The organism is Thermocrinis ruber (genome assembly GCF_000512735.1).
GTDB classification, from domain to species: domain Bacteria; phylum Aquificota; class Aquificia; order Aquificales; family Aquificaceae; genus Thermocrinis; species Thermocrinis ruber.
In genome coordinates this window covers 1,167,954-1,277,734 of record NZ_CP007028.1, presented here as the reverse complement: position 1 = coordinate 1,277,734, position 109,781 = coordinate 1,167,954, and the positions used below count along the sequence as shown (strand labels likewise).

Below are 109,781 nucleotides of genomic sequence, written 5' to 3'. Positions count from 1 at the left end.
GTGAACGTGATAGGTGCCATCATCATAGGCTTGGTGGCTGGCGTTGTGCCCTACTTTGCGGTGGCAGTGCTAAAGCACAAGCTTGGCTATGACGACGCCCTTGATGTGTTCGGCATTCACGGAGTGGCGGGAATAATCGGTGCAGTCCTTACCGGTGTTTTTGCGGACCCTTCCATCAACGAAGCGGGCAAAGGTCTTCTTTATGGAAACCCAGGGCAAGTTTTGATCCAAATCTTGTCAGTTGTAGTAACTATAGTCTACGATGCCATAGCCACCATTGTGATCCTCATCGTGGCAAAAGCCCTCACAGGTCTGAGGGTAAGCCCTGAAGAGGAAATAGCTGGGCTAGACAACTCCCAGCACCGTGAAAAGGCTTACAACCTTTAACAGAGGAGGTTTTGCCATGAAAAAGTTAGCCCTTCTCAGCCTTTTTGGCTCCGTAGCCCTTGCACAAGCCCTCGAGCTAAAGCTTGAGCCCATGGGTACAATCAACGTTAGCGGTGCCCTAACCGTCTATACCATCCACTCCAACAACAAAGCTTTAAATGACAACAAAAATACCCGCTACGATGTGGGCTCAACCATTATTAGTCTTTCCAAGTCCGCAGAGCCCTTTGGCTTTACCTTGATCGGTGGTGCATACGCAACTCCAGTGGTGGGTGTGGCACTCTCAAAGACTTCCGAATCCACAGACCTGTTCAGCCCAATTCCCGTGGCATACTTGGAATACTCTCCCATGAAAGGACTCTCCATTCAAGCAGGAAAGCTTCCCACCATAATAGGCTATGAGTCCGCCTTTACTTACCAAAACAACTACATCCAAAGGGGTTTGGTTTGGAACATGCAACCCGTAATAAACAACGGCGTTAGGATAACCTACAGCACAGACCTCTTCTTTGTAAAGTTTGGAGTAAACGACGGCTTTTATACTCTCAGCACAACCGACCCAAAACCCGCCCTTGAGGCAAGCCTTGGACTAACTCCCATAAAAGATGGCTCAATAGCCCTTAATGTTATCCTTCCCGATAAAAACTCAAGACCAAATGATACCGCAGATCCTTCCAACAAGAGGGAGATAAACCTGGTAGCTTCCTACACACTGGATAAACTTTCCCTTGGTGCAGACTTGCTCTATGTGGAGGCTCCAAAAAGCGACAAAGCAAATGTTCCAGAAAAGGCAAAGGCAAGCGGTGTAGCACTGCATGTATCTTATGATCTAAAACCCTTTAAGCTCTCTGGTAGGATAGAGTATGTAAAGGACAACTCCGACGCTGGGGGTTTAGATTTAGTGGGTCTTGGCGACGGAAACAAGGGTTTGACCTTTACCGTAACTCCCGCCTACACCCATGGTCCCTTATTCTTGAGGGGTGAGCTCTCTTACGTAAAGGCAGACAAAGAATTTACTGTGAACGGAAAGAAGGATCAAACGCGTATAGGTGTGGAAGTTGGGTTTATGTTTTAAGGTATGGGCATAAAGGCTATCCTTTTGGACATAGATGGGGTGCTAACCATAAGGGATAGGGTAATAGAGGGGGCCCCGCGGGCCCTCAAAGAACTCAGAAAAAACTTCAAAATAGCCCTCGTCACCAACACGACGAGGGTTCCCTCTCGCATAATTTTTGAAAGGCTGAGAAATCTCGGCTTTGATCTGGAAAGGGAAGAACTCTTTACCGCACTCAAGGTTTCAAGGGAGTTCTTAGTAAAGAACAAAGCCAATGCCTACCTTTTGGTTTCTGACATGGCACGGAAGGAGTTTGAAGGCTTGGAGGAATATCCAATAAAGTATGTGGTTGTTGCAGATGCATACACAAACTTTAACTACCAAAACCTAAACACTGCCTTTAGGCTACTTTTAGAGGGTGCGGAGCTCATAGCGGTTGCTCCAAACAGATATTTTCTGGACGAAGATGGAAAGCTTTCCCTTGATGCGGGACCCTTTGTAAAAGCTCTTGAGTATGCAAGCGGAAAGACTGCCACCGTGATAGGTAAGCCCTCTGCAGAATTCTTCGGATTGGTTTTAGAACACTTAGGAGTTAAACCTGAAGAGGCTTTGATGGTGGGTGATAACATTGAGTTTGATATTTTGGGAGCCCAAAAAGTTGGAATGAAGGCTTGCCTTGTAAAGACTGGGAAATTCAGGGAAAGCGACCTTGAGAAGGGTATAAAGCCAGACCTTCTGCTGGAAAGTGTAAATGAACTACCAAAAGCTTTAATGGAGGTGCTATAGAATGAAGGCTTTGGCTATAAGGCATGTGCTTGCGGAACACTTGGGAATGATGGAAAGGTCCCTGAGAAATTTAGGCTTTAAAGTGGAATATCTGGACACCGCAAAGGGGGAAACTCTAAAAGAGCCATTGGAGGAATACTCCCTTCTTGTTGTTCTCGGTGGGTATATGGGTGCTTACGAAGAGAACCTTTATCCCTTTCTCTCTTACGAGTTTAGGCTCATGGAACAAGCCCTGAAATTGAACATTCCTATTTTGGGCATATGCTTGGGAGCCCAGATGCTTGCAAAGGTTTTGGGGGCAAGGGTCTTTAAGGGCGATAGGGGGAAGGAAATAGGGTGGATGGATGTTTTTAAGGTGGGAGAGCATAAGCTTTTCCAAGAGTTCCCAAACACATTGAAGGTCTTTCAGTGGCACGGAGACACCTTTGAGCTTCCAAAGGGTGCAGTAAGGGTTTATGCCTCTGAAAGGTATGAAAACCAAGCCTTTGTGTATGGAAAGGCTGTGGGCTTGCAGTTTCACATAGAGGTGGATCAGGATATGGTTAAAGAGTGGGCGGAGCTTTACCACGATGAGCTTCAGGAGGAGAAGATAGGAGAAGACATGCTACGGGTGGAGGACTGGGCGTATGAACAAAATTACCGGCTTATTGAAAGCCTTATAAGAAGGCTAATTTAGAACTTTTTCACTTCTATGTTGTATTTCTTTATTCTATAGTCAAGTTGCCTTAGGGTAAGACCCAAGAGCTTTGCGGCGCGGGATTTTACGTATCCGGTTTTTTCCAAAGCCTTTATGATCTCTTCTCTCTCCGTGGCTTCTACAAAGCTCGGCAGGTGTTTAAAGCTCACCTTTCCATGCTCCGGATGGAAGTATTCGGGAATGTCCTTTTCTGTTAGCAACCCATCCCTCAAAATAACGAGCCTTTCTATGAAATTCTCCAGCTCCCTCACATTTCCATACCAAGGATACTCCATCAGCTTTTCCATAGCCCTCCAGCTTATCCGCACATTCTTTTTGTATCTTTGGTTGAAGATCCTTAAAAAGTGTTCCACGAGCAAGGGAATGTCCTCCTTTCTTTCTCGCAGGGGTGGAATGTGTATAGGAAACACGCTTATCCTATAGAAGAGGTCCTCTCTGAACTCTCCCTTTTCCACCATCTCTGCCAAGTTTTTGTTGGTGGCACATATAATACGCACATCCACCTTTATGGTCTTTTCTCCTCCCAGCCTTTCAATCTCCTTGTCCTGTATAGCCCTCAGGATCTTGGGCTGTATAGACAGAGGCATGTCTCCTATTTCGTCCAGAAAGAGGGTGCCACCGTTGGCAAGCTCAAACTTTCCTTTCTTTGGTGCATAGGCACCCGTGAAGGCTCCCTTCTCATATCCGAAGAGCTCTGCCTCCAAAAGACTTTCTGGTATGGCTGAACAGTTTATGGTTATTATGGGTTTTGATTTTCTGGGGCTTGCAAAGTGTATAGCCTTGGCAATAAGACTTTTACCAGTTCCGCTCTCTCCAGTGATCAAGACAGTTATGTCCGTTTGTGCCACCTTTCGGACGAGCTCAGCCAAGTGCCTTATGGCTGGACTGTTGCCTACGATCCCTTCTATGCGGAAGTTCTCTGAGAGGGCTTCCGTTAGCATTCTCTTTTCCTCTTCCCACTCCTGCTTTTCCTGTTCCACCCTCTGGCTTATCTTGTAAAGCATCCCTAACATGGCTGAAAGGATCATGGCGAGTTTTATTCCTTCCTCTACGCTTTCCCTTTTGAACTCCTTAAAAAACGCCAGCACACCCACCGTTTCCTCACCTACCTTTATGGGCACCGCCACAAAGGTTTCCCTTCCGCTCAGTCTATCCCTCAAACCTGTCTTGTTTAAGTATTGACTTACGTGAAGGTCAGAAAGCACGACCGGCACGCCCATTTTATAAACCTTTCCTATGATCCCTTCTCCTCTTTTGAACACTCCTCTTTCTACCTCCTCCCTACTCAAGCCAAAGGATTTGACTATCCTGAGAACCTTATTAGGTCTATCGTAGAGGGCTATGTAGCTGTAGGGCACGTCCCAAAAGGAGTACAGTATTTTGAGAAACTCCTCCGCACCCTCCTCAAAGCTCAGACTTTTGCTAAGAATCCGCGCGGTTTGATTAACTACAGAAAGTATGCCAACCTCCAAGGTTTTTTCCGCCATTCCTTATTTTAATTTTAAAACCTAAGCCAGAAAAGTTGGAAGCCTATAAGGAATAAGTTAAAATATCCCTTAGGAGGTGTGTAAATGAAAAATCCTCTTGATGTTCAACTCCTAGAAGAGCTTTCCAACTTGGAGTATTTTATAGTGAAAGCCCCATTGAACTCAAGGGATTTTTGGAAGGAGTGGCAAGATAAGTTCTCCCGAGCATACATGACCCGGATCGCCATCAAAAAGCTTTTGAGAACAAAGAAAGCATCCTACGAAGAGGTGTCCAAATACAAGTCTATGATAGAACTCTATGAAGATGTGCTTTACTATCTGGAGCTCCTGAAGAACCTTGCCCTTCAGATGAGGGGCGTTTATTCTCCGGAGCCAGATACTGAGTTTGACGACGAGGACATAGACTTAGACTTTTGAGGGAGGCATGCCCATGCCCTTTAAGAAAAAAACTCTAAGGGGTCAAAACGTCTCTGGTAAGAGGGTTTTGGTTAGGGTGGATTTTAATGTGCCCATGGATGAGTTTGGAAACATTGAGGATGACACAAGGATAAAAGCTTCTTTGCCTACCATTGAGTATCTTTTGGACGCAAAGGCAAAGGTTATTCTGATGTCTCATCTTGGAAGACCTAATGGCAAAAGGGACCCTAAGCTCAGCTTACAGCCGGTAGCCAAGAGGCTCTCAAGGTATTTGAACCGGGAGGTTAAAATGGCACCGGACTGCGTGGGAGAAGAGGTCAAGAGGATGGTGGAGAACCTGAAGGAGGGAGAGGTTTTGCTTTTGGAGAACTTGAGGTTTCACCCCGGAGAAGAGGGTAAAGACCCAGAGTTTGCCAAGGAGCTGGCAAGCTACGGAGATATATACGTTAGCGATGCCTTTGGCACCTGCCACAGAAAGCATGCGTCTGTTTATTTGGTGCCACAGTTTCTCAAGCCTGCGGTTATGGGCTTTTTGCTGGAAAAGGAGATAAGCTACTTTGAAAGGGCAATGATCAACCCCCAAAGGCCGGTGGTTGCCATCATAGGGGGTGCCAAGGTCTCTTCTAAGTTAGGTATTCTGAAAAACCTTCTGAGAAGGGTGGATAAGCTCTTTGTGGGTGGAGCCATGGCTTTTACCTTTATAAGGGCTATGGGTTATCCTACGGGCAAATCTTTGGTGGAAGAGGATCTTTTGGAAACTGCCAAGGACATAATGGATGTGGCAAAGAAGCTTGAGGTCAAGTTTTACTTGCCTGTGGATTTTGTGATAGGAATGGAGGTGTCCGACAAAACTCCCACCAAGGTGGTTCCCTGGCAAGAGATTCCCGATGGCTGGATGGGGCTTGACATAGGTCCCGTTTCCGTCAGTCTACTAAGGGAGATCCTCTCAGACGCCCAGACGGTAATTTGGAACGGTCCTATGGGTGTTTTTGAGCTGGACCGGTTCAAGGACGGTACCTATCAAACCGCAAAAATGCTTGCAGAATCTCCCGCCTTAACCATTGCCGGTGGTGGAGATACAGACCACGCCATCCACAGGGCTGGAGTTTATAACGCCATAGACTTTGTTTCCACCGGTGGTGGTGCCTTTTTGGAGCTTTTGGAGGGTAAAACCCTGCCCTGCATTGAAGTTTTGGACGATGAGGAATAACTTTTAGGTCTATGAGAAGAAAAACAAGGCAGATAAGCGTAGGATGGGTTAAGGTTGGAGGAGATGCCCCCATAGTGGTGCAGTCTATGACCTCCACCAAGACCCACCAAGTGGAAGAGACCCTTTCTCAGATAAACAGGCTAGCCAAGGCAGGCTGTGAGATAATAAGGGTTGCGGTTCCCCATCGGGAGGACCTGGAAGCCCTTCCGGATATAGTAAAGAACTCTCCCATACCAGTGATAGCGGACATACACTTTGCGCCCTCTTACGCCTTTGGCTCTATGGAGGCTGGTGTTCATGGAATTCGCATAAACCCGGGGAACATAGGAAAAGAAGAGATCGTCAGGGATATTGTCCAAGAGGCAAAGCGGAAGGGTGTTGCCATAAGGATAGGCGTCAATTCGGGCTCTTTGGAAAAGGACCTTTTGGAAAAGTATGGCTATCCGAAGGCGGAGGCACTCTTTGAAAGTGCCATGCGTTGGTCAGAAAAGTTTGAAAAGTGGGGCTTTTATAACTTTAAAGTCTCCATAAAGGGCTCCGATGTGTTGGAAAACATCAGGGCAAACGAGCTCTTTGCACAGCACACAGACATTCCCCTGCACATAGGCATTACCGAGGCGGGCATGGGACTAAAGGGTATAGTAAAGTCCGCAGTGGGCATAGGCATACTTCTTTACAAGGGCATAGGAGACACGATTAGGGTCTCTTTGACGGACGACCCGGAGGTGGAGGTGGAAACTGCTTACGCCATTCTACAGTCCTTGGGACTAAGGCGGAGAGGTATAGAGATCATAGCCTGTCCCACCTGCGGAAGGATTGAAGTGGACCTACCAAAGGTGGTAAAGGAAGTGGAGGAAAAGCTAAAGGGTCTTGAAAAGCCCTTAAAGGTTGCCATAATGGGCTGTGTGGTCAATGCCATAGGAGAGGCAAGGGAAGCAGATTTGGGTCTAGCCTGCGGAAGAGGCTTTGCTTGGCTCTTTAAGGAAGGAAAGCCCATAAAGAGAGTTAGCGAAGAGGAGATGGTTCAAGCCCTGCTGGAGGAGGTACTAAACTATGACGGAAAAGGGAAAGTATGAAAAGCTATTGCAAAGGGCACAGTTGGTGGATCCAAATGTTCAGATAAACTTTGTAATGCTTGACTTACAGCCAAGGTGGATGAAATGCAGGCGTACAAGAAGGCTCGTATTCCAGTTTCACAAGCTCGGACAGGAGGAGGCTTTGACTGCCTGCGGGAAAAGGTTAGAAAAGTATCAGATCCTCCCAGAAAGGCAGGAAAACCTGGTGATCACGCAGGTGAATATGATGTTAGGAGGGCTTGGAGTCTTGGTTTTCTTTGACCTTTGTCCCCAATGCTTTGGAAATGTGAATAGATGCACTCCAGAGGAGGGAGGCTGAAGAAACACGCACAGTGAGGGTTTAATCATAATGTCAACTCTTTTGGCACTTCCCCCAACCTGCTTAGCTTCCTCTTGATGATGTCTTGGGAGTACTTTTCAAGGTAATAGACTATAGTCTCCACTCTTATTTTTACACTGCCTGCGGGCTTTGTTTCGTCTAACTCCCCAAACTTGAAAAATAGAGTGCCGGAGGATTCTACGATCCTCTGGGCGGGCGTAAAGGTTGGCTGGTCCATACCACATTCGTAAGAAGAGAGCCTTATGACCCCTGTGATCCAGGGAAATCTGCTGGCAAACTTGGCCCCCCAGATGATCTCGTTGGTGTTAGAGCTGTAAGAGGAGGTCCATACATCCGATATATCAAGGGAAATGCCAAGCCAGTCCAAGAGCCACTTGTCTATCGGTAGGTAGTTGTACCAAAGAACCGGATAGCCATAAAGCTGAAACTCTGCGTCTATTTCGTGTCCTATGCCCGGGTCCATGTGATAGGGTCTTGCCAGTACCAATAGGGCAGGTCTGTTGTTTTTGACGCACCAGCGCAGAATTTCCAAAGACTTTTCCCGCATGCTTTTGTCAAACTCCTCAAGGGATGCAAAGCCTTCCTTTACCGCCTCTACCACCTCTTCGTAGGTGAGGTCCTCCACCGCAGGCTTTAAGCCTTCAAAGAGATACTTGGGTAAAAGCTCCGGCTCCCCAAAGGGCACGAAGGGAGAAACATACTTTATACCCCTCTCTTTGAACTCATCCTTCTCTTTAAGAAATCCCGCCTTTATGTTCTCCGGTGCCATCATCACCCGAGTGCAACACAGTGTATCCATCACATGCCCCCTCAAAAAGGAGGGCAGGGAATAGATCATGGGCACAAAGAGGATGTCTATGTCCTTATGTAAGAGTTCTCCGATGTGTCCCGCAAGGGCTTTCACTGGAAAACAACTGTCCATGGTGATCCTACCCTTGCCGTAAGTTCTGTACTGCTCCTCGGAGGTGTCTGAGCTAAAAACCACTTTCATACCCAGGCTGTCAAAAAAGCCCACCCAAAAGGGCGCTGTGCCCCAGATGTTTAAAAACTTGGGAATGCCTACCTTAATGGACCTTCTGGCTTGCCCTTTTTGGCTTGAACGCAGTTTTCCTAGCAATTTGGGCAATGTTAGGAAACTCATCCTGCACCCTCCTTAGCTCCTGTTGAAGGATCTTAAGCTCGCTTTCGTCTTCTACAAGCCCCTTTGGACATGCGTTGCCAACTATGAGCCTGAGCCAACCCCTCTCCAAGGGCACTTTACTCCAAGGTCTTCCTTCCCCTTCTCCTACAAACACATCTATGAAGGTCCTTTGACAGTTCATAGGACACCATCTGCAGACCGTCTCTTGGGAGGTGGTTGCCCTGTAGGTTAGGTTTTCTACAGCGTCAAAGCCCCTAAACTGGCTTTTACCCTTTGTCTCAAGGGCAAGTAAGGCTACACCCAAAGCTCCCGCCTCTCCCGGGTAGGGATGTACAAACACCTGTGCCTCTGGCACCTTGGACTTTATAAAGTCCCTTTGGGCTTTTACCACCGCCAAGTTCTTGTGGGTTCCACCCTGAAGCACAAACTTTTTGCCCACCTGCGCCAAGTTGTTTATGTTGCCCGCATAGATCCACACGTTCAAGGGCAGAACAGCGCATAGCCCCGCAAGGATCTCCTCCGCCTTCCAACCCTTCCTCTGCTGATTGACTATATCGCTCTGTAAGAAAACACCACAGCCCATGGTAAAATTGGGAATGGCCTTTGCACTAAAGGCAAGCTTGGCAATGTCCTCCAGTGGTATGTTGAACCTTTCTGCCACTCCTTGCAAAAAGGCACCGTTTCCGGAAGAACACTGAGAATTTAGCCTAAAATCTACCACAGAACCGTTGCGAAGGATAAGGATCTTTACATCCACCCCACCCACATCGCATATACAGTCCGCATCCTTAAAAAAGTGCATGGCACCCGTAGCGTGGGCAACCGTCTCCACCACCGCACAGTCCGCCCCCAAAACATCCTTCAGAAGGTCCTTTCCGTAGCCCGTAAGCCCCAAGCCTATAACCTCCACATCATCCCCAAAGAATTCCCTTATCTGTCTGAAGATGCTTTTGGCATCCTCTATGGGATTGCCCTTGCTGATCTGATAGCAGGAAAAAACTGGCTCTCCTTCCTCAGAGACGCACACCGCCTTGGCGGTGGTAGAGCCAAAATCACACCCTATGGCTATCCTTTTAACCTTCTTTGGAACGATCTTCTTATACTGCCCTTCGTACTCTTTCAAAAACTCCCTTAGCTCCTCTTCAGAGGACACGAGCCCTCTCTTTCCCTCCTTTAGCTTTTCTTGGTATTGTCCCTCCTCTATCCACCACCTGAGCCTATCCAAGCCCTCATAAACTCCGCCCTCTTCCTCCATGGCATAAAAGACACAACCAAGGCTCGCATAGTAAAGGGAGTTTTCGGGAACTACCACCAGTTCCTCCATCTCTTGGTCTGTGCAATCCCTCAAGCCCTTTTCCTTCCAAATTCTCTGAAGGTGCACACGCCAAGCCTCCCTAAGCCCCTTAAAGAATAGATTGGGACCTCCCAACAGTAGCACCTTCCACATGGGAGTGTTTCCCTTGGTAAGTTGGGAGAGGTTCTGATAGACCACCGCCTCAAAGAGGGAAGCCATGATCTCCTCCGGTGGCACTCCAGCCTTTTGCAAGGTATTCACATCTGCTTCTGCAAAGATGCCACATTTGGCACTTACCTTGTGGAGATTGTAGCCCTTGTATCCCATAGAACCCAGCTTTTCCTGAGGAATTCCAAGCTTTCTTGCGGTCTTTTCTATAAAGGTGCCCGTTCCTCCCGCGCAGGCGTTTTGCATAAAGACCTGCTTTACCCTTTTCCCATCAACCTCCTTGAAAAAGATCGCCTTCATATCCTCCCCACCGATTTCGCTAACAAACCTCACATCCGGATGGAGTTTTTCCACTGCGGTGGAGACCGCAACCACCTCCTGAACAAACTTTCCCCCTACCAGCGGAGCGATCAGCGTAGCACCAGAGCCAGTGAAATAGACCCTGTCCCTTCCGGGCTTAAAACCAAAGTTCTCTTCAAGCTTTTTTAAGAACTCATACACCTTCTCTGCGGTCTTTGTGTTGTGCCTTTCGTAGGCTTTATCTAAGATGTTCCCACGATCATCCACCAAAACATACTTACAGGTGGTGCTTCCTACATCTATGCCCAAAATCATCTCAGCCTCCCCATGAGTTTTGCTACGTGCATCACATAGTTAGCAGATGTTCCCACATAGCCATAGTTTGGCACCTTGTAGGTTGCCCTTTTGAGCTGTGGATGTTTTTCTTCAAAGTCTCTGATCTCTTCCAAGCTCAAGCCCGTTCTCTCCAAGGCTTGTTCAAACCCCTCCTTTGCCCTCCTCTTGGCTTCTGTAAGAACCATCTGACAGCGGGAGTATGCATGTACTTCCGAGTCTCCTTTAATTTCTATTGGTGCGTACAGGAGCTCCGGATAGTCTGCCAGTACCTTTGCCATGGCACCAACAGACATAGTGTTGGGAAGGCATCCGTAGGGAGACAGCTCGCAGACCATATGGGCTTGCTTGTGTTTTAGTGCGTAGAGGGCTTTGCCGATAAGCATATGCCCCTCGCCCCCAGCTAGCCTGTAGTAAAAGTAAGGTCTTGCCAGTTCCTTCAGTTCCCTCTGGGAGGGCAATGGGTTGGGAATGTTATTCAAAGCCTTTCTGAGCTTGTCGTAGGTTCTCCTATATAGCCACGCAAAAAATGAAATGGCAAGTTTTTTAAGGTAGTAGTTCTTTACAAAGGGTTTGGCGTCTTCAAGCTTGAAAAGTTCCATGTTTATAAGATAGTCCATCCAGACCGCTACCGGTGGTGGGATAACCTCCGCACCTTGTTCCTCCAACCATCTTTTTATGTTGTAGTTTCCGTCTCCTTCGTGGGTCTGAAGCCAAAACTCCCCGGTGATCTTTACCCTTGCCTTAGGCTGAAGCCTATCCACCTCTATCTCATCCCAGAGCTTTTTAACTTCCTTTAGGGCATCCACGAAGTAATCGGTGAGTATGTGCCAAAGGAAGTTCCCGAGCTTTTTGCCCACTATGGGTCTCTTTTTGAGTCTTTCATAAAGCACTTCCACACTGTCCTTTACCACTTGGTCTGTTTGACCCTTTTTTACTTCGTAAGGTCTTGTGGCGTATTCCATGTCCGTTATCAGGTCTCCCATGAACATGGCATAGACGAGCCCAAGGGTAAGAGGCATGCTTACTTCCAAACCTCCACCCTCTGCAGACTGTTCAAGCTGCAAAAGGTCCAAAAGAAAGAGCCTAAAGTCCCGTAGGTTTAGCCCTTCAAGGACCCTCTCGTAGGATTCGTGATACTGTCCGAACCTACAAGGTCCGCAGGCACCGACCGTAACAAAAATGTACCTATCCCTTACCGCATCCCTTCCTTCCCTCTTTTCAATGTCCATAAGGGCCCTTGCTAAGTTTCCTGCGGTAAAGGTGGTAGGACAGCAAGCACCCACATCTATGTACTCCTTCCCTATGTCCAAATCTATCCTCTCTATGTTGGGCAAGGGCTTTGCCTTATAGCCCATGTTTTCCAGGGCACCCGTTATGAGCCTTTCGTGTTTAAAGGTAAGCCCACCAAAGAGTATGGTAGTGTATGGTCTCTCCTCCTTGGTAAAAGGTCTTGGCTTGTAGGCTTTATACTCAAAGCTTACCGCTTCCATGATACCCCTCCTGCAAAGTTTTTTTATAAGATAAGCTGGATTTTAGGTCAATAAACTGAGGAAAATCACCCTCAACTTATCTGTTCTATGGGCATGCCCTTGGTCTCTTTTCCCTTGATGGCGTATATCACAAAGGCAAGAAAGCCCACCAACCAAAAGAGGGATATACACAAAAGTCCGAGCAGGTAGTCTCTGCTAGCCAAGGTTGTCACAAGCAGTGGTGCAAGGGCACCCGAGAGCCTTCCTACAACGGAGAGCACTCCTATGGCGTATGCCCTAATGTAGGATGGGTATATCTCCGTTGCGATCACATAAGCCACAGAGGCAAAGGAAAAGGCGATCAACGAATACAAAAAGTAAAGAACTTTAGGGTTTGCGTCCGTTAGCAAAAACAGAAAAACCGCCAAAGCGGAGAGCCCACTTATGCTAACCCCAAGCACCTTTCTCCCTACCCTGTCGTTTAGAAAGGCTACCACAAGACCTCCAATCAGTCCTCCCACACTTCCAAAGAAGAGCACCTCGGAGACCTGCTTGGAGCTAAGATTATAGACCTTTGAAAGACCCAGAGGTAAAAAGGTGATCATGCCGTAGTAGGTGGTAAGTATGGTAAAACTCATTGACGCACTAAAAAGAAACCTCCACCGGTATTTGGTTAGGATCAGCTTGGTGGCATCCCATATGCTACCCTCAAAAACGGGAATCTGACAACTTTCCACCTTTGGAGAGATGCCCGCCTCCCTTTCCACCTTTTTGACAATTTCCTCCGCCTCCTTCAGCCTTCCCTTGGAAATGAGCCACCTGGGAGACTCGGGCACATATATCCTTATGTATATGATCAAAAGGGTCAAAAGACCACCAATAAAAAAGGCGAGCCTCCAAGCAAAGCCTTCGTCAAAATGCTTTAAAAGATACAAAGCAGATAAAGAAGCCATAATACTTCCCAAGTTCCAAAGGGCGGTGATGGTGCCATCCACCTTTCCCCTGTGGCGGGCGGGCACAAACTCGTCTATTGCGGACTGGATCGCTGCAAACTCTCCACCCAAGCCCGCACCCGCCAAGATCCTAAAGAGCAAGGCGGACTCAAAGCTGTTGGCAAAGCCCGTTAAAAAAGTGCCCCCGGCATACAGAAGCAATGTAAGAATAAAGAGCTTTTTTCTGCCGAACCTGTCTGCCAAGTAGCCAAAGATCAAGGAGCCCAGTATGGCACCTATGAGAAAACCGCTTACCATCAGGGAAGCCTGCTGGGTGGTAAATTGGAGGGCTTCTGCCATGGGCTTTAGGACTGCACTGACTATAACCACTTCAAAGGCGTCTAAAACCCAAGTGATGCCGAGGGCTAAAACAAACCTGGTGTGAAATCCTGTCCAGGGAAGGGCGTCAAGCCTGCAGGTTAGGTCTGTGTTTATAAACTTCATAGAAACCTGCCAAATTCTTCAAATTTAAAGCGGTATGCCCTTGGAAGTAGTTCCTTTTGAGGGTCCTTGTATCCTATGGCAAGCATGACGGGTATAACCTTATCCTTATCTACCCCCAAAAACTCCTTTAATCTCTCTTCGTCAAAGCCCTCCATTGGATGGGTCTCAAGCCCGTAAGCCCTTGCTACGATCATAACCGTCATACAAAAGAGGGCGGTATCCCTTATAGCCTTTCTTATAGCTTTATCTCTGTCGGTCCATCCCCTCTGGATGTTCTCCTTTAGATTTTCCTTTGCCTCTTTGGGTACGTAGCCGAGCTCCACCCAGCTGTCCAGGACCTTATCCACATGCTCAAAGCCTGCCCTTGGGTTTGCAATAAACACTATGTTGGCGGAGGCATCCTCTACCTTTTGCTGTCCGTAGCATATGTCCTTTAACTGCCTTTTTTTCTCCTTGTCCTTTACTACTACCACTTCCCAAGGTTGGAGGTTGTATCCGGAGGGTGCGGTGGCGGAAATCTCTAAAATCTCCTTTATAAGTTCATCGGGAACTTCTTTGGTTGGGTCAAAGAAGGTAATTGACCTCCTTTCGGTTATCAACCTTAGGCATTCTTTCATGGCAAACCTCCCTTGTAAGCTTTGACTAAGATAATTATAAGGCAGTAGTCTTCCTCAGGCAACGAGCTTTTTGCGGTTTATAGGAGAGTTTTTATGTAATCGGGAGTCATGGGAAGTTGATTGACCTCTATGCCGTATCCCCAGAGTAATGCGTTTGCCACCGCGGGTGCTATGGGTGGAAGACCGGGCTCTCCCACGCCACCCATGGGTCCTTGCCCTTTTACTATATGCACCTCTATCTCCGGCGTTTCTTCCATAATAAGGAGAGGATATGTATCAAAGTTAAGGCTCTGAGGACCTCCCTCTGAAAAGCTCACCCTTTCCTTTAGGCTCGCACTTAAGCCCATAACTATGGCGCTCTCCATCTGAGAAACCACCAAATCTGGATGCACCACTGTGGGACCCAAATCTATCACGCATACAACCTTATGTACCCTTATTTTGCCCGTTTTTTTGTCCAAGGAAACCTCTGCACATTGGGCTACATGACTTCCGAAGGAGAAATGATAAGCTAATCCCATAGCCCTTCCCCTGTGAGAACCCTTGTCCCATCCCGATTTTTCAGCACACACCTCTACTACCCGCCGAGCTCTTGGATTTTTGGAGAGTAGTTCAAGCCTTAGCTCCACTGGGTCTCTACCACCCGCCTTTGCTAGCCTGTCTATGAACGTCTCAAGGGTGAAGGCATTGTGGGAGCTTCCCACCGAACGCCAGAACCAAACAGGTATAGGAAGGTCAATTTTTACAAACTCCACATGCAAGTTGGGAACCGAATAGGGCATGTTTTCTATTCCTTCCACCGCCGCCCTATCTATTTTTGAGGGCATTCCTGCCCACTCAAAGACCGCAGGCACAGCTATTTTGTGATGTATGGCTACTACCCTCCCCTTTTCATCCAAGGCTCCCACAAACTTTGTGGCGTTCATAGGTCTATACCAGCCGGATTTTACGTCATCCTCTCTGGTGTATATTAGCTTTACTGGTCTTCCAAGCTTTTTGGATACCTCCACTGCTTCTCTTAAAAACTCCACGTTTGCCTTTCTTCCAAAGCCTCCACCCAAATAGGTGGTGTATATTTCAATGTCTTTTTCGTCCAAGCCCGTTATTTTGCTGACGGTTTTTAAAGCCCAAGTTTGAGATTGAATGGGCGCATAAACCACACACTTATCCTTTCTCACATCCGCCACGCAGGCCATGGGTTCCATAGTGGCATGATAGAGATAGGGCAAAAGATAAACGCCTTCCACCTTTACCTTAGCCTTTGATATTACATCCTCTGGGTTTCCATCATGCCTTGCCACCGCACCCGCCCTGTTTAGGGCATTAAGGTAGTAGCGTGCTAACTTTTGGTCGTTAAAATCCTTTATTGAGCTCTCGGTCCATTCTACCTTTAAGCTCTCCCTTCCCTTTTGGGCTGAGTAGAAATCCTTGCCACACACCGCCACCCCAGTGGATATGGCAAACACATCTATTACCCCTTCCACCTGCTTCGCCTGACTTGGGTCAAAGCTCTTTAGCTTACAGCCAAAAGCTGGAGGTCTTTCCACCACCGCATAGACCATATCTTTGAGCCTTACATCAATACCAAAGATAGCACTTCCATCCACCTTTTCTTTGGCGTCTATTCTTGGAATGTTTTTGCCAATGTATATAAACTCGGAGGGCTCCTTTAGTTTAACCTTATGGGGAATAGGAAGCTTTACCGCCCCTTCCCAAAGCTCTCCGTAAGAAGCCTTTTTTCCATTTCCAAAAACATAGCCTCCTTTTGCCTTTAGCCTTTCCCTTGGCACCTTCCACTCTTCAGAGGCGTGATTTATTATCATCTCCCTCATTGTGGCACCAAGCTGTCTTAAAAAGTCGTACATATTCCTTACGCTGGTGCTTCCACCCGTCAGTTGCATGCCTAACTTTCTGTCTATGTATTGAGGTCCTGCGGGTGCAGACCTTACCCTTACCCTCTCCCAAGGGAAGTCCAGTTCATCCGCCACCAACATAGCAAGCCCTGTCCATACCCCCTGCCCCATCTCCGACTTGTTAACCAAAAAAACAAGGTGATTGTCTTTGGTTATGTTTGCCCAGAGAACTGGGTTTATTATTTCTTCTTGTGCTCCTTTGATTATCTTGAACCCTCCCTCTGTTAAAACAAGTACCAAACTCAAACCAGTAAGCTTTACAAAATCCCTTCTGTCTATCATGTTTTAACCCCCATCATACTTTGGGCTCTAAGTATTGCCCTCAAAATTCTTGGATAAGTTCCACATCTGCAAAGGTGGGAAGACATGGTTCTTACTATCTCCTCCCTGCTCGCCCTTGGGTTTTTCTTAAGGAGTGCGTAAGCCTCCACTATCTGACCGGGCTGACAATAACCGCACTGGGGCACGTTCAACTCCACCCAAGCCCTCTTTACCGGATGGTTGGCGGGGATACCCTCTATGGTTGTTATCCTCTTACCCTTTACCGCCTTTAAGGGAGTTATGCAGCTGCGGATGGGCTCCTCTTCCAAAAGGACTGTGCAAGCTCCACATATACCCTTACCACATCCAAACTTGGTGCCAGTCAAGCCAATATGCTCCCTTATCACCCAAAGAAGAGGAGTATCCTCGGGCAAGCTTACCTTGTATAAATTTCCGTTGATGTAGATTTCAGTCATAATAAACCCCCTTCCCCGAAAAGCTTAATCCGCAGGATATATGTTGTCAAATTTTCTTTTCTAAATTACTCCCACTCTTTCCAGTGTTTCCGATGTTTGTGCTTGTGTTTATGAATTATGACTATCCTTTTCTCCACTGTCATGTAATAAACGGGAGTGTAGTAGGAACGATAAACCACCGGTCTTTCCACGTATACCACCCTCTCAGGGCAGTAATAAGGAATGCCTAGGTTTATTCCCACGGAAAAGAAGACACGATCCTTTGCAAAGGACAGTCCGCCAATCATAAGAAGTGCCAAAACCAACTTCCTCATTTTTACACCTCCTTAATTTATAGCTTACGACTTTTATATGAATAAAAAATGAAAATTTTCAGTGCAGATCGTAAGTTTTTCTTTTCCTGAAAAACTCATAAAAAAGAAAAACAACTATTGCAACAGAGATTGAGGCATCCGCCAAATTAAAGGCAGGGTAGGAAAATTTCCCGTAGGAAAGGTAGATAAAGTCCCTTACCTGTCCCAAAAAGAGGCGGTCGTATAGGTTCCCAAGGGCTCCACCACCTATGGCACCCATGCAAAGGGAAACCACAGGATCCTTTTGCTTTATGGAGTATATAAAGGTTATAAGGACCGCAATGGGTGGAAAAAGTAGCAAGATGGGAAGCCTCAGCCAGTCGGGAGCTTGGGAAAAGAGTCCAAAGGCTACGCCCTTGTTATAAACCATAACCAGCTTGAGAAAAGGCAGTATTTGGACCTCTCCCTCTATAAACTGCTCCGCCAGGTGTTTTGTATAAAGGTCTACCATCAATACAAAAAAGCAGACCGCCAAGTAGGTTAAAGCATATTGGCTAAAGAATCTCTCCATAGTTTTTCCAGATCTTCAACATTCTCTTTGAGTATGGGCTCTTCGTAGAGTTTCACAATAAGCTCTGGCTCACCCTTTACTTTACCCAAATATAGCCAATCCAATCCCACGCTTTCCACATAGTTTTTCAAAAGTTCTTCTTTATCCTTTTCTACGCTAACCACCACCCTTGTGGGACTTTCGGAGAAGAAGAACCTATCAAGGGCTTCCTCGGTGTAAAGGTTTAGCTCTAGACCAAGTCCCGTGCCAAAGAGGCACTCTAAGAGGGCAATCATAAGTCCGCCGGTGGATACATCGTGGGCAGAAAGAATTATTTCCTCTTTTATTAGCTTTATTAGGGTTTCATGCAGTAACTTTTCTTTCTTCAGGTCCACCGCGGGCACATCTCCAGCCACAATTCCGTGCACCACCTTTAAGTATTCGCTACCCCCCAAGCCCCAGCTTCTTTTCAGGTCTCCTATCAAAAAGACCAAACTACCCTCCTCCTCAAACTTGTGGGTTACGAACCTTTTCCCTTCTATGGCACCCACTGCCACCAAAATGGGAGTTGGGTATATGTTTCTGATTTCCTTTTCCTCCACCGTTTCGTTGTAGAGGGACACATTTCCGCTTACTACGGGCACCCCAAAGAACTTGCAGGCGTCCGCCATCCCCCTTATTGCCATCTCCAACTGCCACATTACCTCCGGCCTTTCTGGATTTCCAAAGTTCAGACAATCCGTTATGGCCAAGGGCTGTGCACCCACACAGGCAAGGTTTCTGAGGGCTTCCGCCACTACGTACTTTCCGCCTTCATAAGGGTTCAGAAAGACCATCCTGCCGTTCCCCTCACAGCTCAAGGCTACGAGCTTTTCGCTTTTTATCTCCGGGCTTACTACCCACTTTATACGCAGAATCGCAGCATCTCCCCCTGGCACCAACACCGTGTTTGTCCCCACTTGATAGTCATACTGACTGTAAACCCACTCCTTGGAGCACACGTTGGGAGAGGACAAAAGCTTAAGAAGGGAATCCTTTATGTCCTTTTGCTCTAACTCCTCTTCTTTGAAGGACCTAACCTGCTTTATGTAATCGGGCTCCCTGCTTGGTCTTTCGTAAACGGGTGCTTCCTCGGTTATTAGGCTTACGGGCAGTTCTGCCACAAGCTCCCCGTGGAAGTAGGCACGGAACATACCATCATCGGTCATTTCCCCCACCACCTCACCCTCCAAGTGGAAATCCTTTGCCAGTTCTTTCAGCCTTTGAACCTTGTCCCTTTCTACCACCAAAAGCATTCGCTCTTGGCTCTCAGAAAGGAGAATTTCATAAGGGTTCATTCCCTCTTCTCTGAGAGGCACCCTTTCAAGGTATAGCACCACGCCCATTTTGGATTTGTTTGCCAGCTCGGAGGATGCACCCGCAAGACCCGCGGCGCCAAGGTCCTGAATACCCACCACCAGATCTTCCTCTATTATCCTCATGAGCGCTTCTATGAGCTTTTTTTCAAAGTAAGGGTCTCCCACCTGCACGTTGGGTCTTTTGCTCTCTGTGTCTTCGCTGAACTCACCGGACGCCATAACCGCACCGTGTATGCCATCCCTTCCAGTGGAAGAGCCTATTAAAAAGAGCAGTTGTCCGGGTTTTGTTGCCCTCGCCCGGAACATCCTGCCCGCAGGAATTATGCCAAGGCAAAAAGCATTCACCAGAGGGTTGGTCTTGTAGCACTCTTCAAAAAAGGTCTCTCCGCCCACCGTGGGAATGCCCACCGAGTTGCCATAGTGGGATATGCCCTTTACTACGCCTTTTACTATGTGTTTTGTCTTTGAATCTAGTGGCAAACCAAACCGCAGAGAATCCATCAAGGCTATAGGTCTTGCACCCATAGAGAGCACATCCCTTATGATCCCACCCACACCTGTGGCAGCGCCGTGGAAGGGTTCTATGAAGGAAGGATGATTGTGGCTTTCTATCTTAAAGGCGAGCCAGACTTTATCATCAAGCTTTACAACGCCTGCATTTTCCCCCGGTCCCTGAATTACATGCTCTCCTTGGGTAGGAAAGAGCTTCAAAAGCCTCTTTGAAGATTTATAAGAACAATGCTCCGACCAAAGGGCACCAAGAATACCAAGTTCCACATGGTTTGGCTCTCTACCAAGCCTTTTGACTATACTCTCATATTCCTCCTTCGTGAGCCCGTAAAGCTTATAAACCTCCTCCACAGGCATAGTATTATAACTATCTAAGCACAGAGCTATAAGTCAAAAGGGCTGTTAAAAAGGAAGTGAAGAAGGATACCGTAAGCAAGACAAACATCACCACCACCTGAAAGACCATTGCACCGATTGGGTCTGCACCAGCCACGATCATGCCCACCGCCACGCCCGGTATGTGCACAAGCCCCGCAGACCTGAGCATGTTGTATTTTGGCATCATAGACACTCTTATAGCGTTTTGGATAACCTCCTCCATAGCCTTCTTTAACGGAGTACCCAAGGCAACCTTTGCCTCTATCTCCCTTATTCGGTTGAAGGCTTCTGAACGCATCCTTTCAAAGGTCAAAGAAACGTTGCTGAGGGAATTGCCAAGCACCAAGCCCCAAAGAGTGATCATACTAACCGGGTCCTTTCTAACGTAGCCCATCAGATAGAGCAGAACAAACACAAAGGAGGACGGGACCACCAGAGCTATGTAGCTCTTTAAAAAGAGCTTTCCAAAGCTACCCTGTAGCCTGAACCTTTCCACTGCAGTTATGCTCCCAAAGATAGACATCAAAAAGAGAATGAGCATTAGAAAGGCAAAGGATTGCACTTTTAAGACAAACTGGAGGATATAGCCCACCAAAAGAAGTTGGACCGTAGTCCTTATGGAGCTCTCAAGCAAATCCTTTTCTGCCCGTAGGTTGTAAAAGTAAGATAAGGCTACCGCAAAGAGGACCAAAATAAAAGCTTGAGGTAAGTGGCTTGGCTCAAGGCTGTTCATAAAAGTCCTTTTAAGGCTTCCTCCCTTTGTTTGCAGGTGGCACACTCTCCACAGGGTGGCTCTGTACCCCTATAGCAGGAGTATGTTTTTTCAAAGGGAACTCCCAGCTCCTTCCCCAAAAGGGCAATTTCCCTCTTTGTCATGCCCAAAAAGGGTGCGTAAATTTTCATGGGAACCTTCTTTGTAGCAGTTAAGATAGAACCTGCAGTGAGGGCACTTTGGGCGGAGGTTATAAACTCCGGTCTGCAATCGGGATAAGGAGTATCCAAAGAATGCACCGCTATGCCCACCGTGTCTATCCCCAAGGCGTCCGCGTAAGCCCCCGCGATGGCTAAAAAGATCAGGTTTCTCATGGGCACTGTGGTAATGGGTGGTGCGTTGGAGTAATCTTCTGAAGGCACCTCTGGACCTCCCTCCAAAAGGGCGGAGGTGGTTATTCCCTTCAAAGATGGCACATCCACTATTAGATGCTCAACGCCCGCCAGCTTTGCTAACTCTTTTGCGTGCTTTAACTCTACCTTGTGCCTTTGCCCGTAATCAAAGGATATGGCAATAACCCTGTCAAACTCCTTTTTTGCAAGCCACAGAAGGGTGGTGCTGTCCAATCCTCCAGAAAAGAGAACTATTATGCTTTTCATCGTTTTTTTTTTATGCCGGAGGAGGGATTCGAACCCCCACGCCCTTGCGGGCAGGAGATTTTGAATCTCCCGCGTCTGCCAGTTCCGCCACTCCGGCTAAGGATATAATTATAATGTGATTTGCCACAAAATCCAAGAGATTGAGCAGAGGCTCGCAAGGGCTTGCGAAAGGGCAGGAAGAAAAAGAGAGGAGGTCCTGCTCCTTGGTGCATCAAAGTATGCCAACGCAGAAAAGATAAGAGAGGCTTATCAATGTGGCGTGCGTGTTTTTGGAGAGAGCAGAGCCCAGGACTTTCTTAAGAAGTTTGAAGAGCTCAAGGACCTACCCATAGACTGGCACTTTATAGGAAACTTGCAAACCAACAAAGTGAAGTACATCATAGACAAAGTATCTTTAATCCACTCCTTAGACAGGCCGTCCCTTGCGGAGGAAATTCAAAAGAGGGCAGAAAGGCTCGGAAAGGTTCAGGATGTTCTCATTGAGGTAAATGTAGGGAAGGAAGAGACGAAGGGAGGTGTTTATGAGGAGGACTTAGAAAAACTCTTTGAATACTGCCTGAGTTTAAAAAATCTGAGAGTTCTCGGGCTTATGGCGATCCCTCCTCACAAGGAAAACCCAGAGGAGGTAAGACCCTACTTTGTGAAGCTAAGAAAGTTAAAAGAAAAGCTGGAGGAGTTGTATAAGATAAAGCTTCCTCACCTTTCCATGGGCATGTCTGAGGACTTTGAAGTGGCCGTAGAAGAGGGTGCCACCATAGTTAGGATAGGCTCCGCCATTTTTTCATGAAATTTTCATCTTTAAAACTGTAATATAAATCACATCAAAACCCTATAAGGAGGTGTTGCCATGAGGAAACTTTTAGCAGCCCTTTTAGCAGTAGCTTTTGCAGGTGCCGCAATGGCACAACAAGCCGCTCAGCCCGCACAAGCTGAGCAAAAGAAGGAAGAAAAGCCCGCTTCCCAAGAGCAGAAGAAGGAAAAGAAACACAAGAAGGCTAAAAAGGCTGAGCAAAAGCAAGAGCAAAAGCAAGAACAAAAGAAAGAGGAAAAGAAGGAAGAGAAGAAGTAATCTTCCTGTGGGGGCTTTGCGCCCCCTTTCACCTGTTGTTTTTAGCCAACCTTTCGCATAGCCTTAAAGCATGTAGGGAGGGAGAGATATCTGCTATTCCTTTCCAGGCTATATCGTAAGCGGTTCCGTGGTCGGGAGAAGTCCTTGGAAAGGGAATTCCAAGGGTCATATTTACTCCTTCTCTGAAGGCTAAAAGTTTAAAGGGTATTAGCCCTTGGTCATGATACATACACAAAAATAGGTCGTAGTCTCTGTTTAAGAAGGCAATGTCCGGGGATAGGGGACCATCCACTATGTATCCCATAGACTTTAACTCCTCCACCGCGGGAGCAATTTCTTTTATATCCTCCTCTCCAATGGTTCCACCCTCTCCTGCATGGGGGTTCAATCCCAAAACTCCAATCTGGGGGGATTTTTTAAACCACCTTTTAAACTCCTCCGCCAAAAGTTTGACCTTTTTTACTATGTTTTCCCTCTTGACCCTTTCTATTGCCTCCTTCAGAGATATATGGGTGCTGAGCAGGGCAACTTTTATAGTCTCTGAATACATCAACATGGCATAATCCCTTACCCTAAAAGCCTGTGCCAAAAACTCCGTCTGACCCTCGTAAGAAAAGCCCGCCATCCTAGCCCAAAACTTGCTTATGGGCATGGTCAAAAGCCCGTCTATGTTGCCATAGACTGCATCCACCACAGCCCTTGCCAAATAGGCTACTGCCACCTTTCCTGAAGTGTAAGAGGGGGATGGTCTTTCTACGTCGCATATGTTCAGGTCAATGAGATAAACGCCCGGAGCGTTTACTTCCTGTGGGCTGTTTATTAAATTGGCGGTAAAATCCCTTCCAAGTTCCTTTGCACAGGCTTTTAAGATCTTCTCCTCTCCGTATATCATGTATGCGTACTGTGGATCCAGGTGGTCCATCAGACGCACTATTATCTCTGGTCCCACTCCTGCCGGATCTCCTATGGTGATGCCGATTTTAAGCATTTGAGCTTATAATTATAAACTCATAAAGGAGGTCAAAAAATGCTTTTGAGCTTAGAAGTGAGAGCACAGCTAAGGGATATGTTCGAAAAGGAGCTTGAAAACCCTGTGAATCTAAAGCTTTTTAGCCAAGCTATAGGTTGTGAGACATGCTCTACTGCGGAAGAACTTCTTAAGGAAGTGGAAAGCCTATCCCAAGGTAAAGTAAAGCTTGAAATATACTCACCGTTGATAGACAAAGACAAAGCATCCGCCTATGGCATTGAGAGGGTGCCTACCATTGTTATAGAGGGAGATAAGGATTATGGCATAAGGTATGTGGGACTTCCTGCGGGGCTTGAGTTTTCAACCCTCATAAACGGCATCATTCAAGTTTCAAAGAGAAAACCCAGACTTAGCGAAAGAACCTTAGAGATACTCCAGTCCATAGACATACCCATGGAAATTTTGGTCTTTGTGACCACATCCTGTGGCTACTGTCCCTCTGCTGCACTGATGGCTATGAACTTTGCCATCGCAAGCGACTATATAAGCGCAGTGATCGTGGACGCCAGCGAAAACATGGACCTTGCGGAGGCCTATCAGGTGGTTGGTGTGCCAAAGATCGTTATAAACAGGGGTGTGGCAGAGTTTGTGGGAGCTCAACCGGAAAACGCCTTCCTAGGATACCTGGTGAGTGCCTACGAAAAGATCAAGAGGGAATTAAAATAAGGTAAAGGAGGTTTGCCATGCAGTTCTTTTTAGATACAGGAAATGTGGATGAGATAAAGCAGGCTTTAGAATGGGGCATACTGGATGGCGTTACAACCAACCCAACCCTCATAGCCAAGACAGGAAGACCCTTTATGGAAGTTGTAAAGGAAATACTGCAGTTGGTGGATGGTCCCGTTAGCCTGGAGACGGTATCAAGGGATGCCAAGGGTATGGTGGAAGAAGGAAGAAAGTTGGCGGAGCTTGGTGATAATGTGGTGGTGAAAATCCCCATGACGCCGGAGGGTATGATAGCGGTTCAGGAGCTTGAATCTGAGGGAATACCCACTAATGTTACCTTGGTCTTTTCTCCCACTCAGGCACTTATTGCCGCAAAGGCGGGAGCCACCTTTGTGTCTCCCTTCATAGGCAGGTTGGATGATGTTTCCAGCGATGGCATGAAGCTCATAAGGGATGTAAAGACCATTTTTGACAACTATGATTTTGACACTCAGATAATAGTGGCAAGCGTAAGACATCCCATGCATGTGTTGGAGGCAGCGCTCATAGGGGCAGACATATGCACCATGCCCTTTGAGGTGATGAAGAAACTCTTCCAACATCCGCTAACCGACAAAGGCATAGAGCTTTTCCTCAAGGATTGGGAAAAGGTGCCCGGGAAACCTTTTTAACCTAAATCAGACTTGACAGGGTTCTTATTTTGGTCTATACTAATAAGCGTCCCGATAATCAAGGGACCTAGGGTTGGAACGACCCGAAGTTAAGCCTGTGGAGCATGCTCTGGTGGATGACCGTATCCCTTACGGGATACCTAAAAAGCCATCATGCGTTGAAGCAGGAAGCTCCACCTTATAGGAGGTGGGGTAGTTCACATCCCTTATAATCTTTTGCTTATGATGAAACGCACCAAATACTGCGGACAAATATCCCAAGAGGATTTAGACAAGGAGGTTGTTCTCTGCGGTTGGGTCCATAGGGTCAGAAACCACGGAGGGGTGGTGTTCATAGACCTGAGGGACAGAGAGGGTATAGTGCAGGTGGTGGTGGAGGAGCAAAGCTCTCCCTCCGCTTACGAAGTGGCAGACAAGCTGGGCTCAGAGGACGTTATATGTATAAAGGGAGTTGTCAGAAGAAGACCACCCGGTACAGAAAACCCAAAGCTAAAAACGGGAAACTTTGAGGTTTTGGCAAACTATGTGGAACTTATAAACAGTGCAGAGCCTTTGCCCTTTCCGGTGAATGAAGAAACACCCATCTCAGAAGAGCTAAAGCTCAAGTACAGATACTTGGACCTTAGAAGGGAAAGTATGAAAGAAAACCTCCTCTTCAGGCACAGGGCTTATCAGATAATAAGAAAGGTCTTTGTGGAGAACGGCTTTGTGGAGGTGGAGACGCCCTTCTTGACCAAATCTACACCAGAGGGAGCAAGGGACTTTATAGTGCCCTCAAGGTTGCATCCGGGTAAGTTCTACGCTTTGCCACAATCTCCTCAGCTTTTTAAACAAATTCTTATGGTTGCGGGCTTTGACAGATACTTTCAGATTGTCAGATGTCTGCGGGATGAAGACTTGCGGGCAGACAGACAGCCCGAATTCACCCAAATAGACTTTGAGATGTCCTTTGTGGATGAGGAGGATGTTATAGCCATCACAGAGCAGTTGATAAAGACCCTCTTTGAGGAGCTTTTGGGAGTTGAGGTAAAAACACCCTTTGAAAGGCTCAGCTACCAAGAGTGCATCGAGAGGTTCGGCTCCGACAAGCCCGACAGAAGGTTTGGCTTGGAGCTTGTGGAACTTACAGACCTTTTCAAAAACACCGAGTTTAAAGTGTTCAAGGATGTCATAGATAAGGGTGGTGTAATAAAGGCTATAAACTTTAACTTGGGAGAGCTTTCAAGGAAGGACCTGGATGAGCTTACCAAGTTCGTTCGATCATTGGGTGCAAAGGGCTTGGCATGGATAAAGGTTGAAAGGGACAAGCTAACCTCCCCTATAACCAAGTTTTTAAAGGAAGAGGAGATCAAGGGAATCCTTGAGAGAACAAAGGCAAAGCCCGGAGATACCGTACTGTTCTCCGCAGACAAAAGGGAGATGGTTTATAAAATCCTTGGAAATTTAAGGCTTCATCTTGCCAAACTCTTTAACCTTCAGCAAAAGGACCGCTTTGACTTTCTCTGGGTGGTAGACTTTCCCCTAATGGAGTGGGACGAAGAAGAGGGCAGGTTTGTGTCTTTGCACCATCCCTTTACCTCTCCAAGGGAGGAGGATATTCCGATTTTACAAAAAGCCTTAGAGACGGAGGATCTGGAAGAGAGGAAAAGGCTTGTGCATTCGGTAAGGGCGAGGGCGTATGATCTTGTCATCAACGGCTATGAAGTGGGTGGTGGTTCCATTCGGATCCATCGTAGGGACCTTCAGGAGCTGGTCTTTAAACTTTTAAACATATCTCCCTTGGAGGCGGAGGAGAAGTTTGGCTTTCTTTTGAGGGCTTTGAGCTTTGGAGCACCGCCCCACGGAGGTCTAGCCATAGGCTTGGACCGTCTGCTTGCCATAATGCGTGGGTTGGACTCCATAAGGGATGTGATCGCCTTTCCAAAAACCCAAAAGGGTATATGCCCCCTAACGGGTGCGCCGGACTATGTGTCTCCCAAACAGCTAAAGGAAGTGCACATAAAAACGGTGGAATACCAATGACTCCCTTTGAGGAGCTTTTAAAGATAATGGAGAACCTGAGGGAAAAGTGCCCTTGGGACAGAAAGCAAACCCACGAAAGCTTAAGAAAGTATGCAATTGAAGAGGTTTATGAACTTTTGGACGCCATAGACAGCAAAGACGATCAAAAACTGAAGGAAGAGCTCGGAGATGTACTGTTGCAGGTGGTTTTTCATAGCCAAATTGCAAAGGAGCGTTCAGCCTTTGATGTGTGGGATGTTATAAAGGCGTTAAATCAAAAACTTATAGAAAGGCATCCCCATGTTTTTGGGTGTGAAAGTGCGGAGGAGGTGTTAAAGAGGTGGGAGGAAAAGAAGGCTAAGGATAGAGAAAGCATTCTGGATGGAGTGCCGAGGAGCCTTCCTGCCTTAATGAGGTCCCAAAAACTGCAAGACAGGGCAAGCCTTGTGGGCTTTGACTTTGAAAGCATAGAACAGGTTTTTGAAAAGATAGCGGAAGAGCTGGAAGAACTGAAGGAGGCAATTCAAAAGGGGGATAAACGGGATGTGGAGCATGAAATTGGAGACCTGCTTACTGCAGTGGTGGAGTTGGCGAGGTTTTTAAAGGTGGATGCGGAAGAGTGTTTGCAAAAGGCAAACGACAGATTTGAAAAGCGCTTTAGATATATGGAAAAAAGGGCAAAAGAGATGGGAAGGGAACTAAGGGATATGACCCTGGAGGAGATGGATAAGCTTTGGCTGGAAGCGAAAAACTTTGATTACGAATAAAATTTAAACCATGCACATAAAAGGAAGGTCCCTCAGCCTTTTAATCCCGGAGGAGAAGATAAAGGAGAGGGTCAAAGAGCTTGCAAAGGAGATAGAGAAGGATCTGGGAGAAAACTTTGTGGTGGTGTCTTTGCTTAAGGGTTCCTTTGTCTTTACCGCAGACCTCATAAGGGAGTTTTCGGTGCCAGTAAAGGTGGATTTTATGTGGGTCTCAAGCTACGGTTCCTCTCAGGAGTCTTCGGGCAGTGTGCGTATCCTTCAGGACCTTTCTATGGATATAAAAGACCAAAAGGTGCTCCTTGTGGATGATATCTTAGACACGGGCTACACCCTAAAGAAGGTGGTAGAGTTTTTGAGAGAAAAGGAGCCCTCTGTGCTTAAGGTCTGCGTCTTGCTTGATAAAAAAGAAAGGAGGAAGGTGGAGCTCAAGGCGGACTATGTGGGTTTTGAAGTGCCCGATAAATTTTTGGTGGGCTACGGTTTGGATTGGGACGAGGAGGGTAGGAACCTGAGGGGAATATATGCGGTGGATTAAAGGAGTTTTGAGGATAAAGGATTGGCAAAAAAAGGAAAGGGCGAGGGAGCTGGAGCAGTTAAGGGCAAGAGCCCAAGCGTTAAAAGAGGAAATAGCTTCTCTTGAGGACAGAATGACAGAGCTTGAAAGGACCATAAAGCAAGCCTTCAGCTTTGAAAAGCTTATAGAATATAAAAGCCTTCTTTCTAAAAAAAGTGAGCTTGAAAGGGCTTTGGGAGAGCTTGAAAAGGAAGCTGAAAAAAGGAAGGATGAACTAAAGATCATATACAAGGACATAAAGGCGGTTGAAGTAGTAAAGGGAAAGTTGGAAACGGAGATGAGAAGAAAAGAGTTTTCTATTGAGATGCAAAGGGCAAACTTTTTCCATCTTATAAAAAAATTCCTTGTGTTTTCGCTGATCTTTCCTTTGATCTCTTTTGACCAGAGTGCCCTTCAGAAGAAGATAAAGGCAAAGAAAGAGGCAAAGGTAGAAAGCGAGTTGAAGGCTGTTTCCAAGGAGTTGGAGGAAAAGTTAAAGAAGTTAGAAGAGGAAAGAAAAAAGCTTGAAGAACTCAAAAGGGTAGAACCCAAAAAGGAAGAGATCCCTCCAGATTTTCAAAAGCTGATTGCCATCTTCAACAAGGCAGATCCTGACGAAGCGGGAGCTATAATGAACAACATGTACCCAAACCTTGCTGCGGAGATCCTTCTGAACCTAAAGGCGACTCAATCAGCGGCTATTTTGTCTGCTATGGATTCCCAAAAGGCAGCACAGGTCTCTGAGATAATGGCTCGTAAAAAGGTCCAATTAAAAAAAGCCCCCTGACGGGGGCTGGTTATGTTAGTCCAAGTCAGACATTTCTGGAGAGGCGGGTACTTTGTCCTTCTTCTCCTCGGGTATTTCTGCCACCAGTGCTTCTGCAGTTAGCATGGTTCCAGCTACGGATGCTGCGTTCATTAGGGCAGTTCTTACCACTTTGGTGGGATCTATGATACCCGCCTCTACCATGTCCTTGTATTCACCGGTTGCTGCGTCAAATCCGTAATTTACACCCTTTTCCTTTCCGAGGGCGATCACCTTTTCAAGAACCACGTATCCTTCAAAGCCTGCGTTGGCAGCTATTTGCCTGAGTGGTGTCCTGCATGCCTTCTTGACTATGTCCACACCGATCTGTTGGTCAGGATTATCTACCTTTAGGTTGTCCAAGGCCTCAGAAGCCCTTACCAACGCAACACCACCACCCGGTACTATACCTTCTTCTACCGCCGCCTTGGTAGCGTGCACTGCGTCCTCTACCCTTGCCTTCTTTTCCTTCATTTCAGCCTCAGTGGCAGCTCCGACCCTGATTATGGCAACGCCACCGGAGAGTTTTGCCAATCTTTCTTGGAGCTTTTCCCTATCGTAATCAGAGGTGGTTTCTTGAATTTGCTTCTTGATTTGTTCTATCCTTGCTTGTATTGCTTCCTTGGAACCTTTACCACCCACTATGGTGGTGTTGTCCTTATCTACTATTACCTTGTCTGCCCTTCCGAGCATGTCAAGGGTGACGCTTTCAAGCTTAATACCGAGTTCTTCAGTGATAGCAGTTCCACCGGTGAGTATGGCTATGTCTTGGAGATAATCCTTCCTCCTTTGACCAAAGCCGGGTGCTTTTACTGCGCAAGCCCTTATTACACCCTTTATGTGGTTCACTACCAATGTTGCCAAAGCTTCTGCTTCCACATCCTCCGCTATTACGAGGATGGGCTTTCCTGCCCTAACAACTTGTTCAAGGACTGGTAGCAAGTCCTTTACGTTGGAGATCTTCTTTTCATATATGAGAATGTATGGCTCTTCAAGGACACACTCCATCTTATCGGGGTTGGTTATGAAGTAAGGAGATAGATAACCTCTGTCAAACTGCATACCTTGGACTGTTTCCAAGGTGGTTTCCGCAGACTTGGACTCCTCTACGGTGATCACACCATCCTTTCCAACAGCTTCCATAGCATCTGCGATAATCTTTCCTATGGTTGGGTCATTGTTTGCGGACACGGTTGCAACTTGCTCTATTTCCCTCCTACCGGAGACAGGTATGGAGAGTTTTTTGATCTCTTCTACCACTACGCTTACCGCCTTGTCGATACCCCTCTTGATATCCATTGGGTTGGCACCGGAGGCTATTGCCTTCAATCCTTCTGTGAAGATTGCCTGTGCCAAGACTGTTGCAGTGGTGGTACCGTCTCCTGCCACGTCGGCGGTCTTGGAGGCAACCTCCTTCACCAGTTGGGCACCCATATTTTCATAGGGGTCCTTTAGCTCTATTTCCTTAGCAACAGTTACACCGTCCTTGGTAACCAAGGGTGAACCCCACTTCTTTTCAATGATTACTTCCCTTCCCTTTGGACCAAGGGTGACCTTTACAGCATTGGCAAGCTTATCTACGCCAGCTTTTAGCTTAGCTCTTGCATCTTCTCCATAAATTACCTTCTTTGCTGCCATGGCTTCACCTCCTTTTGGTTTTTATTCAAGGATTGCTAAAACTTCATCTTCAGACATTATGAGATACTTTTCACCGTCAAGCTCTATCTCTGTGCCCGCATACTTGTTAAAGACTACCTTGTCCCCCACCTTTACCCTTAGTGGGGCAATTTCACCATTGTTTAGGCGTTTGCCCTCTCCCACTGCTACTACTTCTCCGATTTGTGGCTTTTCTTTGGCTGTATCGGGTATGATTATTCCTGATGCAGTTCTTTGTTCTTGTTCTTCTTGCCTTTTAACCACAATCTTGTCGTAAAGTGGTTTCAGCTTTGCCATGTTTTCCACCTCCTTATTGGGGTTTTGCTAATAGATATTATATTAACATCCTGCACCTTTGTCAAGGGGTCTTGTTTAAAAAATTAAGCATAATAGACTAAGATTTCATAATATCGGTATACGCACATTTTTGCGTGTTATAATTTTCCCAAATGGCAAACTACATAACCCTCTTTAGATTCCTGCTGATCTTTCTAGCTGTACCCTCCATCTTGAACCAACATCACAAGTTAGCCCTTCTTCTGATCCTTTTGGGAGCACTCAGCGATTGGTTGGACGGAGACACTGCCCGGAAAAGGAATGAGGTAAGCAAATTGGGTGTTCTCCTTGACCCTTTCGTGGATAAGGTCTTTGTGCTCTCCTGCCTTTCTGCCTATCTCTACCTTGGGCAAGTTTCTCCCTACGCCTTTGTCCTTTTGCTGATAAGGGAGCTTTACATATCCTTTTTGAGAAGCTTTGCAGTGGAAAAGGGCTACCTTATGAGTGCCTCCTCCCTTGGTAAGCTCAAGACCTTTGCAGAATTTACCACCTTGGTCTTGCTCGCCCTCGGTAGCCCTTTGGGTAGCCCTGTGCTTTGGTTTTCGGTCCTTTTAGCTTACCTCTCTGCCTTAGAATACACCCTTAACTTCTTTAAGCGTTTTTGACCTGTATAACCACCTGCGCCTTTTTGAGAAGGGGAGAGTTTTCCTCTCCTTCACAAAGGGCTACCACCAAGCCCTTCTTTATTAGCCTATCTTCCAACTTCTTGGCTAACTTTCTGTCCTTCACTATCAACCTTTTCATTTTTTCCACCTCCTTTCAGTTTGAGAGTTTATGCAGTGTGTGTTAAGAAATGGTTAAGTTTGGAGGTCTTGTATAATCTTTAACTAAATGGTAAAGGCGATATTTAGCAAGCTTTGTCCTAATTGCGGTGGAGATATAAGCGTAGAGAGGCTTGAGAAGGGACTTCCCTGCGAAAGGTGTATGCCCAAAGAGGGGGACCCTTGCAAGAGCCTAAAAGAAGGAACCCTTTGGGAAGTTTGCCAAGTGGAAAAAGAACTTTTAGAATGGGTGGAGGAGTTCAGAAAGGGTGTGTCTGCGGAACCTTGGGATCTGCAAAGGACATGGGCAAAGAGGGTGCTTATGGGACATTCCTTTGGGCTACTGGCACCTACTGGCGTGGGCAAGACATCCTTCGGTCTTTCTATGGTCTCTTTTTTGGCAAAGAAAAACAAAAGGTCCTATGTGATCCTTCCCACAAAGCTGTTGGTGGAACAGACTGTAAGGAAGCTAAAAAGCTTTGGATTGGACGAAGAGCACATCCTCTATTTTGGAGACGATACAGAGAAGGAAAAAAGGGAAAAGAAGAAAAGGTTAGAGGAGGGGGACTTTTTGGTGCTCGTTTCCACCTCCATGTTTCTTTACAAAAACTATGAGAGCCTACCGAAGGATTTTGCCTTTATCTTTGTGGATGATGTGGATTCCTTTTTGAAGACTGCTAAAAACATAGACAAAGCCCTTTATCTTCTTAACTTCTCTCCCGAGGATATAGAGCTAGCCCTAAGGCTTATCCGTTTGAAGGAAAAGCTAAATAAGAGTCAAGAGGATTGGGAGGAGATAAAAAAACTCTCTGAACAAGTTGCCAGAGTATCCCAAAAGAGAAAGGGTGTCCTTGTGGTGTCCTCCGCTACCTCTAACCCAAGGTCAAGCAGGATCAAGCTCTTTAGGGAACTTTTGGGCTTTGAGGTAGGAACTCCCACCTTTTACCTTAGGAACGTGTTGGACACCTACGAAGACATAAACAAACTTCCCTTGGAGGAGTGGATCAGAAAGCTTGGCAAGGGAGGGCTGATCTTTGTTCCCTCCGACAGAGGGAAGGAGTACGTGGATGTCCTAAAGGAGGAACTCTCCCAAAAGGGGATAGCCTGTTTAACCTACGAGGAGCTCTCAGAAGAAAACTTAGCCAGTTATGAAAAGGGAGAGGTAGATGTGCTCATAGGTATTGCGTCCTATAGGAACCCTCTGGCGAGGGGCTTTGACATGCCTCACGTAGTAAGGTATGCCATCTTCTACGGAGTGCCAAAGATCGTTGTTTCTCTGAGGTTTGAGGAGAACCTCTCCCACCTGCTCTGGGCTTTGAGTAGCATAAGGGCGGAGATCGTCAAAAAGCTTCCGCATCTATCTCAGAAAATTGACAATTGGCTTACAGCCTTGAAAAAATACCAATACCTGAGCGAGGAGTTTTTGCAAGATAAACCTCAGCTTAGGGAAAAGATTGAAAACCTCAAGAGGGAGATAGAGGAATTTTTCAATTCGGAGGAGGTCTCAAGGCTCTTGCAAACTTCGGAGGATATTACCCTTAAGCTTGAAGAGGATGGTGGTAAGCTTTTTGTTTCCGATGCCACCGGCTATCTTCAAGCCAGCGGTAGGACATCCCGTATGTTTGCGGGTGGAATAAGCAAAGGTCTAAGCCTGGTGTTGGTGGATGACAGAAGGGTTTTTAAGCATTTACAGAAAAAAGTCCGATGGTTCAGCGACGATATAGAGTTTGTGGAGCTAGGGCAAATTGACCTTGAAAGCGTCCTTGCTGAAATAGACAGGGATAGGCTTTTGATAAGAAAGTTCCTTGAGGGACAGGAGGTTCAAGAAAGGAACACATTGCTAAAGCCCATCCTCTTGGTGGTGGAGTCTCCCAACAAGGCGCGCACCATAGCCAACTTCTTTGGAAAGCCTGTCAGGAGGAGAGTAAACGGGCATGAGGTTTATGAAACATCCACCGAAAGTCTGTATTTGATGATCAGTGCGTCTTTGGGGCATGTCCTTGATTTAGTGACCGAGGGTGGCTTTCACGGAGTTTTGGTGGATGGGTATATTAGCCCAATTTATCAAGCAATTGAAGGAAAGGAGGATGTGATCAACAGCCTTAGAAGATTAGCCCTTGAGAGTCAAGAAGTTTTTATAGCCACAGACCCGGACGCGGAGGGTGAAAAGATCGGTTGGGACATAGCGAACCTGCTCAGACCCTTTGTCAAAAGCATAAGGCGTATGGAGTTCCACGAGGTTACCAAGAAGGCAATAATCAAATCCCTAAAAGAACTCAGGGACATAGACGAAAACAAGGTTAAAGCTCAGGTGGTCCGAAGGGTCTCCGACCGGTGGGTAGGCTTTGAATTTTCCCAAAGACTTTGGAGTGCCCTCGGCAAAAACTGGCTCTCTGCGGGCAGGGTTCAAACGCCCGTGTTGGGCTGGATCATACAAAGGGAAAAGGAATACAGGCAGAAAGTTTATAAGGTGCAAATAGACCTCTCCCAAAATGGCAGGAAGTTTTTGCTTGAGCTTACCTTTGAGGAAAAGGATAAAGCAAAAGCCTTCTTTGAAAGCTTGGAAAAGGTGGATATAAAAGTCCTCGGAGAGAGGGAGGAGCTAAGAAATCCTCCTCCACCCTACAGAACGGATACTATGCTAAAGGATGCCAGCGATAGGTACAGGTTTTCTCTGCCAAAGACCATGGAGCTTGCCCAAAGCCTGTTTGAATGGGGGTTTATAACCTACCACAGAACAGATTCAGTTAGGGTCTCAGACTACGGCATAGCTTTAGCGGGTGAATACATAAAGGAGGAATTTGGAAAGGAGTACTTTAGCCCAAGGGTGTGGGGAGAAGGTGGAGCCCATGAATGTATTAGACCTACCAAAGCTTTGGAACCAGAAGAACTAAGGTCCCTATGGCTCAGCGGTCAGTTAGGAGTGGACGGCTTTAGCAAAGATCACCTCCTCTTGTATGAGCTCATCTTTAAGAGGTTTATGGCAAGCCAGATGAGACCGGTGAAGGTTAAAGTTATAGATGTGCTCATAAGGGCGGGGGACTTTGAAATTTCCCGGGAGTTAGTCACAGATATTTTGGAGGATGGCTGGAACAGAATCCTCAGGTTTGAACTGCAACCTCCACTTTTTGGTGAGTTAGACGTTAAAGATAGAAAGACGCTAAAGGTTCAACCCAAGGCTTACCTTTACACCCACGGCGAGTTGGTGCAGGAGATGAAAAATAGAGGCATAGGCAGGCCCTCCACCTACGCCACCATAATAGCCAAGCTCGTAGAGAGGGGTTATGTGATAGAAAAGAAAGGTTTTCTTATACCTACGAACCTCGGCAAAAAGGTCTACGAATTTTTGAGCTCCGAAGAGAGCATAAAGAAGTTTCTTTCTGAGGAATGGACAAAGGAGCTGGAAGCCCTCATGGACTTGGTGGAGGAGGGCAAAGAGGATTATGTGAAAATTTTAAGGGAGCTTTACCATCAAATCCTTGCGGTGAAAGTAGAAGAAAAGCACTAAGAGCTACCTACCAAAGAGCTTCTTTATTCTGTTGAAGAATCCTCCGAACCTTCTGTTTATCTCCAGCCTTAGCTCCTCCGCTATGGTGCCTAGCCTTCCAGATACTTTAGATAGCACCGATTTGTCCTTTACCTTGTCCCCTTCAAGGAACTCCTTTAAGAGTTCATTGGTTTTTTCTACCGCCTCTAAAACCCTTCTGAGCTCCTTTTCGTTTTCAAGGTCAAGCTTGTTTATACGGGCTTCTATGCACTTTAACATGCCCTCCAAGGCACTGTCAAAGGCGGGAGTAGCCAAAAGTTCCACCAGCTTCGCCCTGAGCCTAAAACGATAATCCTCCAAATAATAGGCAAAGGGCTCCTTTTCCTTCACATTATCCAGAAACTCTTCCACTATGAGGACCACCCTTTCTTCTATACTATAGACCTTTTCCATCTTTCAGTCCGTTTCTGTGTGATGCTCTTCACCGGTGGGGGCTTTTTTGCCCTCTTCCAGCTCGTAGAACCTGTCTTCCAGCTTTTTGAGGATCTTAGGAAGGGTTGTGTATTCCATCTCTTCGGAGGGTAGCCTGTGGGGTTCAAAAATACCCTGCCTTCTGAGGATGTCTGCCATAAGCTGGGCTTGTTCCCTTGCCCTGTCAAAGGCTGGGTCATCAAAGAGGTCCCTAGGACCTATTAGCTTGCCGTTGGCGATCTGATAGCCCGCCGCTATTACCCTCGGTGGTCCATCAAAACGGGTGGGAGTTGCCTGCTTAAAGGATACGGGCATAAGAGGTCCGTTGTGGGACCCTCTCATCCATCCTTCCACTATCCAAGGTCTTGCAAAGGGCTCAAGCACTTCACCAACCGCAGGAAAACCAGACTGAGCCCTAACGATCATAACCGGGTCATCCTTTCCTACATACTTGCCAGCGATAAGGGAGAGCCTTTGGGTGGAAGCAACCGCCGCAATCTCTCCGTCCGAATTCCTCCATACACTCTTGACCGCATACCTTTCCACACTGCCGATCAGCGCCAGAAGGTCATACAGCTCCGCGGGAGTTGATAGCTTAACTGCCTTTCCTGTATAGGTATCCAACACTTCAAAGGTAAAGCCGTCGTGCATTTTGGGGTCTATGACCAAGCCTGCGCAGACCATTGGGTCTGCAAACATCTCATAAAGGGGCAAGTTCCACGCACTGGGGGAGGTTTTATCCGCAAAAAACACAATTACAGGCTCGGATGGTCTTTCTTCAAACTCCATCTCTGCCACACCCGGACCCATACCCTTAACATTCCCGGAGAAGGTGTCCGAGAGCAAGTCCTGTCCTGCGCCATACAGTTTTAGTTTTTTGGAAACTGCCGTTCCCTCCTCAAAGGCCCTCCAGGCTATACCGTGCACCAGCTCGCTGTCCACACCGTGCTGATGGGTCATAACCAGGGCAATATCGTCACCGCAGACCAGTGTTTGACAATCAATGAGATTACCTTTTTCTACCTCTTTAAGCCCTACCTCTTGAACCTTTTGCAAAACCTCCGGATGCACACCGGAGTGTCCCACAAATCCCCCTATGTCTGCCTTTATTACGCTCAGTGTGATTTTCATAATGCACCTCCTTAACTTTTATTATAAAGCACCCTAAGCCCATAATCTGCTAGTATGTGCAAGGGTTCTCTGTTCAGAGTGGGATCCCTAAAGGGCACCGCAAAGGGAGAATTTTTGAGCTTTTGAGCTTCTACTTCCGTCAAAGACTCCTCAATTTCAAAGCCTGCCTTTGTCCCTCCCATCTTCCTTCCTACAGGATACGTGCTCTGCAGATTAAAGCCCAAAAGCTTTAGGGCTTTTCTAACCGCAAGGGAAGAGGTGTAAGAAACCCACACACCATCCCTTTTTAAAAGCTTTGTGAGAAGAGCCAAAAAATCCAAGGTCCATAGCTCGGGATTTTTGTAAGGAGAAAACCCATCGTGAAAAATGGCATCTGCATCAAAACTTTTAATCTCTTTTACCCTTTCCCTCGCATCCCCCAAAAGTAGTCTGAAGGAGATACCATCCTTTTCAAAGGAGGGTAGGTTATCCCAAAGTAGCTTCCAGTATGGCAAATATTCCTCCGGCGGTGGGGGAACTTCTTTGGGTAGTTCCTTTTCAAAGGATAGAACCTCAATGTATAAGTCCTTTTTCACATCCCTCAGGTGCTTAAGCATGACCACCACATTGTAGCCCAGTCCAAAGCCTACATCCACCACTCTGATTATCTTACTCCCTTCTACCCTTTCAAGAAGTCCGGAGGGTTTTAGGAACTTCTCTACGCATTCACTTAGGGCTCCTGCGGTAAGGCTATGGTAGGGCTCACCATACTCTTTGGCTATTAAGGTGTAAGAACCATCCTTTGTAAGAGAAATGCCTTCCCCTGGTACGGAAGGCTTTAGCCAGCCCTTCATTAGCTTGAGGAGGGCTTGGTAGGTCCCTTCGTCAGAAATTCCGTATTCCTTTTCTAAAATTTCCCTCAGTCTCTCCTCAAGTGGTGGAGCCTTCCTCGTCAAGATAAAAGACATCATCGGAAATGGGTTCGTTCCACCTCTTAAAGCCGGGCAGGGCTTCTATCCTGTACCAAGCGGATTTATACCATATGGTCTTAGGTTCCCTCTTTACAGGGGCTAACTCTGCCGCCTTTGTCTCCGAGTGATAATCCCAGGTTATGTAATGGTTAAAGTTCTGCACTATGTCTGTGATGGCTACGCCAAACTCGGATGTGAGGGATATCTGAAAGTCCCTCCAACGGAAGACAGAAGAGTCCCTTAGGGTCAAGCCAAAATATCCTACTCCTCCCTCTTCCCTCAGGGTAGCAATGCCCCTTCCTATGAAAGCCCTAAAGGCGGGCAATGTTTCCGGTGGGTCCGAGACAAAAACATCAAAATTCCCCAGGATATCCTCAGGTAGCGGGTTCCTGAGATCCCAAACCATCGCCCTGGCGTTGTCTATGCCCAACTCTTTGAATATTTGATTGTCAAAATCAATGAGCCTTTTGTCTATGTCTATGACCAAAACGCTCTTTGCCTTTCGGGTAAGGGCTATTGCAAGACCAGTTAAGTCATCCTCCGCCCCTAAAACTATGATGTCCTTGTTTCTTAGGTCTCCCCTTGAATCCATGAAAAGCACCCGAGATATGGTGGTCTCGGGAGTAACTGAACCCTGGTCGTAGTCCCTTATAGCCTTTGGTCTGTCCTTTGTTAGCTGTAAAAACTCCCTGTACAGTTCTATGTTTGCATAAAAGGGTATTCCTCTGCCCTCACAGGCTTTGCAAGAGTGATCTTCAAAGGTTTCTATGCCCAGCTCTCTAACAAAATCAAAACCTTTTTGGGTCAGTTTTATGTTTTCTTCATCGTCAATAAAGAGAATGCCTTCGTCAATTAAAACCTTTACTATGCCCGATGCGGCGGGCACAGGCAGGCTTGACATATCTACTATTTCCCAAAAATCTCCACTTTTCAAAACTGCAGAAAGCACCGCTTCCACATTCCTCTTGTAAATCCTTACTCCGCTTACTTCCCTTGCCTTGTTGGCAAGCTCCACCAGAGCTTTCATGCACACCTCCTGAAGAGTTTTAGCCTATTTATTTTAACTCAAGTTCTCTGGAAACAAGGGATGTTTGAAAGTTGAGTATGTTAGATTAAGGTTTTTCATCAAACCTCTTGACATTGTCAAACATATGGCATATATTCATACACCATGGATGAGGTAGTAAAGATTATGGCAAGGGGGCTCATAGCCCTGCCCAGCGAAGTCAGGAAGAAATTGAACCTAAAGGAGGGTGACATAGTAAAGTTAGAAGTGAAGGAAAACGAAATAGTGATCAGAAAGGAGGAAAGGCTGTACGACCTCAAGGGAAGTTTGAAGGGAGCAAAGGTGCAAGACAAAAGCTTTGCTCAAATTTTGCAAGAGGAGTTGAGTAAAAAGCACAGGGAGGGATAAAAAATGCAAGTGAGCTTTAAACCACAGGAGCCGAAGGTTCTCCCGTCTAACTACGCGCCGGGGGTGGATAACCTTACCTCTGAGGACTTTTTGAAGATCTATATGGAAACTCTGCGCTATCAAGACCCTTTCCAAACCCAAGACCTTTCTAAGATGCTTGACGATATGGTAAAGCTAAACCAAGTCAGGTTCTTTAACGATATACGCTCCTTTACCGAAGGTCTTAAAGCCCTCTTTAATCAATCAACGCTTATCTCAAGCCTTTCTTTGGTAGGAAAGGATGTTATCTTTTCCACAGAAGAGGTAAATACTGTAAAGGGAGGGCAATATTACCTTTTATCACCTGAGGATGTATCTCAAGCTACCGTTAAATTCTTTGATGGAGATCAAGTGGTGAAAGAGATAAAGATAGATTTAAAAAAAGGCTTAAACGAATTGAATTTGGACGGTCTTCCAAAGGGACAGTTTCGGGTAAAGGTTTTTAAAGATGGTTTAGAGTATCCAAACGTGCAACTTGGGATAAAGGGTAGTATAAAAGCTGCAGCAGTGATGAACGGACAGCTACTTTTTGAGCTTTTGGATGGTAGCATGATAGACCCATCAAAAATAATATACTTGGGGGGTGTGTAGTCATGATGAGAAGTTTTTTTAACGCAGTAACTGGGCTAAATGCCTACAGAACATGGATGGATATAACCTCAGACAATTTGGCAAATGTGAATAATATTGGTTTCAAGGGAAGTAGACCTATCTTTCAGGACGTGGTATCCTCCGTTACCATAGGACTAAACACTGTAACCAATACCGTGAAATCTACCACCTACGGTGCTGGTGTTTTGGTGGATAGCACCCAAAAGCTTTGGACTATAGGCAACTTTAAGCAAACAGGCGTGAACACAGACCTTGCAATACAGGGAAAGGGGCTTTTTATAGTAAAAGATCCAATCAGCAAAATATCCTATTACACTAGGGATGGGCAGTTTAGACTAAGCAGGGATGGGTATATGGTAAATTCGGCAGGATTTAAGCTTCAGGGCTTTAAAGTTGATGAAAAAGGAAATATTGTTGGCACAGGTTTGGAGGATATACATGTTGTGCAACAGCTTACGCCAAAAGCCACAAGCACCATAAACTTTTTACAACCTTCCAACCTAAACGCGGATGCAGGTATACCAGCGGTAGCTTTTGACCCTACAAACCCTGCTTCCTATAACTACAAATACACCATAACCATATACGACAGCTTGGGAACTCCTTATCAGGCGGACCTCTTCTTTAGAAGAGTTACAACAAACACGTGGGAAATATATCTTAGGTCTGATATAGACCCAGCTACACCCGGATACGAACTGTCGGGAGATTGGACTGTGAGCTTTGACCCGTCAGGGAAGTTGATATATGACAATACTACGGTTCTCAGGGAACCTTCTCCAGATGGAAGGAATTTTCTATATTACCTAAATCCAGCCACATTAACTGTTCCCACCGCTACCCCCAGCGGTGGAACATTCCCCGCCAACACCGATTGGCGTATATATGTGGGTGAAACACCTCAAACTGGGGCCCCAGGTGTAGGAGGCTCCATATCAAACTCTTACATTACCCAGTATTCCGCAGACTTTGTAATAACCGCAGACCAGAATGGATATGCTAAGGGCGACCTGGTGGATGTTTACGTGCTATCTGAGGATGGTGCAGTCGTTGGTGTGTATTCCAATGGAAAATCTTTGCCCTCGTACAGGGTAGCCATAGCGGTCTTTTCCGACCCTGAGGAGTTGATAAAAAAGGGTGCAAATCTGTATACCTCCATTTCAACGCCAACCATAATGGTTGCCGGTAGTTCAGAAAAGGTGCGTTCTGGTATGTTGGAGATGTCAAACGTGGATATTGCCTCCGAATTTATAAACCTGATCTCCGCCCAAAGGGCTTATCAGGCTAACGCAAGAACTATAACTGCGACCAATACGATCCTTGATGATACTATAAACTTGGTGAGGTAGATTAGAAGTTGGGTTCCGGAGAGAGGGGGTCAGTGAAGGGAGGGTGGGGGAGGGGATTTTAGCAACGTATAGAAATATTCCAAGTCCTCCTTTTTGTATTTCAAGCTTGCAGTAAGCCTTAGCCTTGCCTCGCCCATTGGCACTGTGGGATATCTTATAGCCTGTAAAAAGACGCTCCTTTCAAGTAGATACTTGGACAACTCAAGGGCTTTTTCTTCCGAGTAGAGCATTATGGGTAAAATGGGAGTACCATAGAACTTTACAAAAAAGCCCATTTCTGAAAGTCTTCTGTATATCTCCTCCGCCACACTCTTCAAAGTGGGCACCATCCACTTTTCCCTCTCCAAAATCTCCAAAGCCTTTTTTGCGGACGCACACAGGGAAGGAGGCAAAGAGGTGGAAAAAATGAGGCTTCTTGCCCTGTTTACGAGGTAATCCACGAGCCTTTGGGAACCGCACACAAAGGCGCCATAAGAGCCCAGAGCCTTTGAGAGGGTCCCCATTAATATAATGTTTTCCTGCCAAGGAATACCAAAGGCATAAAGTATTCCTTTACCCTTTTCCCCCAAAGTGCCCGTTGCGTGGGCTTCGTCAAGCATTAGCATGCAATCGTACTCCTGAGAGAGTTTTAGCAGGGTGGGAAGGTGGGCTATGTCTCCATCCATGCTAAAAACACTGTCGGAGATCAACAGACACCTTCTGTAAGCCTTTCTGTTTTCCTTTAGAATCTCCTCAGCCTTCTCATAGTCAAGGTGTGGGAAAACGAATACCTTTGCCCTTGAGAGCCTGCAAGCGTCTATGATGGACGCATGGTTGAGTTGGTCGCTGAGGATCATGTCTCCTTCGGAGACCAAGGCGGGTATTGTGCCCAGGTTTGCCAGATATCCAGAACCAAATAGGACGCAGGCGGGAACCCCTTTAAAATCCGCCAGCTTATCCTCCAAAGACTTGTGGTGAATCGTGTAGCCAGAAACCAAGGCGGATGCACCGCTACCAACACCGTAATCCTTTATTACCCTGATGGCTTCCTCCTTTACCTCGGGATGTTCTCTTAAACCAAGATAGTCGTTGGAGCAAAGGTCTATTAAGCCCTCCCGTAGAGATCGCCTTCTGAGGAGTTTTTGCTGTTGTATTTTCTGTAGCTCCTCCTCAATCCAATCCATCATCTGATTATTACTTTTGCGCCGTTTTCCAGTAGTATCGTTTTTTCTTCTTTTAAGGCGGTCTGCCCTTGGGGTAAATATATGTATGTCCCCGCCGGAATCCTATCTCCCCTTATGTGAGGGTTAAAGTCCCTAAAGACGCTCTCTTTTAGGTTCTTATCCGCTAAAACCTTCTCTACTTTTGTTTCTTCCTGAACTTTGTTTACCACCAATCCGACCTTTTCCATGTTGATGTTCAGGCCATACTTTTCTGGGTATCTTGTAAGAAGTAAAACGGCAAAAAAGGCGGGTACATAATTTTTTGTTTCGAGAGGGAGAAAGTTCTGCGTCTCCCAAAAGTTGATCCCACCTGTCCTCCTTGCTACGCAACTTTCTCCACAGTTATAGGCTGCCAGGGCAAGCTCCCAGTTTTTAAACGCCTGATAGAGGTCTTTCAGATACATGGCGGCAGCCTCGGTGGATTTTATCACATCAAACCTCTCGTCTATTTCCCCATCCACCCTAAGTCCATACCTCCTTGCGGTAGAGGGTATAAACTGCCACAGCCCAGCAGCGCCAGCACGGGAAACCGCAAATGGATTGAAGGCGCTTTCTATTGCGGGCAATAGGGCAAGCTCCTCCGGCAGACCGTGCTTTTGCAATATAGGGAGTATTATTGGTATGTAGTAGCTAGCCCTTCTTAGGGTATTTTCAAAGGACTGCCTGTTTGCCAGAAAATAATTGACAAACCTTCTTATCTCCTCTCTGTCTGGGATCTCTATGTTAAAGACCTTAGCCTCTTGTGCTAAAAACTTCTCCTCCTCCTCCGAAAAGCCAAAGTTTCCCTTTTTGACCACATCTATGTTGCTGTTTTTGTAAGGGAATATGCTCTGCCTTATGGTGGGCGTGCAGGAGAACAAGAGGGCAAGGGTAAGAAGCATTACTATTTTCATTTTTTCCTCCCCGTGGGATTAATATAATACCATGGCAGACAAAAACTGTCCAATCTGTAAGGGAACGGGCTTTGTGGATAAGGGTAATGTGGTTGAATTGTGCCAATGTAGGTTTAAGGAGGAGAACTTTCAAAGGCTTTTGAACATTCCTAAAAAGTTCTGGAGTGCGGAGCTTGATAACTACCAACCCATTTCACCAGCCCAAAGGAGAGCCCTTGAAGTTTGTAAGGAGTTTGTTTTCAATTTTAATCCCGAGGAGGGCAAGGGCATTACCTTAGTGGGACCTCCCCAGATGGGAAAGACCCATTTGGTAGTGGGTGTCCTAAAGGCACTATACAGACAAAAAAGGATCAGAGGCTTTTTCTTTGATACTAAGGAGATGCTCTTTCAACTTAGATTTTACGCAGGCTCCGAGGAAGATAAATACAGTAGGATGCTCAAGTTTTTGATGAGGGTTCCTGTTTTGGCGCTGGATGACCTGGGCAGTGAAAGGCTCTCCGACTGGAGCATAGAGGTTCTCTCTTTGCTCATCACATACCGCTACAATCATCAACTCAGTACTCTCATCACCACCAACTACCAGCTTAAGAAGTCCGAGGAAGACCTCTTAAACAGTTTGGAGGAAAGGCTTTCCCCCGGAGTGGTGGGAAAGCTCTTCCACATGAACGAAGTGGTCTATATCTCTTAAACACTAACCAGCTCTTTTCTCAGTTCCTCCGCACATTCCACCATGTTTTTGAGGGCTGGCACTACCTCTTCCCACCTTCTTGTCTTTAGTCCACAGTCTGGATTTACCCAAAGTAGTTCCACGGGCAACACCTTCATCGCCCTTTCCAGAATTTGCCTTATGCTGTTCTTGTCCGGTATAGCGGGAGAGTGTATATCATAAACACCTATGCCGATCTGTCTGTCCCAACCTTTGAAGTTTTCAAAGGCGGACAAGATCTCTCCCTTGCTCCGGGATGCCTCTATGGATATAACATCAAAATCCATCTGATATATGTACTCTATGACTTCGTTAAACTCCGAGTAGCACATGTGGGTGTGAATTTGGGTCTGGGGTTTTGCCTTGGAGCAGAGCCTAAAGGCTTTTACCGCCCAGCTAAAGTAATGGGGCCAATCCCTTTTCTTTAAGGGTGCCCCTTCCCTAAAGGCAGGCTCGTCTATCTGTATTATCTTGATGCCAGCATTCTCTAAATCCTTTACCTCTTCCAGCAAAGCTAAAGCTATTTGGTATGCGATCTCTTCCTTGGGAATGTCCTCTCTGTAGTAGCTCCAGTTAAGTATGGTGACAGGTCCAGTTAGCATGCCCTTAACGGGCTTTTGGGTCAACGACTGGGCGTAGGTGATTTCCTTTAGGGTCATGGGTTCTGGGCGATAAACATCTCCGTATATGATGGGTGGTCTATAGACCCTTGAACCGTAAGATAGAACCCATCCGTGTTTGGTGGTAGCAATTCCACCAAGTTTTTCTGCAAAGAACTCTACCATGTCTGTCCTTTCAAACTCACCGTGTACCAAAACGTCCAGTCCAATATCTTCCTGAATCCTTATGACCTTCTCTATCTGTTCTTTTATAAACCTTTCGTACTCTTCTGGGCTTAGCTTGCCATTGCGGTATTCGGTTCTTGCCCTTCTGACTTCCTCCGTCTGTGGGAAAGAGCCTATGGTGGTGGTGGGGAGCAATGGAAGCTTTAGGATGTCCTGCTGGAGCTTTATCCTCTCCTGGTAGGGCACATCTCTCACAAAGTCCTCTTCCCGCAGATTCTTGACCTTTTCCCTAACCTCAGGAACCTCTCCAAACTTAATGGAGAGGAGCTTTTTAACCCTTTCCACCTCCAACCTTGCCTGTTGGTCGCCCTCAATGGCGGACTTTATGGTTCTCAGCTCAAAAAGCTTTTCCTTTGCAAAGGCAAGCCTTTCTTTTAGCTCAGCATCCAACTCATTTTCTGGCTCCACGCTAACGGGCAGATGAAAGAGAGGGCAGGAGTTAGCAATGATAACATCCTTAGCATGTTTGCTAAGCTCTTCCACCAATCGGACCTTCTCATCCAAGCATGCCCTCCAAACCTGCCTGCCGTTTATTACACCCGCTATGAGCACTTTGTCCTCTGGAAAACCAAACCTTCTTATATTCTCAAGGTTTTCCCTGTTGGAAACAAGGTCAAAGCCCAGAGCCTTCACGGGTAGTTTTATATACCTTTGGTAGTCGGAAACGCTGTCGTAGTAAGTTAAAAGGTATATGTCCAAGTACTTTGAAAGGCACGAATACATCTCCTCCACCAGGTCCCACTCATAGTCTTTGAGTTCCAAGCAGAGGGCTGGGTCTTCTACAAGAACCTCTTTTACACCCTCCTCCTTTAACTCTTTGAAAACCTCCTCATAAACTCCAAAAACTGCATTGAAGTATTTTTCAAAGGTAGCCTGGTCTTCTATTTTTGAAAGTTCAAGGATTGGGAATGGACCCTCTTCTTTTCTTTTGAGGACTTTTGAAAGCTTTAAGAAGGTGAAGGGTGAAAGGATTTTTGGGATGGTCTCCACTCCCATAGCCTTAAAGAACCTATACTCCTCAAGGAGGTAGTTCTTCAAGAGCTTTAGCTCTGCATTTTCCAGCTCTGGCACCAAGTAGTGATAGTTGGTGTTGAAGTATTTGGTCATCTCAAGGGCATACTTGCCCCTTGCCATTTCAAAGTAGGTTTTTAAGCCTTCATACTGTCCAAAGCGGGAGGGTATGGCAGAAAGCATTACCGCAGTGTCTAAGACAAAGTCGTAGTAAGATAGCTCGTTGGAGGGGATCATATCCACATTTTGCCTGTAGTTTTCCACCATCCACCGACGGAGGTTGTTCATTCCGTCCACAAACTGGGTCTCGTCTATCTTACCCTTCCAAAAGTTTTCAAGCAAAGACTTGAACTCCCTCTTTTCGCCGAGCTTTGGAAATCCATAAGCCAGAGTTTTCATACCAACACCTCCGCAAATTTTGGACTGAAAATTATACCATTCTTTTAGCAAACTCTTTCAAACTCCACTCCAAGCTTTCTTTGTAAGGTATGGGCTCTTTGTTGCACAGCTTTCTAACACCGTCTGACTCCACATCCTTGTCAAGCCCGCAGATGTTATCCCTCCACATCATGAGCATCTGGTCTGAGCTAAAGGGTGGTGGGCTGAGGACCTTTTCCGCCACTTTTCCCGCAATATACATAAAAATTTTTGGCACTGGTAAAAGGAGAACCTTTCTGTTCCAACGGGAAAAGATGTCCTCTAAGAGTTCCTTAAAGCTAACCCTGTCTGGACCGCATAGCTCGTAAGTTTTGTTTACCGCTTCCTCCTTTTCCATGGCGCTCACAAAGGCGCAGGCCACATCCCTAACATCCACCGGCTGAAAGAGATACCCACCCCCTCCGGGCAAGGCTACCACCCGCAGATATTTGGTAATGTTCCACATATCCGCAAAGAGCCTTTGCTCTGGACCAAGGATTAGGGAGGGTCTAAGTATAGTGTACTTTAGCCCGGAAGTCTTCAAAAACTCCTCCGCCATGAACTTAGTTTGGTGGTATAAAGAGGGTGCGTCTTTATGGGTACCGAGTGCGCTCATATGAACCACCCTTTTGGGAGATAGCTCCCTTAATATCTCATACAAGTTCTTTGCATAAAGATAATGCACCCTTTGAAAGGTGGAGCCAGACCTTCTGTCTTCAACTAGTATGCCAATCAGATGGATAACATAATGGGGCTGAACTTTCTCAAGGGCTTTCCTTAAAGAATCTTTGTCGGAAAAATCCACCTCAAGGGCATCAACGCCATCGGGGAAAATATCCCTTACTTTCTTGGCGTTTCTAACGAGCGCATAAACTTGGTAGCCTCTGTTTAAAAGCTCCTTGACTACATACCTACCCACAAAGCCCGTGGCACCGGTGATGGCTACCCTCTCCATTTAACAAACTCCCTTATGAACCTATCTTTATGCTTTTGGTCCTCTTCATCAAGAATACCAAGAATACGCCAAGTTTTTTCTTTGCCATAGGTAAAGTAAATTCTACCACCCTTTGGCTTTAGCTTAAAGGTGTTTTTTACACCCTTTATGGTTTCAAAGACCTCTCCCAGTTCCTTCATGTTCAAAAGCATGAGCTCCTTTAAAAACTCTCTCTTTCTTTGATGGTCCAATTGGATAAATTCCTCAAGGGCTTGACCTTCCCACTCTATACGGTCAAGGACCAAATCCAACATCTCTTGGTAGAGTTCTTTTTTTGTGTATTTTATTCTTTCATACTCCTCCAGACGAAGCTGGGTCAAAGAGAGTTGCCTTTGCAATTCTTCCACTTGACGGCGTAAGTTTTCCTTTTCCTCGTTAAGTCTTAAGTTTTCCCTTGAGACTTCCTCCAAAAGCTCCTCCAAAGCCAAAAGCTCCTTCATTAATTTTTTTCTTTCGCTTCTGAGCTTTGAAAGTTCTCTGTCTTCTCTATCGGTTGTTCTCTCCTGTTGAAGTTCCAACATCTCAAAAAGCCTTCTGTTTGCCTCCTTTAGCCTCTCTACCCTTTCCTCGTAGTCTTTAAGGGTTTCTTTGAGGGAGTTTAACTTTTTTACGATGTCTTCCTTTTCCTTCAAGAGCCTTTCTTTTTCTGCCGTTTCCTCCTCCGTTAGCTTCTCTATTCTTTTTTCAAGCTCGTACTTTTCTTTGGTGAGCTTTTCAATTAACTCTTTATACAGCTTTTTAGTTTTTAGGGCTTCCATTAGTTCCTTTTGGTTTTTTGAAAGCTCCTCCTCAAGTCTTTGCTTTTCCTCTTGGAATTGCCTCCACCTTTTTTCTACGGGCGACTCAAAGAGCCTTATGACAAGCAGGGTTATTAAAAAGGCGGGCATTTGCTCCAACACAAGGCTGAACCTCTGCTCCACCACTGCCTGCAAAAGCACATTAAACACAAACAGAAGACCGATCCACGCCACAGTCCTCAGCCTCTCACCAAAGAGCCAGGCTACATACAGGGCGGATAAAAAGAATGTCAGATGAAGTTGTTCAGGCAGAGAAGAAGGATAGAGCCTAACATCCAACATTTGGGACAGTTGCACCAGGGCAAAGTTGTAGGAGACGATCAAGAAGGCAAGCAGAATTGGCTCTTTTATCAGTGTTAGCATTAGTTTTAAAATATAAGCGGTGGGTTTGAGGTTTGCATACACGGTGATTTTTATCTTTGTTCTCTTTGCCCTTCTGGCAGACTTTATAGCCCCCTATCCTTACGCCCTGCAAAACAGACAGGTACCTTACCATCCACCCACGCGCATTCATTTCTTTAAGGATGGCAGACCTACTCTACCTTACGTGCATAAGTACGAGCTAAAGGACCCCCTCTTTAAGGTCTATGAGAAAACGAACACCACCTGCAGGCTTGAGTTTTTCCGTAAAACACCCTATGGCTTTAAGCTCCTTTCGGTGGCAGAGCCCTGTCATCTTTACCTTTTGGGCACAGACAAGTTGGGCAGAGACATCTTCTCAAGGCTTGTGTATGGGGCAAGGGTCTCCTTGACCATTGGTTTGGTGGGTGTGCTTACTACCTTTATTTTGGGCTCGGTTATAGGGGGGATCTCCGGTCTTTTGGGTGGCAGGGTGGATAGTATTTTGATGAGGCTTGTGGAGGTCCTTCTTTCTATTCCTACCTTCTACCTTATGCTCTCTTTGAGGTCTGTCTTTCCTTTAAACATGGGTAGCTTTGAGCTCTTTCTTGCCATCGTGTTCATTCTTTCCTTTGTGGGATGGGCGGGGCTGGCGCGAGTGGTCAGGGGAATGGTGCTCTCTTTGAGGGAAAAGGAGTTTGTCTATGCAGCGAGGACCTACGGTGCGGGCACATTCCGCATTCTCTTTAAGCATATCCTTCCGAACACTTATTACTATCTGATCGTTTCTGCCACTCTTTCCTTTCCGGGCTTTATCTTGGGAGAATCTGCTTTAAGCCTTTTGGGTTTGGGTGTTTCGGAGCCTGTGCCCAGCTGGGGTAACATGCTTTCGGAAGCAAGGAATATTCCTCTGATCAGTGCCTATCCGTGGCTTTTGACGCCGGGTGTTGCCCTCTTTTTGGTGGTCTTTGCCTTTAACCTGCTTGGAGATCAGCTTTTGAGGAAGAGCAATGAGAGAGTTAAGGGTTAAAGTGTTAAAAAACTTAGAGGTGGGTCCGCAAACCTACCTTATGGAGTTGGAGTTTCCTTTTCCGGAGGAAATAAAACCCGGACATTTTGTGATGTTGAAGGGTTGGAATGGGCTTGACCCTATGGGCAGGAGGGCTTTTGCCATAGCGGACAAAAAAGAGGACCGAATAAGCATATACTACCAAGTGGTTGGTAGGGGCACCGCCCTGATGGCAAGGCTCAAGGAAGGCGACAGCGTGGAAATTCTTGGTCCTTTGGGAAACAGGCTCTTTAGGTTGGATGGACAGAAGCACCTTCTTTTAGGTGGTGGCATAGGCATGCCTGGACTTTCCCTTCTGGCAAAGGAGTTAAAAGCCCTTGGCAAAGAGGTCTTTGTATGCTACGGAGCGAGGAGTTCAAGCCTTTTGGTAATGAAGGAGTGGCTGAAGGAGAATGGCATAGAGCACAAACTTTTTACCGACGATGGCTCCGAGGGGCAAAGGGGTAGCGTTCTACAAGCCCTAAAGGACTTTGATGAATCCTGGGTTGTTCATGCGTGCGGTCCTAAAAAGATGCTGAAAGCTCTCAAGGAGATGGCAAAGGGCAGGGAGGTTTATCTCTCTTTGGAGGCGGACATGGCTTGCGGTTGGGGTGTATGCCTTGGCTGTGTGGTGCCATCAAAGGATGGAAAATTTTTGAGGGTTTGCTACGAGGGACCTGTCTTTCCTGCGGAGGAGGTGGTCCTATAATGTTCTCCGGCATAGTGGAAGAGGTGGGAATCGTTGAGGGTCTGAAGCCCACACCGGGGGGTGCAAGGTTGGTAGTAAGGAGCTCTTTGGGGGAGTTAAAGTTGGGTGATAGCGTGGCGGTCAATGGTGTGTGCCTTACGTTGGTGGAATGGAAAGGTCAGTTGCTCAGCTTTGACCTATCTCAAGAAACCCTTAGCAGGAGTAATCTGAGGTTTTTAAAGAAAGGAGACCCAGTAAATCTTGAAAGAGCCCTGCGGGTGGGGGACCGCATAGGGGGACACTTTTTGCAAGGGCATGTGGATTTTACCTCTCCCATAGAAGCCCTTTCCCAAAGAGGAGAACATTGGGAACTGAGGGTCCGAGTGCCAAAGGAGTATTTACCCTATGTGGTAGAAAAGGGCTCCATCGGCATAGACGGCATAAGCCTAACCATAAACTACATTCAGGGAGAAATTATAAGCATAAACATTATCCCACACACCTACCAAAACACAAACCTTAGGTCAAGAAAAAAGGGAGACCTGGTGAATGTGGAGCTGGACATCTTGGGCAAGTATGTGGTGAATTACCTAAACCTTTTGCAAAGGGACGCAAGAATAGAAAAGCTTTGGAGTGGGCTATGGGGCTGAGGTGGCTAATTCTCTTGGCTTTCTTTAACCTTTCTTTTGGTTTTTATCACTGCTTTTTTGATGCGGGGGAAAGGTACAGAGTGGACCCGTACCTTCTTTCTGCCATTGCCAGTGTGGAGAGCGGTTTTGACCCAAAGGCGGTCAATTACAACAAAAACGGAAGCGTAGATTACGGTATTATGCAGATAAACTCCTTTTGGCTGAAAAAATACAAAATTCCCAAGGAGTGGATATGGGAACCCTGCTATAACATACACTTTGGCGCCATGGTTTTAAGAAGATGCATGGACTCCTACCCAAACAACCTAAAGAAGGCAATAGATTGCTACAACAAGGGAGAGAGGGCAAAGGATAACAGCGAGTATGTGCTAAAGGTGTATAAAAAATACTCAAAGATCGCACAGATGGTCAGGTAGTTTATCGCACCACTTCTACCGATGGATTTTGAAGGGTTCCCGAAATCTGAAGGTTCAAGCCCATGCCTGTTAGCTTGCCGTTGATGGAAGAGCGGAGCGGGTCTGCCCTGTTGAAGGAAACCACACCATCTCCTACGATCAGGGAATCCAGAATCCTCGCTTGCCCGCTGAAGGTTCTGCCTTTGAACTCCACCGTCAGCCCATCCACCTTTAAATCCCTAAGCCTTAGGTCCTCAAGTTCAAGCTTTCCCTTTATGCCATCCATCAGCTCCAAGCTTACAAACTTTACGCGTGCTCCTCTCAGACAACCAAAGTTTTTTCCTTCTATCTCAATCTTTTTGTTTAAAAAAAGTTTTGTCTCCAAGCTACCACCCTGACAGGTACCCTTCAGAGAGAGATAAAAGGGCTTTATAGAAAACACTGCAGAGTCAAATTCCGCAAGCTTTGAGCTTTTATCATAGACCTGAACCTTACTGAGCTTTACATGAAACAGACCCTCCTCTACACCCTGTGCCATAAGGTATATGCCCTTCTCCATTAGCACCCTATCAAGCAGTAAAAACTTTGGGAGGGTAATAAACAAAATAAAGACAGAAAAAAGCACAAAGAGAACTGCCAGCAGAAGAACCTCTTTAATCTTCAGCTTCATTTTTTGTTCTCTTCTTTTTGTTTGCCTCCTCCACCCTCTTTCTCAGCTCCTGTGCGAGCTTTTGGTGTTCCTCCGTGATCTTTGATAGGTCCTCTGGCTTTTCTATCACATAGGGCGTTAGGAATATGAACAGGGACACCTTGTCTTCGGAGGTGGTTTTTCTCTTAAAGAGCCAGCCAAGGATCGGCACATTCATTAGCCCCGGCACACCCTCTATATTGTCTAAGGTCCTTGTGCTCACCAACCCACCAATTATTATGGTTTGTCCGTTTTCCACCACCACGTCGGAGTTTAGCTGGCGGTTGGATGTGACGGGTACTGCATAGCTGAGGGTACCTATCTGCGGTCTAAGAAAGTCTATTATCTCTTGAAGGTTGAGATTGATCAAAAGCCTTAGGTCCTTTCCTGAGATGGTAGGCGTGACGCTTAGGCTTAATCCTACCTCCTTGTAGTCGTAGGTAATGATAGGTTGTCCGTTTATGTCAAACTTGACCCCAGACGCAAAGGGCACCACCTGACCCACTTTTATGATCGCCTCTTGGTTGTCAAGGGTTAGCACCTTCGGGTTAGAAATAATGTTAAAACCACTACCCTTTTCCAAAAGGGAGAACAAAAGCACTAGATCTGGAAAGAAGAGGGTAGTGGATTGTATGGTAACTGATGTACCGCTTCTGCTGAGGGTGCCCATCACAAAGCTTCCCGAAAGGAGCGCGCTATAAACGTCCTGAAGGCTTGCACCCCCAAAGGCAGCACCCCCCTGTGTTCCAAGTATCTGCCACCGAACACCTAACTCCAGAGCCTGACGTGTGCTCATCTCCACTACAGTGGCGGCGATCAACACCTGCTTCCTTCGGACGTCTATCTTTTCTATGAAGGACTTTAAGCTTTCATACTCCTGTGGAGTGCCGTAAATTATTACCGAGTTGGTGCCCCTGTCAAAGCCTATCCTTAGCCCTTCCCTGGTTTCTATAGCTGTCAGAGGAGTTGTCTGCCTTTGGGGTGTTCTGTATTCTTCCCTTCTCAGTGGTATTTCCGTGCCCCTCGTATCCGGTGGAGTTGTCCTACGCTCTTGAGGTTGAACTTGAGGTTGGACTGCCTGAGTTGTGGGAGGTCCGCTCCCAAAGAGGGTCTGTAAGCTTCTGTATAGTTCCTCTGCGGAGATATGGTTCAGCTTTATGATATAAAAGCTCCTCTCTAAGGGACCGAGGCTTTCTTCATCAAGGGTTTCTATAACTTCCTTTATTAAACCTTGAACCTTTTCATTGGCAACCACCACTATTGAGTTGCTGTCTTTGCTAAAGGTTATAAAAATTGGTGTGCCGAGCTGTTGTTGAAAGGCAGAGCTCAGAGCCTGAATGCTTTGAAAAACGCTTTCCGCCTTAGCCTTCTGTAGCTTATACAACTTGACGCTCAAGCCCCTCTCTGGAGAGTCAAGCTCTTTTAAGAGCTTCTTTAATCTTTCTACGTTTTGGGCTACGTCTGCAATGATCAGGCTGTTGGAAGGGACATGTACCGTAATTTTAGCGTTGGGAGAGAGAAAGGGTTGGACCGCCTGCTGAAGCTGGAGGGCTTGGGTGTTTTCCGCCTTGTAGATGTATACGATCACTTCCCCTGAGTGGGAGGGTTTTTTTAACTGCGCCAGAGAGGTAGCCTTTTGCAGGGGCACTATGCTTACGTAGTTCTTCTCCTCCACCACTCCGTAGCCCTGCAGGGATAATGCTAAGAGAAATATTTCCCATGCGGTTTGCACGCTGACGGGCTTTGCGGAGCTCACCGTAATGGTGCCCCTCACTGCCGGGTCCAAGATGATATTTTTACCCGTAAGCTCAGACATAAACTTAGCTACAAGGGATATGTCCGCATCTTGAAAGTTTAAAAAGACCCTGCCCGTCTTTTTTTGCTCTTGGGCTAATTTTTGAAGTTCCTCCGCAGTTTGCGGATAAACACATACAGATAAGCCCAAAAGCAAAAACAGTATTAACCTTAGCATCTATTCCACCCTCACCAAAAGTTCCACTGGTTTGCCTTCTCTGATAAGCCCTATTTTAAAACTGCTCTCGTTTCTCAGAACTTGCAGTATTCTAAAGGCATCTTCTCCGCTCTTTATCTGCTGATTGTTTATGCTAACGAGCACATCTCCGGGCACTATGCCCACTTTTGAAAACATGCTCTGAGGGTCCACCCATTCAAAGAGAAAGCCTGTAGTTCTTCCATCCTGCACATAAGGTACAAGCCTTATTTGTCTGAACATAACGCCAGGGTCCGCGGTAACGCTTTCTATTTCCCTCTTTTGGACTACCGCCTGAAGGGTTTGTGTTTCCCCTTGGGCTATGGCTTTAGGTTCTGTAGTCTTAGCCTCCACCCTTGCAAAGCTAAAGCCTATTGCCTTTTTCTCCTCACCCCTTGAAAGGATTATGTAGTTCCTGTCTATATGTGCAACCCGGTAGCCACCCACCTCAGAGCCCACCCGAACCGTCTTAACCTGTCCGTTCGCGTCAATTAGTGCCAAATTTACGCTCCCCACTGCAGTAGCAAGCAGTCTGACGGACACTTCTCTTTGCTGCTTTTGCTCTTCCCTTTTGAACACAGGTCTAAAGTCTGCTACCCTTGGCTTTTCCACCCTCAGCACTGGCACCGAGCTTATCCCTCTGCTAATAAGGTTAGAGTAAATCAGCAAAGGCAAGGAAAAGCATACCGCAAGTAGAAGGAACAGATAGCCAAAAAGGTTGAAATTCATGCCTATGGATATTATAGGGTAGTTTTTTTGATACCTCGGGTGAGAAATTAGCTTAAGGCTAAGGTTTGGTAGCAAAAAAACTTGCTGAGGCAGGGAGTATAATAACACTCACTAACTCCCGGCAGAAGGTGTTAAAATGCTTAACATTCCAAAACTCTCAAATGCTCAAATAGCTACCCTCTTTATAATCTCTTCGCTTGATTTTTCTCTCAGAGTGTATATTTTTCTCTAAAAGCTAGGGAGGTAAAGTCATGAGAAAAGTTTTCATTCTTGCCTTGCTGATGCTGACCCTAAGTGCTTTCCTAACCGCATGCGGCGGCGGTGGGGGTTCTTACACGCTCTCCATCAACCCAACACCCACAAACGGGACTGTTGTATCAGCCACTGCTGCGGGTATAAACTGTGGCTCTGGTGGTTCCGCATGCTCTGCAAGCTTCTCTGGCACAGTAGTACTGACTGCTACACCAGATTCTGGCTACACCTTTGCAGGATGGACTGGTGATTGCTCTAGTTGTGGCACCAGCACCACATGCAGCATAAACATGGATGCCAACAAAACATGCTCCGCTAACTTCACCACCACCATCACGATCACCAACGCTTACGTTTACCAGGTTTCAGGTGATGGAAGCGTTCTTGTTGGGCGTGCCTCCGTGTCCGGCAATACTAAGCCCATGGTCTGGAGGATCAACGCCGGCTCCCTCTCTCCGGGCTTTTACTGGCTGGCAAACATTGCTACACAGACTATCGTCCTGAGCACGGGTCTTTCCAGTTATCCTTATGGGGTTGTTCTGGGAGTCACCGCCGACGGCACGATTGGATGCGGCTACGGTAGCCCGTATACCGACGCATCTTGGGCGGACAGGGCTCTGGCCTGGGACCTAACCACACTCCAGCCCATCCCCCTTCCCGATGATCCCAATGGCGGCAACGTAGCCTACGCCTGTGCCAAGAGTGGAAGCGATGTCTACATCGTGGGACGGGTATACCCGAGCTCCCCTACGCCTACCATCTGGAAAAACTACAACATCTGGCATCAGAACACCAGCGTTGCTTACGGCATCTTCCACGACATCACCCCGGATGCCAGCAAGGCCTCCGCTCAGTTGACATACCAAGGGTGGGTCTACGACCTGAACAGCAATAATTACACCCAGCTGGTCTCCTCAATTGGCGGGGCTTACTGGAGCCGGATCTCCCCCGATGGGCAGGCGGTGGCCTTCTCGGACAGCAACTCTAGTACTATTGCGCGAATCAAGGTTTGGTACGGAGGCAATGTTTACACCGTCAACATGAGCATTGGTGTTGGTGCCGTGCGCGTCAGGAGTGGAGTTGCTTACGTTTTCGGAAGCGATGGGTCAAATGCCGTTCGCTGGAGGAGCGACACCACGACAATGGAGAACCTTAACACCGTCTTTGCAAGCGTGCTACCGTCAGGGGTTACCCTTAAATCTATCTCTGCGGTAAGCCTTGACAACCGCGTTATGGTTGGCGTTGCCTATAACCCTACCACTAATCGGGACGAGGTCTTTGTCCTTGTAGGAGATCCGTTCCAGGGCACCTCTCCCTGAAGCGGAGATGCAAATGCTCCTACCCTGCCCTATCAACTATGGGGCAGGGGCGCTTTTACCCAATTCCCGCACTCCTCCCCTTGGAATACCCAGAACTATGTAATTCCCTTCCTTTCCGAGCTTTTCCTTTAACCATTCACCCAGCAAGCGCCCGGCGGTCTCCCTGTTATCAAAAATCATATTGTTTTCAAAATTTATTCCCTTAAAAGGGATTGTCCAATAAACCACAAAAATTTTTATAACTGCCTCACCCTTCAAGCCATGGTTCGTACTCCATAATTTGTTCAAAGCTATAGGGACATTCTTTTGGAAAGTCTTCTTTTTTGGGAAACGTGCCAAAGTACCTAAGGGCTAACTTCTCATTCCATTTGAACCATGCTGTTAGGTTTAACACCGCATCCTCCCATGCTCGTTGCAAGATTTCTTTTTCCTGAGCCTTAGCCTTAAGGGAAGGCGCATCCTTGAAAAGTTTTACTATGTCAGTTCTTGCGCTAATAATGCTTTTCTTCCATTTACTTCCCATACATTTGGTTTCTCTGAAATGTTCCCATTTATAGAGATGCTCCATAATAACTGCCATGAGGTTTATTAGACTCCTCAGTTCCCTCCTTGCCATATCTTCTATTTCCTCCAACAGGTTCTCCCAATCCACAAGGTCATACTCTTTGTTTTTGAGAAGTCTTAGGTTCTCCATTACCCACAGGTAGAAGTCCTGTTCATAAATTTCCTTTAGGTTTTGGGTCTTTGTCTCCATAGCTTTAAATATAATCTGTCAACATTCTTTTATCTTGCTCGCCGTTTCAAGAGAGAGTATTAAACCTCAGTAAAAGAAAACCGCTTAATTAACTGCAAATGGTGTCAACGGGTGCAGGATAAAAAGCCTAAGGGGGCAAAAGCCCCCGGGATTTTAGTCCTCCAAGGTAGAAACATCTCCTACCGGCAGTCCAAGCTCCTGAGCCTTCAGAACCCTCCTCATAATCTTACCGCTTCTGGTCTTTGGTAGTTTTTCCACAAATTCTATTTCATCTGGCACCGCAATGGCACCAAGCACCTGTCTGACATGCTGTTTTATGTCCTCCTTTAGCCTGTCGGAGGGTTCCACACCCTTCTTTAGGATCACAAAAGCCTTTATAGATTCTCCCTTTATCTCGTGAGGCTTTCCTATAACCGCCGCTTCAGCCACCGCTGGATGATCCACCAAAGCAGATTCCACCTCCATGGTTCCTATCCTATGCCCTGCCACATTCAGCACATCGTCAGCCCTTCCGAGGATCATTATGTAGCCCTCTTCATCGTAGGTAGCCAAGTCTCCGGTGAAATAGACCTGACCGGGTATGGTGGTCCAATACTTTTCATACCTTTCGGGCTCTCCCCAGCATGTTCTTAGCATGGAGGGCCAAGGGGACTTTATAACCAGGTTTCCAACTGTGTTAGGAGGAAGTGGATTACCTTGGCTATCCACCACTGCGGGCTCTATGGTAAAGAAGGGCTTTCCTGCCTTACCGGGTTTGGCTGGATAGGAGGGTATGGTGGTGATCATATGGGCTCCCGTTTCTGTCTGCCACCAAGTATCCACTATCACACATCTTTCCCTTCCTATGTGTTTGTAGTACCACTCCCAAGCCTCTGGGTTTATAGGCTCACCCACAGAACCAAGTATCCTTAAAGAAGACAGGTCGTACTTGGCAGGCCACTCCTCTCCAAATCTCATGAACATCCTTATGGCGGTGGGTGCAGTGTAAAAGATGTTTACCCTATACCTTTCCACATAGCTCCACCATCTGCCTGGGTTTGGATAGTCTGGAGCACCCTCCACCACTAGAGAGGTTAGCCCATTTGCCAAAGGTCCATAGACTATGTACGAATGCCCTGTAATCCAGCCTATGTCTGCGGTGCACCAGTAAATGTCATCCTCATGGGCATCAAAGACTACCTTGGTGGTGTAGTAAGTTTCCACCATATAACCACCGGTGGTATGGAGAACTCCCTTTGGCTTTCCTGTTGTGCCAGAGGTGTAGAGGATAAACAGCGGGTCCTCTGCGTCCATAACTTCCGGCTCGCAAACAGGAGAAGACTCTTTTATCAGCTTGTCTAAGCTAACCAAGAGTGGATTTTCTCCGTTGAGCACATCTCCATCCCTGTCCCAAACCACCACTTTTTCCACAAAGGATAGCCCGTCTATAGCCCTCTGAGCGGTTGCCAGAAGGTCTATCTTTTTGCCCCTTCTCTTGGTATAGGTGGCGGTAATGAGCACCTTAGCCTTGGCGTCCTCTATCCTAGTTCTGAGGGCACCTTCGCTAAAGCCCGCAAAAACCACGCTGTGTATAGCGCCAATTCTGGCACAGGCTAACATGCAAGCTATGGCGGGTATGCTGTTTGGCATGTATATAGATACCCTGTCTCCCTTTTTAACACCTAAGGACTTTAGACCGTTGGCGATGCGATTGACAAGTTCCAAAAGTTCTCCGTAAGTGATCTTCTGCTCGTTGTTGTCCTCATCCAACCATATGTATGCGACCTTATTTCTCCTACCGTTTAAGACATGCCTGTCTAGGCAGTTGTAGGTAATGTTTGTTTGGGCACCTACAAACCACTGGGCGTAGGGAAACTGCCAATCTAAAACCTTGTCCCACTTTTTGAACCAGTGAAGCTCCTCCGCCACCTTAGCCCCAAAACCCTCTCTGTCTTTGATGGACTCCTGATACAGGCTCTCGTAGTCCTTTACCCACGCCCTTTCTACAATGTGCTTGGGAGGGTAATACTTGTCCTCTACCTTCAAAAGAACTTCACTCCTTTCTTCCATGTTTTACCTCCTTGTGATGTTTTTAAAAAGTATAAACCGTTGTCTATTTAGCTGGCAAGAGAAAATTTAAAATTCAAAAACATATGATTAAAATCGTATATTTTTGAAATTAAAAAGGACTTTTAGCTTATTAGAATAGTCTTATATGCTTGACTTGAATCAAAAAATAGCTAAAATAAATCACAAACTTTTAAGAGGAGGTGGTAGGATGCTGTCAAAGGAGCAATTAGAGAGCTATTGGCGAGAGAACCGCAACCTTATGGTTGTGGTGCTAATAATATGGGCGCTGGTTTCCTACGGCGCAGCCCTCATATCTGGCTGGTTAAACAAGATCGTAATCTTTGGATTTCCTTTGGGATACTATATGGGTGCGCAGGGATCTTTGATAGTATTTCTACTGCTTATCATCTTCTACTCCAAAAAGATGGACCAAATAGACAAAAAATACGGTGTAGAGGAGGAGTAAGATGGTGCAGGACAGCTTTGTTAGCAGGCTAAAGAAGGTCTATTCTATTTATACTGGCGGTCTGATTTTGCTTTTGATCCTTTTGGGCATAGGTGAAAAGCTCTTTGGGCTCTCTCCCACCTTTATAGGTTATGTATTCCTGTTTGGTACCATTGCAGTTTATGCCGCTATAGGTATTCTTTCAAGGACGGGCAAAGTGGCGGAGTATTATGTGGCGGGGAGAAGGGTGCCTGCGGTTTTCAACGGTATGGCTACAGCCGCCGACTGGATGTCTGCCGCTTCTTTCATAGGTATGGCTGGTGCCTTGGCACTGCAAGGCTACAACGGACTTGCCTTCATAATGGGATGGACTGGTGGTTATGTGCTCCTTGGTGTTCTGATCGCACCATACCTCAGAAAGTTTGGTGCATACACAATACCCGACTTTTTGGACGCAAGATATGGTGGAAAGATCCCCCGTCTTGTGGGAATAATAGCAACCCTCATAACTTCCTTTACTTACTTAGTTGCTCAGATTACCGGTGTGGGTATCATAGCCAGTAGGCTTTTGGGTTTGCCCTTTGAGGTGGGTGTTTTCTTGGGTCTGGTGGGAATATTGGTCTGCTCTTTCCTGGGTGGAATGAAGGCAGTTACATGGACGCAGGTTGCCCAGTATATAGTGCTAATAATTGCCTACCTTATACCCGTTACCGTTCTATCCTTTAAATACACAGGAAATCCCATATCCCAAATATCTTACGGCTTTGCCTTGCAAGGAATAGAGCAAAAGTTTGCCCAGCTAAAGGATGACCCCAAAGAGCAGGAAGTTAGGGAAATTCACAAGAAAAGGGCAGAGGAGCTGAAAGCCAAGATCGCCGCACTGCCTCAAAGTTGGGAAGAAGGAAGGAAACAGCTACAAGAAAAGCTCGCCTCTTTGCCACCCGACGACCCCAAGAGGGCCGAGCTTGAAAAACAGTTAAAAGACTATCCAAAGTCTCCCGAAGAGGCTAAGGAAAAATGGACACAGGCTATGAAGGAGGCAGAGGCCGCATCAAAGCCTCCAAAATCTTACGTAGCACCTCCCTCTGACGTTAAGGGTATGGCTAACTTCTTAGCACTAACCCTAATGCTCATGCTCGGAACTGCAGGATTGCCCCACGTCATAATGAGGTTCTACACCACACCCACCGTTAGGGAAGCAAGAACCTCCGCAGCATGGGCACTGTTTTTCATACTTCTCCTTTATCTAACCGCACCCGCCTACGCCGCCTTTGGCAGGTATGAGATGCTAAACCTGGTGGGCAAAGCCTTCTCCGAAATGCCCTCCTGGGTTGAAAAGTGGGCAAAGGTTGGACTTATTACCATAAAGGACCTCAACGGCGACGGAATAATACAGTTTGCGGAGATAAAGATCCACCCAGACATGGTAGTGCTGGCCACCCCTGAGATCGCCGGTCTTCCCTATGTTATAGCAGGCTTTGTGGCAGCGGGTGGTCTTGCAGCGGCGCTGTCCACCGCAGACGGTCTCTTGATCACCATATCCAACGCCATATCCCACGACCTTTACTACAAGATCATCAACCCAAACCTTTCTCCATCCACAAGGGTTAAGATCGGAAAGGCTCTGCTCTTAGTGGTCGCCCTGCTCGGTGCCTATGTAGCATCCTTCAGGCTCGCCATAATCGTTGAGCTGGTAGCTTGGGCATTCTCCTTAGCCGCCTCTTCTCTCTTTCCTGCCCTGGTGTTGGGTATTTGGGATAAAAGGACCAATAAATACGGTGCTGTGGCTGGCATGCTGGTGGGTCTTAGTGTAACCCTTGCTTACCTAATAGCCAGCAGGTTCTACGGCTTTGAGTTATTTGGAATAAAGACCATCGCTGCGGGAATCTTTGGCATGCCCCTTAACTTCATAGTTACCTTTGTGGTCTCCCGTCTTACTCCTCCGCCACCCAAGGAAATTCAAGAGTTTGTGGAACACATTAGGTATCCCAAGGGTGCGGTCAAGGCCGGTGCTGAGGAATGACCTTAGAGCAGTTTTTGAATTACACCCTTGCCTTTTTTATGTGGCTCGTCCTTGGGCGGGCCGCCCTTGAATTTTTTACAAGGGACCTTAACAATTTTTTTTACAGGTTCTTCTACCAATTTACCGAGCCTTTATACAAGCCCTACAGAAAACTCTTTCCCTGCTGTCATACCCTCTTGCTTTTGGTGAGCCTTTTGATCCTTAGGTTTCTTGTGATAAAACTTTTGTGAAATGCTTGATGCAGAAAGGTTTTTGAGGGAACACGAGCCCTTTAACCTCCTTACCCTGGAGGTCTTAAGAAGCGTGGTCTATAACCTTCAAGTTCAGTATTACCAAAAGGATGAGGTAATATTCCAAGAGGGTTCTGCACCGCTCAGCAGTCTTTACATAGTTAGAAAGGGTGTGGTTCTTTTGAAGAGAGGTTCCGAGGTGCTGGATTACCTTCAGGAGGGTGATAGCTTTGGTTTTGTGTCCCTTCTGACCGGTGAGCGACCCTCTTCCACCGCGATAGCCTACGAGGATACCTTGCTTTTCCTCTTGCCGGATAAGATCTTCAAAAAGCTCTGCAAGGATTTTGAAGCTTTTAACCAATACTTTCTAAGAAAGCTAACCGGAAGGTTTGAAAGAAGGAAAGAAGAAAGTAGTTCCCTTTTGGAAAGGCTGGCAAGGGTGCAAGTAAAAGACCTAAACCCAAAAGGGATACCCATTGTGGGAGAAAATGACAGCATAGACCAAGTAATAAACCTGATGGCAAAGGAGGATCATCGGGCAGTCCTCGTTAAATTCAAAGATGGCTACGGCATAATCACAGAAAGGGATATAATCAAGCGGGTTTTAGGAGAGGGTAAAGACCCAAGGGAGACAAAAGCCTCTGAGGTGGCAACCTTTCCCGTAATTGGAGTGGATGAAAGGGATTACCTTATGGATGTGCTTACCCTAATGTCCAAGCATGCCATAAGGAGGGTGGTTGTCTTTTCCAACCAACAGCCCTCGGGGATTTTGGAAGATAGGGATATTATCCTCTATGAGAGCAAGAACTTTGTGTTTCTGTTTAAGGAGATAGAGAAGGCTAAGGATGAGGAAAGTTTGGCTTTTCTATACAGGCAGACCACAAAGGCGGTGGTGGAACTTGTTTTGGAAGGGGCTGACCCAGAGAGGGTAGGAAAGTATGTCTCGGAGTTAAACGACCGCTTTATGAAAAGGGCAGTCTTTTTGACCATATCAAGGCTTGGAGAGGAGCCTTTAGTTCCTTTCTGTATTTTAGTTTTGGGGAGTGAGGGTAGGCAAGAGCAGAGCCTAAAAACAGACCAAGACAACGCCCTAATATACAGAGACCTTCCCATCATTGACTTTGACGCCAAGGAGTATTTCAAAAGGTTCTCGGAGGAGTATATAAAGGTGCTATTAAAGGTAGGCTTTCCACCCTGTCCGGGGAATGTGATGCTATCAAACCCAGAGTGGAGAGGTTCAGAAAGAGAGTGGGAAAAAAGGATCAGCGCTTGGATAGACACTCCCATTCCAGAAAATGTTTTGAACTCCGCCATATTTTTTGACTTTAGGAACGTCTTTGGAGATAAAACTTTGGCGGATGGACTGGAAGAATATGTTCATAAGAAAATAAAAGGGAAAAGCTTATTCATGGGTTATTTTATAAGTGAAGGTTTAAAGTTCAAGCCACCTTTAACATTCTTTAAAGGCTTCGTGGTAGAAAGAAGTGGAGAACACAAGGGAGAGCTTGACCTAAAGAAGGGTGGAATATTTCCTATAACCCACGGCGTCAGGTGTCTTAGTCTTTTTAATGTGATTTTGGAGAGAAACACCTACGACCGAATAAGGGTGCTTATGGAGAGGGGCATCTTGGAGAAGAATTTTGGAAGAGACCTTTTGGAAGCGTACAGGTTTTTGAACATGTTAAGATTTAGAGAACAGGCGGACAAGATCATCAAAGGAAAGGAGCCGGATAACTACATAGACCCGGAAAAACTCTCAAAGCAAGAAAGGGGACTTTTAAAGGATGCCTTCAGGGTCGTGGAGAACTTTCAGGAATTTTTAAGGCATAGCTTTAGTAGTGTGCTTTTTGAGTAAAATATAATCATAGGGGAAAGGGCTAAAAAATTAAAAGCAGAGATGGTACTTGAACACATAGTAGATTTAAAGACACAACAGCTCTTTGGGTACAAAGTGCTGTCCCGCATTATTACGGATGGTGAAAAAGAACTAAGGTTTCAAGAGGTCGGCGATGAAAGTTTAAAGAAGAGGGCAGAGTTAAGCGTTTTGAAGGGAGTGACAAAATTTTCAAGGGACAAAGAGATTTTCATAAATATGCCAATATCTATACACATAGAAAGCCTACCTTTATATGGTCGCAATTTTGTAATCTGCCTACCTGCTGACCTAAGCTCTGACACTCTTGCAAAAATCTTGCTTAGCATAAAAAAACTTAAGCTGAAAAGTGCCCTGGACGATTTTTATATAGCAAAATATGGTATGGGAGAAGAGGCAGAGGAAATAAAGTTGGGTGCCTTTGATTTTGTTTTTGTAAAAGAGGAATTTTATATGAACTCCAGCAAGTCTGACGTTGCCAAGGCGGTGTCCTATGCCAAGAGCTTTGGGGCAAAGGTAATATTCAAAAAAATAGACACATACAAAAAGGTTCAGTTAGCCATAGACTGCGGTGCGGACTACGGACATGGCTACTTTTTTGGCTACGAAACATACAATATTCCCTTAGAATGAAAAAGCTTGTTTCTCTTCTCATTATTATGCTCTGCGGGAGCTGTGCGGTGCCACAGATCATAATCCTAAAAGACCCTTTGACCGCGGAGGAACATATAAACTTAGGGTATCTATACGAAAAACAGGGAAAGTTGGACTTGGCGGAGGAAGAGTATAAAAAAGCCATAAGGAAAGATAAGAAAAACTATTTAGCGTACTTCAATTTGGGAAATATCTATGCCCAAAGAGAAGAGTATGAGAAGGCTGAAAGGCAATACAGAAAAGCCCTTAAGCTAAAGGAGGACCCAGATGTGCTGAACAACTTAGCCTACGTTTTAAACAAGCAGGGTAAAAAAGAGGAAGCCCTCCTTTATATAAAAAAGGCTTTGGAGATGAAGGACGACCCTTTCTACAGAAAAACCCTGGAGGAAATACTCAAAAAAGAATGATGGAGTGCTATATACTTGCGGGTGGGCAAAGCAGAAGGTTTGGAGAGGATAAAACACTTTTTCCCTTAAAGGGTAAACCTTGCATCCAGTGGGTGGTTGAACAAGCCCAGAGTGTATGCGACAGAGTTTTCATAGTGGCAAAGGAACCACAAAAGTATAGCTTTCTGAAAGGAGTAGAACTTTTGAAGGACATCCTCCAAGAGCAGTTCGCCTTAGCGGGTCTATATACAGCCTTATCTCATACCAACCAAGATAAAGTGGTCGTTTTAAGCGCAGACATGCCACTTATTAAAGGAGAACTAATTTCTCTGATTTGGGAAAGGTCAAAAGACAAGATAACGCTTTTTAAGGTTAAGGGTAAAATCTTCCCACTCTTTGGGGTGTATCCCAAGGGAGTAAAACCCGCCCTTGAGGAGTATTTGAAGGGTGGTGGGCTGAGGGCTATGGAATTTGTGGAGAAGGTAGGCTACGAAGTGGTGGAGGATGTGGAACCTTTTTCTTACGCCTTTATCAACATGAACACCAAAGAGGATGCAAGGGTTATACTAGAAATATTATGAAAGAGATAGAGCTAAAGATTTTAGGTATGACTTGTGAGCATTGCGTTAGGACAGTAAAGAATGCCCTCTACAGCGTGGAGGGTGTCTCTGAGGTGGACGTATCCCTTCATGAACAGCGTGCAAAGGTGAAGGTGGAAGATCATGTGTCTTTTGAGAGCCTAAAGTCCGCAGTGGAAAGCTGGGGATACAAAGTGGTAGATGAGGTTTGAGGAGCTAAAGCCCAAGATACAAGGTCTAACCTATTTGGATGAGGGCTGGAGGGGAATTGTATACAGGGGTTTTTTTGAAGGGAAGGAAGTTGCCATAAAGGTGGCAAAAGCCCAGGAGAAAGAGTACGCCATAAGGAAGGAGGCAAGAATTTTAGAAAGGCTAAAGGACTACCCTTACTTTCCAAAGCTTATTCTCAGTGGAGAAGATTTTATCATGTATGAGTTTATTGATGGTGTGCCCATGGAAAAGCTTTCCCTTAGTCCTGAGGAGAAGCTGAGTTTATACATGCAGGTTTTGGAGATCGCCTATCTCCTGGACAGTCTTAGGATCAACAGGGATGAGTTTGCGAGGCTTGACAAGAATCTACTGGTAGGGAAAGACGGAAGGATTTACCTCCTTGACTTTGAGAGGGGTGCCTTGGATGTTAAAAAACCACACAACTTTACCCAGTTTTTACAGTTTTTGAGGAAGGAAGGAATAATATCCACAACGCAAGCTCTTGAGCTGGGAAAGGAATACAAAAAAGAGCCAAAGTTGGTAAAGGAAAAGGTTCATGCTATCCTTAGTTCAGCTTTATCAATTGCTACTTGATTTTTACGGCTATCAAGGTTGGTGGCCTGTGGACGAAGGCTATCATAGAGCCAAGGGCACAGACCCGAGGGATGAGATAATAATAGGGGCAGTGCTGACGCAAAACACCGCATGGAGGAACGTAGAAAAAGCTTTGGAAAACCTTAAAAAATATGGAGAGCTTTCCCTTGAGTTTATTCGGCAGGTATCCACTAAAGAGCTTGAGGAATTAATAAGACCCTCAGGCTTTTACAGGCTAAAAGCCCAGAGGTTAAAGCATGTTGCGGAGTTTTTTAATCCAACGGATGTGGTGGAAAAAGTGAGCAGAGAAGAACTCTTGAAGGTAAAAGGTATTGGCAAGGAAACTGCAGACGCAATTCTTTTGTATGCGGGAGGTCGCCTGAGCTTTGTAATAGACACCTACACAAAAAGGCTTTTCAAAAGGCTGTATGGTCTGGATGGTGGATACGAAGACCTAAAAAGCTATGTGGAGGAGAATATTCCAAAAGACCTAACCATCTATAAGGAGTTTCACGCTTTGATTGATGAACATGCAAAAAAATATTGTAAAAGCACCCCCCGGTGTGGGGGATGTTTTTTGAAAAACTTCTGTCTTAGTGCAGTCCCATCTTCTTGAGAATTCTATCTCTCCAAAGCCATATTAGAATGCCCATAACTATAAGATAGCCTATGGTCACTATGCCCATAAGATTTCTCTTTGCCTTTTCCTGAGGGGGTGGTTCAGATACAGACCTCAAATAGGCAATGATTTTGGCTGTCTCCTCTGGTCTTCCAGTCATAACAGGTGGCATCATAGTCCCGGGGAGAACTTTTTGGGGTTCCAGGATAAAGTTGTAAAGATACTCTGGACCTTTTACCAAGTATATGGTAGAGAGGTCTGGGGGAACCTTTCCGAAGGCTTCCTTAAGGGCGTTTAGGTCGTTCATAAAGACAGCTTCGTAAACATCTCTTGGAAGGACCTTTCCGTATTTTTCTTGAAGGGATGCCAGCATAGGGTTAGCCTGCACCTGTGTCAAGTAGAGGGCATCATACCTTACCGAGTGGCAAGACGCACAGTTCTGAATGAATAGTTCTCTCCCTTCCTTTGCATACTTGTAGTCCATAGCGATCTTTCCGTGTTCTTGGGGCATTTCATACTTTTCGTGTGGGGCAAAGATGTTGTTGATCCATACTATGTAGAAAAAGGCCACGGTAAGCACTGTGAAGAATATTGTCTTAATCATTTTTGCTACCTCCTTTGGCTTTGTACCAACCCCATTCCAAGATGGATATTATGGGCATGGAGATAAAGAAAGAGAGAAAGGCTAAGGTAAATATGAGTCCAAGCAATGCGTTGGTTGGGGTTGGAGGCATTGTTCCCAATATGGTAAGAGCCATAGAGGATATTACGAGCACCAAAAACATCACAAAGAATAGAGGTCTATTTCTTGCACTCCTTAGGGGCGAAAAGTCCAAGAATGGTAGGATCAACAGAAGGAGAAGGGCTAAGTTGAACACTACAAAACCCAAGAACTTGTCTGGAATGGACCTAAACATGGTGTAAAAAGCCAAAAGATACCACTCGGGTGCTATGTGGGCGGGTGTTTTGAAGGGATTGGCTGGGTCGTAGTTATCTGCGGGCAAAAAGTGTTTCATATAAAAGAACACAAAGAAGAAGAAAACTGCCAAATATCCCATCAAGTAAGCACCTTCCTTAAGGGTTATGTAGGGATGGAAGGGAACACCCTCCTTCTTCTTATCTATCTCCCTGCCATCTGGTGAGGTTATGCCATGTGCCCTGATAAGGTAAAAGTGAAAGGCCACAAGACCCAAAAGAATTAGAGGCAATAGCCATATGTGAAGTCCATAGAACCTTCCGAGTGTTATCTGTCCCAGTTCATAACCACCCTTCATCCATATAGATATGGTTTCTCCGATCTTTAGCTTGCCTATGATGGGGGCGCTGTCTATGGAGGTGGGTATCTCAGTGGTAACCACCATTCCCCAGTAGGAGAGCTGTCCCCAAGGTAGGAGATAACCGGATAGGGCGGTCATAAGAAGGACAAAGTATATGAAAAAGCCCACAATCCAGGTTAGTTCCCTAGGTTTTTTGTATGCGTTGTAGTATATTCCAGTGAATATGTGAAGATAAACTATGGCGAGGAAGAAGTTAGCACCTGCTGCATGGACATGCCTAATTAGCCACATAAAGGGAACTTCCTTCATTATGGTGTAGTTAACGCTATCGAAGGCAGTGTGGATGTTGGGTTGGTAGTACATTACCAAGAATATGCCAGAGATTATCTGAATTAGGAAAGCCACCATAGCCATTACGCCAAAGGCGTAAGGAAATGTTAGATTTTTTGGAACTTTGTAATCTACCATTTGGGACTGCCATAGTTCTGACAGCTTTGCTCTTTCGTTAAACCATCTTCCGATCCTTCCGATCATGGCCAAACCTCCTTAAGTTAATTCCTTTACGAAACCTTCTTCTCCAATGATAAGCTTGTTGCCTTCCCTCTTTTGAGGGGGTACATGCAGTGGTCTTGGTGGAGGACCTGCAATGTTGTCGCCCCATGGTGAGTAGAACCCTCCATGACATGGGCAGTGGAACACGGGATAGTTAAACTCTCCTTCTCCCTGTGGTTTCCAGAGGGGTACACAGCCAAGATGGGTGCATACTGCCACAAGGGCGTAGGCGTCTTGTCCTTGCAGAAGCTTTGTGTTTCTGTCGTTTGCCCTCTTGCCATTCCACTGAAATCCCTGCGGTAGCTTGACTACAAAGACAGGTTTGCCCTTCCAAGAAACAACCCTGACCTGAAGGTCTGGTATTTGGGAAACATCCACTTCCACTCTGGCTCCTGCCAGAGAAGCTTGGCTGGGAGAAAGCACCTTAACTATAGGATATAACACACCTATTGCCCCCAGGACGCCCAAGCCTCCCACCGCAAAGCCTAAAAGGTCTCTCCTTGAGGCTTCCATAACACAACCTCCTTTGGTGGTATAACAAGTTAATTATAATCGCATACTCTAAAATATACTGAAAAATTATCACCTGAAGTTTTTAAAACGCCATTTTGCGGAAAAGTGTTAGAATTATATAACCTCTATCATAAACTTTTGGAGGAGGCCTATGGCAATTTTGGTGGATAAAAACACCAGGGTAGTGGTGCAAGGTATCACAGGAAAGGAGGGTTCTTTCCATGCCCTCCAGTGTAAGGCTTATGGCACTCAGGTTGTAGCGGGCGTTACCCCCGGTAAAGGTGGGCAAAAGGTAGAAGACATCCCCGTCTTCAATACGGTAGAGGAAGCGGTAAAGGAAACCTCTGCCAATTGCTCCTTGATCTTTGTACCTCCGGCCTTTGCAGCGGATGCTATAGTGGAGGCCTTAGATGCGGGTATAGAATTGATAGTCTGCATAACGGAGGGTATCCCTGTAAGAGACATGCTTAAAGTAAAGCATTACATGCTAAGGAATTACCCAAAGGCAAAGCTTATAGGTCCCAACTGTCCCGGTGTAATAACCCCAGGAGAGGCAAAGGTGGGCATAATGCCCGGACACATATTCAAGAGGGGCACCATAGGGATCGTTTCAAGGAGTGGAACACTGACTTATGAGGCATCCCATCAGCTTACCCGCTATGGGCTTGGGCAATCTACCGCAGTGGGTATAGGTGGAGACCCTGTACATGGGTTATCCCACAAGGATGTGATTGCTATGTTCAACGAGGACCCAGAGACAGAGGCTATACTCATGATAGGTGAGATAGGTGGGACTGCAGAGGAGGAAGCGGCAGAGTATATAAAGCAGTTCGTAAAGAAGCCTGTTTTTGCATACATTGCCGGTATAACCGCACCACCGGGTAGAAGAATGGGACACGCAGGTGCTATAATCACCGGTGGGAAAGGTACTGCCCAAGCTAAGATGTCGGCCCTCAGGGACGCAGGGGTTCATGTAATAGAAAATCCCGCCTTTATAGGAAAAACTGTAGCGGAGGTTTTGGGCAAAAGATGATTAAAAACATATTTATTTTCTAAATGTGCTATAATTTATCCACTTCAAAACTTTTAGGAGGTTAAGGTATGGCTATAAAGACAAAGGTGGACCCAGACACTTGCACCGCCTGTGAGCTATGCTACGACAGGGTTCCAGAGGTTTACAAAAACAGGGGTGATGGCATTGCGGAGGTCGTTTCTCCTGGACCCGATGGATATATGGTAGTGCCCCCTGAGCTTGAGGCTGAGGTAAAAGAGGTCACAGACGAATGTCCCAGTGGCTCCATAATTACAGAGGAAGCATAATAGTTGATATAGATACCTGTACCGCCTGCGGTCTCTGCTACGAAGAAGTGCCTGAGGTCTTTGCAAACAGGGGAGATGGTTTGCCTATAGTCTATATCAAGCCCTTCAAAGAGGACACCCTCCAGAGGCTACAGAAAGTAGCTCAGGACTGCCCCAGCGGGTCTATAATACTTGAGTGATAGGCTTATATTTCTCGGCACTGCAGGCGGAAGGGCAAGCGTCTTCAGACATCTACGTAGGGCTGGTGGCTTTTTGTTAAGGCTTTCGGACCTCTGGGTTCATACGGACCCTGGACCGGGTGCCTTTGTTTATCTCCACCAAATGGGATTTGACCCAAGGCAGATAAACTGCGTTGTTCTGTCTCACATACACTTGGACCACTCTGCGGATATAAACTCTGTCATAGAGTCTGCCACCGACGGTGGAAAGAAGAGGGAAGTGGTTCTGTTTGCACCAAGGTCTGCCCTTGAAGGAGAAAGCAGAGTAGTCCTTCCCTTTATAAGAAAAGAGAGGCTTGCAGGAGAATTTATCTTAGAGGAGGGCAAAGAGTACAACTACAATGGTCTCCGCATAAAGGCGGTTATGAAGCACAAACATCATCACACAGAGACCTACGCCATACTCTACAACGAGAGAATACTTTATGTTTCCTGTGCTCTCTATGAGGACCGTATGCTTGAGGTTTATCCCAGAGGGTTGGATTTAATGATCATAAACACCACCCTTTACAAAAAAACCAAGTATATAGAGCACCTTACAGTTCAAGACGCAAAAAAGTTACTGGCTCACCTAAAACCAAAGCTTGCCATACTCACCCACTTTGGCTATGAAATTCTTATGAACCATTACCTGCAAGACATAGCCTTAGAGGTGGAAAAGGAAACAGGAGTGAAAACCCTCTGTGCCTATGACGGAATGGAGGTAGAAATCTGATAGAGCAGTTTTTTCCTGAGTTGAAAAAGTGGGCAGAAGATTTTGTCATGGAGCATGGATACACTGCTCTCTTTGTTCTTTCCTTTACTGAGTCTATAATCCAGCCTATACCACCTTATCCCTTCATAACCGCCGCACCCTTTTTTAAGCTAAACCCATACACCGCCGGTTTTGTGGCTTTTATTGGCAACTTGTTGGGTGCTCTTGTAGCCTTCTTTTTGGCAAAGCTTTTGGGGGAAAGCTTTGTAAAAAAGATCTTTGGAGAGAGGCTATACACAAAGGGGGAAGCCCTTTTCAATAGGTATGGCTTCTTTGCGGTGCTTTTGGGAGAGCCTTACAAGTTAGTTTGTTGGCTTGCGGGCATCTTCAACATGCCTCTGTTTACCTTTCTTATAGCAAGTATGATAGCTCGTGGGGTGAGGATAGGCATTTTTGTCTTTTTTGGGGATGTGCTGAAGAGGTTTTTAAGCTAAAAATGGGTGCGGGAGGACTCGAACCCCCAACCGGGCGGTTATGAGCCGCCCGCTCTGCCATTGAGCTACGCACCCATCTATCTATAATTATAACACCTTGGAGTGAAGTCTGTAAAGGAGTCTGCTTAAATATTTTCCTACCAATGTATAAGAGAGGCTTATAAAATTATAAGAGAGTTGAAAGTAAAAAAGGAGAAAGGCTTATAAACTTTTATGTTCAGGAGGTTCCGTTATGGACATAGGCGGTAGCTTTTACGACAGGAAGGCCTACAGCACTTGCTATATGTGCGCCTGTAGATGTGGTATAGAAGTATATGTTAGAAACAACAAGGTTGCATACATAAAGGGAAATGACGCACACCCCACCAACAAGGGTGTTTTGTGTGCAAAAGGTTCGTCGGGCATAATGAAAGAATATAGCCCCGCAAGGCTCAGAAAACCTCTTTTAAGGGTAGGACCCCGTGGCTCAGGGCAGTTTAAGGAAATAGAATGGGAAGAAGCCCTTCAGATCGCAACCCAATGGCTGGAAGAGGCAAGGAAGAAAGGTCCCTACAAAATTGCCTTCTTCACAGGAAGGGACCAGATGCAGGCTATAAATAGCTGGTTTGCAAGCCAGCTAGGAACCGTCAATTGGGCGGCGCACGGTGGCTTTTGCTCGGTAAATATCGCTGCAGCAGGGCTTTACTCTATAGGTGGTTCCTTCTGGGAGTTTGGAGAGGCGGACTTTGAAAACACCAAATACTTTATGCTGGTGGGTGTGGCAGAAGACCACTCCTCCAACCCATTCAAGCTTGGCATTCAGGAGATGAAACGTAAGGGTGGAAAGTTTGTGGTGGTAAATCCCGTCCGTTGGGGCTACGGTGCGGTAGCTGACGAATGGGTGCCCATAAAGCCGGGAACGGACGGCGCCTTTTTCCTCGGCATAATGCATGTGCTATTTAAGTACAATCTGGTAAATTGGGAGTTTTTAAAAGAATACACAAACGCACCATGGCTTGTTATTCAAGCACCCGGCACTTCAAAGGATGGTCTCTTTTACAGGAACTCAGAAGGCAAACCCATGGTCTTTGACAAAAAGAGCCAAAGCTTTAAGCCTGCAGACCGCATCGTCCCAGAGGACTTGGACCCTGCCTTTATTGGAGAATTTACCACTCCCGAGGGCTACAAGGTCAGACCCGCCTTTGATATATTCGCAGAAAGGCTTGTGAAAGATTACTCCCCCGAAAAGGTAGAAAAGATCACTGGCATCCCCGCAAAGGATATAGAAAGGATCGCCAAAGAGATGGGCACTATAGCCCTCTACCATCCCATAGAGATTCCAATAGAATGGACCGATGTTTGGGGCAGAAAACACAAAAAGTTCATAGGAAGACCCGTCTCCTTTCACATAATGAGGGGCATAGCGTCCCACACCAACGGTTTTCAGACCGCAAGGACTGTTTTTATGCTCATGATGATGTTGGGGGTGGTGGATGTGCCCGGAGGCTTTTTGAACAAGCCCCCGTACCCCAAACACATAGAAGACCTACCAAAACCCTACAAAATCACTAGACCAGACGAAATAAAGTATGGAGAAGTGTATCCAGGACCCCACCTTGGATATCCGCAGAACCCTGATGATCTCTTGGTGGATGAGAAAGGAAACCCGGTTAGAATAGACTGGGCATACAGCTGGTGGTTTCCACTTACCGCCCACGGGCTTATCCAGAATGTGATTCCCGCCGCATACCAGCAAAATCCCTACGGTATAGAGGTTTTGATGATCTACATGGCAAATATGGCTTGGAACTCCTCCCAAAACATACCATACATCATTCAAGCCCTTACCGCCACAGACCCTGCAGGAAACTACATAATTCCCAGGATTATCACCATAGACGCCTTTTACAGTGAACAGGTAGCATACTCAGACTTAGTTCTACCCGACGCTACCTACTTGGAGCAGTGGTTTGCTTTGTCTTTGCTTGACAGACCCCCTTCTGCAGTGGATGGACCTGTAGATGCCCTAAGGCATCCCATTATAGACCCCAAAGCTAACGGTTACGATGTGATGGGTTGGGGTGATGTAATGGTAGAGCTTGGTTCAAGGCTAAAGCTTCCGGGTTTTGTCAATCCGGATGGTTCAAGGAAATACAAAGATTTCAAAGACTTTCTTATAAACTGGCAGATAAGACCGGGCGTGGGTGCTCTGGCGGGTTGGAGGGGTAAAAACGGAGACAAGCACTTTGTGGGAGAACCGAACCCCAACCAGCTTGAGATGTACATAAAGAATAAGGGCTTTTTCTACTACAAACTGCCAGAAAATATGAGATTTTACAGGCATGTTAACAAAGACTACCAAGAGTGGGCGGTTAGTGTGGGCTTCCTTAAAAAGGTGGCACCAATAATCTTTAACTTTTACCTTGAGACCTTGCAAACCTTCAGGCTTGCGGGTCAAGGGCTCTGGGAAGGTAAAAATCAACCACCCAACGACCCTATACTCAGGGACAGGTTAGTCAAATACTTTGACCCACTACCCTTCTGGTATCCACCCTTTGAGGAGGAGGTCTCTGGTAAAGACTATCCTCTCTATGCCTTTACCCAAAGACCCCAGTGGATGTATCACTCCTGGGACTCTCAAAACGCATGGCTAAGGCAGATATCCACAAGGAACTACCTTTACATGAACCCCAAGACTGCAGAGAAGCTTGGCATAAAGCACTTGGACTGGGTCTGGGTAGAGTCAAGAATCGGCAAGGTAAAATGTCAGGTCTTTTTAACCAACACCACAGAACCCAACTCTGTATGGACTTGGAACGCCATAGGAAAGATGAAAGGTGCTTGGGGACTAAAGCCCGAGGCGGAGGAAGGGCATCAGGGCTTTCTGCTAAACCATGTAATTCCACACAGCATCAATATAGGCGGAAGGGAGATTTACTACGGAGACCCCATAACCGGACACTTGGCGTGGTTTGACACAAAGGTAAAGGTTTACAAAGCAGAGGACCAAACGCCAGAGACTTATCCGCAGTTTGAAGTTGAACCACTGGATTACATCAAAGAAAGATGGGTGAAGGTGTTAAGGTATAAGCCATGAAAGTTCTCTCGGAAGAAAGAAAATACACCGTCCAAGACTTTGAAAGGCTTCCAGAAGGACCGCCCTACTATCAGCTCATAAATGGGGAGTTGATAAAGACCCCCACCCCTGAGGTTATACATCAGAAAGTGGCAGGAAGGCTCCTCTATCTTCTCCATAAACTTGAGAAAGAAACAAAAATGGGCACTGTAATTCATTTAATAGACCTCTATCTTGACGAGAAGAATGTTTTTCAACCGGATATAGCGGTCCTTCTTAAAGAGGGCAAGGCAAAGGTTGAAGAAAAGGGCATATTTGGACCTCCCGATGTGGTGGTGGAAATTCTCTCTCCCTCCACCGCTTACTACGACCTGATTGTGAAAAAGGAGGTTTACGAAAGGGTAGGAGTAAAAGAGTATTGGCTTTTAGACCCAAATAGAAAGACCTTTGAGATTTATAAGAACACAGAAGACGGTTTTAAACTTAGTTCCCAAGCAAGGGAAAAGGGAAAGGTTTTCTCGGAGATTTTAGGTATAGAAATAGACCTAAAAGAAGTCTTTGAAGGAGGTGTATAGAGATGCCGTCTACAGTATTAAAGGAGCTTGCTAACAAAGTGGGTATTTTTATTTCTCACCACGATACTTATGTATCTAGATTAGAAAGGGCCATAAAAGATGGTGAAGAGTTTACCCACAAAACTTGCCATGAATGTAATTTTGGTGTAGAGTGGGACAGTACGGTGGTACCTGTAAAGAGTGAGCTTCCTGAGGAAGTAAGGACTTTGGTGGACGAAATAGAAAAAATTCATTGCGAGTTTCATGGAATTAGCATGCAAATAGACCCCAAAAATCCTCAGCCCTCAGACGAGGAAAAGCTTAATAGAATGAGAGAAATGAGCAACTTATTGCTTCGTAAGCTTTTAGCCTTAAAAAGGCTTTTATCAAAAAGGCTTGTAAAGGAGGAGTAACCATGCCCCAGTATGCGTTGGTAATAGACCTAAACACATGTGTTGGTTGTCATGCTTGTGCTACAAACTGCAAGGAGTGGAACACACAAGCTTCCTTTGGACCCCTATCGGACTTTGATCCCTACGGCAGGAACCCAAAGGGTGTTTGGTATAACCGCATCATGACCTACGAAATGGGAGAATTTCCAGATACGCAAGTTTTCCACCTTCCCAAGTCTTGCCTACATTGTCAGGATGCACCATGCGTACCCGTTTGCCCAACCGGTGCCAGCTACAAAAGGGAACAGGATGGCATAGTGCTCGTCAATTACGACGATTGCATAGGTTGTAAGCTTTGCTCTTGGGCTTGCCCCTACGGTTGTAGGGAGTTTGACGAGGCGGACAAGGTAATGAAAAAATGCACACTGTGTATAGATAGGATATACGACGAGTCTTTGCCACCGGAACACAGAAAGCCTGCCTGCGTGCTAACATGCCCTGCAAAGGCAAGGTTCTTTGGAGACATAGAGGATCCAAACAGCGAAGCCTACAGGATGATAAAGGAACGCAACGGCTTTGTGCTATTCCCAGACATGGGCACAAACCCAGCCAACCATTACCTCCCACGGACCGAGACCAAGGTTCATGTGGATGAACATCTTTTAGAAGCAGAAAACCCACTTTTCCTTGAGGTGGTTAGAAGACACTATAAAGGAGGTTGAAGGATGCATCCACCACTTTCCTTGATTTGGTTTTTTTTGACTGCGGGTATCTCCATTGGGCTCTTTAACTTTACCTACTTTATGGAATTTTTGACACTCTTTGGTAAGGATACTGCCCTACCCAAGCATATGGTGTTGATATCCAACGTTATATCCTTGGTGCTTATAGGTCTTGGTGCCATAGGTGCCAGCTTTCACTTAGGCCACAAGCTCAGGGCATGGAAGGCCATAAAGAGATTTCATACCTCTTGGCTTTCGCGGGAGGCGGTCTTTAGCGGAGCTTATGGCTTTACCCTTCTGATCTTTGCCCTTTTGAGGTTCTTTGATCATACGGGCTTTTGGTATCACTTCTTTGGCATAATAACTTTCATCCTTGGGTGGCTGAGCGCCTTCTCTACAGCCATGATTTACGCATCCAACAGGTTTGTCCTGGAGTGGAATACTTCCATCTCTGTGCTTTACTATTTGAACATGTATCTAATGTTAGGCTCCTCTGCCTTTTTGGCTTTGACTTACTTTTATCGCAAAGAGTTTGTGGGAACGTACATATTCTTGACGTTTCTCTTCTTGGCTTTGGGGCTTGCCTTCAGGCTTGCCTTCAACATAAGGCAGTTTTACATAAAAAGACCTACCATTAACGAAGCCCTGAACCTTCCACACAACAGACCCATAAGGGTTTTGGACACCGGTACTACAACGGATAATTACTGCACAGAGGAGTTTTACTACAAAAAAGGTAAGGAGCTGCTTCCCAGCATTCTTCCCTTGGCATACATTCTTACCTTCATAGTCCCTCTGTTTTTTGTGCTTTATATGTGGATCACTGGCAGGGTGGATTACAACTTTATAAAATTTACTTTCCTCTTTATTGTGGTAGGTAGTGCCTTAGAGAGATGGTGTTTCTTTGTAGAAGGTAATCATGTGCAGAACCTCTTCTATGGTCTCTATCCAGAAGAAGGATACACTCTAAGAAAGGGTTACATGGAAAGAAAGAAAACGAAGATCTCTTACAGATAAAAGCGGGGGCAAAGCCCCCTTTTCTTATCCTACAAATTTGCAGGTTTCTTCGTCTATGGTAGAATAAAGAGGTTTTACCTTTCCACCGGGAGTGGTGTCTTCAAAGTCCCTTGGAACTCCAAGTTCCTCTATGCAATGTACCAGTTCGTGGTAAAACTCTGCCACCTTTACAAGTCCCGTCTCTTTGCCCACTTCGTTGAACATCCTGATCTTGTCGGTAGCCTTACCTTTGCCCCTTTCCACTATAGCACCAGCGTGTCCAAAGGACACACCTTCCAAGTTCTCCTGGAACCTTCCAGCCACAAAGGCAGCAACGGGCTTGTTCCACTTGCCTTCTTTGTACAATCTTAGGATTGTTTCCGCAGCTTTCTCTTCATAAGAGCCACCCACCTCTCCCTGAATGATCACACCCTTCACCTTAGGATCGTCGGCTATTTTTTCTAACACATCCGCAAAGGTGGTGCAAGAGATCACGTCTCCACCGAGGGCAAGCGCCATATAAACACCCCACCCTCTTCTTTTAAACATCTCCGCAGTGGTGGTAGTAAGTCCACCAGACTTGGACAGGATCACAAGACCACCCGGTGCGTATGCTATGGTCGGGTCCTTTCCACCTATGGCACCTATCCTTGCAGGAATTTCAGGCACAATGCAACCTAAAGAAGTGGGTCCAACTATGATTACATCCCTTTCTTTGGCATAATGGTAAAAATACACCGTATCTCTTATGGGCACATGCTCCGTTACTATGTATATAAGCTTGATACCTGCGTCTATCAGCTCAATGACTGCATCCTTTACGGATGTGGGTGGTACATAGACAAGTCCCGTGTTTATCTCGGGATGTTTCTGCAGGGCTTCCTTTACAGTGTTATAAACAGGCTTGTTTGCCACCTGAGTGCCACCCTTCCCGGGTGTAACGCCAGCCACCACAAAGCCCGGATAGAGAGCTTCCGATTCGGTGACCACTTGAGACGCTTCCCTTCCGGTAATACCCATTACTATTATCCTTGTGTTCTCGTTAAGATAAACTGTTCCCTTCATAGTTTCTCCTCCTTAAATACCTAAGTCTTTCGCTTGCTCTTCTGTTAAGGTCCCCTCTTCCTTCTTGGAACCTTGGCACTTATCCAAAAGCTCCTTTAATCTTATTGGTGCTTCCGTTAAGGGCAGTGTGGAATCGTAAATTTCCCCTTTTACACCGCACTCTCTGAAGGCTTCATAGAGCATTCTCAAGCCCTTTTCCGCTTCCGGACCGTTCCTGCGGACCACCCATATCCAGTTGGGGTCCAGCTTGCCCTCCTTGTAGAGGTCCCTTATGGCGTTGGCTACGCCTTCTCCAAGGGTGACGTCTATTCGTGTGTTGTTGGCAGTTCCACCGCACACCAGCACACCCCTTATACCGGGCTTGGAGAGGATGATGCGGGTGATCTTATACATCTTCTCCGCCGGTGGGTTGCCACCAATGTCGGTAAAGTTAGCGGGCTTTAAACCAACTGCGTAGGCGGTCTCTATGGTTACGGTGGAGCCACCACCTCCAAAGGTCATCATGGCTATGTCGCCATCCATTTCCACATAGGAACCTGCCTTACCTCTATGGTCATCCCTGTCTATTAAAGAGGCCTCTATTTCCCTTTCTGTAGGTGGTCTCTTTAGGGCTGTCCTCAGGCCATATATCTTGGCGGGTGGCACTGACGCATCATCGTCAATGATCACCACCGCATCCAAAGCTAATACCTTTTGCTTACCATCCACATCGCATATAGCCAAGGGGTTAATCTCCAAAAGCCTCGCTTCCACCTCCCAAAAAGCCTTCCACATGTTGGTTATAACTTCGGAGAGTTCCCTCAAAACACCCATAAACTCCTGAGGAAAGTTCAGCCCCAAAAGATAGTTCCTTACCATGTGGGGATAGAGCCCCTTGATAGGATCTATGGGCCAGCTCTTTACCTTCTCCGGTGGCACTTCCTCTATGTCCATACCGCCCTCTAAGCTAAGGGTCAAAACGGGCGCCCGCACTTCTGTGGAGTAGGTGATGGATGCGTAAAGTTCCTTAAGTATGTTTGCCTTTTCGCAAACTATAACACCAACGGGCATTTCGCCATACACGGGGTATTTCAGAAGAGCTTCCACCGTTTCCACACCTTCTTGGGGAGTTTTGCACAGCTTGACCGCCCCAGCTTTACCCCTTTTGCCCACCAGCACCTGAGACTTTACCATGCACTCACCCAGTTGGTTGATAAACTCTACCACTTCGTCGTTCAGATGGTCTGTAAATATATACTTGGGAGTAGGTATGCCATACTTTTTGAAGATCTTATCGTAGGCTTCGTATTCGTACAGGTTCATACTCTACCTCCGTCAAAAAGTTATGATAAAAATTATAACTCAAAACTTTATTGCTTTAGGCGGACATAGATATAAGGTATGTTTTTGTTAGGGAAATTGAACTTTTGGGTGTTTACATGGGACCAAGGGCAGACCTCTTTAAGATCACCGAACTCTTTGAGAGGGGGCTTTTAAAGTCAGTGGTGGACAAGGTTTGTGACCTCAAGGATGCCCAGGAAGCCCACAGATACTTGTAAAGCTCTAAGCACTTCCTTTTTATAAACTCGTGGCGAATAAAAAACTGACTGTCTGGGTTAAGAACTCTGAGCGTGATGTTTAAGGTGATTCCAAGCTCTATAAAGGCACTGTAGCGCACAGAGGGCTCAAAGCTTGGGTCCGCACCTCTGCTTTTTCAAGGTCCGAAGAATATGGGATCACAACGGAAACTGTAATGTTCATTGAGGGCGTTGGTTTTCCGTAGTTTATTACTATGGAGTTAACCAAACGGGAGTTTGGCACCACCACAAGGTTGTTGTCCCTCCTCCTAATGACTGTGTTCATCCATGTTATGTCTTCCACATAACCTTCTTCACCGTTTTCTAACCTAATAAAATCTCCCACTTCAATCTGTCTGCTGGCAATTAGGTTAAGCCCGGAAAAGATGTTAGAAAGCGTGCCCTGAAGGGCAAGGGAGACCGCAAGTCCAGCAATGCCCAGGGTAGTTATAAAATGGGCTACCTGAATGCCAAAATAGGACAGGAGGGTTATAACACCCAAAATAAAGACGAACAGTTTAATTATCACAAAGACAATACCAGTTCTGGGAAATTTTAAGTTTGCCTTTGAAATATAAACCTGTAAAAGTTCAGGAAGTAGATTAGAAAAAACGAGGTTATAGAAAGGATCAATAGGGATATTAAAACCTTTTCTACTACCGAGGAGTACCCCGAAAGTTGCCCAGGGTTGAGCTCTACCGTAAGGTAAAGGCTAATAACAATTGCCCAAAACAAAGAGGGCAGACGGAGTACCCGAAGGAGCATTACCGCATAGTCTTGGGAAGATCTTTTTATAAAGCCAAAAAACAGACTCCTAACTAACAGCAAAACTAACAGCGATCCCAAGAATATCAAACCGCTCAATAAAAGTTCCTGCCTCACCATACAACCCCCTCCTGTAAAACACTCGTGCAAAAATTATAACTCAAAACCTTATTGCTTTATCTTCCTATTTAGGCTTATAATTAAGGGTGGAGGTTTTTATGGAATTTGATTTTTCGCAACTGAGCGAACCAGTGAGGAGGGCGCTTAAAGATTTGGGGTTTGAGAAACCCACACCTATACAAAAGGAAGCAATACCCTTAGCACTCAAGGGCTACGATATTTTGGGACAGGCGGCAACGGGCACAGGCAAGACCGCAGCCTTTGGCATACCCATAATAGAAAAGGTAAAAAAGGAAGAGGGTTTAAAGGCGCTCATACTTACTCCCACCCGGGAGCTTGCCATTCAGGTAAAGGAACAACTGCAAGAGCTTGCCAAGTATAAGGGTCTGAGGGTATCTGTCTTTTACGGTGGAACACCCGTGGCGGGCAACATTGAGTTTTTAGCAAAATACACCCACAACATAGTGGTGGGAACGCCCGGCAGGATCAAGGACCTTATAAACCGTTCCGCTTTGGACCTTAGCAATGTTTCTTACTTTGTCCTTGACGAGGCGGACCTTATGCTTGATATGGGCTTTATTGAGGATGTGGAGGAGATAATTTCCCATATCCCTACCCAAAGGCAAAGTTTTATGTTCTCCGCCACCATACCAAGGCAGGTGGAAGAGCTTGCGAGAAAATACTTAAGGGAAGACTACAAGTTGGTGAGAGTGATAAACGCTGAACTAAAGCCAAAGATAGAGGAAAGGTTAATAAGGCTTAGCTCTCCTGCGCAAAAACTTTCAGAGTTGGAAAAGCTTCTAAGGGAACATCTTTTGGAGAAGGTGATCATCTTTGTTAAAACTCGCAAGGATGCAAAGGAATTGGCAGAAAAGCTAAAAGCCAAGAACTTTAAAGTGGTTGCCTTGCATGGAGATATGACCCAAAGGCAGAGGGAAAATGCCCTTAGGCTCTTTAAGGATGGGAAGGTAAGAATTGTGGTGGCTACCGATGTGGCATCAAGAGGATTAGATATAAAGGGTGTAGGTGTGGTGATCAACTACCATATACCCGAAGACCCAGAGGTATATATCCACCGCATAGGTAGAACTGGAAGAATTGGGAACTACGGGAAAGCTTACAGCTTTGCAACGCCCGAAGACAGCCGGGCACTGTGGAGGATAAAAAAACTTAAGGAAAATCAGAAAAGCTTAGGGTTATAATTTAAATTAAGGAGGTGGTGCCATGCCAATATTTGTAATGCTAACCACATTAACCGATGAAGGTATGAAAACCCTAAAGCACAAGCCCGAAAGGATCAAAGAGGTGGATAGGGAGGTGATGGAAAAGTTTGGAGTTAAGATCATCGCCCAGTATGCTCTGATGGGACCCTATGACTTTGTCAATATCATTGAAGCGCCCGATAACGACACGGTGGTAAAGATGGCAATAGAGCTTGGCTCCAGGGGAACCATAAGGACCCTTACCATGCCCGCCATAGAGGTGGAAAGGTTAATAGAGGACCTCAAGAGCCTATAAGTTTATGCGCCACGCCCTTGAGCTCTTTTTAAGCGTAGCAAAGGAATATACTGACCTTACCTTTGGAAGGAGTAAGGACGAGCTCATAAGCAGGTCCATAAAAGCCCTGAGGGCTCTTAGGGAGGAGGATTTAGAGAAGGTAAAGAAAAACAAGGAACTTAGCTCGGGCATTGAGGCTTTTTTGGAAAGGTTTGCTAGCTTTGTTAAAGAGCATCCGGAGGATGTGGAAACCCTTATAAAGCTTTTAAGTTTATTCATAAAGTCTCCCGTTCCGTGTAAAATAAGGCTAATAAACTTTTCGGAGGTGCTCATTGAAGATCGGAGAGCTTCTCAAGAGTGAGTTCAGCATATCCTTTGAGTTTTTTCCTCCAAAATCTCCCGAGGGAGAGCAAGAACTCTTTGAAACCATAAAGGAGCTTGAAGCACTCAAGCCTACTTTTGTGTCGGTTACCTATGGAGCAGGTGGGAGTACTCGGGACAGAACAAGAAGGATAGTTTATAGAATACACACAGAAACAAAGCTCACCGTTATGGCACATCTAACTTGCATAGCCCACTCAAAGGAAGAACTTTTGGAGATCCTTCAAGACTACAAAAACATAGGCATTGAAAACATATTAGCCCTCAGGGGTGATATGCCAAAGGGAGATTTCCAGGCTCCAAAAGGTGCTTGCAAGTATGCGGTGGAATTGGTAAAGTTTATAAGGGAAAATTTTGACAACTTTTTTTCAGTGGGTGTTGCCAGCTATCCAGAAAAGCATCCCGAGTCTCCCAACATGGAGTGGGAAATAAGGTTTTTCAAAGAAAAGGTCTTGGCAGGTGCTGACTTTTCCATAACTCAGATGTTCTTTGATAACTCATACTATTACAGGTTTGTGGAAAGGTGTCATAAGGAAGGCATAAACATACCCATAATACCGGGCATTATGCCCATAACCAATTTTTCCCAGATCAAGAAGTTTGCCAGCATGTGCGGGGCAACCATACCACAGAGCTTGGTGAATATCTTGGAGCCCTACGCGGAGGATCCGGAGGAGACCACAAAAAGGGGTGTAGAGTTTGCTATAAAACAGTGCGAAGACCTAATAGCCAACGGTGTTCCCGGGCTTCACTTTTACACCCTCAACAAATCAAGGGCAACTCTGCTTATCTACCAAGCCATAAAGCACCTTATACCGCCTAAGGTCCTATCGAGGCTGTTCTAAAAATCCCTTATCGGGACCGTCCCCCCAGCCTCTAAGGGAACTAACCCTTTCCCTACTTTGTCCCACGCTCCCTTGCGGGAGGAGAGGAATGTCTTCCTCTCAAGAACAGGGAAAATGAGGGCTACCTTCAGAACCTGCCGGGCAAGATTCCTTCCACTGGTCCCACAACGGGCATCCAGCAAGCTCTGAAAGCTTTGCACAGGAAAAATTATATCACTTCTCAAAAACTTTTCCTCAGTTCGTATTTTCAGAACAGTATCAAGGTCCTATCTGTCTGAGGAAAGGTGGAATCTCTTCCATTTTTGTCCAACCGCATTCCTCCAAGATCATATCCACGGTTTCTTCACGCTTTCCTGTCTTTTGAGAGGCATACTTTATAAACTCTGCCCTTTTGCCCTTAAAGTTTTCTATCTCTTCCTCAGAGACCTCTGGAAGCCTTGATGTTATCCTCTGCTTGACGATTTTCCAAGCGGTAGTGTTGCTATAAAGGTCAAATTTTTTGTCTTTTACTGTTATCTTGGCGGTTAGTTCCTTAAGAAATTCCAACCTTTGGGGATCTATAGTCAGTATAGCCTCCGCCATGAGAGGGTCTGCGGTGTAGAAGATGCCAAAAAGCTTTCCTAACACCCTCCTGTGGGTTAGAATTATCCTATCAAGGATCAACTGAACATCCTCCTCCACCTTTTCGTATATGAGGTCGTAGTAGTTTAGTGTTTCAAGCTCAAGACCTCCAATATGCCTTATGAAGTTTGCCACGTTCCCATAATACAACTCCTGCCTTTCTTCCTCCACCTTTTCTTCTACCGCCTGCGTGCTTCCGTAGTCAAGGACCACATCCGTATGCACGGGTGGCATTATGTGATAAGTTTCCGATTCCCAGCCTGCTTTGCGCAGAATTTGCTCCGCACCGCTCTCATCAATGTTTAGCCTTTCCATAAGCAACCTCTTTAGTCCCTCTCTGTCCTTTCTGTATTTGTCCAATTCCTCATCAGGAATATCCACATCCACATAGACGAACTTTTCTGTACCGTTTTCCTTTATGAATATGTTTTTCCTGCCCCTTATGTGCCTTTTTATGAATGCCCACTCCTCGTCGGTCATAATGGGTTCAGGATGCCACAGTTTGGACATTTCCTCTTCAAGCTCCAAGTAAGGCACCGATTCATACCATGTGGCGTTGTTGAGCTTCATCTCTATAGATTCCCTGCTCTCTCCCGTCTTTTTCATCACATAGTCTATGAACTCTTTTCTTTTGAACTTAAAGCTTTCTATTTCGTTTAGAGTCAGCTTTGGGAAAAGTATTCGGAGTTTATACTTTATAAAGTCCCAGTTGCCAAAGAGGTTTTTGTGCTCCAGGGCTTCGTATTGGTATGGGTTAGCCTTGAGAAAGTCAAAGTAGTATCCTATGAAGGTTCTGACCCTTGGGTCTGTAGTGGCAAGGATTTTGATAAAATCTGGATCGTAATACTCTATTACTTGAAGTAGCCGGGCTATGTTGAGCTTTTTTATGTTTTCAATGTGGCAGAGTTCTGCCCGGTATTCGGGTGGAAGATTCATGGCACAATACTCGTTCATAACATCCATTTCCCGCTTTAGCATACTGCGAAAGAAGGCGAGCTTTTCCCTCCTGCTTAGGTTTTGTTTTTCTAAAAGTTTTTCTATCATGGCTATTCCCTCCTCAGAAGATAAAAATAATTCACCTATTGAGCTCTCACCATGTCTTAAATCAACATCGCCTTGTCCGAATTATTTAGCTATCCGCTCCGCAAAGCCTGACAACGCTGTTTAATCCACAAAACCCACCTTTCCCCAATCTACGGGAACAAAGCCCCTTTCAATGCTCCACTTCTTTGCCTTCGTGTAGTTGATTAGATTGGCATACTTTACCTTCAAAAGTAGGTTTCTCTCGGATTCTTTCTTTAGTTCCATGGTTTTTTGCACGTACTCCCTTGAGAACTTTATGGCGTAGGCAGAGTACAGAAGGTTAAAGGCTATGAGAAGGACAGACAAAACTATATACATCATAGCTTTTCCCCCGCCCTAAGTTTGGCACTCCTGCTGGCTGGGTTTCTCATCACCTCTTCTCTACTTGGAGTAATCGGCTTCTTGGTGAGAATTTTAAACTGAGAGGCATGCTCTTTGAAGAAATTTTTAACGATCCTATCCTCCAAGGAGTGGAAAGATATTACCACCAGTCTTCCACCCTTTCTGAGATAACGGGGAACCTTCCAGAGGGCAATCTTTAAATGCTCCAACTCTTTGTTTACTTCTATCCTTATTGCCTGAAAGACCTTTGTGGCTGGATGAATTCTTCCAGTCCTTTTTACCACAGATAGTACCACATCCACAAGCTCGCCGGTGGTCTCTATGGGTTTTTTGCTCCTTTGCAAAACTATCGCCTTTGCTATTGCCTCTGCCTTTCTCTCCTCTCCGTACTCTCTAAGTATTCTTTCCAAATCCTTCTCCGAGTATTTGTTGACCACATCAAAGGCAGTTAGCTTCTCTTCTGGGTCCATTCTCATGTCCAAGGGTTCATCCCTCTGGAAGGAAAAACCTCGTGGGCTCTTTAACTGTAGCATAGACACGCCAAGGTCAAAGAGAAAGCCATCTACCGCCTCTACGCCCTCTTCCTTTAAGACCAAGTCAAGGTCCGAATAGTTTGCTTTGTATAGGCTGAACCTTCCCTCAAACTCTTTCAGGTTTTCCTCCGCTTTCTCCAAGGCAAAGGGATCCCTGTCTATGCCTATAACAAAGGCTTGCGGGTTCTTTTCTAAAATTCTTCTTGTGTGTCCCCCAAGTCCTACTGTACAATCTACAAAAAGCCTTCCTCCGCTTCCCAGAAGTAGGTCTACCGCTTCCTCAAGCAGAACGGGAATATGCATAAAGCTCTGGCTGTCTTAAAGGTAAAAAGCTTTTTCTGTGTATTGGGGTAGGTTTTAACTCCCTCAGGACCCTCAGGTGGTCTGGGGTAGGATAGCCCTTGTTTTTGTGAAAGTTAAAGTCCGGAAAATATCCATGGTAGTGTTCCATAATCCTGTCCCTCAGCACCTTTGCCACCACAGAGGCACAAGCACAGCTTAAGCTCCTTTCGTCCCCCTTAACCAAAGGAATGCAGTTAAACTTTTCCAATTTCACATAGTCCGAGATCACCACATCAAACCTTGTTTTTAGATCCTCCAAAGCCCTCTCCATCGCTAACTTGGTGGCGTTCAGGATGTTTAGCCTGTCTATCACCGTGCTATCAACCACCGCTGTGCCTATGGCTATGGCTATTTTTTTAATATGTTCGTAGGCTTCTTCTCTCTCTTTTTTGGAGAGCTTTTTAGAGTCGCCCTTTAAAAAGGGTTCTGTGAAGGGTGGGAGGATCACCGCGCAGGCAACCACGGGACCCGCCAAAGGACCCCGCCCAGCCTCATCTACACCCGCCACCACAAGTCCCTTCTCCCAAAGGGACCTTTCAAAGTCAAGCATTACTTTTTCTTGAGTTCCCAGGGTTTGATCTCCCTTATCTTGCTTAGGGCTTCTTTACCTTTGTACTTTCTCAGGAAGTAGAGCCTTGCCCTACGCACCTTTCCATACTTCACGAGCTCTATCTTTTCAATGTTAGGACTGTAATAGGGAAATGTCCTCTCTATACCCACTCCGTAGGACTCCTTGCGGACTGTAAAGGTCTTATCTAACCCTGAGCCCCTTATTCTTATAACCACACCCTCAAAAGGCTGAACCCTTTCCTTTTCACCTTCCACTATCTTGTAATACACCCTAACTGTGTTCCCCACCTTTAGCTCGGGAAATTCCCTTTGGGGGGTGTAAACTTTTTGGACCTCTTGCAACAAACCACCCATGGCTTTACCTCCGCTTTTTAAAAGACTTAATATTATATTACAAGCTCGTTATAGGTTTGAAATCGGCGGGCTTAACACTGTAGCACTCTTTAAAGACCGCGTAGGGACAAACCTTGGCACAGTATTCATGGTCTAGCTTTTTAAACAGTTCGGTTATGGACTGACCCTTTGAGTCAAAGACAAGGTCCTCTCTAACCTTTTTGTCAAAACCAAGCCTGTCCAATATGGGGAAGACATCACAGCCAATGTTTGCAAGGGCAGGCTCTAAGCCCATCCTTTTTAGTTCATCAAAGAGCCTCATAAGGGTCTGACCACCGGTGGCATCAATGTAATTGACCGCCTCCAAATCTACCAGCACATACTTTAATGGTCTGTCTTTTTGTCTTTCCTGTGCCTTTTGGAGAATGTATTCGTAAACATACTCTGCGTTGGCATAGTATATAGACATGTTAGGTCTTATGTATAGTATCTGGGGACATTCGGGCAATCTTTCTCTTTCTGCGTTTACAAAGGTATGAGACTGGGGATTTCTTGTTAGCACCACAATACGTGGATACATGGTTTTATAGACAAAAGAGCCGAGCGATATTACAATGCCGAGGGTAAGGGCAACCCACAGGTCCATAAAGAAAACGCTGACGAAGGTTATACCCGCAATGATACCATCCATTTTATTGATTTTATATAGCTTGAAAATCTCCTGAGGTTTTATAAGGCCTATGACCGCAGAAAGCACTATGGCGGACAGGGTTGCCTTGGGAAGGTAATAGAAAGCGGGGGCTATAAGCAAAAGGGTAAGACCAATAACTGAGGCAGTTATTACGCCTACCAGGGGGCTTTGGCCACCCAGCTGAAAGTTCAGGGCAGACCTTGAAAAGGAGCCTCCCACCGGAAAGCCTCTAAATATTCCTGCCACGATGTTGGCGAGCCCCTGACCTATCAGCTCTTGGTTTGCGTCCCATCTGTCCCCCGCCTGAAAGGCTAGACGTTTAGCTATAGACATAGCCTCCATCAAGCCAACGGCAGCTACCACCAGGGCACCACCCCAGAGGGATGCCAAAGTTTCAAAATCTACTGATGGAATGTATGGACCTGGTATGCCCTGAGGCACATCTCCCACGATGGAAACACCAAAGTTTTTTAGCTGAAAGTGGTAAGATAGAAGGGAGGTTATTATAACCGCCAGCAACGCTCCTGGCACAAGAGGGTGAATCTTCCTTGAGAGCCAAATAATGGCATAGGCTAAGACTCCTATTGCCAGTGTGTATGGGTTAGCTTGCCCTATCTTTTGGATTATATCCGCAATCACGGTGTATATATGAGTAGTTTTAGCCACGCTAAAACCCAAGAAGTGCCCCACCTGAGACAGGGCTATAACCAAGGCACCCGCACTTACAAAACCCGTTATTACACTGGTGGATATGAGTTCTACAACAAAACCCAACTTAAAAAGTCCTACAAAAAACGTTATAAAGCCCACCATGAGGGCTAAGATTGCCATCAGCTCTACCCATCTTTGGGAGCCCGGTTCTGCAAGCCCTTGCACCGCAGAGGCAGACAGAAGGGCAATTATTGCCACTGGACCAGTTGCCAAAAACCTTGAACTGCCAAAGAGGGCAGCCACAGCTACCGGTAAAAAGGATGCGTAGAGCCCGTAGATGGGTGGCATACCCGCCAGCAGGGCGTAAGCCATACTCTGGGGTACCAAAACCGCTGCTATAGTAAGCCCAGCTATAAGATCCTTAATAAACTTATCTCTGTTGTAGTCCTTCAACCAAAAAAGAAAGGGTGCGGGATTGAAGTTAATGCCTATCTTCATGCTTTTCTATTTTAACACCAAACTTTTCATAGACTGAGGGTAGAATGAGTAGTGTAAGCAAAGTGGAAGTAAAAATCCCACCTATAACCACTTTTGTAGTTATGCACCTTTTGGTAAGCCCCAAAAGTTAGCTCAACTCCCTCCACCTGCGCTTGTTGATATACTACCACTAAACTTTTCTACTCTGCTTACCATAACACTGCTTACAAACACAACTCCAGAGTGCTTGTTTAGAAAAGGAGTTATGCCCTCAAGCACCGCTTCAACAAGGTTTTCTGGCATTACCGAGATAACCATCACAAGGGTATCCTCTTCGTTGAATAGGAGATGTCCTTCGTGGAAACCATGGCTACCCTTTCCGGAAAGGTTGTGTATTATAGTGTAGCCACTGACGCCCGCCCTCTCAAGCAGGTCAATTACAAAGTCTAAGTCTTCTCCTCTGACAACTATCTCTACTTTTTTCATCTCGTGAAGCTTTACGTTCTTCATACCTTTACCTCCTCCTTTTTAAGATATTCAACCCAATTGCCTTCTAAGTATCTATAAAAGATTCCGCTTTCTGGGTCAAGGATGATCACGTTAATCCATTCGTTTTGCATAAGCTCCCTTATTTTCCTTATTTTGTTGATTGCTCCTTTTGCCAACTCAAAGGGAGCCTCTATAAAAAGCGTGTACCTTACGGGTACATGGAAGGGCTTACCCTCCTTTAGCACCGTTTGGGCGGGCAGACCTGTTCTTAGGTCGCTGTAATTACCAGTCATGACACCTATTCTTCCCACTACGTTGTGATAGACCTTGCTTCCGCTACCGTAAACTTCGTTGTCCACTGTTGAAAAATAGTATTCAGAGTTTATCCATTGACCTACAACCGCTGGACCTGCCAGTATGTTTTCCAGCAAGAAACCTTTTTTATCTACGCGATAGTCGTAGGAGTGCAAGAATACTCTACCCATCAAGTTGGCGGAGCTCGTAAGGCTTCTCCTGCCTATAATGAAGGCATAGTTGCCAGAAAGACCCCACTCTGGTCTAACTTCAGACCAATCGTAGGCTTTCCTGTAAACCTCCTCCGGCTTCTTTGCATCCAAAAACTGCCCTCTTTCTATAAGGGTGAGTTCCCTGGCTCTTTCAAAGTCTTTCCTTATGTTTTCAAGTAGTGGTAGGTAGTTCGCAGGCAAAAACTCAAGGTCATAAAGGAGTATTTCATCGGTAGTGGTGTTATGGATTCCGGGTACAAACACAGTGCTTGATGGTATCTCCAATCCGTGCTTTTGGACCATTATCTGCCTTACCTCAGGGTCGTTAGCCATAATGCAGAATGCCCTTGCGTTATAAATACCTGAAGCACCACCGCAGGCACCACAATCTAAGGCGGACTCGTAAGGATTGTTCTCAGACCTGCTCCCATGTCCAAGCACAAAAACTATTGGGGCAAAGTCTTTGGTTAAACCGATGCTTTTTAGGGCTGTGGATACTAGAAATGCCTGTTCTTCCTTTGTAAAGCCTACGCTTTTAAGTCTTTCTTTGAAAAGTTCCACATAACCGCGGTCCACTTTGTACTTGCTTTTCAAAACTTCAACCGCCTTTTTCAGGTTTTCATCAAGCGTGTTCTCACTGTTTATACAGGCTTCGTACACCCGGCTTACAACCTTGTCGTCAATATCCTGCATTCCAAGGTACTCTTGCAATACTGACCTTATAACGTTAAAGTAGTAAGTCCTTGTTATCTGTTCTATTTCTTCATCCGATAGCTTATTTACCATTAAGGATGTTCTTGTGTGGTCTTTGAGGGTGAGCTCTTTAAGCTTTAGATACTTCTCTGGTAGGAAGGTCTTTCCCAAGAAGTCAAAACCAAAGGCAAGTCCTATCATCTCCACCGCCACAAAGGGTGCCAGTATGTGGTCTTTTACACCGTGGAGGACCTGGTGTATGGCTTTCTCCTTTCCTACTCCACCCTTTTTGTAGGGCATCTCAAAAACCACATTTTTTGGAATTACTATCACAGGACACAAAAACTCTTCGTGCCCTTTTTGAAGGTTTACTAAGGCAAAGGGAACACCAAAAAAGCCTGCTATACCGTAAGTTTGATACCTTCCTAAGCTCTCAAGGTTCCTCCTGAAACGCTCAGAACGTACATCTATACAGAACAGAGCTTGAGCAAGGGGCTTTTCTTGCGTCTCTTGGGATAACCTTATGGACTCTATCAGGTTCTCTATGTGTGTATCCTCAAGGGCCCTGAGGCATATGTAACCTTCTTCCTCTTTGAACTTTTCATAAACTTTTACCAGTTCAAGGACATGCTCTGGGCTGATGCTGTTTATGTCTATGCCTACCTTTTTCGTCCAGTTTGCCAGAAACTGATAATAGCTAAGCGTTAGAATTTCCGCCTTTGCTTTTGTGTATTCTTCTACTTTTTCGTGAGGCTTCTTTAGATAATCCCTTATACGATCCCAGAGTTGGGGTGGGCATCTCTTTGTGGCAAGCTCGTATTTAAGGTAGGCTCTGGCATAGTCCTTGCTTAAAAACTCTTCCAATGCCCTGTAGGTAGGTTCAAAGGGAAGGTCCTTTTTGTTGGCATCTATTACCGCCTTGGCTATCAAAAGTCTTATGGCGGTGTAATCCACAACATCAACAGGATGTACCTTTTGCCAGTAGTAAAACTTGTTGTGAGAACGCCATTTTATAAAACCCACTATACCCTTTAGACGGGCCAGTTCAAGGGTTATGTATCCCTCCCAAAGGGCTTGGGGGAGTTCAAAAGAAGTTAGCACATACTCTATGGCGGGCTCGGGCTCTTCAAAGGATTCCACCATTTCCTTTAAACCCTTCCCTGCCCATAAGAAGAACCTTAGGTTCCTCTTTGCGAGCTCTCTCCAAGCTTTGTAAAAGCCCGCACTCCTACCGGGCATGTCTATGGTGGATTGTCCTTCGTCCAAAAAGTCAAAGGCTGTCTTTATGGTGAGCTCGTCTATGGTCTGGGAAAGGTCCTTACCGGTTAGTAGTTTTATGATGTCCTGTATTGTATGCTTTAAACCTATGGATAGCAAAAGCTCCCTGCACACTTGGGCTGGGTCCTCTGTAAAGTGTTCCAATAGGGCGTTCATTGTATCCTTGTTTATCTCCCCCTTGTATAGGTTGTTTAAAGTGGGCTCCTTTATGTCCTCAACCAAAAGGGTAAAAAGCAGTTCTTCGTAGGGAAGGTCCGCCTTAGGTTCCACAAAGGAAAGGAACCTTCTTATGCCTTCCCTTAGAAACCGTTCCTTCATGTAGCCTTTAGAATAAAGTTCTCTGTAGTCCTCCCTTTTGAGATAACCCCTGCCTCCAAATAAAAGCTCTCCCTCTTTTAGGGCGTCCTTAAAGGGTTTATTTTCAAACTCCCTTAGTGGATTCCGGGTTATGAAAGTTCTCATAGGCCAAAAATATGCTATCGGTTCAGCAGATATATTTACAAGAGACCTTATGTACAGCTTTCTTCCCTTTTCCATGGGCTCACCTCCTCAGAAGGTCTGAATAATTTATATCCTCTCTTGGTCGTCCGTGCAGTGGGCTCCATGCAGTAAGTGCCATGGCTACACCGAGCATAAACCATCCTGTTATTAGCAGAGCTGCCTGTAGGGCATTGGCTTTCAAGAGTGCATCAAAGAATGGATAGAAGCTCGGCATAAAGGGTGTAAGGCATGCCTGCAAAGAGGCGATTACTAACAGAAGGGAGTAGATAGGCATCTTTTCTATAAATCCACCGGCGTAATAAAAGCTGTCTGTGTGTAGCACCCTTTTAGTGTAAATGCCAAGAAGATAGAGAAGGGCAGAAGGCAAGAGGAGGAAAGCAAAGTAAGCTTCTTTCTTGGATAGCCAAATCAGGCTAAGGAGTGCAGGATACAGCTCCGAGATACCTTCCTTAAAGCTCTGACTTACCACAGCCCTTAGCGAGTGGAAAAGTAGCGTAAAGCTTGCGAGGTAGTAGAGGAACTCGTAGTTTGGTATTTTTATGAACTCAAGGCTTATCACACCCAAAAGGGCGATGAGCGGATAAGAGTATATCCAGAACCTTCTTATAAGGTAAGAGGTTATCAGACTTATGGGAAACAGGGGAATAAAGAACGCAAGTATGAGTGCGTCCAGAGGGAAATTCTCCGAAGTTTCTCCTGTGTAGAAGACTCCATAAGCAGACACCGCAGAAAGAGAAGTAAAGGATAAAAGGCGTGCCAACTTCATAAAGCCTTCTCCTATAAGCTTATAAAGGTCTGGGAAGTAAAGCTCCCTAGAAAGATGAGCGTAAAGGCTCAGGTGAACCTTCAAAGGTTCCTCCCTGTTGGCAAAGTATATGAGTATCCAGCCCACCAAGACCAAAATTAAGCTTATAGCTATGCCAAGTATAAAAAGCACAGGGTTAGAAAAAGCCCTTTCGTATACCTTTTCCTGAAGACCTTCGTAAGGAAAGACAAAGCCTCTAAGGAGATGGGACATAAGGACATATATGCTCAGAAGAACAAACAGGGAAACGATACCTAAGAAGGCAGTAAGCAGAGGTTTTTCCCTGCCCACCTTGAAAAGGTTCAGAAGTACCTGGGCGGACGTGATCCAGCCAAAGAACAAAAGTATGAGGGGAGCTTGGTATTTAAAGAAATCCGGCTTAAATATATAGTGAGTAATCAAAACTAAAATAAGTGGCACCAACAAGGTAATGGCTCCATAAAACACTGTAGGCATATCTTTGTACGTTCCCTCCTTTTTTATCAATGCGTCGTAAACTTCGTCCCTTGGAATGTTAGGGTCTTTTCTTGCCTCGTGTATAACACCACCCGAGGAGAGAAACAGGGTAGCCTTGAATATGCCGTGAGCCATCATGTGGTAGATGGCAAGGGCAAAGGCACCCACGCCCACTTCCATCATCATATAGCCCATCTGTCCTACGGTGGAGTATCCCAACGCCTTCTTCACATCATTCTGCATCAGCATAAGGGTGGAGCCCAACACCGCAGTTATTATACCTACCAAGAAGGAAAGACTGAGTCCATAGAGGTCGTAAGCAAACAAGAAGGAAAACTTGCCTGCTATGATGGCGCCAGCATTTACTATGCCCGCATGCATAAGGGCGGATACAGGAGTGGGACCTTCCATGCTATAAACCAACCAAACGTGAAAGGGTATCTGTGCAGACTTTAATATACCGCTCAGTATTATCAAGAGCGTTGGTATCCATAGGGTATCCGAAGGTTCTGTGGTGACCATTTGTACTAACTTGCTTATCTCAAAGGTGCCATACTGTTTGTAGAGTAAAAGGACTGCTATTAGAAGGGAAACGTCCGCAAGCCTGTGAGTAAAGAGTGCGAGCCTTCCCCACTCCACCGCTTGCCATCTTCTGTTGTTAAAGGTAAGCAAAAAGTAAAGGATTACTCCCATCAAGTGCCAGGAGGCAAAAAGAACGAGCAGGTGGTTTGAAAGCACAAGGGTTAATAGATTCCAAGTCATCAAGTCAAGCAGGATGAAGTATCTTTTAAACCCTTGCTCGTCCTTCATATAGTTTTCCGAGTACTTATGGATCACAAGGCTCACAAGGAGTATGTAGGAGGCAAGAAGGGTGCCAAGTCCATCAAACCTGAGAAAGATAAAAGAACCCTCTTTGTTGGTAAATAAAAACACATACAGGCTCAGAAGGAAGGCAATGCCTGTAAGAATGGTGCTCACCTTTGAGTAAAGCCTCTTTTCCAAAAACAGGGAAGTTATTATGGAAAGCAGGGGTATAGCCACGATGATTGCTTCAAGAACCATGCGGACCCTCCGTGTAGGAGTTTTTAATTAAAAGAGCGTATCAGAACAAGGAAGGACTTCCCTTCGTAATGGGGTAATGTATAACTCGTATCTAAATTGCCAAAGGAGTAATTAACAACTAACGCTTCAGGGAAGTCTTTTAACTTCAGTATACCCTTCAGCCTAATAACGTCCGGTGGTAGTTTATTGATTATATCAAGAAGTTCATTATAATCAACAGGCTCGTCAAGATAAATCACTTGTTGTGCGTGATTATGGCTGTGCGTTTCACCGTTAAGGTGGTAAAGTTTTTCTTGCAAAGCAAAGACACCGCTAAACACTTCAGCGGGAAGTTTTCCAAAAGAAGTTTTGTATAGTTTAAAGCTCCTAAAAACTGGCTCGTTGGTAAAGAGGTTTCTAAGCAAATACCTGTTCCATATATCAACAACACTATCCTCTACCTGTTTAAGCGTGCTTTCATCCACAAGGTCTGTTTTGTTCAAAACCAGCACGTTGGAACTGCCTATCTGGTGTTTGGCGGTATCCTCTTGACTGTATAGGTGAAAGTTCTTGGTGTCTATAAGGCATATTACTCCTTCTATTATGCATCCTAGGTTCTGAAGGCTTATCATAACGGGAAAAGGCTCCGCAGAACCAGAGGTCTCCACCATGAGCAGTTCAGGTTCATACTTTTCCCTCAGTTCCCTGATGGCCTTTTCAAATTCTGCGTGTATCGTGCAACATATACAACCTTCTGGAAGTTCCAAAACCTCAGAATATGCGTTTTTCAGAATCTTCCCGTCAACGCCCACCTCACCAAGCTCATTGACGATAACCGCCACCCTTTTCTCAGAAAAATGTTCCCTGGCAGCATTCAGGAGAAGAGTAGTCTTCCCGCTTCCAAGATAGCCCGTAATTATGAAAGCCGGGATCAAGGCTACTCTCCTCCGTATTCCACCGAGTCTATCTCCTCCATAAACTGTTCTATTTGAAAGGCTACAAAGTTAGCCAAATCATTCACATCCTTTTCCCAGTATTCTTTGTCTATGTCTATGCGCTTTTCATGGACGCTGTGTCCTTCCACCACATACCTAACGGTCAGGTAGGGAACTCCGCAAGCCTCATCAAAGCAAACATCTATATCCACATCAGGATTTGCCATATTTTTTTGGACCTCTTCCGCCAGCCTTTCCAACTTTTCCTTCATACCACCCTCCATGGCTCAATCTCCTGCAGTCATCATAACCATTTGTATGCAGTTTCTCTTCAAAAGGTCTGAACAAACATAGACGCATATGGCACAGCCTTTGCATCTTGAGTAATTGACCCAAGCGGTATGTTTGGTACTGTGATACATCAAAGTGTTAGGTTCTGGACAGAATAACACACACTGCTTGCAGTTGTATTTTGCACACTCTGATTCATTCACATCTGCCACGTAATACATGCTCCAAAAACCTCCTGTTTATGTTTATGGTGTGTATGCTTCTTCTTCTACCCAACCGCGCTCTTCTGCGATCTTGAAGGCTTCTCTGATAACCTGCATGTTCTTTTCAAGGAGTTCCATCTTCTTTTTGAATTTCTTTTCTATGGCGCTGTCCAATGCAGTGGTTCCTCCGGATGCCACGAAGGTATTACCCAAGAACCTTTCCCTTACCGCCTGCTCTATGTGTTCAAAGCCCACAAGCCTGGTTATACCAAAGAAAAGTCCTACCATTGCCATGTTGGTGGCGAGCTCAGTACCGGCTACCTCTAAGGCAAGCTTAGTAGCGGGGAACATATAGACCCTTGTGTTTAGCTCCCTGAGAATTTGCCAATCTTCGGGTGGGATTATGTCCACATCGGTGTTTATTATCACCATGCCACCTTCCTTCAGCCCGGAGTAAAAGGGCATGGTGTAGGATTTGCCGTGGGTGATAACCTGAGGGTGGTAGATCATGATCACGTTGGGATAGACCACCTCACCCACTTCGTAGATGGGCTGGTCGGACACACGCACATAGGCTTCTACGGGTGCCATTCTCTTTTCAGAGCCAAAGAAGGGAACCAGTGTAGCATACTTGCCTGCGGCGGACATAGCATTTCCAAGGATGTGGGCGGAGGTGACCACCCCCTGCCCACCAACGCCCGCTATTCTGATGTTATAACGCTTCATACTTTGACCTCCTGAGACTGCTTCTCTATTTCTTCAAAGTATTCCCTTACTTCATCGGTCATCCACTCGTAAAAGGCAAAGTCTTGCTTTTCCCTCTTGCGTGCGTCCTCAAGAACCTTATCTGTGGGTATAGAGTACTCAATGTTGCAAGAGGTGTAAGCGTGTATAAAGGTGGGTCCAAAGTGCCTTGCGGCGAGGATAGCCCTCCTTATGGTCTTTGCGATCCTTTTGGGATTGGTGGGAGCAAGCTTTGCCACATAGACACAACCGGCAACCTTTGCCAGCTCCACCGCGTTGATCTTGTCAAACTGCTTTCCTTTGGGAGCCATCTTTAGCTGAACACCCTTGGGAGACATTCCGCTCTCTTGCCCACCTGTGTTTCCGTAAACCTCGTTATCCACCATTATGGTGGTGAATTTTTCCCTCCTGAACCAAGAGTGCATGGTCATTCCAAAGCCTATGTCTATAAGACCACCGTCTCCTGCGATAACCACCACATCCTTTACCTTGTCGGGGAACCTAATAGTTAGTGCCCTCTTTAGACCGGATGCCACCGCGTTGGTGTCTCCGTAGTTTCCGTAGATGAAGGGAACCGCTGCCTGAGATAGTGCCAACCTTGCACAGCCTGCGGTACCGATGACTATGGTATCCTCTGGGTTGGGGAGGGCTGCGTAGAAGATCCTGATGAAGTACGCCATAAAGCAACCCGCACACATAGGATGCTCTTCCACCAGCTCCTTGAACTGTCCAAGCTGTTGGACATCTACCTGCCTGCCAAACTGCCCATACTTGACTAGATCTACATAGTCCTTGGGCATGTATTTCTCAAAGCCTGGTGATATTCTTACATACTCCAAGCCCATGGTAACACCTCCTTTTTTTAAGTTTTTTTTATACTACAACTTTCCTTTCTTTCTTTATGCCAAAGGCGTCATATATCTTTTCCATTATAAGCTCTACTGGTAGGGTCATACCACCGTAGACCCTTGGACCACCTATTACCTTGTCGTTGTCTGGAATGGTTGCCTTTACCTCTTTGGCAAGCCATCCCACGATGTTGTGCTCGGGTACTATGACCGCCTTTGCCTTTTTGAGCACTTCCCTTATTTCCTTCTCTGGGAAGGGTCTTATGGATTTTACCTTTACCAGACCTACATTGAGGCCTTCCATCTGGGCATAACGTACCGCCTCTCTACCCTGCGCCGCTGCACAACCGGAAGCCACTATGAACACTTCCGCATCGGGGTTGACCACCTCTATGGGACCACCCAAGTACTTGTAGATGTACTTCATAGCCCTTATGTTAGAGGACCAAACCTCCTGCTGCCATACTGCGTGAATCAGATAGCTCATGAAGTTGGACTTTTGCACAGGTGCGTCCCTTTGAATTCTTGCGGGTGGTATTTCACAGTCGGTGGGGGGAACAGGTGCTTTGTAGGGGTCCCTTGGAGGCAATTTCATATCCTCAGGGGTCATGTTCACATAACCCTTTGCGTGGGTAACGAAAAAGCCCTCCGTGCATACCGCTACGGGAATATAAACATCCACCTTTTCGGAGATTACAAAGGCTGCCAAGGTAAAGTCAAAGACATCCTGCTGGTTCTCTGCGTGAAGGACAACCATACCACAATTGAGAAGGTATGCGATCTCTACATTGTCGGGCTGTATGGAAAGGGGTGCATTGACGACCCTTGTGAGAACTCCCAAGACCGCCGGTATTCTGTGCCCAGGCCAAGAAGCTATAGCTTCAAGACCCCTCAGAAGTCCAGGTCCAGAAGTGGCGGTAAAGGCTCTCGCACCACCTCTGACCGCACCAGCTATAGCGGACATGGCGCCGTACTCTTCTTCAGCCCTGTAGTAGTCCTTGAGGTAGCCCTGAGCCCACAGGTCTCCCACCAGGTGCATAACCTCAGACTGGGGGGTAATTGGATAGGCTATGGCTATATCCACGTTGGCACGCTTTACCGCTTCCGCCATAGCTTGGGCGCCTGTGATAAACTTGCGCTCCCTCGGAGCCTCTAACAAAAGGTAATCTGCATCTACAACCCTTTGCTCTGGCATGGTATTACCTCCAATTTTTTATTCACTTTCAGGGACATACTCACCCTTTCTGGGAATAAGCAAGTATGAATACTCTCCGTAATCCACCACCGAAAGAGTCTCCCAATTTTCTTTGGGCAGGGATGGATTCTCTGGGGGAAGCTTTGGTTCCCACTTTATACCGAGCTCTTCTCTGACTTGTACAACAACATCCTTAAACCTTCTTATCTCCTCCGCATGCACGTCCCTGAGGGATACCATAGCGTCTTCGTGTCCCATCTCCGCACACAGGGCTATGGTAAAGCAGTTGGTCCCTGCCCTGATCATTCTCAAAGATAGATTGGCATAATGGCAATGGACACCCACAAATATACAAACTTCTATCTTGTTGTGAAGGATGGTCAGGTTAGGATGGTTTGGGTTTATCTCCGCCTCTGGGTCTATTTTGGGATACTTGGGTCTGTAGTCGGGCATGGGTATGATCCGGCAGTTGGGTATTTCCATGGCAAGCTCTAACACTGCCTTTGCCTTCTCCATAGCACTGGCGTTCCATCCCCACAGGACGAGAGGCCCAGGGAATATGGTAGGATTCCTACGGGTAAGCAGAGCTTTGGCTGCCTCTCTCATTGCAACCTCTTCATCTACGATCTCTCCGTAGAGAAGGGCTTTTCCCGGAGGTGGCAATTCCACACCCTCAAAGGCGGGTGGTGTAGGTATATAACCGGCGGGTCCTGGGACTACCTTCATTCCTTACCTCCTACAACATTGAGTTATCATAAAGTTAGTATACATTGCACTGTTGTCAAGTTTAAAAGGTATGATTTTAGTCATAAGCTACTTCTTGGATTGATCCCTTTTCCTCTCCCACTCTTCAAGCTTGGGCGAAAGCAGTTTATAGAGGGCGTTCGCCAGGAATATTATGATCAAAAGCAAGGGCAAACCCACCAAAAGCATCAGCAGAAAGAGCTTTCCAAAGAACAAAAGCCAAGCCAAAAGTTCATCCATCGCTAACCACCAGGTTTATAAGCTTATTTTTTACATATATGACCTTTTGAAGTTTTTTGTTTTTCAACGCTTTTGCAACTTTCTCTTGGGCTAAGGCTATGGACTTTACAGTATCCTCTTGGGCATCTATGGGAACCTTGATAACTGCCTTTAGCTTTCCGTTGACCTGCACCGCTACTTCCACCTCCTCCTCTTTTAGTGCCTCTGGGTCTGGCTGTGGGAAGGTGTAAAAGACCATGAGTCTTTGATTGCCCAGCTCGTTCCACAGCTCCTCGCAGATGTGGGGCGTAATTGGATAAAGCATAAAAAGAATTAGCTCAAGGGCTTCCTTCAGGACCTTGTAGTCTGCCTGGGTTTCCGGTTTAAAGTCCTGGAGGGTGTTCAAAAGCTCCATTATGCCTGCAATGGCGGTGTTAAAGGAGAGCTCTTCCATATCTTGCAAATACTTTTTTAGGGTTTGGTGGGCTTTCTTTCGTACATCCTTTGCCTTACCTTCCACCTTTGAGAGTTCCTCCCTTGTATATTGAAGATTCCTAAGCCTTTCAAGGTTTTCGTGGAAAAAGCCCCAGAGCCTCTTTAGAAATCTGTGGGCACCCTGAAGACCTTCTTCTGTCCATTCAAAGTCCTTTTCTACAGGTCCTGCAAAGAGTATGTAGAGCCTAACCGTGTCTGCCCCGTAGCTGTTGACCATATCCTCTGGGTCTACGGTGTTTGCCTTGGACTTGGACATTTTGGCGGTTTCACCCACCGCAGACTCTACTCTCTTTACAAACTCCTCTTGGTAGACACCAAGTTTTTCCAACAGAAACTTAAAGTTATCTCCTACGGACAGCTTGTTTTCCCTTAGGAATTCACCAATGGTCATAGGAATTTATTTTAAAAAATCTCGGTTTATCTTAATATAGAAAGCATGCCGGAGGCAAAAAGTAAGCTAAGCAAAGCCCAAAAGGCAGCCATACTACTTATGGCTCTGCCTCCGCAGGTGGCGGTGGAGGTGATGAAGGAGCTGGATGATAACGAGATCCAAGAGATATTAGTTCTTGCATCCAGCTTAGAAGGAATAACACTAAAGGACATAGAAGAAATAGGTAAAGAGTTTATAGAAGAGTATAAGGCAGCATCCTTTGTAAATCCCGATGTGGATGCCCTGTTGGAGTTTGCAAGGAAGGTCCTTCCCCCAGAGAAGTTCGCAAAGATTTATGAGTTCCTCAGCAGTTCCAACCTCATAAAGAGCTTTCAAGAGTTGGAAAGGGTAGATGAAAAACTTTTAGCAAACCTTTTAAGGAATGAACATCCCCAAACAATAGCGGTAGTTCTGTCTCAGCTTTCGTCGGCAAAGGCGGCAGAGGTTCTCAAGCTTTTACCCGATAGCCTAAAGGTGGAGGTTGCCAAAAGGATGGCAACCCTTGAAAACATATCCCCCGAGTTCATGAAAGAGCTAATTGAGGCTATAGCAGAAGAAATAAGGAGTATGGGTGTAAGCGGAGTTATGCAGAAGTTGGAGGGCATACCCCTTGTGGCTAACATTCTGAACGTGCTTGATAAAAATACCGCCAACAGCATACTGGCAAAGTTGGAACAAGAAGATCCCTACTTGGCGGAAAAGATAAAGGAAAAGATGTTCACCTTTGAAGACATAAGGAAGCTGGACAACAGGGCTATAGTGGAGATCCTAAAGGCGGTAGATAAAAACGTGCTTATGATAGCCCTTAAGGGAGCGCCGGAGGATATAAAGGAGAAGTTCCTGTCTAACATGTCCAAAAAGGCGGCGGAGATCATGAGGGAGGATATGGAGGCTATGGGACCGGTTAGGGCAAGCGAAGTAGAAAAGGCTCAAAAGGAGGTTATAAAAGTTATCAAAAACTTAGCAGACCAAGGAATAATAGACCTCACAGGTGGAGAATACTATGCATGAGGATTTTAAACCACTGCACTCGGTGGAGTACGTTCTTCCGAAGGAGGCAGAGGAAAGTAAAGAAGAAAAACTAGAGAAACAGCAACTACTTAAGCAGATTGAAGCTTTGAAAAATACCGTAAAATTGCTTGAAATGGAACTTTTGGAGTGTAAAGGAAAAAACCAAGAGTTGGCAAGGCTGAACTCCAAGCTTGTGGAGGAGAAAAAACTTTTAGAAGCTGAAAAGAGAGCCTTGGAGGAAAAGATCGCAGGGCTAAAAACCTTTCAGGGGCACGTTGAAGGTTTTTGCCAAACCCTCTTGGAAAAGTTCTCGGAGGTGGAAGATAAGGTAAGGAATGAGATAAAGGATATTGCCTTAAACATAGCCAGAAGGCTCTATTTAACGGAAAAGCTCCCAAAGGAGGAGGCTGTCCTTCAGTCTTTACAAAAGGCTTTAAACAGTGGTATTTCTTTGAAAGGATACATAAGGCTAAGGGTAAATCCCCACGATTTGCCAACGGTGGAGGAGTTTTTAAAAACCTTGGACCTAAAGGATGTTCAGTTGGAGCTTATAAAAGACGAACATCTAAACAGGGGAGAGTTTTCCATAGAAACCGCAGATTTTTGGATAGAAAGAAGACTGGAAGACCTGTTGACGGATATAGAAGAGGAGCTTTGAACTACCTTTTGACTCCACTGGAGATTTCTGTAAGGGGTAGCACCACGCTTTGGACTACAAAGGCAACCAAGATGCCTATTATGAGCATGGCAATGGGCTCCGCCAACCTTATCCAGAGGTTTATCTTTCTCATAGCTTGCTGGTCGTAGAGCTTTTCTAAAAGCTCCAAAGACTTTTCCAACTCTCCGCTCCTTTCACCGGTAGCCAAAAGACCCACAAAGAGGGAAGGAAATACGCCGGTAGCCTTGAGAACCTCCGCCAAGCTTTTGCCCTTGGCAATCTCCTTGGGCACCTCTTTTAGCTTACCCTTTATGTATTGATTGGTTATGGTATCTATTGCCAAAGACACCGCCCTAACGAGGGGAATGCCAGAAAGCAAGGACATACGCAAACTGCCCGCAAACCTTGAAAGCTGAAAGTAAAAGGAAACCTTACCAAAGATGGGAAGCATAAGGTAGTACTTGTCTATGTTTTCCCTGCTTATGAGCTTTCCTTTAAAAACAAAAAGCAGGATAAACAGAGGGAAAAGATAAAGGAAATAACCCATCAGCTTGGAGGAAAAGAGAAGAATTTTTGTTATCAAGGGCAGGTCCTTTCCCAAACCAGCCAGCACGCCGGCAACTTTTGGGATCACAAACTTAACCACCGCAAACACCGAAAGAAGGCTAAAGAGGATCACAAAGACAGGGTAAGTCAGGGAAGACAGAACCTTTGCCCTCACCTGTGCCATCCTGCTGAGGAACTCCCCCGCAATTTCAAAGACCTTTTCTAAGTTTTCGCCCCTTTCGGCGGTCTTTAGCATCTCCAAAAAGAACTCTGGAAATATGTCCGCCCTGCCAAAGGCAGTATGCAAAGGCTCTCCCTTTTCTATGGCTTCCTTTACAGAAAGTAAAGCTTGCTTAATTCTTTTATCCTCCGCCTGCTGTATGGCGGTCTCTAAGGCTTTTGGTAAGTTTAGCCCGGAAGAGAGTAGCATAGAAATCTGCGTTAGCAAAAAGGCAACGTCCTCTTGGGAGGGTTTTCTTTTAAAGAGTTCCCTACTCCAGATGCCCTCGGAAACATCCTCTATTTTTAGGGGCTTTATGCCCTGAGAGATTAAAAACTCGTAAGCGGACATGCCCTCCGGCACCTCAATCTTACCACTTCTGATATTTCCAAACTGGTCTATGCCCTTGTACAGCTTTATCCTACTCATGGCTTTATAAGATACTCCCTGCCATCTATGGTTATACGATAAAGGTCTGGCAGTCCCTTATAGGTCTCTTCAGTCTTACCACCCTTCACCGCAGAAAAGGAAAGTTCCTTAAACTTTCCCAACTTTATAAGCCGATCATCCTCGTAGAACTTTATATCCCCGTAAGGATAAGGAAACTCGTAATAGTAAAGCACACCATCCCTGTAAATAAAGGCACACTTTACCAAGCCTTGGTAGTAATCCCCTGCGTAGGTGTGTAAAAATAGCTTATCCCTTTCCATGTATGCGTCCTTTGCGGAAATGACCTTCCTTTGAATGTTCCAAACCAAAAGGGCTTCCTCCTTTAGCCTTTGGCTATCCTCCGCAAGAAACACCGAAGATTCCACGCTGGACTTAAAAACATAAGAAAAAAGCCCAAAGACAAGCCCAAGCAAGGTTATGACTACGATTAACTCAAGAAGGGTAAACGCCCTTTTCATTTTTTGAAAAGGTATATCACCGCAGAACCGTAAGAGAGCTCCACCTCTTTGATGCCCGGATAGTCCCTTAGCTCCCTCTCCCTAACCCGCACACCCTCCAGCCTGTTTTCCAAAATTTTGTTGTTCAAAAGGCTCATATCTTGGTAAAGGCTTCTGGCAAGCTCGTAATCCTTGCGTGCAGAAAGCAAAAGTTCAAAGAGAACGCTAAAGGTGATCACCAAAACAGAAAGGGCAATTAAAACTTCTATAAGGGTAAAGCCCCTACAGGTTCCAAACATCTAAGTCATCTTCTGTGCCTTCCTTTCCGTCCGGACCCATAGACCTCAGCTCAAAGGGTCTGTTTACCCCCGGAGAAACATAAATAAAATCACGATCCCACGCATCCTTGGGCACTTTGTCCAAATACTGCCTCCACCTGGTTGGCACCGGCGGAGTGTTTGGTTTTTCCACCAAGGCTTTTAGACCCTGCTCGGTGGTAGGATAAAAACCATTGTCAAGCTTGTATTGCTCCAAGGCATCCTTTATAGCTTTCATCTGAACCTTTGTTGCCTCCACCTTTGCTTGATCAACCCTGCCCGTGATCCTTGGGACCACAATGGCAGCAAGAATACCCAAAATCACAATAACCACCAAAAGCTCTATGAGAGTAAAAGCCTTTCTCATGCCAAAAATAAAAAAACCCCGCCAGAGGGCGGGGCGGTGCAATTTCTAACACTTAGAATTGGGTTTGGAGGTGGAGGGTGTAGTCGGTGAAGCTCCTTCCAGTTGTACCCCTTGAGTCAGCGTTTCTGTTCACAGAGTCCACACCCAAGGATACCTTTGCTGCTTGACCCTTGATGTAGTAGTGGACAAACACACCAACCCTTGTGTTCCTGGGCTCGCCTGGTATTGGCTCAGTTTGACCGGCACTAGCACCAGTATAGTAGAAGTTGAACCTATCTTTATTCTTGTCTTGCTCCCACCTTATTGCAAGGGCTGGTTTTCCAAAGCCCACCATTTGGTCATACAGGAGTTGTGCTTGGGCATAAATTTGGGTTGCTTTGCCATAGCATACGGTATTTGTTACACCATTACACACGGCAGAATTATTAAAACCATAAGGCACATCCTTTGCGTTTATGTATCCCACTTGAAGGTTAGGGATGATATCTCCAAACTTTTGTTCGTAAAGCATATCTACAGTCCACAGCTTAACATCCTTTGAGTAGTTAGCAGTAAGACCGGTGGTTTTTGCACCAACTACCCTATAACCTACGCCGAGGGTAAGAACGTTCTGCCTGCCAAGGTATGTGTCCGCAAGGGTATATCCGGTTTCGCCCTTAAAGCCAAGCATGGTGGGGGTAAATTGAAGCCTTATGGTGTAGGCAAGGGAGTCTTTAGTGTTTGCACCAAAGAGGTTTGTATTGCTATCTCTCCTATCAAACCTACCGTCAGAAACACCCAAGTAGTACTTTAGCATACCGTCTGCCACATTACCCCAAACGACTATTCCTGCATCCCTGCTACCATCATTAAGCACACCCAATGCGTGTGTGGGGTTTATTGGCAGTCCCCTAAACACATCACCAAGTGCTTGGGTTGGGATAAGGAAGTTGTAGGAGGATGTTAGGGCTATTCTGGAGAAGGGAACCCTCATTGCACCCGCTTGAACCCTGAACTCATCCGCAAACTTCATTCCGATGAAGGCATCCCTGGTTATGAAGCTTCCCCTAAAAGCGGTGGATTCTGCGTTGATGCTGAAATACACCAGCTTGTTCACATGCCCGCTTGCGGTGATGTTAGCCAAGTTCACATAAAAGTTCGTGGCGTTGTGGTCTGTGGATGCAGTTGTCCTCTTGCCCTCGCTTCTTCCCCATATTTGGGTGGAGAAGCCTATGTCTGCGAAGGTCTCCTTGTCAATGTTTACTCTCCAGGCGTGGGCTGGCAAAGTAGCAACACCCATTAGTGCTGCCATTGCTAAAAGGCTCTTCTTCATGTTGATACCCTCCTTTAAAGTTTTTTGATGGTTTTAATGATAGCATAAGGAAAAAAATTTGTCAAGAGGTTTTTTTAGATGCAAACTTGCAATTGGGTGCTTGGAAGCTATGTTTTTGTGGGTTTTTGATGCTCGGGTCCTTTTTTGCAATTTTGCAGTGAGGCTCTGTTTGAGGTAGGTTGATATAATTAAAGCCATGAAGTGGATAAGGCGGTTTTTTGTTTTTGTTATATTACTCTCTGTGCTTGGTTTTCTGGGAAGTTTGTTGGCAAGGCTCCCGGTGGGAGAGCGGGTGGCGGTTTTAAAAATAGAGGGGGTTCTGATCAATTCGGAGCCCATCGTTAGGAAGATAGAAAGCCTAAAAGAGGACAAAAGCGTGCGGGCTTTGGTGGTTAGGGCGGAAAGTCCGGGTGGCTCGGTGGGTGCATCCCAAGAGATATACAGGGCTCTGGAGCGGTTCAGAGAGTCCAAAAAGCCGGTGGTGGTGTCTATGGGCAATGTTTGTGCCTCTGGATGCTTCTATCTGGCTATGGCGGGGGACTACATATACGCAAACCCGGGGACTATAACGGGTAGCATAGGGGTCATCATCCAGCATACAAACGTAAAGGAGCTTTTGGAAAGGCTTGGTATAAAAACCACCTCTATAAAGACAGGAAAGTTCAAGGATACCCTCTCTCCCACGAGGGAGCTCACAGAAGAGGAAAAACGATACCTTCAGGAGCTCATAGACAAGGCATACGAGCAGTTTTTGAACGCCATACTAAAGTACAGAAAGGAGGTAGACCCCAACAAGCTCAGAGAGATAGCGGACGGTAGGGTATTTACGGGAGAGGATGCTCAAAAGCTCAAGCTGGTGGATGGTTTGGGTGGGCTCCAGGATGCCATAGAGAAGGCAAAGGAGCTCTCTAAAGCAGAAAAGCCGAGGGTCTTTTATGTGGAGGAGCCAAAGGGCTTTCTCAGAAGGCTCCTTGAAAACCGTCTTGGTGCAGGCTTTGGTGTGGATGCTCCTTTGATGCTATACTACCTTATGCAATGAGGGCGGTTTTAATCACTGCCACAGACACGGGCGTAGGAAAGACCTTTATTTCTTACAACTTGGTTTATGCCCTAAAAGAGAGGGGAGTAAAGGTGGGCTACCTAAAGCCCGTAGAGACCGACGTGAAGGATGTGCCCCAGGATGGGGCTTTGCTATGCAGTCTTACAGGGCAGGATTTGGAAGAGGCGGTGCCGGTTAGATACTCTCTGCCCCTTTCTCCCTATGCGGGCATCTTGGAGGAGAAGAGGGACTTTTCCCTTACGGATTTAAAGGAGCATTACCTTAGGCTTTTGGAAAGGTATGAGTTTTTGGTGGTGGAGGGAGCTGGTGGCATTGCGGTGCCCATAAAGAGGGATTACAACTACGCCCACTTGGCTTTAGACTGGGGGCTTCCCATCCTGCTGGTAGCTCGGGCTGGGCTTGGCACCCTAAACCATACCTACCTTAGCTACTTTTACGCTAAAAGCATGGGGCTTAACATCTTGGGAATAGTTATGAACGGTTTTGAGGGAAAGGATGTCTCAGAAAGGACTAACCCAATCATAGTGGAGGAGCTAACGGGAATAAAACCCCTCCAAGTGCCGAGGGTGGATGGGCTACTCCTTGAGCCTTCCCTCCGAGATAGCCTTGTTAGCCTTGTCGGGTTCTAGCCTTTCATAAAAGGCTACTCTTTCTACGAGTTCTTTAAAGTATGGTGCTGCGGCGGTGCCACCGAAGGCTCTACCCTTTGGCTCATCCACCATTATGCCCGCCACATATTTGGGGTTGGTGGCAGGAAAGTACCCCACAAAGTAGGCAACCACCTTTTCCATAGAGTATTTGCCTGTTCTAAAGTCAAACTTCTGGGCGGTGCCCGTTTTGCCCGCTATGGTAAAGTATTGGGACTTGGCTTGGGTTGCGGTTCCCTCCTCTACCACCCTTATGAGGTTTTTATGTAGCCAATTTAAGACCTTATCAGAAAAGAGCTTATCCCTTAGCACTTTTGGGGGACTGTTTGGTTCATAGACTATGCGGGGCTGGATTATTTTGTTAGTGGCAAGCCCACCAAAGGCTACGCAGAGGTTCAAAAGGTTCGCACTCAAGCCCTGCCCTATGCTGGCGTAGATTATGTTTGCAGGATAGTTAAGGTTTGGAAGCTTTGGCTTTGCCTCTCCGGGTAGCACCCCAAAGGTGGATTTAAAATGCATCTTTTCAAACAGCTCCTCCACATCCTTCTTTGATAAGAACCGGGCTATTTTGGCAGTTCCCACGTTGGAAGACTTTATGAGCACTTGGTCTAAGGAGAGAACTTTGGAGGGATGCACATCCCTTATGGTCCTTCCAAAGAACTCTGCCCTTCCTCCCTCTGTATCTACTCTGTAGTTAAAGCCTATGTATCCCTTCTCTAAAGCCTGCCCTATAAAAAAGGGTTTCATCACAGAGCCCGGTTCAAAGGGGTCCGTTACTGCGTAGTTCCTCCTGTTTTCCGGTCTTGCCTTTTGGTAGTGATTGGGGTCGTAGTGGGGGTAGTTTGCCAAACCGAGAATGTCTCCGGTTTGTAGGTCTATAACGATTATGGCGATCCTTCGTGGGTTCCAGTCCTTTACTATTTTTTCCTTTATGTCCTCCAGTATTACCTGAACGCCAAAGTCTATGGTTAGCTGGAGGTCTTGGGTTTTGTAGTCCCTCTCTTCCTCCTCCAAGTTGAGTACAAGCCTTCCACCCTTTGGTGAATACAAAAAGACCTTTTTAGCCTCCTTTGAGTAGAGCTTATTGTCAAACATATACTCAATGCCCTCAAGACCTCTTCCATCCGCACCCACAAAGCCTATAAGGTTGCTCGCCAAATGACCGTGTGGATAAACCCTTTTGTAATCCTCCTGAATGCCCACTGAGTTTTGATTCTGCGTGTCCCTTATAACGCCCCTCACATAGTTTATGTACTCCTTGTCTATGTTCCTTGCCAACCATACAAACTTGCGGTCTGTGTTCAGCTTTCTTAGTATTTCCTCCTCCCTTTGGTCTAAGATTGCCGAAAGCCTTCTTGCTAACTCTTCCCTGTTTTGGACGTACTTTGGAAAGGCAAAGATGGAGAAGGTGGGCATGCTTATGGCAAGCTCCACCCCCTTTCTATCCTTTATGGCTCCCCTGTAAACGGGCACCCTTTCCACCACCGCCTTCGGAAACTTCTCCACAACCCTTTCTATGTATGCGGTCCTTCCAAAAAGCTGGATGTAGGCATACCTTATGATCACCACCAGGAAACCCAAGAAGACAAGAAACGCTAGCAGGTAGATTTTTGTGTTCTTTACTGTGTTTGACATGCAAGGCTTATAAACTCTTTGAACACGTCAAAGGCGTCGTGTGGTCCCGGAGATGCCTCCGGATGAAACTGGACGCAGTATATGGGCAGATACTTGTGCCTAAAGCCCTCCAGTGTTT

The 109,781-nt window shown here is 46.1% G+C and carries 119 protein-coding genes and 2 tRNA genes (2 of these 121 cut by a window edge); 56 read left to right on the top strand and 65 right to left on the bottom strand.

Annotated features, from left to right (window positions below):
• The 4 genes in view from THERU_RS06860 to THERU_RS06845 are tightly spaced (at most 16 nt apart) and all read left to right on the top strand, a layout consistent with a single transcriptional unit that may run on beyond the window.
• On the top strand, window positions 1-387 hold the 3' portion of the coding sequence (locus THERU_RS06860) for an ammonium transporter (protein ID WP_025306541.1). 888 nt of this gene lie to the left of the window's left edge; the window shows 387 of its 1,275 coding nt (coding positions 889-1,275); the start codon falls outside the window, past its left edge; the stop codon is at window positions 385-387.
• A gap of 16 nt (window positions 388-403) precedes the next feature.
• Complete coding sequence (locus THERU_RS06855) at window positions 404-1,462, top strand: porin (RefSeq protein WP_025306540.1); 1,059 nt, start codon at window positions 404-406, stop codon at window positions 1,460-1,462.
• A 3-nt stretch (window positions 1,463-1,465) separates the two neighbouring features.
• Complete coding sequence (locus THERU_RS06850) at window positions 1,466-2,227, top strand: TIGR01458 family HAD-type hydrolase (protein ID WP_025306539.1); 762 nt, start codon at window positions 1,466-1,468, stop codon at window positions 2,225-2,227.
• Window position 2,228: 1 nt separating this feature from the next.
• Window positions 2,229-2,903 carry a type 1 glutamine amidotransferase gene (locus THERU_RS06845; RefSeq protein WP_025306538.1) on the top strand — a complete coding sequence of 225 codons (675 nt, stop codon included), beginning with the start codon at window positions 2,229-2,231 and terminating at the stop codon, window positions 2,901-2,903.
• Here the strand turns inward: THERU_RS06845 and THERU_RS06840 are convergent.
• Complete coding sequence (locus tag THERU_RS06840; RefSeq protein ID WP_025306537.1) at window positions 2,900-4,411, bottom strand: sigma-54 interaction domain-containing protein; 1,512 nt, start codon at window positions 4,409-4,411, stop codon at window positions 2,900-2,902. The genes THERU_RS06845 and THERU_RS06840 overlap by 4 nt on opposite strands.
• Before the next feature lie 84 nt (window positions 4,412-4,495).
• Between THERU_RS06840 and THERU_RS06835 the strand changes: the two genes are divergently transcribed.
• From THERU_RS06835 to THERU_RS06820, 4 genes are read left to right on the top strand one after another with little or no spacing between them, the layout of a single operon-like run.
• Window positions 4,496-4,828, top strand: a complete 333-nt coding sequence (locus THERU_RS06835; protein WP_025306536.1) for a hypothetical protein — start codon at window positions 4,496-4,498, stop codon at window positions 4,826-4,828.
• 13 nt (window positions 4,829-4,841) lie between these two features.
• Window positions 4,842-6,038 carry a phosphoglycerate kinase gene (locus THERU_RS06830; protein WP_025306535.1) on the top strand — a complete coding sequence of 399 codons (1,197 nt, stop codon included), beginning with the start codon at window positions 4,842-4,844 and terminating at the stop codon, window positions 6,036-6,038.
• 11 nt (window positions 6,039-6,049) lie between these two features.
• Window positions 6,050-7,114: a flavodoxin-dependent (E)-4-hydroxy-3-methylbut-2-enyl-diphosphate synthase gene (ispG, locus tag THERU_RS06825; RefSeq protein WP_025306534.1), complete on the top strand. Its 1,065-nt coding sequence runs from the start codon at window positions 6,050-6,052 to the stop codon at window positions 7,112-7,114.
• On the top strand, window positions 7,092-7,433 hold the full coding sequence (locus THERU_RS06820; protein ID WP_025306533.1) for a hypothetical protein: 342 nt from the start codon (window positions 7,092-7,094) through the stop codon (window positions 7,431-7,433). The genes ispG and THERU_RS06820 overlap by 23 nt, the downstream gene beginning before the upstream one ends.
• Before the next feature lie 25 nt (window positions 7,434-7,458).
• Here the strand turns inward: THERU_RS06820 and THERU_RS06815 are convergent, their stop codons facing one another.
• The 13 genes from THERU_RS06815 to THERU_RS06755 form a co-directional block, all read right to left on the bottom strand.
• On the bottom strand, window positions 7,459-8,595 hold the full coding sequence (locus tag THERU_RS06815) for an acyl-CoA dehydratase activase-related protein (protein ID WP_038532237.1): 1,137 nt from the start codon (window positions 8,593-8,595) through the stop codon (window positions 7,459-7,461).
• Complete coding sequence (locus THERU_RS06810; RefSeq protein ID WP_025306531.1) at window positions 8,519-10,672, bottom strand: BadF/BadG/BcrA/BcrD ATPase family protein; 2,154 nt, start codon at window positions 10,670-10,672, stop codon at window positions 8,519-8,521. The genes THERU_RS06815 and THERU_RS06810 overlap by 77 nt, the downstream gene beginning before the upstream one ends.
• Entirely contained in the window at window positions 10,669-12,183 is a 1,515-nt protein-coding gene (locus THERU_RS06805; protein WP_025306530.1) for a hypothetical protein, read from the bottom strand. Before THERU_RS06805 ends, THERU_RS06810 begins: the two co-directional genes overlap by 4 nt.
• Before the next feature lie 71 nt (window positions 12,184-12,254).
• Window positions 12,255-13,598 carry an MFS transporter gene (locus THERU_RS06800; protein WP_025306529.1) on the bottom strand — a complete coding sequence of 448 codons (1,344 nt, stop codon included), beginning with the start codon at window positions 13,596-13,598 and terminating at the stop codon, window positions 12,255-12,257.
• Entirely contained in the window at window positions 13,595-14,215 is a 621-nt protein-coding gene (locus tag THERU_RS06795; RefSeq protein ID WP_025306528.1) for a nitroreductase family protein, read from the bottom strand. The genes THERU_RS06800 and THERU_RS06795 overlap by 4 nt, the downstream gene beginning before the upstream one ends.
• Before the next feature lie 77 nt (window positions 14,216-14,292).
• Window positions 14,293-16,410: a xanthine dehydrogenase family protein molybdopterin-binding subunit gene (locus THERU_RS06790; protein ID WP_025306527.1), complete on the bottom strand. Its 2,118-nt coding sequence runs from the start codon at window positions 16,408-16,410 to the stop codon at window positions 14,293-14,295.
• Window positions 16,407-16,865: a (2Fe-2S)-binding protein gene (locus tag THERU_RS06785; RefSeq protein ID WP_025306526.1), complete on the bottom strand. Its 459-nt coding sequence runs from the start codon at window positions 16,863-16,865 to the stop codon at window positions 16,407-16,409. The genes THERU_RS06790 and THERU_RS06785 overlap by 4 nt, the downstream gene beginning before the upstream one ends.
• 65 nt (window positions 16,866-16,930) lie before the next feature.
• Complete coding sequence (locus tag THERU_RS06780; RefSeq protein ID WP_025306525.1) at window positions 16,931-17,179, bottom strand: hypothetical protein; 249 nt, start codon at window positions 17,177-17,179, stop codon at window positions 16,931-16,933.
• Window positions 17,180-17,237: 58 nt separating this feature from the next.
• A complete protein-coding gene (lspA, locus tag THERU_RS06775) occupies window positions 17,238-17,729 on the bottom strand; it encodes a signal peptidase II (protein WP_025306524.1) in 492 nt (163 codons plus the stop codon).
• Entirely contained in the window at window positions 17,699-19,933 is a 2,235-nt protein-coding gene (purL, locus tag THERU_RS06770) for a phosphoribosylformylglycinamidine synthase subunit PurL (protein ID WP_245565816.1), read from the bottom strand. The genes lspA and purL overlap by 31 nt, the downstream gene beginning before the upstream one ends.
• Window positions 19,934-19,943: 10 nt before the next feature.
• On the bottom strand, window positions 19,944-20,687 hold the full coding sequence (locus THERU_RS06765; RefSeq protein ID WP_025306522.1) for an ABC transporter permease: 744 nt from the start codon (window positions 20,685-20,687) through the stop codon (window positions 19,944-19,946).
• Complete coding sequence (queC, locus tag THERU_RS06760; protein WP_025306521.1) at window positions 20,684-21,325, bottom strand: 7-cyano-7-deazaguanine synthase QueC; 642 nt, start codon at window positions 21,323-21,325, stop codon at window positions 20,684-20,686. The genes THERU_RS06765 and queC overlap by 4 nt, the downstream gene beginning before the upstream one ends.
• 13 nt (window positions 21,326-21,338) lie before the next feature.
• Window positions 21,339-21,422: transfer RNA gene (locus tag THERU_RS06755), tRNA-Leu, on the bottom strand.
• Window positions 21,423-21,440: 18 nt separating this feature from the next.
• Here THERU_RS06755 and THERU_RS06750 point away from each other — a divergent pair.
• Both THERU_RS06750 and THERU_RS06745 read left to right on the top strand, forming a co-directional pair.
• Window positions 21,441-22,112, top strand: a complete 672-nt coding sequence (locus THERU_RS06750; RefSeq protein ID WP_025306520.1) for a YggS family pyridoxal phosphate-dependent enzyme — start codon at window positions 21,441-21,443, stop codon at window positions 22,110-22,112.
• 60 nt (window positions 22,113-22,172) lie between these two features.
• Window positions 22,173-22,394, top strand: coding sequence for a hypothetical protein (locus THERU_RS06745; protein ID WP_025306519.1), 222 nt, complete (start codon window positions 22,173-22,175; stop codon window positions 22,392-22,394).
• A gap of 28 nt (window positions 22,395-22,422) precedes the next feature.
• Here THERU_RS06745 and pdxA read toward each other — a convergent pair whose 3' ends face one another.
• Window positions 22,423-23,382, bottom strand: a complete 960-nt coding sequence (gene pdxA, locus THERU_RS06740; protein WP_025306518.1) for a 4-hydroxythreonine-4-phosphate dehydrogenase PdxA — start codon at window positions 23,380-23,382, stop codon at window positions 22,423-22,425.
• A gap of 39 nt (window positions 23,383-23,421) precedes the next feature.
• On the opposite strand from pdxA, the gene pdo reads away from it, so the two are divergent.
• The 6 genes from pdo (at window position 23,422) to THERU_RS06710 (ending at window position 28,869) form a co-directional block, all read left to right on the top strand.
• Entirely contained in the window at window positions 23,422-24,090 is a 669-nt protein-coding gene (gene pdo, locus THERU_RS06735; RefSeq protein ID WP_025306517.1) for a protein disulfide oxidoreductase, read from the top strand.
• 17 nt (window positions 24,091-24,107) lie between these two features.
• Window positions 24,108-24,761 carry a fructose-6-phosphate aldolase gene (fsa, locus tag THERU_RS06730; protein ID WP_025306516.1) on the top strand — a complete coding sequence of 218 codons (654 nt, stop codon included), beginning with the start codon at window positions 24,108-24,110 and terminating at the stop codon, window positions 24,759-24,761.
• A gap of 225 nt (window positions 24,762-24,986) precedes the next feature.
• Window positions 24,987-26,783 (top strand): aspartate--tRNA ligase, encoded by a 1,797-nt coding sequence (gene aspS / locus THERU_RS06725; protein ID WP_025306515.1) that lies wholly within the window; start codon window positions 24,987-24,989, stop codon window positions 26,781-26,783.
• Window positions 26,780-27,529 (top strand): nucleoside triphosphate pyrophosphohydrolase, encoded by a 750-nt coding sequence (mazG, locus tag THERU_RS06720; RefSeq protein ID WP_025306514.1) that lies wholly within the window; start codon window positions 26,780-26,782, stop codon window positions 27,527-27,529. The genes aspS and mazG overlap by 4 nt, the downstream gene beginning before the upstream one ends.
• A gap of 10 nt (window positions 27,530-27,539) precedes the next feature.
• Window positions 27,540-28,064: a hypoxanthine phosphoribosyltransferase gene (hpt, locus tag THERU_RS06715; protein WP_025306513.1), complete on the top strand. Its 525-nt coding sequence runs from the start codon at window positions 27,540-27,542 to the stop codon at window positions 28,062-28,064.
• Window positions 28,051-28,869, top strand: a complete 819-nt coding sequence (locus THERU_RS06710) for a magnesium transporter MgtE N-terminal domain-containing protein (RefSeq protein WP_025306512.1) — start codon at window positions 28,051-28,053, stop codon at window positions 28,867-28,869. Before hpt ends, THERU_RS06710 begins: the two co-directional genes overlap by 14 nt.
• A gap of 15 nt (window positions 28,870-28,884) precedes the next feature.
• Here THERU_RS06710 and groL read toward each other — a convergent pair whose 3' ends face one another.
• Together groL and groES are read right to left on the bottom strand one after the other, a co-directional pair.
• Complete coding sequence (gene groL, locus THERU_RS06705; RefSeq protein ID WP_025306511.1) at window positions 28,885-30,525, bottom strand: chaperonin GroEL; 1,641 nt, start codon at window positions 30,523-30,525, stop codon at window positions 28,885-28,887.
• Between the two features lie 21 nt (window positions 30,526-30,546).
• Window positions 30,547-30,840 carry a co-chaperone GroES gene (gene groES / locus THERU_RS06700; RefSeq protein WP_025306510.1) on the bottom strand — a complete coding sequence of 98 codons (294 nt, stop codon included), beginning with the start codon at window positions 30,838-30,840 and terminating at the stop codon, window positions 30,547-30,549.
• A gap of 152 nt (window positions 30,841-30,992) precedes the next feature.
• Between groES and THERU_RS06695 the strand changes: the two genes are divergently transcribed.
• A complete protein-coding gene (locus THERU_RS06695; RefSeq protein WP_025306509.1) occupies window positions 30,993-31,484 on the top strand; it encodes a CDP-alcohol phosphatidyltransferase family protein in 492 nt (163 codons plus the stop codon).
• On the opposite strand, the gene THERU_RS08620 is transcribed toward THERU_RS06695, so the two are convergent.
• Window positions 31,471-31,623 (bottom strand): hypothetical protein, encoded by a 153-nt coding sequence (locus tag THERU_RS08620; RefSeq protein ID WP_169727100.1) that lies wholly within the window; start codon window positions 31,621-31,623, stop codon window positions 31,471-31,473. The two genes, THERU_RS06695 and THERU_RS08620, sit on opposite strands and share 14 nt — an antisense overlap.
• A gap of 87 nt (window positions 31,624-31,710) precedes the next feature.
• On the opposite strand from THERU_RS08620, the gene rgy reads away from it, so the two are divergent.
• Complete coding sequence (gene rgy, locus THERU_RS06690) at window positions 31,711-35,148, top strand: reverse gyrase (RefSeq protein ID WP_025306508.1); 3,438 nt, start codon at window positions 31,711-31,713, stop codon at window positions 35,146-35,148.
• A gap of 3 nt (window positions 35,149-35,151) precedes the next feature.
• On the opposite strand, the gene THERU_RS06685 is transcribed toward rgy, so the two are convergent.
• The 4 genes from THERU_RS06685 to THERU_RS06670 are packed head-to-tail and all read right to left on the bottom strand — an operon-like array spanning window position 35,152 to window position 38,706.
• Window positions 35,152-35,580, bottom strand: a complete 429-nt coding sequence (locus tag THERU_RS06685) for a hypothetical protein (protein WP_025306507.1) — start codon at window positions 35,578-35,580, stop codon at window positions 35,152-35,154.
• 3 nt (window positions 35,581-35,583) lie between these two features.
• Window positions 35,584-36,729: a fructose-1,6-bisphosphate aldolase/phosphatase gene (gene fbp, locus THERU_RS06680; RefSeq protein WP_025306506.1), complete on the bottom strand. Its 1,146-nt coding sequence runs from the start codon at window positions 36,727-36,729 to the stop codon at window positions 35,584-35,586.
• 11 nt (window positions 36,730-36,740) lie between these two features.
• Entirely contained in the window at window positions 36,741-37,664 is a 924-nt protein-coding gene (locus THERU_RS06675; protein ID WP_245565815.1) for a tRNA (5-methylaminomethyl-2-thiouridine)(34)-methyltransferase MnmD, read from the bottom strand.
• The gene (locus THERU_RS06670) at window positions 37,639-38,706 is read right to left on the bottom strand and encodes a bis-aminopropyl spermidine synthase family protein (protein WP_038532227.1); all 1,068 of its coding nucleotides are present in this window, start codon (window positions 38,704-38,706) and stop codon (window positions 37,639-37,641) included. The genes THERU_RS06675 and THERU_RS06670 overlap by 26 nt, the downstream gene beginning before the upstream one ends.
• Window positions 38,707-38,850: 144 nt before the next feature.
• Here THERU_RS06670 and THERU_RS06665 point away from each other — a divergent pair, with 144 nt between their 5' ends.
• The 3 genes from THERU_RS06665 to THERU_RS06655 are packed head-to-tail and all read left to right on the top strand — an operon-like array spanning window position 38,851 to window position 41,093.
• Window positions 38,851-39,093 carry an AbrB/MazE/SpoVT family DNA-binding domain-containing protein gene (locus THERU_RS06665; RefSeq protein ID WP_025306503.1) on the top strand — a complete coding sequence of 81 codons (243 nt, stop codon included), beginning with the start codon at window positions 38,851-38,853 and terminating at the stop codon, window positions 39,091-39,093.
• Window positions 39,094-39,096: 3 nt separating this feature from the next.
• Complete coding sequence (locus tag THERU_RS06660) at window positions 39,097-39,723, top strand: flagellar hook assembly protein FlgD (RefSeq protein ID WP_025306502.1); 627 nt, start codon at window positions 39,097-39,099, stop codon at window positions 39,721-39,723.
• 2 nt (window positions 39,724-39,725) lie between these two features.
• Window positions 39,726-41,093, top strand: coding sequence for a flagellar hook protein FlgE (locus THERU_RS06655; protein WP_025306501.1), 1,368 nt, complete (start codon window positions 39,726-39,728; stop codon window positions 41,091-41,093).
• Window positions 41,094-41,122: 29 nt separating this feature from the next.
• Here the strand turns inward: THERU_RS06655 and bioF are convergent, their stop codons facing one another.
• Both bioF and THERU_RS06645 read right to left on the bottom strand, forming a co-directional pair.
• Window positions 41,123-42,259, bottom strand: a complete 1,137-nt coding sequence (bioF, locus tag THERU_RS06650) for an 8-amino-7-oxononanoate synthase (protein WP_245565814.1) — start codon at window positions 42,257-42,259, stop codon at window positions 41,123-41,125.
• A complete protein-coding gene (locus tag THERU_RS06645; protein WP_025306499.1) occupies window positions 42,256-43,188 on the bottom strand; it encodes a lytic transglycosylase domain-containing protein in 933 nt (310 codons plus the stop codon). The genes bioF and THERU_RS06645 overlap by 4 nt, the downstream gene beginning before the upstream one ends.
• Window positions 43,189-43,219: 31 nt before the next feature.
• Between THERU_RS06645 and THERU_RS06640 the strand changes: the two genes are divergently transcribed.
• Entirely contained in the window at window positions 43,220-43,876 is a 657-nt protein-coding gene (locus tag THERU_RS06640; RefSeq protein ID WP_025306498.1) for an ATP-binding protein, read from the top strand.
• Here THERU_RS06640 and metE read toward each other — a convergent pair.
• The 3 genes from metE to THERU_RS06625 are packed head-to-tail and all read right to left on the bottom strand — an operon-like array spanning window position 43,873 to window position 48,321.
• On the bottom strand, window positions 43,873-46,149 hold the full coding sequence (metE, locus tag THERU_RS06635) for a 5-methyltetrahydropteroyltriglutamate--homocysteine S-methyltransferase (RefSeq protein WP_025306497.1): 2,277 nt from the start codon (window positions 46,147-46,149) through the stop codon (window positions 43,873-43,875). The genes THERU_RS06640 and metE overlap by 4 nt on opposite strands.
• Before the next feature lie 31 nt (window positions 46,150-46,180).
• A complete protein-coding gene (locus THERU_RS06630; RefSeq protein WP_025306496.1) occupies window positions 46,181-47,122 on the bottom strand; it encodes an SDR family oxidoreductase in 942 nt (313 codons plus the stop codon).
• Window positions 47,110-48,321 carry a coiled-coil domain-containing protein gene (locus THERU_RS06625; RefSeq protein ID WP_025306495.1) on the bottom strand — a complete coding sequence of 404 codons (1,212 nt, stop codon included), beginning with the start codon at window positions 48,319-48,321 and terminating at the stop codon, window positions 47,110-47,112. Before THERU_RS06625 ends, THERU_RS06630 begins: the two co-directional genes overlap by 13 nt.
• A gap of 19 nt (window positions 48,322-48,340) precedes the next feature.
• Here THERU_RS06625 and THERU_RS06620 point away from each other — a divergent pair, with 19 nt between their 5' ends.
• Genes THERU_RS06620 through THERU_RS06605 form a run of 4 tightly spaced genes read left to right on the top strand, consistent with a single transcriptional unit; the run spans window position 48,341 to window position 51,099 of the window.
• Window positions 48,341-49,327: an ABC transporter permease gene (locus tag THERU_RS06620; RefSeq protein WP_025306494.1), complete on the top strand. Its 987-nt coding sequence runs from the start codon at window positions 48,341-48,343 to the stop codon at window positions 49,325-49,327.
• Complete coding sequence (locus THERU_RS06615; RefSeq protein ID WP_025306493.1) at window positions 49,308-50,054, top strand: dihydroorotate dehydrogenase electron transfer subunit; 747 nt, start codon at window positions 49,308-49,310, stop codon at window positions 50,052-50,054. The genes THERU_RS06620 and THERU_RS06615 overlap by 20 nt, the downstream gene beginning before the upstream one ends.
• Window positions 50,054-50,683, top strand: a complete 630-nt coding sequence (locus tag THERU_RS06610) for a riboflavin synthase (RefSeq protein WP_025306492.1) — start codon at window positions 50,054-50,056, stop codon at window positions 50,681-50,683. Before THERU_RS06615 ends, THERU_RS06610 begins: the two co-directional genes overlap by 1 nt.
• Window positions 50,674-51,099, top strand: a complete 426-nt coding sequence (locus THERU_RS06605) for a lytic transglycosylase domain-containing protein (protein ID WP_025306491.1) — start codon at window positions 50,674-50,676, stop codon at window positions 51,097-51,099. Before THERU_RS06610 ends, THERU_RS06605 begins: the two co-directional genes overlap by 10 nt.
• 1 nt (window position 51,100) lies before the next feature.
• Here the strand turns inward: THERU_RS06605 and THERU_RS06600 are convergent, their stop codons facing one another.
• Genes THERU_RS06600 through THERU_RS06590 form a run of 3 tightly spaced genes read right to left on the bottom strand, consistent with a single transcriptional unit; the run spans window position 51,101 to window position 54,485 of the window.
• On the bottom strand, window positions 51,101-51,748 hold the full coding sequence (locus THERU_RS06600) for a hypothetical protein (RefSeq protein ID WP_025306490.1): 648 nt from the start codon (window positions 51,746-51,748) through the stop codon (window positions 51,101-51,103).
• Window positions 51,732-53,738 carry a type II secretion system secretin GspD gene (gene gspD, locus THERU_RS06595; protein WP_025306489.1) on the bottom strand — a complete coding sequence of 669 codons (2,007 nt, stop codon included), beginning with the start codon at window positions 53,736-53,738 and terminating at the stop codon, window positions 51,732-51,734. Before gspD ends, THERU_RS06600 begins: the two co-directional genes overlap by 17 nt.
• Entirely contained in the window at window positions 53,739-54,485 is a 747-nt protein-coding gene (locus THERU_RS06590) for a PDZ domain-containing protein (protein ID WP_169727099.1), read from the bottom strand.
• A gap of 251 nt (window positions 54,486-54,736) precedes the next feature.
• Between THERU_RS06590 and THERU_RS06585 the strand changes: the two genes are divergently transcribed.
• Window positions 54,737-56,056, top strand: a complete 1,320-nt coding sequence (locus tag THERU_RS06585; protein ID WP_025306487.1) for an InlB B-repeat-containing protein — start codon at window positions 54,737-54,739, stop codon at window positions 56,054-56,056.
• Between the two features lie 36 nt (window positions 56,057-56,092).
• Here the strand turns inward: THERU_RS06585 and THERU_RS08580 are convergent, their stop codons facing one another.
• The 3 genes from THERU_RS08580 to acs all read right to left on the bottom strand — a co-directional run bounded on the left by THERU_RS08580 (window position 56,093) and on the right by acs (window position 58,859).
• Window positions 56,093-56,236 (bottom strand): hypothetical protein, encoded by a 144-nt coding sequence (locus THERU_RS08580; protein WP_156916206.1) that lies wholly within the window; start codon window positions 56,234-56,236, stop codon window positions 56,093-56,095.
• A gap of 67 nt (window positions 56,237-56,303) precedes the next feature.
• Window positions 56,304-56,810, bottom strand: coding sequence for a DUF29 domain-containing protein (locus tag THERU_RS06575; RefSeq protein ID WP_025306485.1), 507 nt, complete (start codon window positions 56,808-56,810; stop codon window positions 56,304-56,306).
• 153 nt (window positions 56,811-56,963) lie between these two features.
• Complete coding sequence (gene acs / locus THERU_RS06570; RefSeq protein ID WP_025306484.1) at window positions 56,964-58,859, bottom strand: acetate--CoA ligase; 1,896 nt, start codon at window positions 58,857-58,859, stop codon at window positions 56,964-56,966.
• Between the two features lie 145 nt (window positions 58,860-59,004).
• Between acs and THERU_RS06565 the strand changes: the two genes are divergently transcribed.
• From THERU_RS06565 to THERU_RS06520, 10 genes are read left to right on the top strand one after another with little or no spacing between them, the layout of a single operon-like run.
• On the top strand, window positions 59,005-59,325 hold the full coding sequence (locus tag THERU_RS06565) for a DUF4212 domain-containing protein (RefSeq protein WP_245565813.1): 321 nt from the start codon (window positions 59,005-59,007) through the stop codon (window positions 59,323-59,325).
• Between the two features lies 1 nt (window position 59,326).
• The gene (locus tag THERU_RS06560) at window positions 59,327-61,327 is read left to right on the top strand and encodes a VC_2705 family sodium/solute symporter (protein ID WP_025306482.1); all 2,001 of its coding nucleotides are present in this window, start codon (window positions 59,327-59,329) and stop codon (window positions 61,325-61,327) included.
• Window positions 61,324-61,557 carry a YggT family protein gene (locus tag THERU_RS06555; protein WP_025306481.1) on the top strand — a complete coding sequence of 78 codons (234 nt, stop codon included), beginning with the start codon at window positions 61,324-61,326 and terminating at the stop codon, window positions 61,555-61,557. Before THERU_RS06560 ends, THERU_RS06555 begins: the two co-directional genes overlap by 4 nt.
• A gap of 1 nt (window position 61,558) precedes the next feature.
• A complete protein-coding gene (locus THERU_RS06550) occupies window positions 61,559-63,412 on the top strand; it encodes a putative nucleotidyltransferase substrate binding domain-containing protein (RefSeq protein WP_025306480.1) in 1,854 nt (617 codons plus the stop codon).
• 42 nt (window positions 63,413-63,454) lie between these two features.
• Entirely contained in the window at window positions 63,455-64,063 is a 609-nt protein-coding gene (locus tag THERU_RS06545; RefSeq protein WP_025306479.1) for an EAL domain-containing protein, read from the top strand.
• Window positions 64,060-64,491, top strand: a complete 432-nt coding sequence (locus THERU_RS06540) for a tetratricopeptide repeat protein (protein WP_025306478.1) — start codon at window positions 64,060-64,062, stop codon at window positions 64,489-64,491. The genes THERU_RS06545 and THERU_RS06540 overlap by 4 nt, the downstream gene beginning before the upstream one ends.
• A complete protein-coding gene (mobA, locus tag THERU_RS08375; RefSeq protein ID WP_025306477.1) occupies window positions 64,488-65,051 on the top strand; it encodes a molybdenum cofactor guanylyltransferase MobA in 564 nt (187 codons plus the stop codon). Before THERU_RS06540 ends, mobA begins: the two co-directional genes overlap by 4 nt.
• Window positions 65,048-65,260, top strand: a complete 213-nt coding sequence (locus THERU_RS08615) for a heavy-metal-associated domain-containing protein (protein ID WP_025306476.1) — start codon at window positions 65,048-65,050, stop codon at window positions 65,258-65,260. Before mobA ends, THERU_RS08615 begins: the two co-directional genes overlap by 4 nt.
• A complete protein-coding gene (locus THERU_RS06525; RefSeq protein WP_025306475.1) occupies window positions 65,250-65,852 on the top strand; it encodes a hypothetical protein in 603 nt (200 codons plus the stop codon). Before THERU_RS08615 ends, THERU_RS06525 begins: the two co-directional genes overlap by 11 nt.
• Window positions 65,815-66,468, top strand: a complete 654-nt coding sequence (locus THERU_RS06520; RefSeq protein WP_025306474.1) for an endonuclease III domain-containing protein — start codon at window positions 65,815-65,817, stop codon at window positions 66,466-66,468. Before THERU_RS06525 ends, THERU_RS06520 begins: the two co-directional genes overlap by 38 nt.
• On the opposite strand, the gene THERU_RS06515 is transcribed toward THERU_RS06520, so the two are convergent.
• The 3 genes from THERU_RS06515 to petA are packed head-to-tail and all read right to left on the bottom strand — an operon-like array spanning window position 66,446 to window position 68,813.
• Window positions 66,446-67,075, bottom strand: a complete 630-nt coding sequence (locus THERU_RS06515) for a cytochrome c1 (protein WP_025306473.1) — start codon at window positions 67,073-67,075, stop codon at window positions 66,446-66,448. The genes THERU_RS06520 and THERU_RS06515 overlap by 23 nt on opposite strands.
• Window positions 67,068-68,282, bottom strand: a complete 1,215-nt coding sequence (locus tag THERU_RS06510) for a cytochrome b (RefSeq protein WP_025306472.1) — start codon at window positions 68,280-68,282, stop codon at window positions 67,068-67,070. Before THERU_RS06510 ends, THERU_RS06515 begins: the two co-directional genes overlap by 8 nt.
• A 12-nt stretch (window positions 68,283-68,294) precedes the next feature.
• Window positions 68,295-68,813 carry a ubiquinol-cytochrome c reductase iron-sulfur subunit gene (gene petA, locus THERU_RS06505; protein ID WP_025306471.1) on the bottom strand — a complete coding sequence of 173 codons (519 nt, stop codon included), beginning with the start codon at window positions 68,811-68,813 and terminating at the stop codon, window positions 68,295-68,297.
• Between the two features lie 151 nt (window positions 68,814-68,964).
• On the opposite strand from petA, the gene sucD reads away from it, so the two are divergent.
• From sucD to THERU_RS06480, 5 genes are all read left to right on the top strand, one after another.
• Window positions 68,965-69,846, top strand: coding sequence for a succinate--CoA ligase subunit alpha (sucD, locus tag THERU_RS06500; RefSeq protein ID WP_025306470.1), 882 nt, complete (start codon window positions 68,965-68,967; stop codon window positions 69,844-69,846).
• A gap of 68 nt (window positions 69,847-69,914) precedes the next feature.
• Complete coding sequence (locus THERU_RS06495) at window positions 69,915-70,133, top strand: ferredoxin (RefSeq protein ID WP_025306469.1); 219 nt, start codon at window positions 69,915-69,917, stop codon at window positions 70,131-70,133.
• On the top strand, window positions 70,097-70,312 hold the full coding sequence (locus tag THERU_RS06490) for a ferredoxin (RefSeq protein WP_025306468.1): 216 nt from the start codon (window positions 70,097-70,099) through the stop codon (window positions 70,310-70,312). The genes THERU_RS06495 and THERU_RS06490 overlap by 37 nt, the downstream gene beginning before the upstream one ends.
• Entirely contained in the window at window positions 70,305-71,066 is a 762-nt protein-coding gene (locus tag THERU_RS06485) for an MBL fold metallo-hydrolase (protein ID WP_025306467.1), read from the top strand. Before THERU_RS06490 ends, THERU_RS06485 begins: the two co-directional genes overlap by 8 nt.
• A gap of 47 nt (window positions 71,067-71,113) precedes the next feature.
• Entirely contained in the window at window positions 71,114-71,539 is a 426-nt protein-coding gene (locus THERU_RS06480) for a YqaA family protein (protein ID WP_245565812.1), read from the top strand.
• Window positions 71,540-71,542: 3 nt separating this feature from the next.
• Here THERU_RS06480 and THERU_RS06475 read toward each other — a convergent pair.
• Window positions 71,543-71,614: transfer RNA gene (locus tag THERU_RS06475), tRNA-Ile, on the bottom strand.
• Window positions 71,615-71,771: 157 nt separating this feature from the next.
• On the opposite strand from THERU_RS06475, the gene sreA reads away from it, so the two are divergent.
• Genes sreA through sreC form a run of 5 tightly spaced genes read left to right on the top strand, consistent with a single transcriptional unit; the run spans window position 71,772 to window position 77,279 of the window.
• Window positions 71,772-74,615 (top strand): sulfur reductase subunit SreA, encoded by a 2,844-nt coding sequence (sreA, locus tag THERU_RS06470; protein ID WP_025306465.1) that lies wholly within the window; start codon window positions 71,772-71,774, stop codon window positions 74,613-74,615.
• A complete protein-coding gene (locus THERU_RS06465) occupies window positions 74,612-75,169 on the top strand; it encodes a Uma2 family endonuclease (protein WP_025306464.1) in 558 nt (185 codons plus the stop codon). The genes sreA and THERU_RS06465 overlap by 4 nt, the downstream gene beginning before the upstream one ends.
• Window positions 75,170-75,171: 2 nt before the next feature.
• Entirely contained in the window at window positions 75,172-75,561 is a 390-nt protein-coding gene (locus tag THERU_RS06460; RefSeq protein WP_025306463.1) for a CZB domain-containing protein, read from the top strand.
• Between the two features lie 2 nt (window positions 75,562-75,563).
• The gene (gene sreB, locus THERU_RS06455) at window positions 75,564-76,262 is read left to right on the top strand and encodes a sulfur reductase subunit SreB (RefSeq protein ID WP_025306462.1); all 699 of its coding nucleotides are present in this window, start codon (window positions 75,564-75,566) and stop codon (window positions 76,260-76,262) included.
• A gap of 3 nt (window positions 76,263-76,265) precedes the next feature.
• Window positions 76,266-77,279 (top strand): DmsC/YnfH family molybdoenzyme membrane anchor subunit, encoded by a 1,014-nt coding sequence (gene sreC / locus THERU_RS06450; protein WP_025306461.1) that lies wholly within the window; start codon window positions 76,266-76,268, stop codon window positions 77,277-77,279.
• Between the two features lie 24 nt (window positions 77,280-77,303).
• Here sreC and THERU_RS06445 read toward each other — a convergent pair whose 3' ends face one another.
• Window positions 77,304-78,323 carry a succinate--CoA ligase subunit alpha gene (locus THERU_RS06445; protein WP_025306460.1) on the bottom strand — a complete coding sequence of 340 codons (1,020 nt, stop codon included), beginning with the start codon at window positions 78,321-78,323 and terminating at the stop codon, window positions 77,304-77,306.
• Between the two features lie 12 nt (window positions 78,324-78,335).
• Entirely contained in the window at window positions 78,336-79,625 is a 1,290-nt protein-coding gene (locus THERU_RS06440) for a succinate--CoA ligase subunit beta (RefSeq protein WP_025306459.1), read from the bottom strand.
• A 104-nt stretch (window positions 79,626-79,729) separates the two neighbouring features.
• Between THERU_RS06440 and THERU_RS08575 the strand changes: the two genes are divergently transcribed.
• Complete coding sequence (locus THERU_RS08575; protein WP_245565811.1) at window positions 79,730-79,861, top strand: zinc-binding dehydrogenase; 132 nt, start codon at window positions 79,730-79,732, stop codon at window positions 79,859-79,861.
• A gap of 97 nt (window positions 79,862-79,958) precedes the next feature.
• Here THERU_RS08575 and THERU_RS08370 read toward each other — a convergent pair whose 3' ends face one another.
• Window positions 79,959-80,408 carry a mechanosensitive ion channel family protein gene (locus THERU_RS08370; protein ID WP_051402161.1) on the bottom strand — a complete coding sequence of 150 codons (450 nt, stop codon included), beginning with the start codon at window positions 80,406-80,408 and terminating at the stop codon, window positions 79,959-79,961.
• A gap of 487 nt (window positions 80,409-80,895) precedes the next feature.
• Here THERU_RS08370 and THERU_RS06430 point away from each other — a divergent pair, with 487 nt between their 5' ends.
• From THERU_RS06430 to metF, 4 genes are read left to right on the top strand one after another with little or no spacing between them, the layout of a single operon-like run.
• Window positions 80,896-81,966 carry a DEAD/DEAH box helicase gene (locus THERU_RS06430; protein WP_245565810.1) on the top strand — a complete coding sequence of 357 codons (1,071 nt, stop codon included), beginning with the start codon at window positions 80,896-80,898 and terminating at the stop codon, window positions 81,964-81,966.
• 22 nt (window positions 81,967-81,988) lie between these two features.
• Entirely contained in the window at window positions 81,989-82,282 is a 294-nt protein-coding gene (locus THERU_RS06425; RefSeq protein WP_025306457.1) for a GYD domain-containing protein, read from the top strand.
• Between the two features lie 4 nt (window positions 82,283-82,286).
• Window positions 82,287-82,622, top strand: coding sequence for a hypothetical protein (locus tag THERU_RS06420; protein ID WP_025306456.1), 336 nt, complete (start codon window positions 82,287-82,289; stop codon window positions 82,620-82,622).
• On the top strand, window positions 82,594-83,487 hold the full coding sequence (metF, locus tag THERU_RS06415; RefSeq protein WP_025306455.1) for a methylenetetrahydrofolate reductase [NAD(P)H]: 894 nt from the start codon (window positions 82,594-82,596) through the stop codon (window positions 83,485-83,487). Before THERU_RS06420 ends, metF begins: the two co-directional genes overlap by 29 nt.
• Before the next feature lie 258 nt (window positions 83,488-83,745).
• On the opposite strand, the gene THERU_RS06405 is transcribed toward metF, so the two are convergent.
• The 18 genes from THERU_RS06405 to THERU_RS06330 all read right to left on the bottom strand — a co-directional run bounded on the left by THERU_RS06405 (window position 83,746) and on the right by THERU_RS06330 (window position 100,964).
• The gene (locus THERU_RS06405) at window positions 83,746-85,152 is read right to left on the bottom strand and encodes a hypothetical protein (protein ID WP_025306453.1); all 1,407 of its coding nucleotides are present in this window, start codon (window positions 85,150-85,152) and stop codon (window positions 83,746-83,748) included.
• 120 nt (window positions 85,153-85,272) lie between these two features.
• On the bottom strand, window positions 85,273-85,512 hold the full coding sequence (locus tag THERU_RS06400; RefSeq protein WP_025306452.1) for a hypothetical protein: 240 nt from the start codon (window positions 85,510-85,512) through the stop codon (window positions 85,273-85,275).
• Window positions 85,509-86,369, bottom strand: coding sequence for a 16S rRNA (cytosine(1402)-N(4))-methyltransferase RsmH (rsmH, locus tag THERU_RS06395; protein WP_025306451.1), 861 nt, complete (start codon window positions 86,367-86,369; stop codon window positions 85,509-85,511). Before rsmH ends, THERU_RS06400 begins: the two co-directional genes overlap by 4 nt.
• A complete protein-coding gene (locus tag THERU_RS06390; protein WP_025306450.1) occupies window positions 86,347-86,958 on the bottom strand; it encodes a ribonuclease HII in 612 nt (203 codons plus the stop codon). Before THERU_RS06390 ends, rsmH begins: the two co-directional genes overlap by 23 nt.
• Window positions 86,958-87,332, bottom strand: a complete 375-nt coding sequence (gene rplS, locus THERU_RS06385; RefSeq protein WP_025306449.1) for a 50S ribosomal protein L19 — start codon at window positions 87,330-87,332, stop codon at window positions 86,958-86,960. Before rplS ends, THERU_RS06390 begins: the two co-directional genes overlap by 1 nt.
• A 37-nt stretch (window positions 87,333-87,369) precedes the next feature.
• Window positions 87,370-89,151, bottom strand: a complete 1,782-nt coding sequence (locus THERU_RS06380) for a SulP family inorganic anion transporter (protein WP_025306448.1) — start codon at window positions 89,149-89,151, stop codon at window positions 87,370-87,372.
• 132 nt (window positions 89,152-89,283) lie between these two features.
• Window positions 89,284-89,640 carry a DUF190 domain-containing protein gene (locus tag THERU_RS06375; RefSeq protein ID WP_025306447.1) on the bottom strand — a complete coding sequence of 119 codons (357 nt, stop codon included), beginning with the start codon at window positions 89,638-89,640 and terminating at the stop codon, window positions 89,284-89,286.
• On the bottom strand, window positions 89,637-92,633 hold the full coding sequence (locus tag THERU_RS06370; protein WP_025306446.1) for a DUF2309 domain-containing protein: 2,997 nt from the start codon (window positions 92,631-92,633) through the stop codon (window positions 89,637-89,639). Before THERU_RS06370 ends, THERU_RS06375 begins: the two co-directional genes overlap by 4 nt.
• A 4-nt stretch (window positions 92,634-92,637) precedes the next feature.
• Window positions 92,638-94,920, bottom strand: a complete 2,283-nt coding sequence (locus THERU_RS06365) for a proton-conducting transporter transmembrane domain-containing protein (protein ID WP_025306445.1) — start codon at window positions 94,918-94,920, stop codon at window positions 92,638-92,640.
• Between the two features lie 23 nt (window positions 94,921-94,943).
• Window positions 94,944-95,834 (bottom strand): CobW family GTP-binding protein, encoded by an 891-nt coding sequence (locus tag THERU_RS06360; protein ID WP_025306444.1) that lies wholly within the window; start codon window positions 95,832-95,834, stop codon window positions 94,944-94,946.
• A gap of 2 nt (window positions 95,835-95,836) precedes the next feature.
• Window positions 95,837-96,118: a hypothetical protein gene (locus tag THERU_RS06355; protein WP_211230159.1), complete on the bottom strand. Its 282-nt coding sequence runs from the start codon at window positions 96,116-96,118 to the stop codon at window positions 95,837-95,839.
• A gap of 3 nt (window positions 96,119-96,121) precedes the next feature.
• Complete coding sequence (locus tag THERU_RS08495) at window positions 96,122-96,346, bottom strand: ferredoxin oxidoreductase (protein ID WP_084326294.1); 225 nt, start codon at window positions 96,344-96,346, stop codon at window positions 96,122-96,124.
• 24 nt (window positions 96,347-96,370) lie between these two features.
• The gene (locus THERU_RS06350) at window positions 96,371-97,054 is read right to left on the bottom strand and encodes a 2-oxoacid:ferredoxin oxidoreductase subunit gamma family protein (RefSeq protein WP_025306442.1); all 684 of its coding nucleotides are present in this window, start codon (window positions 97,052-97,054) and stop codon (window positions 96,371-96,373) included.
• A complete protein-coding gene (locus THERU_RS06345) occupies window positions 97,051-97,917 on the bottom strand; it encodes a thiamine pyrophosphate-dependent enzyme (RefSeq protein WP_025306441.1) in 867 nt (288 codons plus the stop codon). Before THERU_RS06345 ends, THERU_RS06350 begins: the two co-directional genes overlap by 4 nt.
• Before the next feature lie 28 nt (window positions 97,918-97,945).
• Window positions 97,946-99,115: a transketolase C-terminal domain-containing protein gene (locus THERU_RS06340; protein WP_025306440.1), complete on the bottom strand. Its 1,170-nt coding sequence runs from the start codon at window positions 99,113-99,115 to the stop codon at window positions 97,946-97,948.
• Between the two features lie 18 nt (window positions 99,116-99,133).
• The gene (locus THERU_RS06335; protein WP_025306439.1) at window positions 99,134-99,841 is read right to left on the bottom strand and encodes a carbon monoxide dehydrogenase beta subunit family protein; all 708 of its coding nucleotides are present in this window, start codon (window positions 99,839-99,841) and stop codon (window positions 99,134-99,136) included.
• Between the two features lie 87 nt (window positions 99,842-99,928).
• Window positions 99,929-100,099 (bottom strand): hypothetical protein, encoded by a 171-nt coding sequence (locus THERU_RS08570; protein ID WP_156916205.1) that lies wholly within the window; start codon window positions 100,097-100,099, stop codon window positions 99,929-99,931.
• Window positions 100,092-100,964, bottom strand: a complete 873-nt coding sequence (locus THERU_RS06330) for a class I tRNA ligase family protein (protein WP_025306438.1) — start codon at window positions 100,962-100,964, stop codon at window positions 100,092-100,094. The genes THERU_RS08570 and THERU_RS06330 overlap by 8 nt, the downstream gene beginning before the upstream one ends.
• 45 nt (window positions 100,965-101,009) lie before the next feature.
• On the opposite strand from THERU_RS06330, the gene fliG reads away from it, so the two are divergent.
• Window positions 101,010-102,014 carry a flagellar motor switch protein FliG gene (gene fliG / locus THERU_RS06325; protein WP_025306437.1) on the top strand — a complete coding sequence of 335 codons (1,005 nt, stop codon included), beginning with the start codon at window positions 101,010-101,012 and terminating at the stop codon, window positions 102,012-102,014.
• On the top strand, window positions 102,007-102,672 hold the full coding sequence (locus tag THERU_RS06320; RefSeq protein ID WP_025306436.1) for a FliH/SctL family protein: 666 nt from the start codon (window positions 102,007-102,009) through the stop codon (window positions 102,670-102,672). Before fliG ends, THERU_RS06320 begins: the two co-directional genes overlap by 8 nt.
• 1 nt (window position 102,673) lies before the next feature.
• Here THERU_RS06320 and THERU_RS06315 read toward each other — a convergent pair whose 3' ends face one another.
• The 5 genes from THERU_RS06315 to THERU_RS06295 are packed head-to-tail and all read right to left on the bottom strand — an operon-like array spanning window position 102,674 to window position 106,321.
• On the bottom strand, window positions 102,674-103,867 hold the full coding sequence (locus tag THERU_RS06315; protein ID WP_025306435.1) for a type II secretion system F family protein: 1,194 nt from the start codon (window positions 103,865-103,867) through the stop codon (window positions 102,674-102,676).
• A complete protein-coding gene (locus tag THERU_RS06310; protein WP_025306434.1) occupies window positions 103,864-104,346 on the bottom strand; it encodes a type II secretion system protein in 483 nt (160 codons plus the stop codon). The genes THERU_RS06315 and THERU_RS06310 overlap by 4 nt, the downstream gene beginning before the upstream one ends.
• Window positions 104,343-104,624: a type IV pilus modification PilV family protein gene (locus tag THERU_RS06305; protein WP_025306433.1), complete on the bottom strand. Its 282-nt coding sequence runs from the start codon at window positions 104,622-104,624 to the stop codon at window positions 104,343-104,345. Before THERU_RS06305 ends, THERU_RS06310 begins: the two co-directional genes overlap by 4 nt.
• Complete coding sequence (gspG, locus tag THERU_RS06300) at window positions 104,608-105,009, bottom strand: type II secretion system major pseudopilin GspG (RefSeq protein ID WP_038532210.1); 402 nt, start codon at window positions 105,007-105,009, stop codon at window positions 104,608-104,610. Before gspG ends, THERU_RS06305 begins: the two co-directional genes overlap by 17 nt.
• Window positions 105,010-105,061: 52 nt before the next feature.
• Window positions 105,062-106,321 (bottom strand): porin, encoded by a 1,260-nt coding sequence (locus THERU_RS06295; protein WP_025306432.1) that lies wholly within the window; start codon window positions 106,319-106,321, stop codon window positions 105,062-105,064.
• Window positions 106,322-106,517: 196 nt separating this feature from the next.
• Here THERU_RS06295 and sppA point away from each other — a divergent pair, with 196 nt between their 5' ends.
• A complete protein-coding gene (sppA, locus tag THERU_RS06290) occupies window positions 106,518-107,360 on the top strand; it encodes a signal peptide peptidase SppA (RefSeq protein ID WP_038532207.1) in 843 nt (280 codons plus the stop codon).
• The gene (bioD, locus tag THERU_RS06285; protein WP_025306430.1) at window positions 107,357-108,010 is read left to right on the top strand and encodes a dethiobiotin synthase; all 654 of its coding nucleotides are present in this window, start codon (window positions 107,357-107,359) and stop codon (window positions 108,008-108,010) included. Before sppA ends, bioD begins: the two co-directional genes overlap by 4 nt.
• Here bioD and THERU_RS06280 read toward each other — a convergent pair.
• Window positions 107,957-109,663, bottom strand: coding sequence for a peptidoglycan D,D-transpeptidase FtsI family protein (locus THERU_RS06280; protein WP_025306429.1), 1,707 nt, complete (start codon window positions 109,661-109,663; stop codon window positions 107,957-107,959). The two genes, bioD and THERU_RS06280, sit on opposite strands and share 54 nt — an antisense overlap.
• Window positions 109,648-109,781, bottom strand: partial view of a glutamine-hydrolyzing carbamoyl-phosphate synthase small subunit gene (carA, locus tag THERU_RS06275; protein WP_025306428.1) — the end only. It continues 982 nt past the right edge of the window; only the last 134 of its 1,116 coding nucleotides appear in the window; the start codon falls outside the window, past its right edge; its stop codon occupies window positions 109,648-109,650. Before carA ends, THERU_RS06280 begins: the two co-directional genes overlap by 16 nt.

What these genes read in the sequence shown, in the direction of transcription:
- THERU_RS06555 (WP_025306481.1), top strand. Translation starts at nt 61,324, where the DNA reads ATGACCTTAGAGCAGTTTTTGAATTACACCCTTGCCTTTTTTATGTGG.
- THERU_RS06375 (WP_025306447.1), bottom strand. Translation starts at nt 89,640, where the DNA reads ATGAAGAACGTAAAGCTTCACGAGATGAAAAAAGTAGAGATAGTTGTC.
- THERU_RS06370 (WP_025306446.1), bottom strand. Translation starts at nt 92,633, where the DNA reads ATGGAAAAGGGAAGAAAGCTGTACATAAGGTCTCTTGTAAATATATCT.
- THERU_RS06850 (WP_025306539.1), top strand. Translation starts at nt 1,466, where the DNA reads ATGGGCATAAAGGCTATCCTTTTGGACATAGATGGGGTGCTAACCATA.
- pdo (WP_025306517.1), top strand. Translation starts at nt 23,422, where the DNA reads ATGCTTTTGAGCTTAGAAGTGAGAGCACAGCTAAGGGATATGTTCGAA.
- THERU_RS06835 (WP_025306536.1), top strand. Translation starts at nt 4,496, where the DNA reads ATGAAAAATCCTCTTGATGTTCAACTCCTAGAAGAGCTTTCCAACTTG.
- THERU_RS06425 (WP_025306457.1), top strand. Translation starts at nt 81,989, where the DNA reads ATGCCAATATTTGTAATGCTAACCACATTAACCGATGAAGGTATGAAA.
- THERU_RS06765 (WP_025306522.1), bottom strand. Translation starts at nt 20,687, where the DNA reads ATGAACAGCCTTGAGCCAAGCCACTTACCTCAAGCTTTTATTTTGGTC.
- THERU_RS06820 (WP_025306533.1), top strand. Translation starts at nt 7,092, where the DNA reads ATGACGGAAAAGGGAAAGTATGAAAAGCTATTGCAAAGGGCACAGTTG.
- rsmH (WP_025306451.1), bottom strand. Translation starts at nt 86,369, where the DNA reads ATGCATATTCCCGTTCTGCTTGAGGAAGCGGTAGACCTACTTCTGGGA.
- fsa (WP_025306516.1), top strand. Translation starts at nt 24,108, where the DNA reads ATGCAGTTCTTTTTAGATACAGGAAATGTGGATGAGATAAAGCAGGCT.
- bioD (WP_025306430.1), top strand. Translation starts at nt 107,357, where the DNA reads ATGAGGGCGGTTTTAATCACTGCCACAGACACGGGCGTAGGAAAGACC.
- THERU_RS06810 (WP_025306531.1), bottom strand. Translation starts at nt 10,672, where the DNA reads ATGATTTTGGGCATAGATGTAGGAAGCACCACCTGTAAGTATGTTTTG.
- THERU_RS06615 (WP_025306493.1), top strand. Translation starts at nt 49,308, where the DNA reads ATGAGAGAGTTAAGGGTTAAAGTGTTAAAAAACTTAGAGGTGGGTCCG.
- lspA (WP_025306524.1), bottom strand. Translation starts at nt 17,729, where the DNA reads ATGGAGAGATTCTTTAGCCAATATGCTTTAACCTACTTGGCGGTCTGC.
- queC (WP_025306521.1), bottom strand. Translation starts at nt 21,325, where the DNA reads ATGAAAAGCATAATAGTTCTCTTTTCTGGAGGATTGGACAGCACCACC.
- rplS (WP_025306449.1), bottom strand. Translation starts at nt 87,332, where the DNA reads ATGGGTGGTTTGTTGCAAGAGGTCCAAAAAGTTTACACCCCCCAAAGG.
- THERU_RS06600 (WP_025306490.1), bottom strand. Translation starts at nt 51,748, where the DNA reads ATGAAGCTGAAGATTAAAGAGGTTCTTCTGCTGGCAGTTCTCTTTGTG.
- groES (WP_025306510.1), bottom strand. Translation starts at nt 30,840, where the DNA reads ATGGCAAAGCTGAAACCACTTTACGACAAGATTGTGGTTAAAAGGCAA.
- THERU_RS06350 (WP_025306442.1), bottom strand. Translation starts at nt 97,054, where the DNA reads ATGAAGCGTTATAACATCAGAATAGCGGGCGTTGGTGGGCAGGGGGTG.
- sreB (WP_025306462.1), top strand. Translation starts at nt 75,564, where the DNA reads ATGCCCCAGTATGCGTTGGTAATAGACCTAAACACATGTGTTGGTTGT.
- THERU_RS06315 (WP_025306435.1), bottom strand. Translation starts at nt 103,867, where the DNA reads ATGAGTAGGATAAAGCTGTACAAGGGCATAGACCAGTTTGGAAATATC.
- THERU_RS06645 (WP_025306499.1), bottom strand. Translation starts at nt 43,188, where the DNA reads ATGAAAATAGTAATGCTTCTTACCCTTGCCCTCTTGTTCTCCTGCACG.
- THERU_RS06330 (WP_025306438.1), bottom strand. Translation starts at nt 100,964, where the DNA reads ATGACCATTGGTGAATTCCTAAGGGAAAACAAGCTGTCCGTAGGAGAT.
- petA (WP_025306471.1), bottom strand. Translation starts at nt 68,813, where the DNA reads ATGGAAGCCTCAAGGAGAGACCTTTTAGGCTTTGCGGTGGGAGGCTTG.
- bioF (WP_245565814.1), bottom strand. Translation starts at nt 42,259, where the DNA reads ATGATGGATTGGATTGAGGAGGAGCTACAGAAAATACAACAGCAAAAA.
- THERU_RS06745 (WP_025306519.1), top strand. Translation starts at nt 22,173, where the DNA reads ATGAGGAAACTTTTAGCAGCCCTTTTAGCAGTAGCTTTTGCAGGTGCC.
- THERU_RS06400 (WP_025306452.1), bottom strand. Translation starts at nt 85,512, where the DNA reads ATGATGTATATAGTTTTGTCTGTCCTTCTCATAGCCTTTAACCTTCTG.
- THERU_RS06560 (WP_025306482.1), top strand. Translation starts at nt 59,327, where the DNA reads ATGGTGCAGGACAGCTTTGTTAGCAGGCTAAAGAAGGTCTATTCTATT.
- THERU_RS08570 (WP_156916205.1), bottom strand. Translation starts at nt 100,099, where the DNA reads ATGGATGAACTTTTGGCTTGGCTTTTGTTCTTTGGAAAGCTCTTTCTG.
- THERU_RS06305 (WP_025306433.1), bottom strand. Translation starts at nt 104,624, where the DNA reads ATGTTTGGAACCTGTAGGGGCTTTACCCTTATAGAAGTTTTAATTGCC.
- THERU_RS06625 (WP_025306495.1), bottom strand. Translation starts at nt 48,321, where the DNA reads ATGCTAACACTGATAAAAGAGCCAATTCTGCTTGCCTTCTTGATCGTC.
- THERU_RS06710 (WP_025306512.1), top strand. Translation starts at nt 28,051, where the DNA reads ATGCGGTGGATTAAAGGAGTTTTGAGGATAAAGGATTGGCAAAAAAAG.
- THERU_RS06520 (WP_025306474.1), top strand. Translation starts at nt 65,815, where the DNA reads ATGCTATCCTTAGTTCAGCTTTATCAATTGCTACTTGATTTTTACGGC.
- THERU_RS06590 (WP_169727099.1), bottom strand. Translation starts at nt 54,485, where the DNA reads ATGAATTTCAACCTTTTTGGCTATCTGTTCCTTCTACTTGCGGTATGC.
- THERU_RS06815 (WP_038532237.1), bottom strand. Translation starts at nt 8,595, where the DNA reads ATGAGTTTCCTAACATTGCCCAAATTGCTAGGAAAACTGCGTTCAAGC.
- THERU_RS06440 (WP_025306459.1), bottom strand. Translation starts at nt 79,625, where the DNA reads ATGAACCTGTACGAATACGAAGCCTACGATAAGATCTTCAAAAAGTAT.
- THERU_RS06420 (WP_025306456.1), top strand. Translation starts at nt 82,287, where the DNA reads ATGCGCCACGCCCTTGAGCTCTTTTTAAGCGTAGCAAAGGAATATACT.
- THERU_RS06655 (WP_025306501.1), top strand. Translation starts at nt 39,726, where the DNA reads ATGATGAGAAGTTTTTTTAACGCAGTAACTGGGCTAAATGCCTACAGA.
- THERU_RS06280 (WP_025306429.1), bottom strand. Translation starts at nt 109,663, where the DNA reads ATGTCAAACACAGTAAAGAACACAAAAATCTACCTGCTAGCGTTTCTT.
- fbp (WP_025306506.1), bottom strand. Translation starts at nt 36,729, where the DNA reads ATGAAAATCACACTGAGCGTAATAAAGGCAGACATAGGGGGATTTGTG.
- THERU_RS06805 (WP_025306530.1), bottom strand. Translation starts at nt 12,183, where the DNA reads ATGGAAGCGGTAAGCTTTGAGTATAAAGCCTACAAGCCAAGACCTTTT.
- THERU_RS06785 (WP_025306526.1), bottom strand. Translation starts at nt 16,865, where the DNA reads ATGACTGAAATCTACATCAACGGAAATTTATACAAGGTAAGCTTGCCC.
- sucD (WP_025306470.1), top strand. Translation starts at nt 68,965, where the DNA reads ATGGCAATTTTGGTGGATAAAAACACCAGGGTAGTGGTGCAAGGTATC.
- THERU_RS06340 (WP_025306440.1), bottom strand. Translation starts at nt 99,115, where the DNA reads ATGCCAGAGCAAAGGGTTGTAGATGCAGATTACCTTTTGTTAGAGGCT.
- THERU_RS08495 (WP_084326294.1), bottom strand. Translation starts at nt 96,346, where the DNA reads ATGTATTACGTGGCAGATGTGAATGAATCAGAGTGTGCAAAATACAAC.
- sreC (WP_025306461.1), top strand. Translation starts at nt 76,266, where the DNA reads ATGCATCCACCACTTTCCTTGATTTGGTTTTTTTTGACTGCGGGTATC.
- pdxA (WP_025306518.1), bottom strand. Translation starts at nt 23,382, where the DNA reads ATGCTTAAAATCGGCATCACCATAGGAGATCCGGCAGGAGTGGGACCA.
- THERU_RS06565 (WP_245565813.1), top strand. Translation starts at nt 59,005, where the DNA reads ATGCTTGACTTGAATCAAAAAATAGCTAAAATAAATCACAAACTTTTA.
- THERU_RS06610 (WP_025306492.1), top strand. Translation starts at nt 50,054, where the DNA reads ATGTTCTCCGGCATAGTGGAAGAGGTGGGAATCGTTGAGGGTCTGAAG.
- THERU_RS06840 (WP_025306537.1), bottom strand. Translation starts at nt 4,411, where the DNA reads ATGGCGGAAAAAACCTTGGAGGTTGGCATACTTTCTGTAGTTAATCAA.
- THERU_RS06585 (WP_025306487.1), top strand. Translation starts at nt 54,737, where the DNA reads ATGAGAAAAGTTTTCATTCTTGCCTTGCTGATGCTGACCCTAAGTGCT.
- mazG (WP_025306514.1), top strand. Translation starts at nt 26,780, where the DNA reads ATGACTCCCTTTGAGGAGCTTTTAAAGATAATGGAGAACCTGAGGGAA.
- THERU_RS06365 (WP_025306445.1), bottom strand. Translation starts at nt 94,920, where the DNA reads ATGGTTCTTGAAGCAATCATCGTGGCTATACCCCTGCTTTCCATAATA.
- THERU_RS06380 (WP_025306448.1), bottom strand. Translation starts at nt 89,151, where the DNA reads ATGAAGATAGGCATTAACTTCAATCCCGCACCCTTTCTTTTTTGGTTG.
- THERU_RS06335 (WP_025306439.1), bottom strand. Translation starts at nt 99,841, where the DNA reads ATGAAGGTAGTCCCAGGACCCGCCGGTTATATACCTACACCACCCGCC.
- THERU_RS06320 (WP_025306436.1), top strand. Translation starts at nt 102,007, where the DNA reads ATGCATGAGGATTTTAAACCACTGCACTCGGTGGAGTACGTTCTTCCG.
- mobA (WP_025306477.1), top strand. Translation starts at nt 64,488, where the DNA reads ATGATGGAGTGCTATATACTTGCGGGTGGGCAAAGCAGAAGGTTTGGA.
- THERU_RS06695 (WP_025306509.1), top strand. Translation starts at nt 30,993, where the DNA reads ATGGCAAACTACATAACCCTCTTTAGATTCCTGCTGATCTTTCTAGCT.
- THERU_RS06780 (WP_025306525.1), bottom strand. Translation starts at nt 17,179, where the DNA reads ATGAGGAAGTTGGTTTTGGCACTTCTTATGATTGGCGGACTGTCCTTT.
- THERU_RS06830 (WP_025306535.1), top strand. Translation starts at nt 4,842, where the DNA reads ATGCCCTTTAAGAAAAAAACTCTAAGGGGTCAAAACGTCTCTGGTAAG.
- THERU_RS06310 (WP_025306434.1), bottom strand. Translation starts at nt 104,346, where the DNA reads ATGAAAAGGGCGTTTACCCTTCTTGAGTTAATCGTAGTCATAACCTTG.
- THERU_RS06795 (WP_025306528.1), bottom strand. Translation starts at nt 14,215, where the DNA reads ATGAAAGAATGCCTAAGGTTGATAACCGAAAGGAGGTCAATTACCTTC.
- THERU_RS06605 (WP_025306491.1), top strand. Translation starts at nt 50,674, where the DNA reads ATGGGGCTGAGGTGGCTAATTCTCTTGGCTTTCTTTAACCTTTCTTTT.
- THERU_RS06845 (WP_025306538.1), top strand. Translation starts at nt 2,229, where the DNA reads ATGAAGGCTTTGGCTATAAGGCATGTGCTTGCGGAACACTTGGGAATG.
- THERU_RS06685 (WP_025306507.1), bottom strand. Translation starts at nt 35,580, where the DNA reads ATGGAAAAGGTCTATAGTATAGAAGAAAGGGTGGTCCTCATAGTGGAA.
- THERU_RS08615 (WP_025306476.1), top strand. Translation starts at nt 65,048, where the DNA reads ATGAAAGAGATAGAGCTAAAGATTTTAGGTATGACTTGTGAGCATTGC.
- THERU_RS06790 (WP_025306527.1), bottom strand. Translation starts at nt 16,410, where the DNA reads ATGATAGACAGAAGGGATTTTGTAAAGCTTACTGGTTTGAGTTTGGTA.
- sreA (WP_025306465.1), top strand. Translation starts at nt 71,772, where the DNA reads ATGGACATAGGCGGTAGCTTTTACGACAGGAAGGCCTACAGCACTTGC.
- THERU_RS06515 (WP_025306473.1), bottom strand. Translation starts at nt 67,075, where the DNA reads ATGATTAAGACAATATTCTTCACAGTGCTTACCGTGGCCTTTTTCTAC.
- fliG (WP_025306437.1), top strand. Translation starts at nt 101,010, where the DNA reads ATGCCGGAGGCAAAAAGTAAGCTAAGCAAAGCCCAAAAGGCAGCCATA.
- THERU_RS06295 (WP_025306432.1), bottom strand. Translation starts at nt 106,321, where the DNA reads ATGAAGAAGAGCCTTTTAGCAATGGCAGCACTAATGGGTGTTGCTACT.
- THERU_RS06480 (WP_245565812.1), top strand. Translation starts at nt 71,114, where the DNA reads ATGGAGCATGGATACACTGCTCTCTTTGTTCTTTCCTTTACTGAGTCT.
- metE (WP_025306497.1), bottom strand. Translation starts at nt 46,149, where the DNA reads ATGAAAACTCTGGCTTATGGATTTCCAAAGCTCGGCGAAAAGAGGGAG.
- gspD (WP_025306489.1), bottom strand. Translation starts at nt 53,738, where the DNA reads ATGCTAAGGTTAATACTGTTTTTGCTTTTGGGCTTATCTGTATGTGTT.
- hpt (WP_025306513.1), top strand. Translation starts at nt 27,540, where the DNA reads ATGCACATAAAAGGAAGGTCCCTCAGCCTTTTAATCCCGGAGGAGAAG.
- THERU_RS06640 (WP_025306498.1), top strand. Translation starts at nt 43,220, where the DNA reads ATGGCAGACAAAAACTGTCCAATCTGTAAGGGAACGGGCTTTGTGGAT.
- THERU_RS06665 (WP_025306503.1), top strand. Translation starts at nt 38,851, where the DNA reads ATGGATGAGGTAGTAAAGATTATGGCAAGGGGGCTCATAGCCCTGCCC.
- THERU_RS06490 (WP_025306468.1), top strand. Translation starts at nt 70,097, where the DNA reads ATGTCCCAGTGGCTCCATAATTACAGAGGAAGCATAATAGTTGATATA.
- THERU_RS06405 (WP_025306453.1), bottom strand. Translation starts at nt 85,152, where the DNA reads ATGATAGAAAAACTTTTAGAAAAACAAAACCTAAGCAGGAGGGAAAAG.
- THERU_RS06630 (WP_025306496.1), bottom strand. Translation starts at nt 47,122, where the DNA reads ATGGAGAGGGTAGCCATCACCGGTGCCACGGGCTTTGTGGGTAGGTAT.
- THERU_RS06355 (WP_211230159.1), bottom strand. Translation starts at nt 96,118, where the DNA reads ATGGAGGGTGGTATGAAGGAAAAGTTGGAAAGGCTGGCGGAAGAGGTC.
- THERU_RS06660 (WP_025306502.1), top strand. Translation starts at nt 39,097, where the DNA reads ATGCAAGTGAGCTTTAAACCACAGGAGCCGAAGGTTCTCCCGTCTAAC.
- gspG (WP_038532210.1), bottom strand. Translation starts at nt 105,009, where the DNA reads ATGAGAAAGGCTTTTACTCTCATAGAGCTTTTGGTGGTTATTGTGATT.
- THERU_RS06670 (WP_038532227.1), bottom strand. Translation starts at nt 38,706, where the DNA reads ATGAAAGCTCTGGTGGAGCTTGCCAACAAGGCAAGGGAAGTAAGCGGA.
- THERU_RS06540 (WP_025306478.1), top strand. Translation starts at nt 64,060, where the DNA reads ATGAAAAAGCTTGTTTCTCTTCTCATTATTATGCTCTGCGGGAGCTGT.
- THERU_RS06525 (WP_025306475.1), top strand. Translation starts at nt 65,250, where the DNA reads ATGAGGTTTGAGGAGCTAAAGCCCAAGATACAAGGTCTAACCTATTTG.
- rgy (WP_025306508.1), top strand. Translation starts at nt 31,711, where the DNA reads ATGGTAAAGGCGATATTTAGCAAGCTTTGTCCTAATTGCGGTGGAGAT.
- THERU_RS06510 (WP_025306472.1), bottom strand. Translation starts at nt 68,282, where the DNA reads ATGATCGGAAGGATCGGAAGATGGTTTAACGAAAGAGCAAAGCTGTCA.
- THERU_RS06545 (WP_025306479.1), top strand. Translation starts at nt 63,455, where the DNA reads ATGGTACTTGAACACATAGTAGATTTAAAGACACAACAGCTCTTTGGG.
- THERU_RS06495 (WP_025306469.1), top strand. Translation starts at nt 69,915, where the DNA reads ATGGCTATAAAGACAAAGGTGGACCCAGACACTTGCACCGCCTGTGAG.
- aspS (WP_025306515.1), top strand. Translation starts at nt 24,987, where the DNA reads ATGAAACGCACCAAATACTGCGGACAAATATCCCAAGAGGATTTAGAC.
- THERU_RS06345 (WP_025306441.1), bottom strand. Translation starts at nt 97,917, where the DNA reads ATGGGCTTGGAGTATGTAAGAATATCACCAGGCTTTGAGAAATACATG.
- THERU_RS06460 (WP_025306463.1), top strand. Translation starts at nt 75,172, where the DNA reads ATGCCGTCTACAGTATTAAAGGAGCTTGCTAACAAAGTGGGTATTTTT.
- purL (WP_245565816.1), bottom strand. Translation starts at nt 19,933, where the DNA reads ATGCCTGTGGAGGAGGTTTATAAGCTTTACGGGCTCACGAAGGAGGAA.
- ispG (WP_025306534.1), top strand. Translation starts at nt 6,050, where the DNA reads ATGAGAAGAAAAACAAGGCAGATAAGCGTAGGATGGGTTAAGGTTGGA.
- THERU_RS06465 (WP_025306464.1), top strand. Translation starts at nt 74,612, where the DNA reads ATGAAAGTTCTCTCGGAAGAAAGAAAATACACCGTCCAAGACTTTGAA.
- THERU_RS06390 (WP_025306450.1), bottom strand. Translation starts at nt 86,958, where the DNA reads ATGCTTGACTTTGAAAGGTCCCTTTGGGAGAAGGGACTTGTGGTGGCG.
- THERU_RS06800 (WP_025306529.1), bottom strand. Translation starts at nt 13,598, where the DNA reads ATGAAGTTTATAAACACAGACCTAACCTGCAGGCTTGACGCCCTTCCC.
- THERU_RS08580 (WP_156916206.1), bottom strand. Translation starts at nt 56,236, where the DNA reads ATGATTTTTGATAACAGGGAGACCGCCGGGCGCTTGCTGGGTGAATGG.
- groL (WP_025306511.1), bottom strand. Translation starts at nt 30,525, where the DNA reads ATGGCAGCAAAGAAGGTAATTTATGGAGAAGATGCAAGAGCTAAGCTA.
- sppA (WP_038532207.1), top strand. Translation starts at nt 106,518, where the DNA reads ATGAAGTGGATAAGGCGGTTTTTTGTTTTTGTTATATTACTCTCTGTG.
- THERU_RS06550 (WP_025306480.1), top strand. Translation starts at nt 61,559, where the DNA reads ATGCTTGATGCAGAAAGGTTTTTGAGGGAACACGAGCCCTTTAACCTC.
- acs (WP_025306484.1), bottom strand. Translation starts at nt 58,859, where the DNA reads ATGGAAGAAAGGAGTGAAGTTCTTTTGAAGGTAGAGGACAAGTATTAC.
- THERU_RS06575 (WP_025306485.1), bottom strand. Translation starts at nt 56,810, where the DNA reads ATGGAGACAAAGACCCAAAACCTAAAGGAAATTTATGAACAGGACTTC.
- THERU_RS08620 (WP_169727100.1), bottom strand. Translation starts at nt 31,623, where the DNA reads ATGAAAAGGTTGATAGTGAAGGACAGAAAGTTAGCCAAGAAGTTGGAA.
- THERU_RS06445 (WP_025306460.1), bottom strand. Translation starts at nt 78,323, where the DNA reads ATGAAGGGAACAGTTTATCTTAACGAGAACACAAGGATAATAGTAATG.
- THERU_RS06855 (WP_025306540.1), top strand. Translation starts at nt 404, where the DNA reads ATGAAAAAGTTAGCCCTTCTCAGCCTTTTTGGCTCCGTAGCCCTTGCA.